General features: G+C 72.3%; 91 protein-coding genes. 58 read left to right on the forward strand and 33 right to left on the reverse strand.

Annotated features, from left to right (window positions below; genetic code table 11):
• Positions 1-547 precede the first annotated feature (547 nt).
• The 6 genes from AC07A6_RS19195 (at position 548) to AC07A6_RS19220 (ending at position 6304) form a co-directional block, all read left to right on the forward strand.
• Positions 548-1495: a TauD/TfdA dioxygenase family protein gene (locus AC07A6_RS19195; RefSeq protein ID WP_478777816.1), complete on the forward strand. Its 948-nt coding sequence runs from the start codon at positions 548-550 to the stop codon at positions 1493-1495.
• 29 nt (positions 1496-1524) lie between these two features.
• Positions 1525-2079 (forward strand): NADPH-dependent FMN reductase, encoded by a 555-nt coding sequence (ssuE, locus tag AC07A6_RS19200; protein WP_478777817.1) that lies wholly within the window; start codon positions 1525-1527, stop codon positions 2077-2079.
• A gap of 14 nt (positions 2080-2093) precedes the next feature.
• The gene (locus tag AC07A6_RS19205) at positions 2094-3137 is read left to right on the forward strand and encodes an ABC transporter substrate-binding protein (protein WP_362461075.1); all 1044 of its coding nucleotides are present in this window, start codon (positions 2094-2096) and stop codon (positions 3135-3137) included.
• 6 nt (positions 3138-3143) lie between these two features.
• On the forward strand, positions 3144-3965 hold the full coding sequence (locus tag AC07A6_RS19210; RefSeq protein WP_362461078.1) for an ABC transporter ATP-binding protein: 822 nt from the start codon (positions 3144-3146) through the stop codon (positions 3963-3965).
• Positions 3962-4918 (forward strand): ABC transporter permease, encoded by a 957-nt coding sequence (locus tag AC07A6_RS19215; protein ID WP_478777818.1) that lies wholly within the window; start codon positions 3962-3964, stop codon positions 4916-4918. The genes AC07A6_RS19210 and AC07A6_RS19215 overlap by 4 nt, the downstream gene beginning before the upstream one ends.
• Positions 4919-4981: 63 nt before the next feature.
• Positions 4982-6304 (forward strand): LLM class flavin-dependent oxidoreductase, encoded by a 1323-nt coding sequence (locus tag AC07A6_RS19220; RefSeq protein ID WP_478777819.1) that lies wholly within the window; start codon positions 4982-4984, stop codon positions 6302-6304.
• Positions 6305-6428: 124 nt separating this feature from the next.
• Here the strand turns inward: AC07A6_RS19220 and AC07A6_RS19225 are convergent, their stop codons facing one another.
• The 3 genes from AC07A6_RS19225 to AC07A6_RS19235 all read right to left on the reverse strand — a co-directional run bounded on the left by AC07A6_RS19225 (position 6429) and on the right by AC07A6_RS19235 (position 8859).
• Positions 6429-7349: an NADP-dependent oxidoreductase gene (locus AC07A6_RS19225; protein WP_478777820.1), complete on the reverse strand. Its 921-nt coding sequence runs from the start codon at positions 7347-7349 to the stop codon at positions 6429-6431.
• A gap of 63 nt (positions 7350-7412) precedes the next feature.
• Positions 7413-8150, reverse strand: a complete 738-nt coding sequence (locus tag AC07A6_RS19230; RefSeq protein WP_478777821.1) for a DUF2470 domain-containing protein — start codon at positions 8148-8150, stop codon at positions 7413-7415.
• Positions 8151-8193: 43 nt separating this feature from the next.
• On the reverse strand, positions 8194-8859 hold the full coding sequence (locus tag AC07A6_RS19235) for a TetR/AcrR family transcriptional regulator (RefSeq protein WP_478777822.1): 666 nt from the start codon (positions 8857-8859) through the stop codon (positions 8194-8196).
• Between the two features lie 98 nt (positions 8860-8957).
• Between AC07A6_RS19235 and AC07A6_RS19240 the strand changes: the two genes are divergently transcribed.
• The 4 genes from AC07A6_RS19240 to AC07A6_RS19255 all read left to right on the forward strand — a co-directional run bounded on the left by AC07A6_RS19240 (position 8958) and on the right by AC07A6_RS19255 (position 11826).
• Entirely contained in the window at positions 8958-9353 is a 396-nt protein-coding gene (locus AC07A6_RS19240) for a cell division protein SepF (RefSeq protein WP_125606022.1), read from the forward strand.
• A 66-nt stretch (positions 9354-9419) separates the two neighbouring features.
• A complete protein-coding gene (locus AC07A6_RS19245; RefSeq protein WP_478777823.1) occupies positions 9420-10823 on the forward strand; it encodes an AAA family ATPase in 1404 nt (467 codons plus the stop codon).
• The gene (locus tag AC07A6_RS19250) at positions 10820-11215 is read left to right on the forward strand and encodes a nucleotide pyrophosphohydrolase (protein ID WP_478777824.1); all 396 of its coding nucleotides are present in this window, start codon (positions 10820-10822) and stop codon (positions 11213-11215) included. The genes AC07A6_RS19245 and AC07A6_RS19250 overlap by 4 nt, the downstream gene beginning before the upstream one ends.
• Before the next feature lie 122 nt (positions 11216-11337).
• Positions 11338-11826 (forward strand): DUF6099 family protein, encoded by a 489-nt coding sequence (locus tag AC07A6_RS19255; RefSeq protein ID WP_125814888.1) that lies wholly within the window; start codon positions 11338-11340, stop codon positions 11824-11826.
• Positions 11827-11897: 71 nt separating this feature from the next.
• On the opposite strand, the gene AC07A6_RS19260 is transcribed toward AC07A6_RS19255, so the two are convergent.
• Positions 11898-12182 carry a hypothetical protein gene (locus tag AC07A6_RS19260; RefSeq protein ID WP_478777825.1) on the reverse strand — a complete coding sequence of 95 codons (285 nt, stop codon included), beginning with the start codon at positions 12180-12182 and terminating at the stop codon, positions 11898-11900.
• Positions 12183-12359: 177 nt separating this feature from the next.
• Positions 12360-13952, reverse strand: a complete 1593-nt coding sequence (locus AC07A6_RS19265) for a hypothetical protein (protein ID WP_478777826.1) — start codon at positions 13950-13952, stop codon at positions 12360-12362.
• A gap of 293 nt (positions 13953-14245) precedes the next feature.
• Between AC07A6_RS19265 and AC07A6_RS19270 the strand changes: the two genes are divergently transcribed.
• The 8 genes from AC07A6_RS19270 (at position 14246) to argF (ending at position 23685) form a co-directional block, all read left to right on the forward strand.
• On the forward strand, positions 14246-15172 hold the full coding sequence (locus AC07A6_RS19270; protein ID WP_478777827.1) for an LLM class F420-dependent oxidoreductase: 927 nt from the start codon (positions 14246-14248) through the stop codon (positions 15170-15172).
• Positions 15173-15182: 10 nt separating this feature from the next.
• Positions 15183-16049, forward strand: coding sequence for a homocysteine S-methyltransferase (gene mmuM, locus AC07A6_RS19275; protein ID WP_478777828.1), 867 nt, complete (start codon positions 15183-15185; stop codon positions 16047-16049).
• A gap of 90 nt (positions 16050-16139) precedes the next feature.
• A complete protein-coding gene (locus tag AC07A6_RS19280; protein ID WP_125822865.1) occupies positions 16140-16370 on the forward strand; it encodes a hypothetical protein in 231 nt (76 codons plus the stop codon).
• A 142-nt stretch (positions 16371-16512) separates the two neighbouring features.
• Positions 16513-18012, forward strand: a complete 1500-nt coding sequence (locus AC07A6_RS19285; protein ID WP_478777877.1) for a 3' terminal RNA ribose 2'-O-methyltransferase Hen1 — start codon at positions 16513-16515, stop codon at positions 18010-18012.
• Positions 18009-20585 carry a polynucleotide kinase-phosphatase gene (locus tag AC07A6_RS19290; protein ID WP_478777829.1) on the forward strand — a complete coding sequence of 859 codons (2577 nt, stop codon included), beginning with the start codon at positions 18009-18011 and terminating at the stop codon, positions 20583-20585. The genes AC07A6_RS19285 and AC07A6_RS19290 overlap by 4 nt, the downstream gene beginning before the upstream one ends.
• A gap of 164 nt (positions 20586-20749) precedes the next feature.
• Complete coding sequence (locus tag AC07A6_RS19295) at positions 20750-21253, forward strand: hypothetical protein (RefSeq protein ID WP_007267137.1); 504 nt, start codon at positions 20750-20752, stop codon at positions 21251-21253.
• Between the two features lie 55 nt (positions 21254-21308).
• Entirely contained in the window at positions 21309-22535 is a 1227-nt protein-coding gene (locus tag AC07A6_RS19300; protein WP_362461112.1) for an arginine deiminase, read from the forward strand.
• 139 nt (positions 22536-22674) lie between these two features.
• The gene (gene argF / locus AC07A6_RS19305) at positions 22675-23685 is read left to right on the forward strand and encodes an ornithine carbamoyltransferase (RefSeq protein ID WP_386270624.1); all 1011 of its coding nucleotides are present in this window, start codon (positions 22675-22677) and stop codon (positions 23683-23685) included.
• An 85-nt stretch (positions 23686-23770) separates the two neighbouring features.
• Here the strand turns inward: argF and AC07A6_RS19310 are convergent, their stop codons facing one another.
• The gene (locus AC07A6_RS19310; protein ID WP_478777830.1) at positions 23771-24193 is read right to left on the reverse strand and encodes an ATP-binding protein; all 423 of its coding nucleotides are present in this window, start codon (positions 24191-24193) and stop codon (positions 23771-23773) included.
• A 255-nt stretch (positions 24194-24448) separates the two neighbouring features.
• On the opposite strand from AC07A6_RS19310, the gene AC07A6_RS19315 reads away from it, so the two are divergent.
• Positions 24449-25276 carry an enoyl-CoA hydratase family protein gene (locus tag AC07A6_RS19315; protein WP_362461121.1) on the forward strand — a complete coding sequence of 276 codons (828 nt, stop codon included), beginning with the start codon at positions 24449-24451 and terminating at the stop codon, positions 25274-25276.
• A gap of 4 nt (positions 25277-25280) precedes the next feature.
• Complete coding sequence (locus AC07A6_RS19320) at positions 25281-27542, forward strand: bifunctional salicylyl-CoA 5-hydroxylase/oxidoreductase (protein WP_362461124.1); 2262 nt, start codon at positions 25281-25283, stop codon at positions 27540-27542.
• 1 nt (position 27543) lies between these two features.
• Here the strand turns inward: AC07A6_RS19320 and AC07A6_RS19325 are convergent, their stop codons facing one another.
• From AC07A6_RS19325 to AC07A6_RS19335, 3 genes are all read right to left on the reverse strand, one after another.
• Complete coding sequence (locus AC07A6_RS19325) at positions 27544-28383, reverse strand: GNAT family N-acetyltransferase (RefSeq protein WP_478777831.1); 840 nt, start codon at positions 28381-28383, stop codon at positions 27544-27546.
• A 298-nt stretch (positions 28384-28681) separates the two neighbouring features.
• Positions 28682-29488: a PaaX family transcriptional regulator gene (locus tag AC07A6_RS19330; RefSeq protein WP_362461130.1), complete on the reverse strand. Its 807-nt coding sequence runs from the start codon at positions 29486-29488 to the stop codon at positions 28682-28684.
• Positions 29489-29492: 4 nt separating this feature from the next.
• Entirely contained in the window at positions 29493-31112 is a 1620-nt protein-coding gene (locus AC07A6_RS19335; RefSeq protein ID WP_478777832.1) for an AMP-binding protein, read from the reverse strand.
• Between the two features lie 148 nt (positions 31113-31260).
• On the opposite strand from AC07A6_RS19335, the gene AC07A6_RS19340 reads away from it, so the two are divergent.
• Entirely contained in the window at positions 31261-32385 is a 1125-nt protein-coding gene (locus AC07A6_RS19340; protein ID WP_478777833.1) for an acyl-CoA dehydrogenase family protein, read from the forward strand.
• Positions 32382-32780 carry a RidA family protein gene (locus AC07A6_RS19345; RefSeq protein WP_478777834.1) on the forward strand — a complete coding sequence of 133 codons (399 nt, stop codon included), beginning with the start codon at positions 32382-32384 and terminating at the stop codon, positions 32778-32780. Before AC07A6_RS19340 ends, AC07A6_RS19345 begins: the two co-directional genes overlap by 4 nt.
• A gap of 9 nt (positions 32781-32789) precedes the next feature.
• On the opposite strand, the gene AC07A6_RS19350 is transcribed toward AC07A6_RS19345, so the two are convergent.
• Together AC07A6_RS19350 and AC07A6_RS19355 are read right to left on the reverse strand one after the other, a co-directional pair.
• Positions 32790-32999 (reverse strand): tautomerase family protein, encoded by a 210-nt coding sequence (locus AC07A6_RS19350; RefSeq protein ID WP_386270637.1) that lies wholly within the window; start codon positions 32997-32999, stop codon positions 32790-32792.
• A 35-nt stretch (positions 33000-33034) separates the two neighbouring features.
• Positions 33035-33781, reverse strand: a complete 747-nt coding sequence (locus tag AC07A6_RS19355) for an SDR family NAD(P)-dependent oxidoreductase (protein ID WP_478777835.1) — start codon at positions 33779-33781, stop codon at positions 33035-33037.
• A 103-nt stretch (positions 33782-33884) separates the two neighbouring features.
• Here AC07A6_RS19355 and AC07A6_RS19360 point away from each other — a divergent pair, with 103 nt between their 5' ends.
• From AC07A6_RS19360 to AC07A6_RS19430, 15 genes are all read left to right on the forward strand, one after another.
• The gene (locus AC07A6_RS19360) at positions 33885-34781 is read left to right on the forward strand and encodes a LysR family transcriptional regulator (protein ID WP_478777836.1); all 897 of its coding nucleotides are present in this window, start codon (positions 33885-33887) and stop codon (positions 34779-34781) included.
• 185 nt (positions 34782-34966) lie between these two features.
• Complete coding sequence (locus AC07A6_RS19365; protein WP_478777837.1) at positions 34967-37357, forward strand: collagenase; 2391 nt, start codon at positions 34967-34969, stop codon at positions 37355-37357.
• 92 nt (positions 37358-37449) lie between these two features.
• Positions 37450-38604, forward strand: a complete 1155-nt coding sequence (locus AC07A6_RS19370) for an NAD(P)/FAD-dependent oxidoreductase (protein ID WP_478777838.1) — start codon at positions 37450-37452, stop codon at positions 38602-38604.
• A gap of 167 nt (positions 38605-38771) precedes the next feature.
• On the forward strand, positions 38772-39083 hold the full coding sequence (locus tag AC07A6_RS19375; protein ID WP_478777839.1) for a (2Fe-2S)-binding protein: 312 nt from the start codon (positions 38772-38774) through the stop codon (positions 39081-39083).
• Complete coding sequence (locus tag AC07A6_RS19380; RefSeq protein WP_478777840.1) at positions 39064-40590, forward strand: FAD/NAD(P)-dependent oxidoreductase; 1527 nt, start codon at positions 39064-39066, stop codon at positions 40588-40590. The genes AC07A6_RS19375 and AC07A6_RS19380 overlap by 20 nt, the downstream gene beginning before the upstream one ends.
• Positions 40591-40665: 75 nt before the next feature.
• Entirely contained in the window at positions 40666-41592 is a 927-nt protein-coding gene (locus AC07A6_RS19385; protein WP_478777841.1) for a dihydrodipicolinate synthase family protein, read from the forward strand.
• 17 nt (positions 41593-41609) lie between these two features.
• Positions 41610-42614, forward strand: a complete 1005-nt coding sequence (locus tag AC07A6_RS19390) for a proline racemase family protein (RefSeq protein ID WP_478777842.1) — start codon at positions 41610-41612, stop codon at positions 42612-42614.
• Complete coding sequence (locus tag AC07A6_RS19395; protein ID WP_478777843.1) at positions 42611-43630, forward strand: proline racemase family protein; 1020 nt, start codon at positions 42611-42613, stop codon at positions 43628-43630. The genes AC07A6_RS19390 and AC07A6_RS19395 overlap by 4 nt, the downstream gene beginning before the upstream one ends.
• The gene (locus tag AC07A6_RS19400; RefSeq protein ID WP_386270648.1) at positions 43627-44592 is read left to right on the forward strand and encodes an ornithine cyclodeaminase family protein; all 966 of its coding nucleotides are present in this window, start codon (positions 43627-43629) and stop codon (positions 44590-44592) included. The genes AC07A6_RS19395 and AC07A6_RS19400 overlap by 4 nt, the downstream gene beginning before the upstream one ends.
• 56 nt (positions 44593-44648) lie before the next feature.
• A complete protein-coding gene (locus AC07A6_RS19405; protein WP_362461172.1) occupies positions 44649-45359 on the forward strand; it encodes a GntR family transcriptional regulator in 711 nt (236 codons plus the stop codon).
• Between the two features lie 223 nt (positions 45360-45582).
• Positions 45583-47328 (forward strand): ABC transporter substrate-binding protein, encoded by a 1746-nt coding sequence (locus AC07A6_RS19410; protein WP_478777844.1) that lies wholly within the window; start codon positions 45583-45585, stop codon positions 47326-47328.
• A 23-nt stretch (positions 47329-47351) separates the two neighbouring features.
• The gene (locus AC07A6_RS19415; RefSeq protein ID WP_478777845.1) at positions 47352-48317 is read left to right on the forward strand and encodes an ABC transporter permease; all 966 of its coding nucleotides are present in this window, start codon (positions 47352-47354) and stop codon (positions 48315-48317) included.
• Entirely contained in the window at positions 48314-49300 is a 987-nt protein-coding gene (locus AC07A6_RS19420; RefSeq protein WP_478777846.1) for an ABC transporter permease, read from the forward strand. Before AC07A6_RS19415 ends, AC07A6_RS19420 begins: the two co-directional genes overlap by 4 nt.
• Positions 49300-50328, forward strand: coding sequence for an ABC transporter ATP-binding protein (locus tag AC07A6_RS19425; protein WP_478777847.1), 1029 nt, complete (start codon positions 49300-49302; stop codon positions 50326-50328). Before AC07A6_RS19420 ends, AC07A6_RS19425 begins: the two co-directional genes overlap by 1 nt.
• Positions 50325-51344 carry an ABC transporter ATP-binding protein gene (locus AC07A6_RS19430; protein ID WP_478777848.1) on the forward strand — a complete coding sequence of 340 codons (1020 nt, stop codon included), beginning with the start codon at positions 50325-50327 and terminating at the stop codon, positions 51342-51344. Before AC07A6_RS19425 ends, AC07A6_RS19430 begins: the two co-directional genes overlap by 4 nt.
• An 82-nt stretch (positions 51345-51426) precedes the next feature.
• Here AC07A6_RS19430 and AC07A6_RS19435 read toward each other — a convergent pair whose 3' ends face one another.
• Positions 51427-53487, reverse strand: coding sequence for a S9 family peptidase (locus AC07A6_RS19435; RefSeq protein WP_478777849.1), 2061 nt, complete (start codon positions 53485-53487; stop codon positions 51427-51429).
• Positions 53488-53569: 82 nt separating this feature from the next.
• On the opposite strand from AC07A6_RS19435, the gene AC07A6_RS19440 reads away from it, so the two are divergent.
• Together AC07A6_RS19440 and AC07A6_RS19445 are read left to right on the forward strand one after the other, a co-directional pair.
• Positions 53570-55135 (forward strand): MFS transporter, encoded by a 1566-nt coding sequence (locus AC07A6_RS19440; RefSeq protein ID WP_478777850.1) that lies wholly within the window; start codon positions 53570-53572, stop codon positions 55133-55135.
• Between the two features lie 36 nt (positions 55136-55171).
• On the forward strand, positions 55172-55741 hold the full coding sequence (locus tag AC07A6_RS19445) for a hypothetical protein (protein ID WP_478777851.1): 570 nt from the start codon (positions 55172-55174) through the stop codon (positions 55739-55741).
• Between the two features lie 15 nt (positions 55742-55756).
• Here the strand turns inward: AC07A6_RS19445 and AC07A6_RS19450 are convergent, their stop codons facing one another.
• Positions 55757-57130, reverse strand: coding sequence for a cytochrome P450 (locus AC07A6_RS19450; RefSeq protein WP_478777852.1), 1374 nt, complete (start codon positions 57128-57130; stop codon positions 55757-55759).
• Positions 57131-57261: 131 nt separating this feature from the next.
• Positions 57262-57717 (reverse strand): excalibur calcium-binding domain-containing protein, encoded by a 456-nt coding sequence (locus AC07A6_RS19455; RefSeq protein ID WP_478777878.1) that lies wholly within the window; start codon positions 57715-57717, stop codon positions 57262-57264.
• A gap of 424 nt (positions 57718-58141) precedes the next feature.
• On the opposite strand from AC07A6_RS19455, the gene AC07A6_RS19460 reads away from it, so the two are divergent.
• Both AC07A6_RS19460 and AC07A6_RS19465 read left to right on the forward strand, forming a co-directional pair.
• Entirely contained in the window at positions 58142-59056 is a 915-nt protein-coding gene (locus tag AC07A6_RS19460) for a tyrosine-protein phosphatase (RefSeq protein WP_478777853.1), read from the forward strand.
• Between the two features lie 167 nt (positions 59057-59223).
• Positions 59224-59694: a hypothetical protein gene (locus AC07A6_RS19465; protein ID WP_362461206.1), complete on the forward strand. Its 471-nt coding sequence runs from the start codon at positions 59224-59226 to the stop codon at positions 59692-59694.
• 120 nt (positions 59695-59814) lie between these two features.
• Here AC07A6_RS19465 and AC07A6_RS19470 read toward each other — a convergent pair whose 3' ends face one another.
• From AC07A6_RS19470 to AC07A6_RS19490, 5 genes are all read right to left on the reverse strand, one after another.
• Positions 59815-60108, reverse strand: a complete 294-nt coding sequence (locus AC07A6_RS19470; protein ID WP_362461209.1) for a DUF6087 family protein — start codon at positions 60106-60108, stop codon at positions 59815-59817.
• A gap of 56 nt (positions 60109-60164) precedes the next feature.
• Positions 60165-60386, reverse strand: coding sequence for a hypothetical protein (locus AC07A6_RS19475; protein WP_478777854.1), 222 nt, complete (start codon positions 60384-60386; stop codon positions 60165-60167).
• Between the two features lie 18 nt (positions 60387-60404).
• Complete coding sequence (locus AC07A6_RS19480) at positions 60405-60614, reverse strand: hypothetical protein (RefSeq protein WP_478777855.1); 210 nt, start codon at positions 60612-60614, stop codon at positions 60405-60407.
• On the reverse strand, positions 60611-60820 hold the full coding sequence (locus tag AC07A6_RS19485) for a hypothetical protein (protein WP_478777856.1): 210 nt from the start codon (positions 60818-60820) through the stop codon (positions 60611-60613). The genes AC07A6_RS19480 and AC07A6_RS19485 overlap by 4 nt, the downstream gene beginning before the upstream one ends.
• Before the next feature lie 195 nt (positions 60821-61015).
• On the reverse strand, positions 61016-61744 hold the full coding sequence (locus AC07A6_RS19490) for a GntR family transcriptional regulator (RefSeq protein WP_478777857.1): 729 nt from the start codon (positions 61742-61744) through the stop codon (positions 61016-61018).
• 87 nt (positions 61745-61831) lie between these two features.
• Here AC07A6_RS19490 and AC07A6_RS19495 point away from each other — a divergent pair, with 87 nt between their 5' ends.
• Positions 61832-62644: a class I SAM-dependent methyltransferase gene (locus AC07A6_RS19495; protein WP_362461225.1), complete on the forward strand. Its 813-nt coding sequence runs from the start codon at positions 61832-61834 to the stop codon at positions 62642-62644.
• Between the two features lie 76 nt (positions 62645-62720).
• On the opposite strand, the gene AC07A6_RS19500 is transcribed toward AC07A6_RS19495, so the two are convergent.
• Positions 62721-64250, reverse strand: a complete 1530-nt coding sequence (locus AC07A6_RS19500) for a helix-turn-helix domain-containing protein (RefSeq protein WP_478777858.1) — start codon at positions 64248-64250, stop codon at positions 62721-62723.
• Between the two features lie 209 nt (positions 64251-64459).
• Between AC07A6_RS19500 and AC07A6_RS19505 the strand changes: the two genes are divergently transcribed.
• The 5 genes from AC07A6_RS19505 (at position 64460) to AC07A6_RS19525 (ending at position 71132) form a co-directional block, all read left to right on the forward strand.
• Entirely contained in the window at positions 64460-64588 is a 129-nt protein-coding gene (locus tag AC07A6_RS19505; RefSeq protein ID WP_478777859.1) for a hypothetical protein, read from the forward strand.
• Positions 64589-64743: 155 nt separating this feature from the next.
• Entirely contained in the window at positions 64744-67458 is a 2715-nt protein-coding gene (acnA, locus tag AC07A6_RS19510; RefSeq protein ID WP_386270666.1) for an aconitate hydratase AcnA, read from the forward strand.
• Between the two features lie 321 nt (positions 67459-67779).
• Positions 67780-69204, forward strand: a complete 1425-nt coding sequence (gene ngcE, locus AC07A6_RS19515) for an N-acetylglucosamine/diacetylchitobiose ABC transporter substrate-binding protein (protein WP_478777860.1) — start codon at positions 67780-67782, stop codon at positions 69202-69204.
• A gap of 37 nt (positions 69205-69241) precedes the next feature.
• Positions 69242-70189: a carbohydrate ABC transporter permease gene (locus AC07A6_RS19520; RefSeq protein WP_362461237.1), complete on the forward strand. Its 948-nt coding sequence runs from the start codon at positions 69242-69244 to the stop codon at positions 70187-70189.
• A gap of 13 nt (positions 70190-70202) precedes the next feature.
• A complete protein-coding gene (locus AC07A6_RS19525) occupies positions 70203-71132 on the forward strand; it encodes a carbohydrate ABC transporter permease (RefSeq protein WP_478777861.1) in 930 nt (309 codons plus the stop codon).
• Here the strand turns inward: AC07A6_RS19525 and AC07A6_RS19530 are convergent.
• From AC07A6_RS19530 to mgtA, 3 genes are read right to left on the reverse strand one after another with little or no spacing between them, the layout of a single operon-like run.
• Positions 71110-71991, reverse strand: coding sequence for a hypothetical protein (locus AC07A6_RS19530; RefSeq protein WP_478777862.1), 882 nt, complete (start codon positions 71989-71991; stop codon positions 71110-71112). The two genes, AC07A6_RS19525 and AC07A6_RS19530, sit on opposite strands and share 23 nt — an antisense overlap.
• A gap of 55 nt (positions 71992-72046) precedes the next feature.
• The gene (locus tag AC07A6_RS19535) at positions 72047-72772 is read right to left on the reverse strand and encodes an MgtC/SapB family protein (protein ID WP_362461246.1); all 726 of its coding nucleotides are present in this window, start codon (positions 72770-72772) and stop codon (positions 72047-72049) included.
• A 21-nt stretch (positions 72773-72793) separates the two neighbouring features.
• Positions 72794-75541, reverse strand: coding sequence for a magnesium-translocating P-type ATPase (gene mgtA / locus AC07A6_RS19540; protein ID WP_478777863.1), 2748 nt, complete (start codon positions 75539-75541; stop codon positions 72794-72796).
• 611 nt (positions 75542-76152) lie between these two features.
• Between mgtA and AC07A6_RS19545 the strand changes: the two genes are divergently transcribed.
• The 6 genes from AC07A6_RS19545 to AC07A6_RS19570 all read left to right on the forward strand — a co-directional run bounded on the left by AC07A6_RS19545 (position 76153) and on the right by AC07A6_RS19570 (position 84644).
• Positions 76153-77367: an ROK family transcriptional regulator gene (locus AC07A6_RS19545; RefSeq protein ID WP_362461252.1), complete on the forward strand. Its 1215-nt coding sequence runs from the start codon at positions 76153-76155 to the stop codon at positions 77365-77367.
• A gap of 117 nt (positions 77368-77484) precedes the next feature.
• Positions 77485-78600: a sugar ABC transporter substrate-binding protein gene (locus tag AC07A6_RS19550; protein WP_362461255.1), complete on the forward strand. Its 1116-nt coding sequence runs from the start codon at positions 77485-77487 to the stop codon at positions 78598-78600.
• Between the two features lie 198 nt (positions 78601-78798).
• Positions 78799-79587, forward strand: coding sequence for an ATP-binding cassette domain-containing protein (locus tag AC07A6_RS19555; protein ID WP_007267176.1), 789 nt, complete (start codon positions 78799-78801; stop codon positions 79585-79587).
• Positions 79584-80876: a sugar ABC transporter permease gene (locus tag AC07A6_RS19560; RefSeq protein ID WP_478777864.1), complete on the forward strand. Its 1293-nt coding sequence runs from the start codon at positions 79584-79586 to the stop codon at positions 80874-80876. The genes AC07A6_RS19555 and AC07A6_RS19560 overlap by 4 nt, the downstream gene beginning before the upstream one ends.
• Before the next feature lie 252 nt (positions 80877-81128).
• Entirely contained in the window at positions 81129-83045 is a 1917-nt protein-coding gene (gene dxs, locus AC07A6_RS19565; RefSeq protein WP_478777865.1) for a 1-deoxy-D-xylulose-5-phosphate synthase, read from the forward strand.
• A 102-nt stretch (positions 83046-83147) separates the two neighbouring features.
• Positions 83148-84644 (forward strand): amino acid permease, encoded by a 1497-nt coding sequence (locus tag AC07A6_RS19570; protein WP_362461260.1) that lies wholly within the window; start codon positions 83148-83150, stop codon positions 84642-84644.
• A 13-nt stretch (positions 84645-84657) separates the two neighbouring features.
• Here the strand turns inward: AC07A6_RS19570 and AC07A6_RS19575 are convergent, their stop codons facing one another.
• The gene (locus tag AC07A6_RS19575; protein ID WP_478777866.1) at positions 84658-85761 is read right to left on the reverse strand and encodes an LCP family protein; all 1104 of its coding nucleotides are present in this window, start codon (positions 85759-85761) and stop codon (positions 84658-84660) included.
• A gap of 91 nt (positions 85762-85852) precedes the next feature.
• On the opposite strand from AC07A6_RS19575, the gene AC07A6_RS19580 reads away from it, so the two are divergent.
• Positions 85853-86980, forward strand: a complete 1128-nt coding sequence (locus tag AC07A6_RS19580; protein ID WP_478777867.1) for a PLL family lectin — start codon at positions 85853-85855, stop codon at positions 86978-86980.
• Here the strand turns inward: AC07A6_RS19580 and AC07A6_RS19585 are convergent.
• From AC07A6_RS19585 to AC07A6_RS19600, 4 genes are read right to left on the reverse strand one after another with little or no spacing between them, the layout of a single operon-like run.
• On the reverse strand, positions 86954-88018 hold the full coding sequence (locus tag AC07A6_RS19585) for a hypothetical protein (RefSeq protein ID WP_478777868.1): 1065 nt from the start codon (positions 88016-88018) through the stop codon (positions 86954-86956). The genes AC07A6_RS19580 and AC07A6_RS19585 overlap by 27 nt on opposite strands.
• Positions 88015-88932 (reverse strand): N-acetylneuraminate synthase family protein, encoded by a 918-nt coding sequence (locus AC07A6_RS19590; protein ID WP_478777869.1) that lies wholly within the window; start codon positions 88930-88932, stop codon positions 88015-88017. Before AC07A6_RS19590 ends, AC07A6_RS19585 begins: the two co-directional genes overlap by 4 nt.
• A gap of 6 nt (positions 88933-88938) precedes the next feature.
• Positions 88939-89697, reverse strand: a complete 759-nt coding sequence (locus tag AC07A6_RS19595; RefSeq protein WP_478777870.1) for an acylneuraminate cytidylyltransferase family protein — start codon at positions 89695-89697, stop codon at positions 88939-88941.
• A gap of 37 nt (positions 89698-89734) precedes the next feature.
• Positions 89735-91009 (reverse strand): DUF6716 putative glycosyltransferase, encoded by a 1275-nt coding sequence (locus tag AC07A6_RS19600; RefSeq protein ID WP_478777871.1) that lies wholly within the window; start codon positions 91007-91009, stop codon positions 89735-89737.
• A 274-nt stretch (positions 91010-91283) separates the two neighbouring features.
• Between AC07A6_RS19600 and AC07A6_RS19605 the strand changes: the two genes are divergently transcribed.
• Complete coding sequence (locus AC07A6_RS19605) at positions 91284-92258, forward strand: glycosyltransferase family 2 protein (RefSeq protein WP_478777872.1); 975 nt, start codon at positions 91284-91286, stop codon at positions 92256-92258.
• Complete coding sequence (locus AC07A6_RS19610) at positions 92255-93994, forward strand: polysialyltransferase family glycosyltransferase (protein ID WP_478777873.1); 1740 nt, start codon at positions 92255-92257, stop codon at positions 93992-93994. Before AC07A6_RS19605 ends, AC07A6_RS19610 begins: the two co-directional genes overlap by 4 nt.
• A gap of 66 nt (positions 93995-94060) precedes the next feature.
• On the opposite strand, the gene AC07A6_RS19615 is transcribed toward AC07A6_RS19610, so the two are convergent.
• Together AC07A6_RS19615 and AC07A6_RS19620 are read right to left on the reverse strand one after the other, a co-directional pair.
• Entirely contained in the window at positions 94061-96199 is a 2139-nt protein-coding gene (locus AC07A6_RS19615; protein WP_362461284.1) for a 3-hydroxyacyl-CoA dehydrogenase NAD-binding domain-containing protein, read from the reverse strand.
• Positions 96196-97422 (reverse strand): thiolase family protein, encoded by a 1227-nt coding sequence (locus tag AC07A6_RS19620; protein WP_125814944.1) that lies wholly within the window; start codon positions 97420-97422, stop codon positions 96196-96198. The genes AC07A6_RS19615 and AC07A6_RS19620 overlap by 4 nt, the downstream gene beginning before the upstream one ends.
• Positions 97423-97742: 320 nt before the next feature.
• Here AC07A6_RS19620 and AC07A6_RS19625 point away from each other — a divergent pair, with 320 nt between their 5' ends.
• Entirely contained in the window at positions 97743-98912 is a 1170-nt protein-coding gene (locus AC07A6_RS19625) for an alpha/beta hydrolase (protein WP_478777874.1), read from the forward strand.
• A gap of 61 nt (positions 98913-98973) precedes the next feature.
• Here the strand turns inward: AC07A6_RS19625 and AC07A6_RS19630 are convergent, their stop codons facing one another.
• From AC07A6_RS19630 to AC07A6_RS19640, 3 genes are all read right to left on the reverse strand, one after another.
• The gene (locus AC07A6_RS19630) at positions 98974-100260 is read right to left on the reverse strand and encodes an HRDC domain-containing protein (protein ID WP_478777875.1); all 1287 of its coding nucleotides are present in this window, start codon (positions 100258-100260) and stop codon (positions 98974-98976) included.
• A gap of 125 nt (positions 100261-100385) precedes the next feature.
• Positions 100386-101048 (reverse strand): helix-turn-helix transcriptional regulator, encoded by a 663-nt coding sequence (locus AC07A6_RS19635; protein ID WP_007267191.1) that lies wholly within the window; start codon positions 101046-101048, stop codon positions 100386-100388.
• Positions 101049-101334: 286 nt separating this feature from the next.
• A complete protein-coding gene (locus tag AC07A6_RS19640) occupies positions 101335-101991 on the reverse strand; it encodes a DUF3000 domain-containing protein (protein WP_362461297.1) in 657 nt (218 codons plus the stop codon).
• A gap of 91 nt (positions 101992-102082) precedes the next feature.
• Between AC07A6_RS19640 and hemE the strand changes: the two genes are divergently transcribed.
• Entirely contained in the window at positions 102083-103147 is a 1065-nt protein-coding gene (hemE, locus tag AC07A6_RS19645; RefSeq protein ID WP_478777876.1) for a uroporphyrinogen decarboxylase, read from the forward strand.
• Positions 103148-103297: the final 150 nt, after the last annotated feature.

Below are 103297 nucleotides of genomic sequence, written 5' to 3' on the forward strand. Positions count from 1 at the left end.
GCCCTTGAGGGACCGGCCCGAACCGGAAGGACGATGGGACTGACGGGAAGCCCCCAACCCTCCCTGAGACCGCCCCAGGGGCTACCGCCCACCCCACACCCCCCGCGGAGCGACATGGCGGGGGCGTTGCGGGGCCGTGAAATCCGGCCAGGGGTTTTCGGCCGGGGGGTGGGGTGAACGTGCAGGTCAGCGGGGGTGTGGTGGGGCTCGGTAGGGGGGTGGGGCGGGGGTTGACCCCGTGCGGTGGCGCTGACAGGCTCCGAGCCATGACCGCGAACGCGTACCCCGCCCCGCGGCTCCGCACCTCCGGACCCTGTAGCGCGCCCGGCCGGTGTCCGGGCCGCTGTCCGGCCCTTCTCGGGGCCTGAGCCCCCGACCCGTCGGCCCCCGGCCGCCCCGCACCCCCGCCGCGTGATCGCCGCCGGGGCCCGGGGCGCAGCCCCGGCCGCTCCCGTACCACCGCTCCGCCGTGCCCCGGCGTACCGCCGGGTCCGGGTTACTGCTGCGCCCATTTCTTCCGCTGCGGAAATAACACCGAGGAGTCCTCATGGCTACCGCCACTGCCACCGATACCGCCACCGCCACCACCGTCACGAAGATCGGCGGCCGCATCGGCGCCGAGATCGGCGGCGTCCGCCTGGGCGGCGAGCTCGCCGCCGAGACCGTCGCCGAGGTCAGGGCCGCCCTGCTCGCCCACAAGGTCGTCTTCTTCCGCGACCAGGACCACCTGGACGAGGCCTCCCACGAGGCCTTCGCCCGGCTGCTCGGGACGCCCGTCGCGCACCCCACCGTGCCCTCCGCGGACGGGCGTTACGCCCTCGGCATCGACTCCCACCACGGCGCCCGCGCCAACCAGTGGCACACCGACGTGACCTTCGTCCCGGCCTACCCCGCCTTCTCGATCCTGCGGGCCGTCACCATCCCCCCGTACGGCGGCAACACGCTCTGGGCCAACACCGCCACCGCCTACTCCCACCTGCCCGAGCCGCTGCGGGCGCTCGCCGACGGGCTGCGGGCCGTGCACTCCAACGAGTACGACTACGCCGCGCTGAAGCCGGACGCCCTCCCCGAGGCCCTCGCCCAGTACCGGGAGGTGTTCACCTCCACCAAGTTCCTCACCGAGCACCCGCTGGTCCGCGTCCACCCCGAGACCGGCGAGCGGACCCTGCTCCTCGGCAACTTCGTGCAGCGGATCCAGGGGCTGACCGGGCGGGACTCGCGGGTCCTGGTCGACCTCTTCCAGGCGCACGTCGAGCGCCCCGAGAACACCGTGCGGTGGCAGTGGCGGGCCGGTGACGTCGCGATCTGGGACAACCGCGCCACCCAGCACTACGGCGTCGACGACTCCGACGAGCACGAGCGCACCCTGCGCCGGGTCACCGTCGACGGCGACGTCCCGGTCGGGCCCGATGGGGTGCCCTCCCGGCTGATCAGCCCGGAGGCCGTTCCCGAGCCGTCCTTCGGCATCGCGTCCGGAGCCTCTGCCTCCGCCTGACCTCCCCACGCCCGAGAACGGAGCACGCCGTGCCGTCCAAGCTGCTCGCCCTCACCGGCAGCCCCTCCGCCCACTCCCGCACCGAGGTCGTCACCGGCCACGTGCTGCGGCGCCTGGCCCATGCCGGGTTCGAGACCGCGCACCTGGCCGTGCGCACCCTCCCCGCCGCCGACCTGCTGTCCGCCCGGCGCGGTGAGCCGGAGATCCGCCGCGCCCTGGAGGCCGTCGCCGGAGCCGACGGCCTGGTCATCGCGACGCCGGTCTACAAGGCCTCGTACACCGGACTCCTCAAGGCCTTCCTCGACCTGCTCCCGCAGGACGGCCTGGCCGGGAAGAACGTCCTGCCGCTGGCCACCGGCGGCAGCCTCGCCCACGTCCTGACGATCGACTACGCCCTGCGCCCGGTGCTCGCCGCGCTCGGTGCCCGGCACGTCACCGCCGGGCGGTTCGTCCTGGACTCCTCCGTGGAGCGCGGGGCCGGCCCCGACCGGCTGCGCCCCGAGGCCGAGCTGGACCTCTTCCAGGCCGTCGACGAGTTCGCCGACGCCTTCCGCGCCTTCCCCGCCCTCACCACCGTCCCGTAACCCAAGGAACCGTCATGTCCGCAGCATCCACCACGGCCACCCGTTCCCGGCGCCAGTTCCTGACCTTGCTCGGCATCTCGGCGGCCGCGGTGAGCTGCGGCACGGCCACCGCCACCGGAGGCGGTTCCGGCCGCCCCGGCGGCCAGGTCACCACGCTCAAGTACCAGGGCAGCGTGGGTTACGTGACCCTCCCGGAGCTGGCCGCCGACCTCGGCTACCTCGGGAACCTCAAGCTGGAGTGGGTCGGCAACACCATCAGCGGCCCGCAGGACATCCAGTCCGCCGCCACCGGCCAGATCCACTTCGGCGGCGCCTTCAACGGCGCGATCGTCAAACTCGCCTCCGGCAAGGCCCCGATCACCTCCGTCATCTCCTACTACGGCGTCGACCAGGACGCGTACAGCGGCTACTACGTCCTGGAGGACAGCCCGATCCGCTCGGCCCGCGACCTGCTCGGCAAGAAGGTCGGCATGAACACCCTGGGTGCGCACTCCCAGGCCCTCCTGGACGTATACCTGAGCCGCAACGGGATATCGAAGGCGGATTCCGCCAAGGTCGAGGCGCTCGTCGTGCCGCCCGTCAACACCGAGCAGGTGCTGCGGCAGAAGCAGATCGAGGTCGGGGTGCTGGGCGGCGTACTGCGCGACAAGGCGCTCGCGGCCGGCGGGATCAGGCCGCTGTTCAGCGACTACGACCTGCTCGGCAGGTTCAGCGCCGGCTCGTACGTGATGACGAAGCAGTTCGTGAAGCAGAACCCGGACACCGTCCGCACTTTCGTCACCGGGGTCGGCAAGGCCATCGAATGGTCGCGCACCACCCCGCGCGAGGAGGTCATCGCCCGCCAGACCGAGATCGTGAAGAGGCGCGGCCGCAACGAGGACACCGCCACCCTCCAGTACTGGCGCTCCTACGGGGTCGCCGGGCAGTACGGGCGCATCGAGGACAAGGAGTTCCAGCTGTGGCTGGACTGGCTCGGCGAGCGGGGCGAGATCAAGGCCGGCCAGCTCAAGGCCGCCGACCTGTACACCAACGAGTTCAACGGCCAGGGGAAGGGCTGAACCGGCATGGCCAAGATCGTGTTCGAGTCCGTGACCAAGACGTTCCCCGTCAAGGGGGGTGGGAGGGGAGCCGAGTTCACCGCGCTCGACGGGATCGACCTGGAGATCGCGGCGGGGGAGTTCCTGGTCGTCGTCGGCCCCAGCGGCTGCGGCAAGTCCACCCTCCTGGACCTCCTCGGCGGCCTCACCCGGCCCACCTCCGGCCGCATCCTGCTCGACGGCGAGCCCGTCACCGGGCCGGGGCTGGACCGGGGCATCGTCTTCCAGCAGTACGCGCTCCTGCCCTGGCGCACCGCGCTCGGCAACGTCGAGTTCGGCCTGGAGGCCACCGGCGTCCCGCGCAGACAACGGGCGGCCAGGGCCCGGGAGTTCCTGGACCTGGTGGGGCTCGGCGGATTCGAGGACCGGCATCCGCACGAGCTGTCCGGCGGGATGCGCCAGCGGGTCGCGATCGCCCGCTCGCTGGCGTACGACCCGGACGTGCTGCTGATGGACGAGCCCTTCGCCGCGCTGGACGCGCAGACCCGCGAGTCCCTCCAGGACGAGCTGCGGCGCATCTGGCAGCGGACCGGCAAGACCGTCGTCTTCATCACGCACGGCATCGAGGAGGCCGTGTACCTCGGGCAGCGGGTGGCGGTCATCACCTCCCGGCCGGGCCGGGTCAAGGAGGTCGTCCCGGTCTCGCTCGGCGACCGGCTCACCGGGGCCACCGGCGAGGACCTGCGCTCCAGCCCGGAGTTCGCCCGCTACCGCCACGAGATCTGGAGCCTGCTCCACGACGAGGTGGCCCGCGCCCAGCAACTGGAGAAGGAAGAGGCCGCCGCATGAGCACCGACACACCCGTCACCGCCCCCGCCACCCGCGCCGGGGCCGGCACGCTCGTCCCCGCCGGACCGGCCCCCGCGGACCCGGACGCCGTACGGGACGGGGCGCGGCCGGCGGCTCCCGCCGCCCCCGCCACTGCCGCCGCCCCCGCCCCTGCCGCGCCCGCCGTCCGCCGGCCGGCCCGGGCAGTGCCCGTACTGCGCTGGCTGCGGGCCTCGCTGCTGCGGTCGGCGGCGATCCTCGCCCTGCTCGTGCTGTGGGAGGCCGCGCCCCGGCTCGGCCTGGTCGACGCCACCTTCCTGCCCCCGGTCAGCGAGGTGGCCCGGGCCTGGTGGGAGCTGCTCGGCAACGGGCAGCTCGGCGAGCACGCCCGGGCCAGTCTGACCCGGTCCTTCGGCGGCTTCGCCATCGCCGTCGTGGTGGCGGTCCCGCTCGGGCTCCTGATCGGCTGGTACCGGCCTGTCGCGGCCTTCCTCGGCCCGCTGCTGGAGCTGTTCCGCAACACGGCGGCCCTCGCGCTGCTCCCCGTCTTCGTCCTGCTCCTGGGCATCGGGGAGACCTCGAAGGTGTCGATCGTCGTCTACGCCTGCGTCTGGCCGATCCTGCTGAACACCATCAGCGCCGTCGGCAACGCGGACCCCACCCTGGTCCGGCTGGCCCGGTCGATGAACCTGTCGACGCCCAGGCTCTTCCAGAAGGTGATCCTGCCGGCCTCCGTCCCGGCCGTCTTCACGGGCATCCGGCTGGCCGGAGCGGTGTCGATCCTGGTCCTGGTGGCCGCCGAGATGATCGGCGCCAAGGCGGGGCTCGGCTACCTGATCAACGCCTCGCAGTTCAACTTCGCCATTCCGCAGATGTACGCGGGGATCGTCACGATCTCGGCCATCGGCGTGGCCTTCAACCAGGTCCTGGTGGCGGTCGAGCGCCGCCTCAGCCTCTGGCGCGTCCCCGCCTGACCGCCGGTCCCGCGCCCCGCGCCGCCCGCCCTCCCTCCCTCCCGCCCGACCCAGGGAACAGACATGCCCGCACCCCGCACCCTCCACCTCAACGCCTTCCTGATGAACGCAGGCCACCACGACGCCGCCTGGCGGCACCCGGCCAGCAGCCCCGAGCGCGTCACCGACGTGCGCTACTTCCAGGAGCTGGCCCGGACCGCCGAGCGCGGACGGCTGGACTCGATCTTCTTCGCGGACGGCGTGGCCCTGTGGGGCAAGGCCCGGTACAACGCCCTCGGCGGCTTCGAGCCGATCACCCTGCTCTCCGCCATCGCCGCCGTCACCGAGCACATCGGCCTGATCGCCACCGTCTCCACCACCTTCAACGAGCCCTACAACCTCGCCCGCAAGTTCGCCTCCCTCGACCACATCAGCGGCGGCCGGGCCGGCTGGAACATCGTCACCTCCGGCACCATCGACGAGGCCCGCAACTTCAACCGGGAGGAGCACCTGGAGCACGGGCTGCGCTACGACCGGGCCCGCGAGTTCCTCGACGTCGCCACCAAGCTCTGGGACAGCTGGGAGGACGACGCGATCGTCCTCGACAAGGAGCGCGGCATCTACGCCGACACCGACAAGCTCCACCCGGCCGCGCACAAGGGCGAGTACTTCGGCGTCGCGGGCCCGCTCAACGTGCCGCGCTCCCCGCAGGGGTACCCGCTGCTCGTGCAGGCCGGCTCGTCCGAGTCCGGCAAGGAGTTCGCGGCCCAGTACGCGGAGGCCGTCTTCACCGCGCAGCAGACCCTCGCCGACGGCCAGACGTTCTACAAGGACCTCAAGTCCCGCCTCGCCCGCCACGGCCGCACCGAGGACGAGCTGCTCGTCCTGCCCGGCATCGCCCCCGTCATCGGTGCCACCGAGGCCGAGGCGAAGGCCCTGGAGCGGGAGCTCACCGAGCTGCAGGTCCCGGAGTACGGGCTCGCGCAGCTGTCGGGGATGCTGGGCACCGACCTCACCGGCGCAGATCTCGACGGCCCGCTGCCCGAGCTCCCCGAGGAGCGGGAGATCAACGGCAACAAGAGCCGCTTCACGCTCGTCGCCGAGATCGCCCGCCGCGACGGGCTCACCCTGCGGGAGCTGATCGCGCGCCTCGGCGCGGGCCGCGGCCACCGCGTCTTCGCGGGCACCGCCGAGCAGATCGCGGACCAGCTGGAGGAGTGGTTCACCCAGGGTGCGGCCGACGGCTTCAACATCATGGCGCCCGTCCTGCCCACAGGCCTCACCGACTTCGTCGACCAGGTCGTGCCGGTCCTCCAGGACCGGGGGCTGTTCCGCACCGAGTACGAGGGACGCACCCTGCGCGAGAACTACGGCCTGCCGCGCCCCGTCAACCGCCACACCCGGTAGGGGAGGAGGGGGAGGGGAACGGCGCGGGCCCCGGAGCACGCGCTCCGGGGCCCGCCCGTGTTCCCGGCCCGGACGGTGCCCGGGGGCCGACCGCACGCGGCCCCCGGCTGCGCCCGGCCGGCGCTCAGACCGTCAGGACGATCTTGCCGCGGGTGCGGCCGGCGGCGCTGAGCTCCCAGGCCTTCGCGGCCTCGGCGAGCGGCAGCGCGTGCTCGACGTTGACCGTGAGCCTGCCCGAGTCGGCGAGTTCCGCCAGGAACGTCAGGTCGGCGGTGTCCGGGCGCACCCACAGCTGGTGCGCGCCCTTGGCGGCGGCCTCGTAATCGGCGATGGAGACCACCCGGCCGCGGTCCTTGACGAGCGTCTGGAGGATGTCCACGGCGCCCTCGCCGAAGAAGTCCAGCCCGGCGTCGATGCCTTCGGGGGCGAGCTCGCGGATCCGGTCCGCGAGGCCGTCCCCGTACAGGACGGGCTCGGCGCCGAGCGAGCGCAGGTAGTCGTGGTTGTGCGCGCCGGCCGTGCCGATGACGCGCAGTCCGAGCGCGACGGCGATCTGCACGCCGAGGGAGCCGGTGCCGCCCGCCGCGGAGTGGATGACGACGGTCTCGCCGGCCTTGACGTCCACGCGGGTGAGGGACTGGTACGCGGTGAGGCCGGCCAGCGGTATGCCCGCGGCCTGCTCGAAGGTCAGGGCGCGCGGCTTGCGGGCCAGCGTCCGCACGGGGGCCGAGACGAGCTCGGCGTAGGTGCCGAGTTCGACCCACTCCTTGCGGACGTACCCGTACACCTCGTCGCCGACGGCGAATTCGAAGGTGTCGGGGCCGACGGCCTCGACGACTCCGGCCACGTCCCAGCCGGGTATGACGGGGTAGCGGACTTCGAGGATCGGGTCGAGGTACCCGGCGGCGAGCTTCCAGTCCACCGGGTTGACCCCGGCGGCCTTGACCCGGATCAGGACCTCCCCCGGGGCGACCTTGGGCTCGGGAACCTCAACGAGCTCCAGCCGGGCGGGAGTTCCGTAGCTGTCGTAGGTGATTGCCTTCATGTACGCCACAACGGAGCAGGTCGCGGCGGGAATTCCGGGCCGGTGCCCGGACTCCAGGGTTCCTCAAGCGGGGAGGGAGTTGCGGTGCGAGCGCCGCCGGGCCGCGCTGAGCAGGGCCTGGATCTGGGTGCCCGCCTGGTCGACGTCGTCGAGGACGGAGGGGAAGGGCAGGCGCACGTCGCGGTGGCCGGTGCGCTCCTCCAGGCGCAGGGTGATCCCGTACCGGTCCATGGCCAGCGGCAGCGCGCGGACGACGGCGGCCGAGGGCAGCGGCCGTACCAGCCGAAGCAGCAGGGTCACCAGTTCGGGGTGGTCGTCGAGGAGGTGGGTGAGCATGCCGGCCTCGTAGGGGGCCAGCGGGTCGGGCCAGGCCTCGTCCAGCTCGTCCAGTCCGATGTACGAGGTTCCCCGCGCGGTCTCCAGGACCGCCTGGCCGTACTCCACGCAGGTGGTGGTCCCGGGGGCGGAGGCCTCGTCGGCCCAGGGGGTCAGCAGGTGGCCCAGGACGGTGACGCGGGCGCGCACCCGGTCGCGTACGGGTGTCGGGGCGATGTCGGTGAACTCCAGCCGGATGGCGGGCAGGCCGTCGTTCAGCAGTGCGGCGGGGTGCCCGGCCAGGGGTGCGGCGGGGTGCAGGTGCAGCCGGCCGAGCACGTCCCCGCCGTCCAGGTTGCGGACCTCGTGGCGCACGCCGTCGATGACGACCGTCATCGAGTGGGCGGCGGCCAGGACGGAGCGGACCAGCTCGGCCCCGGTGGGCCGGGCGGCGGGCGTGGCGGCGGGGGCACCGGGCAGGCGCATGCGGATCTCTCCCTCATCGGAGATTGACTTAGGTATGCCTAACCTAACCTATCTGTGAGTCGGGGAGTACCCCGCGCGCCAGCCGGCCGAGCGTCTCGGCGATCCGCGCCGGCGCGAAGCCCAGGGTGTGCCGCTGGAACTGGTAGACCTCCGGGGAGAGCGGGCTGAGCAGGGCGTCCACGCTGACGTCGGGATCGTCGGCACCCGCCTCCACGAGCAGGGCCCGGACGTGCGCGCGCCAGTGCCGGTACGTGCCGCCCGCGAACCGGGCCGGGCCCGGGCCGATGCCCAGCACCAGCGGCAGGTGCCGCTCCAGGTGCTCCAGGGCCGCCGCGTAGAAGGCGGCCAGCCGCTGCGCCGGCGGGGCGCCCGGACCCAGCGGCGGCGGGCCGAACGCCAGGCGCCCGCGCAGGGCCCGCTCGTGCTCGTCCAGCAGCGCGGCGGCCACGGAGGCCGGATCGGGGAACCGCCGGTAGAGCGTGGCCCGGCCGACGCCGGCCGCCTTGGCTATGTGGTCCATCGTCACACCGCGCGGATCCCGCTCGGTGAACAACTGCTCGGCGGCCGCGAGGATCTGCACCCGGTTGCGGATCGCGTCCTCGCGGCGCAGCGGCCGTGCGGCCGGCCCGCCCTTCCCCGCGGTACCGGACCGGGCGGGGCCGGAGCCCGCGGTGTCGCTCAACGTGCGGACCTCGTCGCCATTGGTCATGGCGGCGACCCTACGTCCTTCGTGTCGGTGTTGGGCTGAACGGGTGAAACACGAGAGGATGGGTGGATGCACATGAAGCGCACGGCCGAGGCGGCCCGGTGAGCAGGTACGACGTCACCGACGAGCAGTGGGAGGGACTCGCGCAGGTGGTGCCGCTGCGCAGTCGCAACGAATGGCCCTCCCGGGTGGACCACCGCACCATCCCCAAGGCCCCCGGAGCGGCCGCGGCGGAACAGCGGCGCTTCGTGGTGATCCGCGTTCAGATCTTCGCCGACGCGCGGGAGGTGGCGGAGTACCTGATCGCGCAGATCCCCGTACTGCTGGACCTCACCGGCGCGGACAGCGAAGTGGCCAAGCGGATCCTCGACTTCAGCAGCGGTGTGGTCTTCGGCCTCGGCAGCGGCATGCACCGGGTCGACCGCAACGTCTTCCTGCTGGCCCCGGTCGGGACCGAGGTGGAGGGGATCGCGGCCGCGGCCGTCCCCCGATCGTAGGAAGGTCGCGGCGGCGGAACGGTTCGGCGGGCACCCCGGCACCCGGGCGGACCGTACCGTCCGGCCATGGACGCCATCCTGGACGCGGCGGGGCCCGGCCGCCCCGCCGCCGCCCCGACCGGTACGCCGCCGTGCCCGGCAGCCGCGGCCGACAGCCCGTTACGCGGACACCCCCGGGGCGAGCCCGGCTCCGCCGCCGATGCCGGCCGCGCCGCCGATGCCGGCCGCGCGTCCGGTACGCCGCCGAGTGCCGACGGAGCCGCCCCCTCCGGCGGTGCCGCCCCCTCCGGCGGTGCCGCCCCCTCCGGCGGTGCGCCCGCCGACGCGGGACCGGCCCGGCCCGCCGTCACCGAGCTGCGGCTCTCCGCCTTCGGGCCGCACCGGGCGGCCGCCTTCCCCCTGGGCCCCGTGACCCTCTTCACCGGCCCCAGCGGCAGCGGCAAGACCCAGGCCCTGGACGCCTACCGGGCGCTGGCCGCCCTCGCCTCCGGCGCCACCCTGCGCGAGGCCTTCCCCGACCCCGGGTCCCGGGTGCCCGAAGGGGCCCTCCCCGACGGCGGCGGGCGGCGCGGATTCCGCCTCGGCTGCACGGTCGACGGCCCCTGCGGCCCCGTCCGCCTCGACCTCGCGGTCCAGGCCGAACCCGTGCTGCGCATCGCCGGCGAACGGCTCTCCCAGGACGGCCGGATCCTGCTCACCACCGCCCTGCGCGACCCGCGCCGGCGCACCGTCGAGGCCGCCTGGTTCACCGGCGGCACCGTGGGCGTGACCCGCGCGCCGATGCCCGACGACCGCCTCGGCACCGGACTGCTGCCGCTGCGCGTCGCCGGGTCCACGGCGGGCCAGCGCCGGGTGCTGGCCGCCGCCGAGCAGGTGGTGGTGGCCCTGCGCGCGGTGTTCGCCTGCGACCCGGACCCCGGCCGGATGCGGGCGCCCGTCCCGGCCGGCGAGGGCCGGCTGCGCACCGACTGCGGGAACCTGGCCGACGTGCTGCGCCGGACCCGCCACGAATGCGGCACCCGCCACGCGCTGCTGGCCGGGGCGGCGCGGACCGGCTGCGCCGGGCCGGTGGCGGGGCTGGACGTACGGGCGGCCGGGCGAGCGGCCGCGCACGGGGCCGGGCTGGTGGCCGCCGTGCTGGACCGCGGCCCCGGCCGCCCTCCCACCGGCCTGGACCGGCTCGGCGCGGGCGAACTGCGCTTCCTGGCGCTGGCCCTGGTCCTGCTCACCGGCCCCGGGGTGCTGGAGGTGGACCCGGCCGCCGAACTGCTCTCCGCCCGCCAGGCCCTCACCGTCCTCGCCGACGGCCTGGACCGGGGGCTGGACCGCCGGCAGTCCGCCGAACTGCTGCGGCTGGCCCTGCTGTCCGGCGGGCGCGGGCACATCAGGCTGGTGGCGGCGGTCGGCGAGGACACCGCGGGAACCGGACGCGGGGCCCCCGGCGTCTCAGTGGTAGACCTGTCCCCATGAACGACGCAGCACCCACGGGTGACGGGCCCCCGCCCCGGCGGGACGAACGCCTGTACCGACTCCAGCGACGGCTGGCCGATTTCGCGGCCGCCCGGGACTGGGCCCCGTACCACACGCCCAAGAACCTGGCCGTGGCCCTGAGCGTGGAGGCAGCCGAACTGGTCGAGATCTTCCAGTGGCTGACTCCGGAACAGTCGGCGGTGGTCATGGAGAAGCCCGAAAGCGCACACAGAGTGGCCGACGAGGTCGCCGACGTGATGGCGTACCTGCTGCAGTTCTGTGAGGTGGTCGGGGTTGATGTGCTGGATGCGCTGGCCGCGAAGATCGAGAGGAACGAGCACCGCTTCCCGGTAACCGGTACTTCGACACCAGATCGTCACTCTTCGGAGTGATGGCGTCGTCCACAACCATGTTTGTGTCCACAGATTTCCGAATACCCCTGGCTTTACTGGCTCGTTGCCTTCACTCTGGGTAGTGGAGAACGGCGGGATGTCGTGCGGACGGGGGACGGCATATGGATGCGGTACGGCTCATCGCGGCCGGCCGGCACGCGCTGGCGCGGAGCGGGGAGGCATGGGACATCGTGGGCGAGGCCTGGCAGGCCCAGGCGCTCGCACAGGGCATGGGGAGCTGGCTGGCGGTCACCGGGCCGCCGGAGCTGAGAGCGGAGGCGCGGGGACTGGGTGAAGCCGGCGGCAGAGGGTGCGGGGTCATCGACCGGGCGGCCCTGCGGGGCGAGGGAAGACCTCCCGAACAGCCGCCCAGGGCGGCGCAGCTCACCGGGACGGCCGACATACGGCAGGCACTGCTCGGGCTCCAGGAGCTGCTCGGCGAGGTCGGCATAGCCCTCGTCGGGGTGGCCTGCGCGACGGACGACGAGGGCCTGTACTGGCAGTGCATAGAGTCGATCGACGCGGCGGACGAGTCGAGCGACCGGGTGCGGGCACTCCTGCGCCGGATGGCTGCCGTGCGCGAGCGGGGCTCGGCGTCCGGCGTGAGCTGAGCCGGGAGCGGGCCCGGGCGGGCGGGTGCGCGGCTGGGGGTCCCGCCGCGCGCGACGGGACCCCCGTACGGTCAGAAGGACCGGTCGGAGTGGCGGTCGGAGCGGAGCTCGCCCTCGTACGCGCGGCCGCCGGAGGCCGTCGGCGCGGCCGGGAGGGTGGTGCGGTCCGCGGAGTGCTGGAGGTCGGCGTCGAGCTGGGAGAGGTCGGCGTTCAGCGCCGCCATCAGCTCCTCCATCTGCTGGAGCAGGCCCTTCGGTGCGCCGCCCTGGGCGGGAGCCGCGGACTCCTGGCGTGCGTGGTCGTGTGCTGCCTGTCCGGTCTGTCCGGGATGCTCTGGCGCGGACTCGTGGGACATGGCGGCCTCCTCGGCCCTGGCCCTTCCGGTGCGGAAGGGGGCGGTGGACGCATCGGCGGGAGGCCGCCGGCGCGCGGGCCGGGCGGTCCGGCTCCGTCCGAGCCAACGATCCCCATCGGCGCTGGTCACTGGCGGGGCGGGGCGGTGGCCCTTCCGGTTGACGAAGATTCACCATTCCTAGCGATGTCGGCCGGTGTTGGCCGGATCGCCGTAAACCGGGCTGGCCGGTTGTCTCCCCGAACGGTCTTGGGAAACGGAGAGCAGCGCGAGCTGGTCGCTTCGGTCCCGGCAGGTCTTGGTGCCCTGGTGGGGCGTGCCTGTGGTCCTTGGCGGGCTCGCGGTCCCGCACGCCCTCGGCCGGGGGACGGTCTGGCCGGTAGCTCTCCGCAACACGATCCTCTGGTCGTGTGCGGTCACACCTGGCCGACGCCGTGCCCCGTGTCCGAGGGCGCGCCTGCCGATCGCCGCTGCGGCCGCGTGGTGGCCGGTGACGGCAACGGTCTTCGACTGCTGCTGGAGAGGCTGCTTCCAGTGCTGTGCTCCCCAACGGGAGGTGTAGGCGGGGTCGACCGCGACGACGACGAGCCCCGCGTGGTGGGCCATGCCGCGCACGCGTTCCCGGAAGCGGGCGGTGGGGAGTCCGGCGACCGTGCGGCGAAAGGCCTTGCCGCGTCTGCCGCGGCCCATGGTTTCGCGGCCGGTGGCGCGGGCGTCGTCGAAGCCGAGGTTTTCGATCGCCAGACCGGCGCAGCCGTTCGCCTTGGCGAGGTGGATGAGTTCGCTGATCGCCTGCCGCAGTCGTCCGTCGCGCTGCGATGCGGGTCCGGTCAGGTCGGCGGGGAGCGTGAAGGGCCGGCCCACCGGGTTGCCGTGCGCGTCGATGACGCATGCGGCGAGGTGGCCGGCGTTGAGGTCCACGGCCAGCAGCCGCACACCGGTGGCGGCAAGCTCGGCCGGGGTGGGCAGGACCGTTTTCGGGGTGGACCAGGACGCGTCGAGATGCCAGCGGCCACGTTCGGGGTCGTGGGTGATGTCGTAGCGCACGGCCCGGTTGGCTGTGACCCGGTCCAGCCACTCGCCCCGGCGGTGGTTGAAGATGACGGTGCAGGCGAGGCGGTAGCGGCCGCGTGGCGCGTTCGCCAGGTGCCGCAAGGGCTCGGGAAGCACGATCGAGACCGTGCCGCAGGCCGGGTCCACACTGATCGTGTAGTTCCCGAACCGGGCCCCCGACTCCCCGTCGGCAGTCAGGAACAGGCGGGCCGCCTCCCACCGCTCCCGCCACCCGGATTCACTGAGACCGGCCTCCGTGAGGTGGTGCCGCACCTTGGCGAGCCGCCTGCCGCCTACGGCGACCGACGGATGCCCAACCTCGATACGGGCCTCCACGTCGGCCAGGCGCGCGGTGAGCACCTGCAACCGGCGCTGCTTCTGCGCACGTTCGGCAGGGCTCGGATAGCCCCGGACACCGCCCGCACGCTGCCCGCACGGCACCGCCAGACGCTGACGGATCCTGGCGATGGCCCGGCGCAGGGAGGCCCTCTCATCAAACAGACACCGCAGGGAGAGCTGGTACTGATCCTCACTGGCGCGGGTCATCGCCCCCGCCCAGCGCGATGACGACACCTTCGTCAGCGCCCGCTTACGCTCCGCCCGCCGATTCCCCTTCACCGCCACCCGACCAATCCGCAGCCGCTCAGCCAGATCGGCACGGGCGCACCCGCCCAGATGCCCGCCAACAAACCGCAAGACCAGGGCATCCTCCGCGGACACGCGCAGACGATCCCTGATCCGCGCACCCGCAGGAGCAGACACGGTGAACGGCGCGACCAGCTCGCGCAGCGCACGCTTCGGCTCCCGCTTCCTCCCACCGCGGGCCATAGGCCCCTCTCCCCATCCCCTGCAGCAGCACGGACGTTCCCTGCTCAGACTGGCGTCTCAACGAAGCCACCCGTCCCTGCAACGACTCCCGTTCACCCGTACGAGGTAGCCGACGGCCGGCCACGGCCAACAACCGAATCAACCGCCGACCACCCGGCAGGGGTCGGAAGGGCAGGATGGCGAGCATGGATCTTCGCATTTTCACCGAACCGCAGCAGGGTGCGAGTTACGAGACCCTCCTGACCGTCGCCAAGGCCACCGAGGAGCTGGGCTTCGACGCGTTCTTCCGGTCGGACCACTACCTGCGGATGGGCTCCGTCGACGGCCTGCCGGGTCCCACGGACGCCTGGATCACCCTCGCGGGCCTGGCCCGGGAGACGAAGCGGATCCGGCTGGGCACGCTGATGACGGCCGGTACCTTCCGGCTGCCCGGCGTCCTCGCGATCCAGGTGGCGCAGGTCGACCAGATGTCCGGCGGCCGGGTGGAACTCGGCCTGGGCGCGGGCTGGTTCGAGGAGGAGCACAAGGCGTACGGGATCCCCTTCCCCGCGGAGCGGATGGCCCGGCTGGAGGAACAGCTGGCCATCGTCACCGGGATGTGGGCCACCGAGCCCGGCGCCGTCTTCGACCACCGGGGGGTCCACTACCAGGTGGAGAACTCCCCGGCGCTCCCCAAGCCCGCCCAGGCCAAGGTGCCCATCCTCGTCGGCGGCCACGGCGCGCGGCGCACCCCGCGGCTCGCCGCCCGCTACGCGGACGAGTTCAACATGCCGTTCGCCTCGGTGGAGGACAGCCGGCGGCAGTTCGCCAGGGTCCGGGAGGCCGCCGCCGCGGCCGGCCGCAAGGCGGACGAACTCGTCTACTCCAACGCCCTGGTGGTGTGCGTCGGCAAGGACGACGCCGAGGTCGCGCGCCGGGCCGCCGCCATCGGCCGCGAGGTCGACGAGCTGAAGGCCAACGGCCTGGCGGGCTCCCCGGACGAGGTCGTCGAGAAACTCGGCACCTACTCCGCCATCGGCTCCTCGCGCGTCTACCTCCAGCTCCTCGACCTCGGCGACCTGGACCACCTGGAGCTGATCTCCGCCCGCGTCCTGCCCCAGCTCGGCCGGTAGGGCCGCCGCCGTGCCCCGTGCGACCGGCCCGCTCGCCGAAGCCCTGGCCCGCAGGGCCGTGCTCCTGGACGGCGGCCTCAGCAACCAGCTCGCCGACCAGGGCTGCGACCTGTCCGGGGGGATGTGGACGGGCCGGGTGCTCGCCGAGCGCCCGGGCCAGGTGGAGGCCGCCCACACGGCGTACGTGCGGGCCGGCGCCGAGGTGCTGATCACCGCGAGCTACCAGGTCGGCGACGAGCCGGACCTGCTGGAGCGGAGCGTGCGGGTGGCCGGCGCGGCCGCCGGGGCCGCCGCCCGGGAGGTCTGGGTGGCCGCCTCGGTGGGCCCGTACGGGGCGCTCCTGGCGGACGGCTCCGAGTACCGCGGCCGGTACGGGCTCACCGTGGCGGAGCTGGCCGGCTTCCACCGGCCCCGGATCGGGGCGCTGCTGGCGGCCGGCCCCGACGTCCTGGCGCTGGAGACCGTTCCGGACGTCCAGGAGGCGCAGGCCCTGCTGCGGGTGCTCGCCGGTACGGGCGCCCGCGCCTGGCTCACGTACACGGTCGCGGGCGGCCGCACCCGGGCCGGCCAGCCCCTCACGGAGGCGTTCGCCCTGGTGGCCGCCGCCCCCGAGGTGATCGCGGTCGGCGTCAACTGCTGCGATCCGGCGGACGTGCTGCCCGCCCTGGAGGCCGCCGCCTCCGTCACCGCCAAGCCGCTGGTGGCCTACCCGAACGACGGCTCCGTCTGGGACGCCGCCACCGGGAGCTGGAACGCCCCCGCCACCTCCGCCCCCTGGCCCGTCGAGGCCTGGCGTGCGGCGGGTGCCCGGCTCGTCGGGGGCTGCTGCCGCATCGGCCCGGACCGCATCGCCGAGCTGGGGCCGCGTCTGGCGTGATCCGGGGCGAAGGCAAGGGGCCGCGACCGACTATCACTCGATCGGGTGAAGGCTCTTTCTGGTGGGCTCCTGCTGGGATAGGCAGGACGGATGAAGCGCACCAGCAGGACGGGCGCCGCCGCCAGGCGCCGCATCACCCGCTCCAGGGCGTGCGGGGAGAAGAAGCAGTTCGCCAACGAGGCCGCGGCGGAACACGCCGCGAGCGAGATGCACCGGATCCAGCCGTGGCAGCACGAGCGGATCGCCTACCTGTGCCCGTACAGCGGCACCGAGCCGCACTGGCACATCGGCCGCCCGCTGAACATCCCCAAGCAGCGCTGACCCGACCCATTGGAGGTCCTCGCGGGGCGGCGGCCGGATCACCCGCAGGAGCGGGCCGGCCGCCGCACCTGCGCCCCGTCCGGCGGGCGGCCACCGGAAATCCGTTCGCACCGACGGCGGGGGCCGGGTCATGCTGGAGCGCATGTTCCTGACGATCAGCACCACCGGCACGACGGAGAATCCGGCCACTGACCTGGGATTCCTGCTGCACAAGCATCCCGGCAGGACGCAGGCCTTCTCCACCTCGCACGGCACCGCTCACGTGTTCTACCCCGAGGCCACGGCCGAACGGTGCACGGCGGCGCTGCTGCTGGAGGTGGACCCCGTCGCGCTCGTCCGGCGCGGCCAGGGCAAGGGGCGGGGCGGGGCGCCCGACGCCGCCCTCGCCCAGTACGTCAACGACCGCCCGTACGCGGCCTCCTCGCTGCTCGCCGTCGCGCTCAGCGGGGTCTTCCGCACCGCTCTCAAGGGCCAGTGCACCCTGCGCCCCGAACTGCCGGGCCGGCCGCTCGCGCTGCGGATCGAGATCCCGGTGCTGCCCGCCCGCGGCGGCCCGGAGCTGGTGCGCCGCCTGTTCGGCCCGCTGGGCTGGGACCGGGTGGAGAGCACGCCGATCGCGCTGGACGAGCGGTTCCCGGAATGGGGCGACAGCCGTTACGTGCGGCTCGTGCTGGAGGGCCGGGCCAGGCTGGAGGACGCGCTGCGCCAGCTGTACGTCCTGCTGCCGGTGCTCGACGACGCCAAGCACTACTGGATCGCCCCCGACGAGGTCGACAAGCTGCTGCGCGCCGGTGACGGCTGGCTGGCCGGGCACCCCGAGCACGCGCTGATCACCGCCCGCTACCTGGCCCGCCGCAAGGAGCTCACCCGCGACGCCATGGAGCGCCTGGAACTGGCCCGGCTGGCCGAGGCCGACGGGAGCGAGGCCGAGGAACTCGACAACGCCGTGGACGCGGCCCCGGACGGTGCCGAGGCGGCGCCGGAAGCCGCCGGCACCCCGGAGCGGGCCGTCCCGCTCGCCGTGCGCAGGCGTGACGCGATCCTCGGCGCACTGCGCGAGGCCGGCGCCCAGCGGGTGCTCGACCTCGGCTGCGGCGAGGGACACCTGGTGCGGGCCCTGCTCAAGGACCCGGCGTACACCGAGGTCCTCGGCGTCGACGTGTCCGTGCGGGCGCTGACCGTCGCCGCCCGCCGGCTGCGGCTGGAGCGGATGGGGGAGCGGCAGAGCTCCCGCGTCCGGCTGCTCCAGGGCTCGCTGGCCTACACCGACAAGCGGCTGGCCGGTTACGACGCGGCCGTGCTCAGCGAGGTCATCGAGCACCTCGACCTGCCCCGGCTGCCCGCGCTGGAGTACGCCGTCTTCGCCGCGGCCCGCCCCCGCACCGTCCTCGTGACCACCCCGAACGTCGAGTACAACGTCCGCTGGGAGTCCCTGCCCGCCGGACACGCCCGCCACCGCGACCACCGCTTCGAGTGGACCCGCGAGGAGTTCCGCGCCTGGGCCGCCCGCGTCGCCGGCCGGCACGGCTACACCGTCGCCCACGTACCCGTCGGCGACGAGGACCCCGAGGTCGGAGCCCCGACCCAGATGGCCGTCTTCACCATCGCCACCGAGACCCCGAAGGAGGGCGAGGCAGCATGACCACCCCCACCACCGACCGCACGGCAGACCGCGCGGCCCACCGCGTGCTCCCCGTCACCGACCTGTCCCTCGTCGTCCTCGTCGGCGCCACCGGATCGGGCAAGTCCACCTTCGCCCGCAAGCACTTCAAGCCCACCGAGATCCTCTCCTCCGACTACTGCCGGGGCCTGGTCGCCGACGACGAGAACGACCAGAGCGCCAGCAAGGACGCCTTCGAGGTCCTCCACTACATCGCCGGCAAGCGGCTCGCCGCCGGACGCCTCACCGTCGTGGACGCCACCAGCGTCCAGCAGGAGTCCCGCCGCGCGCTCGTCCGGCTGGCCCGCGAGCACGACGTCCTGCCCATCGCGATCGTCCTCGACATGCCCGAGTCGGTCTGCGCCGAGCGCAACGCCGCCCGCCCCGACCGGGCCGGACTGCCCCGCCGGGTCATCCAGCGGCACCGCTCCGAGCTGCGCCGCTCCCTGCGCGGCCTGGAACGCGAGGGCTTCCGCAAGGTGCACGTCCTGCGCACGGTGGAGGAGGCCGAATCCGCCGAAGTGGTGCTGGAGAAGCGCTTCAACGACCTCACCCACCTCACCGGCCCCTTCGACATCGTCGGCGACATCCACGGCTGCTCCTCCGAGCTGGAGACCCTGCTCGCCAAGCTCGGCTACGAGGACGGCGTCCACCCCGCCGGTCGCACCGCCGTCTTCGTCGGCGACCTCGTCGACCGCGGCCCCGACAGCCCCGGCGTGCTGCGCCGGGTGATGGGCATGGTCAAGTCCGGCAACGCCCTGTGCGTGCCCGGGAACCACGAGAACAAGCTCGGCCGTTACCTCAAGGGATCGAAGGTCCAGCAGACCCACGGCCTCGCCGAGACCGTCGAGCAGCTCTCCCGTGAGAGCGAGGAGTTCGTCAAGGAGGTCAGGGAGTTCATCGCCGGCCTGGTCAGCCACTACGTCCTCGATGGCGGCAAGCTCGTCGTCTGCCACGCCGGGCTGCCCGAGAAGTACCACGGCCGCACCTCCGGCCGGGTGCGCTCGCACGCCCTGTACGGCGAGACCACCGGCGAGACCGACGAGTTCGGCCTGCCCGTGCGCTACCCGTGGGCCGAGGACTACCGCGGCAAGGCGGTCGTGGTCTACGGCCACACCCCGGTCCCGGACACCACCTGGATCAACAACACCATCTGCCTCGACACCGGCGCCGTCTTCGGCGGCCGGATGACCGCCCTGCGCTGGCCCGAGCGCGAACTGGTCGACGTGCCGGCCGAGAAGGTCTGGTACGAGCCGGTCAAGCCGCTCGCCGCCGAGGTGCCGGGCGGCCACGAGGGGCGCCCGCTCGACCTGGCCGACGTCCACGGACGCCGCGTCGTGGAGACCCGCCACCTGGGCAACGTCGGCGTCCGCGAGGAGAACGCGGCCGCCGCCCTGGAGGTCATGAGCCGCTTCGCGGTGGACCCCCGGCTGGTGCCCTACCTGCCGCCGACCATGGCGCCGACGGCCGCCTCGCAGGAGGAGGGCCACCTGGAGCACCCCGCCGAGGCCTTCGCCCAGTACCGGGCCGACGGCATCGGCCAGGTGGTGTGCGAGGAGAAGCACATGGGCTCCCGCGCCACCGTCCTGCTGTGCCGGGACGCGGACACGGCCCGCGCGCGGTTCGGCGTCGAGGACGGCCCCACCGGCTCCCTCTACACCCGCACCGGCCGGCCGTTCTTCCCGGACCCGGAGCTCACCGAGGAGTTCCTCGCCCGGCTGCGCACGGCGGTCGACCGCGCGGGCCTGTGGGAGGAACTCGGCACCGACTGGCTGCTGTTCGACGGGGAACTGCTGCCCTGGTCCCTGAAGTCCACGGGCCTGCTCCGCAACCAGTACGCGGCCGTGGGCGCCGCCTCCCGCGCCGTCCTGCCGGACGCCGTCGCCGCACTGGAGGCGGCCGCGGCCCGGGGCGTGGACACCGGCGCGCTGCTGGAGCGCCAGCGCGGCCGGGCCGCCGACGCCGCCGCGTTCACCGAGGCGTACCGGCGTTACTGCTGGAGCACCGACGGGCTGGACGGCGTACGTTTCGCGCCGTTCCAGCTGCTCGCCGCGGCCGGCCGGTCGCTGGCGGCCGTACCGCACGACGAGCAGCTCGCCTGGCTGGACCGGCTCGCGGACGCCGACGGGGGCACGGACGCGCCGCTGCTGCGCCGCACCCGCCGGGTGTACGTGGACACCGGCGACGAGGAGTCCGTCCGCGCGGGCACCGAGTGGTGGCTGGAGCTGACCGCCGCCGGCGGCGAGGGCATGGTCGTCAAGCCGCTCCAGGCGTACGCCCGGGACGGCGGTGGCCGGCTGGTCCAGCCCGGGGTGAAGGTCCGGGGGCGCGAGTACCTGCGGATCATCTACGGGCCGGAGTACGCGCGTCCGGAGCAGCTGGAGCGGCTGCGCCACAGGTTCCTGGGACACAAGCGCTCGCTCGCGCTGCGCGAGTACGCGCTCGGCCTGGAGGCGCTGGACCGGCTGGCGGCGGGGGAGCCGCTGTGGCGGGTCCACGAGCCGGTGTTCGCCGTGCTGGCCCTGGAGTCGGAGCCGGTCGACCCGCGCCTGTGACCCCGCTCGCGGGTCAGGGCGGGGCGTAAAGCGGGAGCCCCCGTACGGCCTCGAATTAGGTCGTATGGGGGAACTTTCCCGCGGAAGCCCCGGGAAAGCGGCGGCGGGATCGTTCATCCAGGGCAGCGGAGTGTCCGCGACCCAGGAAGGACGGAACGTCACCTATGAAGATGACCGCGCGCGGAAGCATTGCGGCGCTCATGACCTGTATGGCCGCGGCCGGCGCGGCCTCCCCGGCCGTGGCCGACTCGGTCCCGGTGGGTGTCCCGCTGGAGGCGGTGGAGACCACGCTGGGCGTGCCGGCCCCGCACCTGGCCACCGGGGTCCCGGTGCCGCTGGTCGGCGCCCCGGAGGCGCCCCGGTTCCACCAGGGCGACCTGCTGCCGACCCCACTGCTCCCGGTGGTGCCGATCGCCGCCGACCTTGGGGCCACCCGCGTCGCGTCGGCGGTGCCCAACCTGATGGGCGAGCCCGAGACGGACGGCGAGGGCTCCCTGGAGTCCCCGGCCACCACCCTGCTCACCCGCACCCCCGGTGCGGTCGTCGGCGCCCCGCTGACGATGCCGGACGCGAGCAACAACGGCGTCCCCAACCTGGCCGTCCCGAAGCTGGGCCTGGCCGCCCCGGACGTCATCGGCACCCCGACGGCACTTCTCGGCCTGCGCTGACCGGGTACGGCCGAGGCGGGGTCGCAAAGCCGCCCGGTCTGGGAATGTGTACGGCATGGGATTCCATGTCGATTCCGAGACCGGGCGGCTGCGCCGCGTCATCCTCCACCGGCCCGACCTGGAGCTGAAGCGGCTCACACCGAGCAACAAGGACGCCCTGCTCTTCGACGACGTGCTGTGGGTGCGCCGGGCCCGCCAGGAGCACGACGGGTTCGCGGACGTCCTGAGGGACCGCGGTGTCGCCGTCCACCTCTTCGGCGACCTGCTCCGCGAGGCCCTCGACGTGCCCGAGGCGCGGCACCTCGTCCTGGACCGGGTCTTCGACGAGAAGGAGTACGGCCCGCTCGCGACCGACCACCTGCGCGCGGTCTTCGACGGGCTGCCCTCCGCCGCCCTCGCGGAGGCCCTGGTCGGCGGGATGACCAAGAGGGAGTACCTGGAGCGGCACGCCGAGCCGGTCTCGGTGCGCTTCCACGCCCTCGACATGGACGGCTTCCTGCTGGGGCCGCTGCCCAACCACCTCTTCACCCGCGACACCTCCGCCTGGATCTACGACGGGGTGTCCATCAACGCCATGCGCTGGCCCGCCCGCCAGCGCGAGACCGTGCACTTCGAGGCGATCTACCGGCACCACCCGCTGTTCACCGGCTCCGGCCCCTTCCACTACTGGTCGCAGGGGCAGGCCGACTACCCCTCGACCATCGAGGGCGGGGACGTCCTGGTCATCGGCAACGGTGCCGTGCTGATCGGGATGAGCGAACGGACCACCCCGCAGGCGGTGGAGATGCTGGCCCGGGGCCTGTTCGCGGCCGGCTCGGCCTCCGTCATCGTGGCCCTGGACATGCCCAAGCGGCGGGCCTTCATGCACCTGGACACGGTGATGACGATGGTCGACGCAGATACGTTCACTCAGTACGCCGGGCTCGGCATGCTGCGCTCCTACACGATCCGGCCCGGCGAGGGGGCGGGCGAGCTGCGGGTCAGCGACCACCCGCCGGAGCACATGCACCGGGCCATCGCCGCGGCGCTCGGCCTGGACAAGGTGCGGGTGCTCACCGCCACGCAGGACGTGCACTCGGCGGAGCGCGAGCAGTGGGACGACGGGTGCAACGTGCTGGCCGTGGAGCCGGGGGTGGTCGTCGCCTACGAGCGGAACGTCACCACCAACACCCACCTGCGCAAGGAGGGCATCGAGGTGATCGAGATCCCCGGCAGCGAATTGGGGCGCGGCCGGGGCGGTCCGCGCTGCATGAGCTGCCCCGTGGAGCGGGACGCGGTGTGACGGCCGGCGTGTGACGGTTGAGGTGTGACGGCCTGCGTGTGACGGCCGGCGTGTGATGTGATCCACTGTTCCGTATATCAATGCAGAGGATCGTATAGACTTCCAGCATCCCCTGTCAGCGCCACTCTGGAGCGTCCCCATGGCCACCGACCTCTTCGGCCGCAGTTTCCTCAAGGAGCTCGACTTCACCGCCGCCGAGTTCCGCGGCCTCGTCGAGCTCGCAGCCGAACTCAAGGCGGCCAAGAAGGCCGGGACCGAGCAGCGCAGGCTCCAGGGGAAGAACCTCGCGCTGATCTTCGAGAAGACCTCCACGCGCACCCGCTGTGCCTTCGAGGTCGCCGCCGCCGACCAGGGCGCCCACACCGTCTACCTCGACCCCTCCGGCTCCCAGATCGGCCACAAGGAGTCCGTCCGGGACACGGCGCGGGTGCTCGGCCGGATGTTCGACGGCATCGAGTACCGGGGGGACAGCCAGCAGGCCGTGGAGGAGCTGGCCGCCCACTCCGGCGTGCCCGTCTTCAACGGCCTCACCGACGACTGGCACCCCACCCAGATGCTCGCCGACGTGCTCACGATGACGGAGCACAGCACCAAGCCGCTGGACCGGATCTCCTTCGCCTACCTGGGCGACGCCCGCTTCAACATGGGCAACTCGTACCTGGTGACCGGCGCCCTGCTGGGCATGGACGTACGCATCGTCGCGCCGAAGGCCTACTGGCCGGCCGAGGACGTCGTGGCGCGGGCCCGCGAGCTCGCCGCCGCCGGCGGGGCCCGGATCACCCTCACCGAGGAGGTCGCGGAGGGCGTGGCGCAGGCCGACTTCGTGGCCACGGACGTCTGGGTCTCGATGGGCGAGCCCAAGGAGGTCTGGGACGAGCGGATCGCGGCCCTGGCCCCGTACGCCGTCACCATGGACGTGCTGCGCGCGACCGGGAACCCGGACGTGAAGTTCCTGCACTGCCTGCCCGCCTACCACGACCTGGGCACCAAGGTGGCCCGGGAGGTCCACGAGCGGCACGGCCTGGACTCGCTGGAGGTCACGGACGAGGTGTTCGAGTCCGCGCACTCCGTCGTCTTCGACGAGGCCGAGAACCGGCTGCACACCATCAAGGCCGTCCTCGTCGCGACGCTCGCCGGGCCCGCCGCGTAGCCGGCCGCATACTCATGCGGGCTGCGGGCTGCGGGCTGCGGGCTGCGGGCTGCGGCTGCGGCCGCAGCCACGGGGCGGCGGAGGATCAGGCGGTCGCAGCCGCCCGGCTCGGCAGGGTGAACCAGACGGCCTTGCCGCGCGCGGTGCGCCGGTGGCCGCACGCCGAGCTGAGGGCCCTGATCAGCAGCAGCCCGCGGCCGCCCTCCTGCCACGGGTCGGGCTGCGGCCCGGGGCGGCCGGCGGCGAGGTCGCCCGGAGGCTGCGGGTCCCCGTCGTGCACCTCCACCTGGCAGCCGCCGGCCCGCAGCTCCACGACCAGCTCGATCGGGGCCCCCTCGGTTGTGTGCTCGACGGCGTTGGCCACCAGCTCGGCGGTCAGCAGCTCCGCCGTGTCGCTGTCGGGGCACCGTTCGGGGTCGGTGAGCGCGGTGCGGATCAGGGCGCGGGCCATCGGCACGGCGGCGGTCGTGTGCGGGAGGGCGATCCGCCAGGCGGAGGTGTCGTGCACGGCGGATCCGTCCTTCCGTGAGGGGGGGTGTGGGGGGAAGTCCCGGATTCAACGATACGGACCGGGCCGGGGCGCCCGTAGGGCCCCCCGGCGCAATACCGGGGCACGAGGTCGGGGGAGGCCGGGGACCTTCGCCCCGTGTGCCGCACCGCGAGTGCCGTCCCGTGCGGCTCCCCGCCGCCGCGTACCGCCGTCCGGGCACCACTTGTCGCGTTTCTCTGACGGCAGTCACGATTCGGTGATAGCTTCGGTGGTGTGAGCCCCTTCACCGGTTCCACACCAGAGACCGAACGGTGGCGCCACCTGCGGGTGGCCCGGCAGGACGGCGTCGCCACCGTCACCCTCGACCGCCCCGAGAAGCTGAACGCGCTCACCTTCGGCGCCTACGCCGACCTGCGCGATCTGCTCGCCGAACTGTCCCGCACCCGCTCCGTGCGCGCCCTCGTCCTCGCCGGCGAGGGCCGCGGCTTCTGCTCCGGCGGGGACGTGGACGAGATCATCGGCGCCACCCTCGCCATGGACACCGCCCAGCTCCTCGACTTCAACCGGATGACCGGCCAGGTCGTCCGCGCCATCCGCGAATGCCCCTTCCCGGTGATCGCCGCCGTGCACGGGGTGGCCGCCGGAGCCGGGGCGGTCCTCGCCCTCGCCGCCGACTTCCGGATCGCCGACCCCTCCGCCCGCTTCGCCTTCCTCTTCACCCGCGTCGGCCTCTCCGGCGGCGACATGGGCGCCGCCTACTTGCTGCCCCGTGTCGTCGGCCTCGGCCACGCCACCCGGCTGCTGATGCTCGGAGAGCCCGTACGCGCCGCCGAGGCCGAACGGATCGGCCTGCTCAGCGAACTCGTCGACGAGGGCAAGGCCGACGCCCGCGCCGCCGAACTCGCCGCCCGCCTCGCCGCCGGCCCCGCCCTCGCCCACGCCCAGACCAAGGCCCTGCTCACCGCCGAGCTGGACATGCCCCTGGCCGCCTCGGTGGAACTCGACGCCAACACCCAGGCCCTGCTGATGAACGGGCAGGACTACGCCGAGTTCCACGCCGCCTTCACCGCGAAACGGCCCCCGGAGTGGAAGGGCAGGTAGCCGCATGTCCGCGAGCACCCTGAGGGCCGCCGTCGTCGGCGGCGGACCCGGCGGGCTCTACGCCGCCGCACTGCTGGCCCGCCAGGGGCACGCGGTGGAGCTCTGGGAACGGGGCGCCCCCGACGACACCTTCGGCTTCGGCGTGGTGCTCTCCGACGAGACCCTCGGCGGCATCGAACGCGCCGACACCGTCGTCCACGCCGCCCTCGCCGCCGAGTTCGTCCGCTGGGACGACGTGGACGTCGTCCACCGCGGCCGGCTGCTGACCTCCGGCGGCCACGGCTTCGCCGCCCTCGGCCGCCGCAGGCTCCTGGAGATCCTCCACGAACGCTGCGCCGGCCTCGGCGTGCGCCTGCGCTTCCGCGCCGACGCCCCCGACGCCTTCGCCCTGGCCGGCGCCTACGACCTGGTGGTCGCCGCCGACGGGGTGCACAGCGCCACCCGAGCGAGCGGCGCCGCGCACTTCCGGCCCACCGAGACCCCCGGACGCTGCCGGTACGTCTGGCTCGCCGCCGACTTCGCCTTCGACTCCTTCCGCTTCGAGATCGCGGAGACCGAACACGGGGTCATGCAGCTGCACGGCTACCCGTACGCACCCGACGCCTCCACCGTCATCGTCGAGATGCGGGAAGAGGTGTGGCGGGCGGCCGGGCTCGACCTGTGCGACGAGGCCGAATCGGCCTCCCGCTGCGCCAAGACCTTCGCCGAGGCCCTGCACGGACGGCCCTTGCGCGGCAACCGCTCCGCATGGACCCGCTTCCGCACCGTCGTCAACGAGCACTGGTCGCACGGCAACGTGGTGCTGCTCGGCGACGCCGCGCACACCGCCCACTTCTCCATCGGCTCCGGCACCAAACTCGCCGTCGAGGACGCCCTCGCCCTCGCCGAAGCCCTCGACCGGCTGCCCGACGTCCCCTCCGCACTCGCCGCCTACGAGGAGGAGCGGCGCCCGGCCGTGGCCAGCACCCAGCGCGCCGCCGCCGCCAGCATGCGCTGGTTCGAGGACCTCGCCGGGTACGTGGACCAGCCCGCCCGGCAGTTCGCCTTCAACCTGCTCACCCGCAGCCGCCGCGTCACCCACGACAACCTGCGGCTGCGCGACGAACGGTTCACCCGGGCGGTGGAACGCGACTTCGGCTGCCCCGAGGACGCCGACGGCACGGGAACCCCGCCCATGTTCACCCCGTTCACCCTGCGGGGACTCACCCTGCGCAACCGCGTCGTGGTCTCGCCGATGGACATGTACTCCGCCCGGGAGGGCGTCCCCGGCGACTTCCACCTCGTCCACCTGGGCGGGCGGGCCCTCGGCGGAGCCGGGCTCGTCATGACGGAGATGGTGTGCGTCAGCGCCGAAGGCCGCATCACCCCCGGCTGCGCCGGCCTGTGGACCGCGGAGCAGGCGGCCGCCTGGAAGCGGATCGCCGACTTCGTCCACACCTCCGCGCCCGGTACGGCCCTCGGCGTCCAGCTCGGCCACTCCGGCCGCAAGGGCTCCACCCGGCTGATGTGGGAGGGCATGGACGAACCGCTCCCGGACGGCAACTGGCCCCTCGTCGCCGCCTCCGCACTGCCCTACAAGGCAGGGGTCTCCGCCGTCCCGCGCGCCCTGGAGGCGGCCGACCTCGCCGCGATCCGCTCCGACTTCGCGGCCGCCGCCGTCCGCGCCGCCGACTGCGGCTTCGACCTGCTGGAACTGCACTGCGCGCACGGCTACCTGCTGTCCGGGTTCCTCTCCCCGCTCACCAACCACCGCGACGACGCCTACGGCGGCCCCCTGGAGAACCGGCTCCGGTTCCCCCTGGAGGTCTTCGACGCCGTCCGCGAGGTCTGGCCCGCCGACCGGCCGATGACGGTCCGCCTCTCCGCCACCGACTGGGCCCCCGGCGGCACCACCCCCGAGGAGGCCGAACGGATCGCGGCCGCCTTCGCCGCCCACGGCGCCGACGCCGTCGACGTCTCCACCGGACAGGTCGTCGCCGAGGAGGCCCCGGAGTACGGCCGCTCCTACCAGACCCCCTACGCCGACCGGATCCGCAACGCCCTCGGCGTCCCCGTCATCGCCGTCGGCGCGATCTCCTCCTGGGACGACGTCAACTCCCTGCTGCTGGCCGGCCGCGCCGACCTCTGCGCGCTCGGCCGCCCGCACCTGTACGACCCGCACTGGACGCTGCACGCGGCCGCCGAACAGGGCTACGCGGGCCCCGGCGCCCCGTGGCCCGCCCCCTACCGCGCCGGCAGCCGCAGGCCCCCGACCGGCAAGGGATAGCTCAGACCGCCTCCAGCACGACCCGGTCCTCCACCGGGGCGTAGCCCAGGCGCTGGTAGACCCCGTTGCTGGTGGGGTTGGCCAGGTCGGTGAAGAGCAGCACCTCGGCCGCCCCGGCGGCGTACGCGGCCCGGCTCGTCGCGTGCGTCACCCCGGCGGCGTAGCCGCGGCCCCGGTCGGCGGGCGGGGTGTAGACGGGGCCGACGCGGGAGGCGCCGCCGATCGGGCGGGAGAAGCCGGCCAGCGACACCGGCCGGCCGTCGAGCTCCCACAGCAGCAGCCCGCCGTACGAGATCCGGTAGAGCAGCTGGGCCTCGGAGGGGCTGGCGGGGATGCCGCACTCCCGGTCGAAGGCCTCGATCCACTCCAGCAGCAGGGGCAGGTCCGGCTCGGCGGCGGTCCGGACCCGGCCCGCCGGGGCGGGGTCGGGTGCCGCCAGGGTGCCCAGCCGGTACAGGCGCAGCTCCTCCACGACGCGGGCCGGCGTCCCCCACGCCGCCGCCAGCGCCTGCGCGTCGTCGCGGCGGGCGTTGAACCCGCCGACGCGGCCGCGCAGCGGGTCGGAGCCGAGTGCGTCGGCCAGCGCCCGGACCGCCTCGGGGGGCACGGCGCCGAGCAGCAGCGGGAACGGCGGGGTGTGCAGCAGGGCCCCGTCCACGGACCCGTCCGGGCCGGTCCACCAGCCGAAGAGGGGGTCGGAGTCGCCGAAGGCCCGGGGGCCCCGCCGCTCCAGGGCGTCGGCGACGGTCAGCAGGGTGGTGTTGACGACGGGCTGCGCGGCCACGGCCGGGCGCGCGGCGGCCAGATAGGCCGCCAGATCAGTGCTGAAGGTCCATGTCATGCCCCATCGTGGCGGGCCCCCGGAGGCTGCCGCACCGGGTTTTCCGGTGGGCGCGCGGTGGTGGGCGCGCAGGGGTGGGCGTGCGCTCCCCTGCGTGGGGGAGGAGGTATCCCCGCACGGGGGAGGAGCGGGCCCACGGCCGCTGGGATCTTGGGAATGCGAGCAGGAGCCGGCCGGGCCGGCCGTCAGCCGTCAGCCGTCAGCCGTTGGACGAGGAGGAACCATGAACAGCACACACGTGCACGGGCACGCGCAGGTCATCCGGGTGGGGCACGGCAGGGGCGCCGGCCCCGCGCCGCTACGGCCGTTCCCGTACGAAGCGGGCGCCCAGGTCGCGCAGCCGGGTGTGGAGCTCGGCGAAGACGGCCGCGGAGCGTTCGCCCGGCCAGTCCGCCGGGAGCAGTGCGCGGGGCAGGCCCGGGTCGGCGTAGGGCAGCCGCCGCCAGGTGTCCAGGGCGGCCAGGTAGTCCCGGTAGGCGGCCTCGGGGGTGGGCTCGGGGCCCTGCTGGAGGGCGCGCAGGACCGGTTCGTGCCGGTCGAGGAACTCCTCGTGCTGCTTGGCCAGGGCGGTCAGGTCCCACCAGCGGGCCACCGACTCGGCGGTGGGGGCGAAACCGGCGTGGGCGCCGCGGAAGAGCTCCACGTACCCCGTCAGGTGCAGCCGCTCCAGGGTGTGTCCGGTCTCCTCGGCCAGCTGGGCGGGGGCGATCCACACCCCCGGCGCCACCGCCCCGAAGCCCAGCCGGGCCAGGCGCGAGCGCAGCAGGTGACGCTTGTGCCGCTCCTGCTCCGGTACGGAGAACACGGCGACGAGCCACTCCGGGGACACCGGCACGGCCTGGTAGATCCGCCGGTCCCCGTCCTCCAGCAGCAGCCGGGCCTCCTCGGACGGCTCGTACCCGGCCGAACCGTCGGCGGCCTTCGCGGGCACGAGGAACCCGCGCCGCTTGAGCCGGGACACCGAGGACCGGACGGAGGGCGCGTCGACGCCGGCCGCGCCCAGCAGGCGGACCAGGGCGGACACCGGGACGGCGCCCTCGAAGGACCGCCCGTAGGCGCCGTAGAAGGTGACGATCAGGGATCGCGGAGTGTGCTGCTCGACCACGGGTTCACTCTAGATCGCGGAGCCGGAAGCGTTGGAGTTTGCCGGTGGGGGTGCGTGGCAGCGCGGGCAGGAAGACGAAGGAGCGCGGGCACTTGTGCGGGGCCAGCTCCCCCTTCATGAAGGCCCGCAGGGCCTCCTCCGTCAGCACCGCCCCGTCGCGGGGCACGGTGTACGCCACCACGATCTGCCCGCGCCGCTCGTCCGGGCGGCCGACGACGGCGGCCTCCGCCACGTCCGGATGGCGCAGCAGGGCCTCCTCGACCTCGGGGCCGGCGATGTTGTAGCCCGAGGAGATGATCATGTCGTCGGCGCGGGCGACGTAGCGGAAGTAGCCGTCGGGGTCGCGGACGTAGGTGTCGCCGGTGAGGTTCCAGCCGTCCCGGACGTACTCGCTCTGCCGGGGGTCGGCGAGGTAGCGGCAGCCGACCGGTCCGCGCACCGCCAGCAGCCCCGGCTCGTTGTCGGCGACGGGCCGCCCGGAGGGGTCCACCACCCGCGCCTCCCAGCCGGGCACCACCCGGCCGGTGGTGCCGGGGCGGATGTCCTCGTCGGCGGCGGAGATGAAGATGTGCAGCAGCTCGGTGGCCCCGATGCCGTTGATGATCCGCAGGCCGGTGCGCTCGTGCCAGGCCCGCCAGGTCGCGGCGGGCAGGTTCTCGCCGGCCGAGACGCAGCGGCGCAGCGCCGACAGGTCGTAGGCGCCCGTGTCGTACGGGCCCAGGGTGTCCAGCATCGACCGGTAGGCGGTGGGCGCCGTGAACAGCACGGTGACCCGGTGTTCGGCGAGTGCGGGCAGCAGCACCCGGGGAGTGGCCTGCTCCAGCAGCAGGGCGCTGGCGCCGGCGCGCAGCGGGAAGACGACCAGTCCGCCGAGGCCGAAGGTGAACCCGAGCGGGGGGCTGCCCGCGAACACGTCGTCGGGGCGCGGCCGCAGGACGCGGCGGGAGAACGTGTCGGCGACGGCGAGGAGGTCGCGGTGGAAGTGCATGCAGCCTTTGGGCCGGCCGGTGGTCCCGGAGGTGAAGGCGATCAGGGCGACGTCGTCGGCGGAGGTCGCGACGGCCGGGTAGGGCCCGGTGTGCGCCTCGGCGAGGCGCAGCAGGTCGTCCTCGGCCGTGCCGCCGTAGGGGGTGATCCGCAGTCCGGGCACCTCGGCCTTGGCCAGGTCGTCGAGGACGTCGGCGTGGCACAGGGCGTGCCGTACCTCCGCCATGGCGCACACGGTGGCCAGTTCCTGGGCGCGCTGCTGGGCCAGTACGGTGACGGCCACCGCGCCCGCCTTCATCACCGCCAGCCAGCAGGCCGCGAGCCAGGGGCCGGTGGGCCCGCGCAGCAGCACCCGGTTGCCGGGGACGACGCCGAGGTCGATGGTGAGGACGTGGGCGAGGGCGTCGACGCGCTCGCGGAGCTCCCCGTACGACCACACCCCGCCGGCGCCGTCGCGGAAGGCGGGCCGGTCCGGTCCGAACCGCGCGATGGTGGCGTCGAGCAGTTCGGTGCCGCAGTTGAGCCGGTCCGGGTAGGCCAGTTCGGGCAGCTCGAACAGGAGCTGCGGCCAGGCGTGGGCGGGCGGCAGGTGGTCGCGGGCAAAGGTGTCGGCGTGAGCGGATGGCTTGAGCTCCAAGGCGGGTTCGCCCCCTTGCAACGTCCGGAATTTGTGGTGGAGCCGGCCGTGCGATAGCTCTCCGAGCGTATCGTGATGGTGACGGCAGTCAACAGGACGCGATAAGAGTGTCGACGGGACTTGGTCGACGGGACTTGGGGGCATTCGGATGGCCGGATTCGCGCTCGGGGCGGAACAAGAGGAATGGTGCGGCCGGTTGCGCGCCCTCGCGCGGGAGCGGCTGCGGCCGCTCGCCGAGAAGGGCGAGCCCGGACGGGTGAACCGGCCCCTGCTCGCCGAGCTGGGGGAACTGGGCCTGCTGGAGCGCGTCTTCACTTCGGGGGCGCTGGAGCTGTGCCTGCTGCGGGAGTCCCTCGCCTACGGCTGCACGGAGGCGGAGACGGCCCTGGCCCTCCAGGGGCTCGGCGCGCACCCGGTGCTCCGGTCGGGGAGCGCCGCCCAGCGGGAGCGGTGGCTCCCGGGGGTCCGGGCGGGCCGGCACGTGGCGGCGTTCGCACTGAGCGAGCCGGGAGCCGGCTCCGACGCCGCGGCCCTCGCCCTGACGGCGGAGGCGGACGGGCCGGGCTGGCGCCTGACGGGTGCCAAGTGCTGGATCTCCAACGCCCCCGAGGCCGACTTCTACACCGTCTTCGCCCGTACGGGTGAGGCAGCGGGGGCGAAGGGCATCACGGCCTTCCTGGTCCCGGCGGACCGCCCGGGACTGACCGGCGAGGCCCTGGAGATGCTCTCCCCGCACCCGATCGGCTCGCTCGCCTTCGACGGCGTGCCCGTCGGCCCGGAGGACGTGCTGGGCGGGCCCGGGCAGGGGTTCCGCGTGGCGATGGAGACCCTGAACCTCTTCCGGCCCAGCGTGGGCGCCTTCGCGGTCGGCATGGCGCGCGCCGCGCTCGACGCGACCGTGGCCCACACGGCCGGCCGGACCGCCTTCGGCGGGGTGCTCGCCGACCTCCAGGCGGTCGCGCACCGGGTGGCGGAGATGGCCACCCGCACCGAGGCCGCCCGGCTGCTGGTGTACGCGGCGGCCGGCGCGTACGACAGCGGCGCGCCCGGGGTGCCGGGCCGGGCCGCCATGGCCAAGCTCCTCGCCACGGAGACGGCCCAGTACGTGGTGGACCACGCCGTCCAGCTGCACGGTGCGGCCGCCCTGCGCCGGGGCCACCTGCTGGAGCACCTCTACCGGGAGGTGCGGGCGCCCAGGATCTACGAGGGGGCGAGCGAGGTGCAGCGCACCATCATCGCCAAGGAGCTCTACCGGGGGGTGGCGGCGCGATGAGCCCCGAACGCCTCAACCCCCCGGAGCTGTCCCCGGCCACCGGTTTCTCCCACGCGGTGTCGGCCACCGGCTCGCGGATCGTCTTCCTGGCCGGCCAGACCGCGCTGGACGGCGCCGGGAAGGTGGTCGGCGACAGCCTGCCCGAGCAGTTCGAGCAGGCCCTCGCCAACCTGCTGACCGCCCTCGCCGCGGCCGGCGGCCACCCGTCCGACCTGGCCCGGGTGACGGTGTACGCGGTGGACGTGGAGGCCTACCGCGCGCACGCCGCCGAACTGGGCCGCATCTGGCGCCGTCTCGCGGGCCGCGACTACCCGGCGATGGCGGTCGTCGGGGTGGTCCGCCTGTGGGACACCGAGGCCCGGCTCGAACTGGACGGCATCGCGGTGCTCCCGTAGTCCCGCCGGCTACCCCTTCACCGCCCGGCGGCGGTACTCGTCGGTCGTGACCCCGCCCACGCCCCAGTCCTCCAGGGCCACTTCGTCGATGAGGACGAAGGTGGTGGCGGGGTCCTTGTCCAGGACCCTGACCAGCAGGTCGGTGACACCGGCGATGATCTCGGCCTTCTGGGCGGCCGTGGCTCCCTCGCGGGTGATCCTGACGTTCACGTACGGCATGTCGGAAGTCCTTCCGTGGGTTCGGGCGGGGTGGGTCAGGGGCGGCCGGTGACGTGGCCGCCGTCCACGCGCAGCGCGTGGCCGGTGACGAAGGAGGCCCCGGCCAGGTAGAGCACCGCCTCGGAGATCTCCGCGACCTCCCCGACCCGGTCCAGCAGGGCGAGGCCGCCGAAGGAGTCCACGTCGGCTCCGGAGTGCAGGGGCGTGCGGATGATCCCCGGGGCCACCAGGTTGACGCGGATGCCGTCCGCGGCGAGTTCGGCGGCCAGGCTCGTCGTCAGCGCGTGCACGCCGGCCTTGCTGACCACCGGGGCGGAGGCCGGGAAGCCGGCGATGGCGTGGTCCACGAGGGTGGTGCCGATGTTGACGATGCTGCCGCCCGTGCCCTGGGCGCGCAGGGCCCGCACGACGGCCTGCGTGGTGAGGTAGGTGCCCTTGAGGTTGCCGGTGAGGAAGACGTCGAGGTCCTCCTCGGTCACCTCGGTGAACGGCTTGGAGGCGAAGACGCCGGCGTTGTTGACCAGCACGTCGATGCGGCCGAAGCGCTCCAGTGCGGTGCGCACGAGCAGTTCGCCGGTCTCCGGCGCCGCGATGGACCCCGCTGCCCACGCGGTGCGCGCGGGGTGTCCGAGGTCGGCGGCGGCCTTGGCGAGGCGGTCGGCGTCGCGGCCGTTGAGGACCACGTTGGCGCCGTCGGCCAGGAAGGCCCGGGCGATGTCCAGGCCGATGCCGCTGGAGGAGCCGGTGATCAGGGCGGTGCGGCGGGTGGTGGTGTCGGTCATGTCCGGGTGCCTTCCAGGAGGTTTCGTGGGCGGTACCGGAAACGTATGGGCCCCCAACCGATAACACCACGACGGAAATTGGAGCATGTGATAATCCACGGTTATGGATGTGGACCTGCGTGACCTGGAACTCCTCGACGCCACCGCCGAGACGGGTTCCCTGACCGCCGCCGCCGAGCGGCTCTACGTCAGCCAGCCCGCCCTCAGCCAGCGGCTGACCCGGCTGGAGGACCGCCTGGGGATGCGTCTCTTCGACCGGAAGGGCCGCCGCCTGGTGCCCAACGCGGCCGGCCGCCGGATGCTCGTCACGGCCCGCCGCGTCCTCGACGAGCTGGAGTCGGCCGGCCGGGACCTGCGCGACATCCGCGACGGCCGCGACCGGAGGGTGCGCTTCGCGGCCCAGTGCAGCACCACCTTTCCGTGGCTGCCGCCCGTGCTGCGGGCCTACCGCGAGCGGGAGCCGGACATCGAGGTGCGGATCGAGACCGTCCCCGACGACGCCCCGATCCCGGCGCTGCTCGCGGACAGGGTCGACGTCGCGCTCGTCACCAAGTCGGACGCGCAGATGGACCGGGTGACCCTGACCCGGCTCTTCGAGGACGAGATGGTGGCGGTGGTGCCCGCCGGACACCCCTGGGCGGCGCTCCCGCACCTGACCGCCGGCGACTTCGACGGCGTCGACCTGGTCCTCTACGACTTCTACGACCAGCGGCGCATCCCCGCGGAGCCGCTGCCGATCCCGGCGGGCGCCCGGCCCGGCCGGATCACCACCATGCCGGTGGTGACCGACCTGGTGGTCGAGATGGTGGCGGGCGGCCAGGGGGCGGCGGTGCTGCCCAACTGGACGGCCGCCCCGTACGCGGCCTCGCACGGCCTGGCGCTGGTCCGGATCGGTGAACGGCCGCTGACCCGGACCTGGTTCTGCGCCACCCGGCCGGGCCCCCACCCGCCGCATCTGGAGGGCTTCGTCGAGGAGCTCCTGGCCTGTCTGAAGGCCTAGCGGGCGGGCGTCCGGCCGGAGGTTCCCTCAAGAAGTACTGAACTGGTGTGCGCATAGGTCTTGTCAGTGCAATTTCACATTACTATGTTACAGCTCACACCGCGGCACGTTAATCCCCGTCAAACGCCGCGTGACGCAGGGCAGTTCGCACCTTTCCCCCACCTCCCTCCCAACAGGAGTCATCGGTGTTCCAGCACAGAGCTGTGCGTACGTCTCTCCTCGCCACCGCCGTCACGGTTACCCTCCTCGCCACCGCCGGCCAGGCCGCGACGCAGGCGGCGGAACGGACCACCCCCACCGGCACCTTCTCCGCCGGAGTCCAGGGCCGGGCGGCCGACGCGGCGCCCAACCCCTTCGACGAGGTCGACCGCCGGGCCGACGCCCAGCCGCTCGTCCCGGCGCCCGCCCCGGCCCCCGGCGGCGGGGCCGTCACCGACGGACGGGTGCCCGGCGCCGCCCCGGCCGTGGAGGCCCCGGGCTCCACCGCGGCCGCCGAACGCACCGAGAAGAGCCGCCGGTCCGCCCAGGCCGCGCCCACCGCCAAGAGCGTCGCCGCCGGCGTCCCCTGCACCCTCGACGGGATCAAGAACCTCACCCCGGAGCAGTTCGCCGACTTCCTCGGCGACCAGGCCGTCACCGCCGACGGCTGCCTGCGCGGCCTGATCTGGACCTGGGACGCCCGCTTGGCGCCCGTCATGTCCGACGCCCACGTCCAGGCCGTCTCCCGCCGGATATCCGGCCTGGCCGCCGCCCACGACGGCCGTAACTCCTCCCACCTGGAGGAGATGTTCACCTACCTGCACGCCGTCGCCTACCACGACTTCTCCCGCGACGAGATCGACGTCACCGACGCCCCCACCACCGCCGCGATACGCCAGGCCATCGACGACTTCGGCAACGCCGCCCGCACCTTCGACGTCACCCCGTCCAACGCCCGCACCCTGCGCGAGGCCCTCTATGCCGCCGGCCCGGGCCTGCGCCACCACCAGATCGGCCTGATCAAGAAGGTCCTGGCCACCATGGACCCGGCCCACCCGGCCACCAACCTCGACGCCGGCTGGGCCGGCGCCGTCCTCGCCGCCCTCTCCACCAACTACCTGGGCGTCTACCCCGGCAACCAGGACACGGCCTTCCACGCGGCGGTCGCGGGGGACGCCTCGTACCGCGCCGCCTTCAAGGCCTTCGCCGACTACACCCACCTCAAGGGCACCGGCAACGCCTGGGTGGTGCGCGACGCCCTCAGCGAGTACGCCCGCTTCGGCCAGGTGGAGGGCCTCAGGGACCAGGTCGTCGCCGACCTCGGAGCCATGCTGGACCGCGTCAAGTCCGGCCACGGCACCGATGCGTGGGCGAAGCTCGTCTCCTGGCTCAACTTCTACGACGCCTGCAAGCCGTACGGGGTCTGCAAGGAGGACATCGAGAAGCAGCTCTTCCCGTACACCTACAGCTACGACAACGGCGCCATCAAGGTCCGCACCGCCCTCGACAAGGCCACCGTCGACCAGCTCTACTACGCCAGCAAGCAGGTCAAGACGCAGTTCCACCGCGTGGTAGGCACCGACCAGCCGCTCGCCGGGGACCCCAACAGCACCCTCAACATCGTGCTGTACGCCTCCCGCGCCGACTACGAGAACTACCACCCGATCCTGACCGGCTACGGCACCAACAACGGCGGCATCTACATCGAGAACGGCGCCACCTTCTACACCTACCAGCGCCGCGTCCCGCAGGACTCCTCCCTCACCCTGGAAGAGCTCTTCCGCCACGAGTACACCCACTACCTCAACGGCCGCTTCGCCGTCCCCGGCTCCTTCGGCCAGGGCCCCTGGTACGAGGGCGACCGCACGACCGCCATGGACGAGGGCACCGCCGAGTTCTTCGACGGCGCCACCCGCGACAACGGCATCGCCGTCCGCAAGTCCCTGGTCAAGAGCATCATCAACGACACCGCCGGCGGCGGCCCCCGCATGACCGTCGAGCAGCTGCTCAACGCCACCTACGACGGCGACGGCTTCCGCTTCTACAGCTACGCGGGCACCTTCTTCGAGTTCCTGTGGACCGAGAAGCCCTCGCTGCTGCGCGAGATGTACGGGTACCTGCGCGCCAACGACGTCGCCGGGTACGACGCGTGGCGCCACCGCACGGGCGCGGACACCTACCTCCAGCGCGACTACAACCGCTTCCTGGACGCCCAGATCGCCAAGGTGGACCAGCTCTACGTACCGAACACCACCTTCACCCCGAACGAGCAGCTGCGCGACGCGGCGCTCGCCTCGGTGAAGTCCTCCTTCGCGACGGCCACGTACAACACGCCCGACTGCGTGGAGAACGGCGATCCCGGCAAGCGCCGCTTCACCTGTACCGGCCGGATCACCGCCAACCTGAAGAACTGGCGCAGCGACGACCAGAACTTCAAGGACATGTCGGAGACGGTGGACTACTTCATCCTCGACCGGGCGGGCGCCGCCTCCAACAACCTGGCCGACATGAACTGCTCCTTCGGCCCGGTGGAGATCTGGGACAACAAGGCGGCGGGCACCTCCTCCTACAGCTGCGAAGGCCCGCTCCGCAGCTGACCGCACGCCCGGCCGGCCCCGTACCTGAACGGGGGGCGGGGTCGGCCGGGCCACCCTAGGCACCCTCAAAAGAATGTGACATATTACTGACCATGGACGTCGTGATCATTGGCGCCGGCGTCGTCGGGGCCGCGTGCGCGTACTACGCGAGCCGCTCCGGCCTCTCCGTGGCGGTGGTGGACCGCGGCCCCGTCGCGGGCGGCACCACCGGCGCGGGCGAGGGCAACCTGCTCGTCTCCGACAAGCCGGCCGGCCCCGAACTCGACCTGGCCCTCCTCTCGACGGAACTCTGGCGGGACCTGGCCGCCGAACTCCCGCACGCCATCGAGTACGAGGCCAAGGGCGGCCTGGTCGTCGCCCCCGACGAGACCACCCTCAAGGCCCTGCGCCACTTCGCCGAGGGCCAGCGCGCCGCCGGGGTCGTCTCCGCCGAGGCGGGCCCGGACGCCCTGTACGACCTGGAACCCCACCTGGCCCCGGGCCTGGCGGGCGGCTTCCACTACCCCCAGGACGCCCAGGTCCAGCCCGCCCAGGCGGCGGCCCGCCTCCTCAAGGCATCGGGCGCCGAACTCCACCTGGGGGAGGAAGTCACCGGCATCCTCGTGGACTCGGGCAAGGTCCGAGGTGTCCGAACCCCCCGCCGGACCCTCCACGCGCCCAACGTCGTCAACGCGGCGGGCACATGGGCCGGCACCATCGCGGCTCTCGCCGGAACGGACCTTCCCGTCCTCCCCCGCAGGGGCTTCGTCCTGGTCACAGAACCCCTCCCTCCTGTGGTCCGGCACAAGGTCTACGCGGCCGACTACGTCGCCGACGTGGCCAGCGACTCCGCAGCGCTCCAGTCCTCCGGAGTGGTGGAGGGCACCCCCTCCGGCCCGGTCCTCATCGGCGCCACCCGCGAACGCGTCGGCTTCGACCGCACCCTCTCCACCGAGGCCCTCCGCCGTCTCGCCGCCCAGGCCGCAGCCCTCTTCCCCTTCCTCGCGGACGTCCGCGTCATGCGCACCTACCACGGCTTCCGCCCCTACCTGCCGGACCACCTCCCGGCGATCGGCCCCGACCCCAGGGTGCCGGGCCTCCTGCACGCCTGCGGCCACGAGGGCGCGGGCATCGGACTGGCCCCCGCGACGGGAGCCCTCATCGCAGAGTCCCTCACCGGCACAGAACCCCGCCTCCCCCTCACCCCCTTCCGTCCGGACCGGTTCCAGGAGGGGGCGGGGCCGGGGTGGGGTGTCGTCCGGGACTAAAACGAGATGATTTCGGCGCGCGGTGCCGCCCGGCAGGTCGGTCACGGATCGGGCGCCGAACATCGAAGCCCGTCCCGGACGGCACCCCACCCCGGCACCGACCCCGCCCCACCGCATCCCCGCCCGGCCAGGGCCAAGGCACCGACCAACCCCGAGGAGACCCCCTGATGCGCAGCCCCCGCGAGCTGGTGGGCGGCAGCCCGGCGGCGGCCTACCCGATCCGCTTCGACGGCCGTGAACTCCCGGCCCAGGAAGGCCAGTCCATCGCCGCCGTCCTCTGGGCCGCCGGCATCCTCGCCTGGCGCACCACCCGCGAGGGCGGCACCCCCCGCGGGGCGTTCTGCGGCATCGGCGCCTGCTACGACTGCCTCGTCACCGTCAACGGCCGCCCCAACCAGCGGGCCTGCCTCGTCCCCGCCCGCCCCGGGGACTCCGTCACCACCCAGGAAGGCACCGGCCATGCCGACCTCGCCGTCTGACCACACCGACCACACCGACCACACCGACCACACCGACCCCACCGCCCCCGCCGACCTGGCGGTCATCGGCGCGGGCCCCGCCGGCCTGGCCGCGGCCGTCACCGCCGCCCGCCTCGGCCTGCGCGTCACCCTCCTCGACGCCGCCGACCGCCCCGGCGGCCAGTACTACCGCCACCCCGCCCCCGCCCTCGGCGCCGCCCGCCCCCAGGCCCTGCACCACGGCTGGCGCGCCTTCGCCACCCGCGAAGCCGCCCTCCGCGCCCACCGGGAGACGGGCCGCATCCGCTACCTCCCGGCCCACCACGTCTGGACGGTGGTCCCGGACGGGGAGCAGGGCTGGACCCTCCACGCGCTGGCCGGCCACGGCCCCGACGAGACCCCCGCGACCCTCCGCGCCCGCCACGTCCTCCTCGCCACCGGCGCCTACGAGCGCCAGCTGCCGTTCCCCGGCTGGACCCTCCCCGGAGTCGTCGGCGCCGGCGGCGCCCAGGCCATGCTGAAGAACAGCCTCGTCCTGCCGGGCCGCCGCGTCGTCGTCGCCGGCTCCGGCCCCCTCCTCCTGGCCGTGGCCGGCTCCCTCGCCGCCGCGGGAGCCACCGTGCCCGCGGTCGTCGAGGCCGCCGCGTACACCGCGTACGCCCCGCAGGCCCCCGCCCTCCTGCGCAACCCCGCCAAGCTCGTCGAGGGCGCCACGTACGGCGGCGCCCTGCTGCGCCACGGCGTCCGCCTGCTCACCCGGCACGCCGTCACCGAGGCGCACGGCACCACCCGCGTCGAGGCCGTCACCGTCACCCGCCTCGACGGCGACTGGCGCCCCCTGCCCGGCACCGCCCGCCGGATCCCCTGCGACGCCCTCGCGGTGGGCCACGGCCTGGTGCCGCAGCTGGAACTGGCCACCGGCCTCGGCTGCGCCACCCGCGAGACCGCCGACGGCACGCCGGCCCTGGACGTGGACGCGGAGCAGCGCACCTCCGTCCCCGGCATCTGGTCGGCCGGCGAGACCGGCGGCATCGGCGGCGCCGAACTCGCCCTCACGGAGGGGGAGATCGCCGCGCACGCGATCGCCGCCCGCGTGCTCGCCGCCCGGGTGGTCACCGCCCGCGCCCCCGCCGGAGGCGCCGTCGCACCCCGCGCCCTCGTCCGCCGCCGCGCCCGGCTGCGCGCCTTCGCCGACGCGATGGCCGCCGCCCACCGCCCCGGCCCCGGCTGGACCGGCTGGCTGCGGGAGGAGACGGACGTGTGCCGCTGCGAGGAGGTCCCGGCCGGCCGGATCCGCGAGGCGGTCCAGGACCTTGGGGCGCGGGACGCCCGTACGGTCAAACTGCTCACCCGGGCCGGAATGGGCTGGTGCCAGGGCCGGATGTGCGGTCCGGCCGTGGCGGCCCTGGCGGGCGGAGCCCCGGCACCCGACCGGCGCCCCCTGTCCTGCCCGGTCCCGCTGCGCCACCTCGCGGCTCTGGAACGGTCCTCGCCTCCGGACGCCGAACTTCCCACCCCGGGCCACTGATCGGGTCCGCCCGGACCCTTGTGGCCGGCTCACACCCACTAGTAAAATGTCACACACCACACTAGGGAGTCCTTCATGACCCACGCGCCCACCCCCGCGCCCAGCGCCGACACCCGCACCCGCCCCTGGCACGGCATCATGGTCGCCACCGCCCTGCCCCTGCGCGCGGACCTCTCCGTCGACCACGACGCCTACGCCGAACACGTCGCCTGGCTCATCGCCAACGGCTGCGACGGCGTCGTCCCCAACGGCTCCCTCGGCGAGTACCAGACCCTCACCGACGAGGAGCGGGCCCGCGTCGTCCGCACCGCCGTCGAGGCCGCCGGCGACGGCGCCCGCGTGATGCCCGGCGTGGCCGCGTACGGCAGCGCCGAGGCCCGCCGCTGGGCCGACCAGGCCGCCGAGGCCGGCGCGGGCTCCGTCCTGCTCCTGCCCCCCAACGCCTTCCGCGCCGACGAGGAGACCGTGCGCGCCCACTACGCGGAGGTCGCGCGGTCGGGCCTGCCGGTGGTCGCGTACAACAACCCGTACGACACCAAGGTGGACCTGACCCCCGCCCTCCTCGCCCGGCTGCACGCCGACGGCAGCATCGTCGCCGTCAAGGAGTTCAGCGGCGACGTCCGCCGCGCCTACGAGATCGCCGAGCTCGCCCCGGGCCTCGACCTGCTCATCGGTGCCGACGACGTCCTGCTCGAACTCGCCCTCGCCGGCGCCGTCGGCTGGATCGCCGGCTACCCCAACGCCCTGCCGCAGTCCTGCGCGACCCTGTACCGGGCCGCCGTCGCCGGCGACCTCGCCACCGCCCTGCCGCTCTACAAGTCCCTGCACTCCCTGCTGCGCTGGGACTCCAAGACCGAGTTCGTCCAGGCCATCAAGCTCTCCATGGACCTCGCCGGACGCCCCGGCGGCGCCACCCGGCCCCCGCGCTTCCCGCTCACCGGGGAGACCGAGGCCGCCGTGCGCGCCGCCACCGAGAAGGCCCTGGCCGAAGGCCTCAACTGATCCCAGGGGGGACCGGAATGCGCACGCGTCACATCTACCACGCCGTGGACTCCCACACGGAGGGCATGCCCACCCGGGTGATCACCGGGGGAGTCGGGGTGATCCCCGGTGCCACCATGGCCGACAAGCGGCTCCACTTCATGGAGCACATGGACCACGTCCGTACCCTGCTCATGTACGAGCCGCGCGGCCACGCGGCGATGAGCGGTGCCGTCCTGCAGCCCCCCACCCGGCCCGACGCCGACTTCGGCGTGCTCTACATCGAGGTGTCGGGCCTGCTGCCCATGTGCGGGCACGGGACGATCGGGGTGGCCACGGTCCTGGTCGAGACCGGCATGGTCCCGGCCGTCGAGCCGGTCACCACCGTCCGGCTCGACACCCCGGCCGGACTGGTGAGCGTCGACGTACGCGTCGAGGACGGCGCGGCCACCGCCGTCACCTTCACCAACGTCCCGGCCTTCAGCGTGGGCCTCGACCTGAAGGCCGAGGTGCCCGGCTTCGGCACGGTCACCTACGACCTCGCCTACGGCGGCAACTTCTACGCCTTCGTCGAACTCGACGCCCTCGGGCTGCCCTTCGACCGGGCCCGCAAGGACGACCTGATCGCCGCCGGACTCGCGGTCATGGACGCGGTCAACGCCTCCGCGGACCGCCCCGTCCACCCCGAGAACCCCTCCATCGCCGGGATCAAACACGTCTACCTCGCCGCCCCCGGCTCCGACGCCCGCCGCTCCCGGCACGCCATGGCGATCCACCCCGGCTGGTTCGACCGCTCGCCCTGCGGTACGGGGACCAGCGCGCGCATGGCCCAGCTGCACGCCCGGGGGCTGCTGCCGCTCGGCACGGACTTCGTCAACGAGTCCTTCATCGGCACCGAGTTCACCGGCCGGCTCGTCGGGGACACCACGGTCGGCGGCAGGCCGGCGGTGGTCCCCACCGTCACCGGGCGGGCCTGGATCACCGGCACCGCCCAGTACTTCCTCGACCCGACCGACCCCTTCCCCGGAGGGTTCCTGCTGTGACCACCGTCCGCACCACCGACTACCACACGGCGGGCGAGCCCTTCCGCATCGTCGACTTCACCGCGGGCGGGCTTCCCCCCGTCCCCGGTGACACCGTCGCCGAGCGCTGCGCCACGGCCATCGGCCCCGGGGGCTCCGGCACCATGCCCCGCCGCAGCCCGCTGGACGAGGTACGGCGCCTGCTGGTGCAGGAGCCGCGCGGGCACGCCGGGATGTACGGGGGGTTCGTGGTGCCCCCGGACGACGACGGGGCCCACCTCGGGGTGCTGTTCTGGCACAAGGACGGCTACTCCACGGCCTGCGGCCACGGCACCATGGCGCTCGGCGCCTGGGCCGTGGACACCGGCCGCGTCGCGGCGCCCGACGACGGGGACGCCCAGGTCCGCATCGACGTGCCCTCGGGCCGGGTCGCCGCCACCGTCCACCGGTCCCAGGGCCGCACCACCGGGGTCACCTTCCGCAACGTCCCGGCCCGGGTGGCCGCCCGCAAGGTCCCGGTGGCCACCACCCTCGGCCTCGCGGAGGTGGACATCGCCCACGCCGGGGCCTGCTACGCCTCCGTCGCCGCGCGGGACCTCGGCCTGGAGGTCACCCGCGCCGCCCTGCCCGAACTCGTACGCGCCGGGCGGGAGGTCCGGGCCGCCCTCGCCACCCACCCGGCGACCTGGCACCCGGGCGGCCCCCTCCTCTCCGGGGTCTACGGGGTGGTGCTGTACGAGGAGCTGCCCGACACCCCCTTCGGGCCGCACCAGCGCAACGTCACCGTCTTCGCGGACGGGCAGGTCGACCGCTCGCCCTGCGGCTCCGGGACCTCCGCCCGGCTCGCGCTGCTGGCGGAGGACGGCCGGCTGGGGGCGGGGGAGGACCTGCTGCACGAGTCGGTGACCGGCACCGTCTTCACCGGACGGTTCCTCGCGGGCGGGGTCACCGAGGTCACCGGGACCGCCTACCGCACCGGCGAGCACGCCTTCACCGCCGACCCGTACGACGCCCTCGGCGCCGGCTTCCTGCTGTGACGGGCCTCCCCGCGGCGGGCCTGCTCCAGCTGGGCGCCCGCGAGACGGCCGGCCTGCTCACGGCGGGGCGGGCCGCCGACGCCCTGGAGGCCGCCCTGCGCGCCGGCCTGGACCCGGAGGCCTGCCCGCAGCGCACCAGCGTCCCGGCGCCGGGCGGCGAACTGCTGCTGATGCCGGCCGCGTCGGGCGCGTACGCCGGGGTGAAGGTGGCCGGGGTGGCCCCCGGCAACCCGGCGCGGGGACTGCCCCGGATCACCGGCAGCTACCTGCTGCTGGACGGGCCCACCCTGCGCCCGCTGGCCCTGCTGGACGGCGCCGCCCTCACCGCCCTGCGCACCCCGGCGGTCTCCGCGCTCGCCCTGCGGTACCTGACCGCGCCCGGACGCCCGCTGCGGCTGGTGCTGTTCGGCTCGGGACCGCAGGCGTACGGGCACCTCGAAGCGGTGCTGGAACTGCGGGACCTGGCCGGGGCGGTGATCGTGGCCCGCGACCCGGGCCGCGCTGAGCGGCTGGCCGCGCACGCCCGGGACCTGGGCGTCCCGGCCCGCACGGGCACGCCCGCCGACGTGGCCGGCGCCGACCTGGTCCTGTGCTGCACCACCGCCCGCGAGCCGCTCTTCGACGGCCGCCTGGTCGCCCCGGGGGCGGTGGTCGTCGCCGTCGGCTCGCACGAGCCGGACGCCCGGGAGACCGACACCGCCCTCGTGCGACGCGCGGCGGTGTACGTGGAGTCGCGGGCGGCCGCCCTGCGCGAGGCGGGGGACCTGCTGGTCCCCGAGGCGGAGGGGGCGATCGGGCCCGGTCATATCACCGGCACCCTCGCCGACCTGGTCGCGGGACGCAATTCCACGGGCGGGAGGCCGAGTTGTCCACAGCTCTTCAAGAGCGTGGGCATGGCCTGGGAAGATCTTGCCGTCGCGGTGGCGATCTACCACGCGACCGGAGCGAACAGCGAAACGTGACATTGTACGCTGTTCCTCCGCACGTCGGTGGTGTGCGGGGTCTCGGAGGAAGAGCAATGGGTGACCTGAAGCAGCACAGTCTCATCAAGGCCCAGGAGCGGCTGCGCGACCAGGTCGGCCACGCCCTGCGCGCCGCGCTGATAGCGGGCGAGCTGCGCCCCGGCAGCGTCTACTCGGCCCCCGGCCTCGCCGCCGAGCTCGGGGTCTCGGCCACCCCGGTCCGCGAGGCCATGCTGGACCTCGCCCGCGAGGGCCTGGTGGAGCCGGTCCGCAACAAGGGCTTCCGGATCACCGAGGTCAGCGAGCGCGACCTCGACCAGTACACCGAACTCCGCACGATGATCGAGGTCCCGACCGTCGGCCGGGTCACCAGGATGGCCACGGCCGAGCAGCTGGAGCAGCTGCGCCCGATCGCCGAGGAGATCGTCAGCAGCGCCCGCGAGCACAACCTCATCGGCTACCTGGAGGCCGACCGCCGCTTCCACCTCGGGCTGCTCGCCATCGCGGGCAACGAGCGCCTGGTCGAGACCGTCGGGGACCTGCGCAAGCGCTCCCGGCTGTACGGCCTCACGGGCCTGGACGAGGCCGGCAAGCTGGTCTCCTCCGCCGAGGAGCACATCGAGCTGCTCGACCTGATGATCGCCGGCGACGCGGAGGCGGCCGAGGCCTGCATGCAGCGCCACCTGGGCCACGTCCGCTCGCTCTGGGCGCAGGGCCGCGACGAGCCCGTGGGGCGCCCGCAGGGCGGTCTCGGCTCGGGCGTCTGACCCCGCCGGGGCCTCCGCCGCCGACCCGGCCACCGTACGCACGCAGGGCCCGGACCTTCTGGTCCGGGCCCAACTCCCGTTTTCGGCACCGCATTTGGACACGGCTGGATAACGGCGGCGGCAACCTCTTGTCAGTACAATTTCACATTACTATGTTACCGGTCACATCCTAAAGCGCGTGCTGAAGTGCGCGCTGAAGCGCGGCCCTTCCCTGGAGTGACCCATGACCAAGCGCACCCAGCTCACCCTCGCCACCGCCCTGGTGGCGACGCTCGTACTCGGCGCCTCGGGCTGCTCCGACACCAAGAAGGGCCCCGCGGCGGGCGGCGGAGCCTCCAACCCCGCCGCCGCCAACGACGGGAAGGTCCTCGGCGGCACCCCGGTCAAGGGCGGCACCCTCACCGTCCTGTCCAACCAGGACTTCTCCCACCTCGACCCGGCCCGCAACTGGACGATGCCGACGATGGACTTCGGCACGCGGCTCCTCTACCGCACGCTCGTCACCTTCAAGGCCGAGCCCGGGAAGGCCGGCAGCGAGCTCGTCCCCGACCTCGCCACCGACCTGGGAACCCCCTCCAACGGCGGCCGCACCTGGACCTTCACCCTCAAGGAAGGCCTCAAGTACGAGGACGGCTCGCCGATCAAGGCCCAGGACGTCAAGTACAACGTCGAGCGCTCCTTCGCCCCCGACCTGACCGGCGGCCCCGACTACGCCGCCCAGTACCTGGCCGGCGCCGAGGGCTACAAGGGCCCCCTCCAGGGACAGCACCTCGACTCCGTCAAGACCCCCGACGACCGCACGATCGTCTTCGAACTGGGGCGCCCCGTCGCCGAGTTCTCCCAGACCGCCACCCTCCCCACCTTCGCGCCCGTCCCGCAGTCCCAGGAGAAGGGCACCCAGTACGACGCCCGCCCGTTCTCCTCCGGCCCGTACAAGATCGAGACGTACGACCGCGACAAGAAGCTCGTGCTCGTCCGCAACGAGCACTGGGACCCCAAGACCGACACCGTCCGCAAGGCCTACCCGGACAAGTTCGTGGTCGTCATGGGCCTCAAGGGCGGCCAGATCGACGACCGCATCATCGCCGGCGAGGGCGCCGACGCCTCCGCCGTCGAGTACGCCAACATGCGCCCCGAGAGCGCCCCCAAGGTGCTGCCCAAGCCCGAGGTCAAGGCGCGCCTGCTCGCCGAGTCCCAGGGCTGTACGGTCATGCTCCACCTGAACAACTCCCGCGCCCCCTTCAACGACCCCAAGGTCCGCGAGGCCATGCAGTACGCGGTCGACAAGGAGGCCGTCATCACCGCGGGCGGCGGCCCCGCCCTCAACGAGGTCGCCACCGCCTACCTGCCCCCGGCCCTCTCCGGCGGCAAGCAGGCCGACACCCTGAAGATCCCCCCGGCCGGCGACCCGGCCAAGGCCAAGGAACTCCTCAAGGCCGCCGGCAAGGAGAACCTCAAGGTCACCCTCTCCGTCTCCACCGGCGACAAGGGCAAGGCCGAGGCCATCCAGCAGGGCCTGTCCCGGGCAGGCATCCAGGTCGTCATCGACACCGTCGACCCCGGCGCCTACTACGACGTCATCGGCGACCTCTCCACCACCCCCGACATGACCTACACCGGCTGGTGCCCCGACTACCCCTCCGGCTCCACCTGGATGCCCTTCGTCTTCGACGGACGCACCATCAAGGACAAGGGCAACCAGGGCAACTACTCCCAGTTCCGCGACGAGGCCACCATGAAGCGGATCGACGAGATCAACGCCATGGCCGACGCGAAGCAGGCCAATCAGGCCTGGATCGACCTCGACGCCGAGATCATGAAGAAGTCCCCCTCCATCCCGATCCTGATGGAGCGCAAGCCGCTGCTCGTCGGCCCCAACATCGCCGGCGCCTACGGCCACCCCTCCTGGACCGGCACCATCGACTACGGGACCGTCGGCCTCAAGGACCCGTCGAAGAGCCAGGGCTGAGGGAAGCCCGAGGCCCCGACACCATGACCACCACAGCACCCGGCGCCGCCCCCGCCCCCGACGCCGCGGCCGGACGGCCCGCGGCGGCGCCGGGCAGCAGCCCCTGGCAGCTCGCCCGGCGGGAACTGCGCCGCCGCCCCGCCGTCCGCGTCAGCGCCGCCGTCGTCCTCCTCTTCGTCCTGATGGCCCTCACCGCACCCTGGCTCGGGGCGCTCGGCGGCTGGTCCCCGGAGGAGTTCGACAAGACCGCCGTCGACCCCTACCTCGGCGGCCTCCCGCTCGGCGACCTCGGCGGGATCAGCCCCGAGCACTGGCTCGGCGTCGAACCCGTCACCGGCCGCGACCTGTTCGCCCGCGTCGTCCACGGCGCCCAGGTCTCCCTGCTCATCGCCTTCGCCGCCACCGCCATCGTCGTCCTCGCCGGGACCGCCGCCGGCATCGCGGCCGGCTACTTCGGCGGCCGCACCGACGCCGTCCTGTCCCGGCTGATGGACCTCACCATGTCCTTCCCCTCGCTGATCTTCATGATCGCGATGCTGTCGGTGGCCAAGGACGTCAACCGCATCGTCCTCATGACCGCCGTCATCGGCCTCTTCGGCTGGCCCGGCGTCGCCCGCGTCGTCCGCGGCCAGACCCTCTCCCTCAAACACCGCGAGTACGTCGACGCCGCCCGCGTCGGCGGCGCGAGCGCCTGGCGCATCCTGACCCGCGAGATCCTCCCGGGCGTCTCCGGCCCGGTCATCGCCTACACCACCCTGCTCATCCCGGGCATGATCAGCACCGAGGCCGCGCTCAGCTACCTCGGCGTCGGGGTCCGCCCGCCCACCCCGTCCTGGGGCCAGATGATCGCCGAGTCCGTGGCCTTCTACGAGACCGACCCCATGTACTTCGTCATCCCGAGCGTCTTCCTCTTCCTCGCCGTCCTCGCCTTCACCCTCCTAGGCGACGCCCTGCGCGACATCCTCGACCCGAGGGGAGGCCGCAGTTGATCCTCTACCTGCTCCGCCGCCTGCTCGCCCTGGCCGGCGTGCTCCTCGCCATCGCGGCCGTCACCTTCGTCATCTTCTACGTCCTGCCCACCGACCCGGCCGCCGCCGCCTGCGGCAAGACCTGCAGCGCCGAGCGGCTGGCCGACGTACGCGCGTACCTCGGCCTCGACCAGCCCCTGTGGCGGCAGTTCGCCGACTTCCTCACCGGCATCTTCACCGGCCGCACCCTCGGCTCCGGCCAGTACGCCGTCCAGTGCGACTTCCCCTGCCTGGGCTACTCGTACGAGAACTCCCTGCCCGTCTGGGACCTGCTCATGGACCGGCTCCCGGTCTCCGCCTCCCTCGCCGTCGGCGCCGCCGCCCTCTGGCTCCTGCTGGGCCTCGGCGCCGGCGTCACCGCCGCCCTGCGCAAGGACACCGCCACCGACAAGGCCCTCATGGTCGGCGCCGTCGCCGCCGCCTCCCTGCCCGTCTACTTCACCTCCGTGATGCTCATCTACGGAGTCATCCGCGTCGCCGGACTGCTGCCCTACCCCAGCTACCAGGCCTTCACCGACGACCCCCTCGCCTGGGCCTCGAACCTGCTGCTGCCCTGGACCGCGCTCGCCCTGCTCTACGCCGCCATGTACGCCCGCCAGAGCCGCGGCTCGATGATCGAGGCGATGGCCGAGCCCTACATCCGCACCGCCCGCGCCAAGGGCATGCCCGAACGCACCGTCGTCGTCAAACACGGTCTCCGCTCCGGCATGACCCCCATCCTCACCATCTTCGGCATGGACCTCGGCGGCCTCCTCGCCGGAGCCGTCATCACCGAGTCCATCTTCGGACTCCCCGGCATCGGCAGGCTCTTCTACGGAGCCCTCGTCAGCTCCGACCAGCCCGTCGTCCTCGGCGTCACCCTGCTCGCCGCCTTCTTCATCGTCGTCGCGAACCTCGCCGTCGACCTCCTGTACGCCGTCATCGACCCGAGGGTGAGGTACTGATGACCACCCCGCTGCTCGAAGTACGCGACCTGCACGTCACGTTCAGCACCCCGCGCGGGACCGTACGCGCCGTCGACTCGCTCGGCTTCACCGTCGAAGCGGGCCGCACCCTCGGCATCGTCGGCGAGTCCGGATCCGGGAAGTCCGTCACCTCCCTCGCCGTCATGGGCCTGCACCGCACCGGCGCCGAGGTCACCGGCTCCGTCAGGCTCGCCGGACAGGAGCTGACCGGCCTGCCCGAGAAGGAACTGGCCAAGGTCCGCGGCCGCAGGATGGCCATGATCTTCCAGGACCCGCTGTCCAGCCTGCACCCCTACTACACCGTCGGCGAACAGATCGCCGAACACTTCCGGGTGCACTTCCGGGCCGGACGGGCCGCCGCCCGCAAACGCGCCGTCGACATGCTCGGCGAGGTCGGCATCCCCGAACCCGCCCGCCGGGCCGGGGAGTACCCCCACCAGTTCTCCGGCGGCATGCGCCAGCGCGCCATGATCGCCATGGCCCTGGCCTGCGAACCCGACCTGCTCATCGCCGACGAACCCACCACCGCCCTCGACGTCACCGTCCAGGCCCAGATCCTCGAACTGATCGCCCGCCTCCAGGAGGAACGCGGCCTCGGCGTCGTGATGATCACCCACGACCTGGGGGTGGTGGCCCGCGTCGCCCACGAGGTCCTGGTCATGTACGGCGGCCGCGCCGCCGAACAGGCCCCGGCCGACGAACTGTTCGCCGACCCCGCCCACCCCTACACCCGGGGCCTGCTCGACTCCCTGCCCCGCCTCGACAGCCCTGACGACGTCCCGCTTCCCTCCATCCCCGGCTCCCCGCCCTCGCTCGTCGACCGAGACCCCGGATGCGCCTTCGCCCCCCGCTGCCCGCGTGCCGCCGCCGGCACCCCGCAGGAGCGGGAGCGCTGCACGGGCGAACCGCCCGAGCCGCGCCCGTACGGATCCCCGGCCCGGACCGCCGCCTGCCACTTCGCCGGCTCCGCCCCCGCCCCCGTCCCCACCCCGGAGGTGTCCCGATGACCGCCCCGGCCACCGGCCAGGACCCGGCCGTACGCCAGGACGCCCCGGCCGGGCCCCTGCTCTCCGTACGGGACCTGACCATGACCTTCCCTGGCAAGCGGTCGCTGACCGGACGCCGGGCCGCCCCCGTCCGGGCCGTCGACGGCATCTCCTTCGACCTGGAGCCCGGCCGCACCCTCGGCCTCGTCGGCGAGTCGGGCTGCGGCAAGTCCACCACCGGCCGGATGCTGGTCCGGCTGCTGGAACCCACCTCCGGCAGCATCACCTTCGACGGCCGCGACATCAGCCGGCTCTCCCAGGGCGCGCTGCGCCCTCTGCGCCGCGACATCCAGATGGTCTTCCAGGACACGCACTCCTCCCTCAACCCCCGCCAGACGGTCGCCCGGATCATCTCCGACCCGCTGCTGGTACAGGGCTGGAGCGCGGCGGACGCCCGCCGCCGGGCCGCCGAGCTGATGGAACTGACCGGGCTGATCCCCGAGCACATCGACCGCTACCCGCACGAGTTCTCCGGCGGCCAGGCCCAGCGCATCGGCATCGCCCGCTCGCTCGCCACCAGCCCCCGGCTGGTCATCGCCGACGAGCCGGTCTCCGCCCTCGACGTCTCCGTCCAGGCGCAGATCGTCAACCTGATGGAAAGGCTGCGCGCCGAACTGGGCCTGGCCTACGTGTTCATCGCCCACGACCTCTCGGTGGTCAAACGGGTCAGCGACCGCGTCGCGGTCATGTACCTCGGCCGGATCGTCGAGATCGGGGACAAGAAGTCCCTCTACGAGAACCCGCAGCACCCCTACACCCGGGCGCTGCTGTCCGCCGTACCGCTGCCGGACCCGGCGGCGGAGCGGCGGCGGGAGCGGATCGTGCTGCTCGGCGACCCGCCGAGCCCGGCCGCCCCACCCCCGGGCTGCACCTTCCACCCGCGCTGTCCCAAGGCGCAGGAGGTCTGCCGCACCGAGCGGCCGCTGCTGCGGCTTGCCGCCTCGCGAGAGGTGGCCTGTCACTTCCCGGGTGACTGACGGGGATCACGGGAAGGAAGGGGAGGGCCCCGCGGACGACGGCGTCCGCGGGGCCCTTTCCGCTGTCCGGGCGGCCCCCGGCCTACAGGCCCAGCTCGCGGCGGAAGAACTCCAGCTCCAGCGCCGTGATCTTCTCGCGCGTCCCGCCCGGGGTCATGTGCGTGACGCCGGGCAGCGCGAGCAGCTGGTGCGGGCGGCCCGCGTCGGTGAGGGCCCGGGACAGGCGCAGGGTGTGGGAGGGGTGGACGTTGTCGTCGGCCAGGCCCGTGACCAGCAGCAGCGGCCGGGACAGCTTGGGCGCGTCGGGGATCAGCGAGTCCCGCTCGTAGACCTCGGGGTGCTCCTGCGGGAGGCCGAGGTAGCGCTCGGTGTAGGCGGTGTCGTAGTGCCGGAAGTCGGTGGGGGCGGCCCCGGCGGCCGCCGCGTGGAAGACGTCCGGCCGGCGCAGCACCGCCAGCGCCGACAGGTAGCCGCCGTAGGACCAGCCGCGGATCCCGACCCGGCCGAGGTCGAGGTCGCGGTGGCGTTCGCCGAGCGCCCGCAGGGCCGCGACCTGGTCCTCCAGGGTGACCTCGGAGAAGCCCCGGTACATGGCGTGGGTGTGGGCGGGGGAGACGTACGGGGTGCCCCGGTTGTCGGCGGTGACCACGGCGAAGCCCTGGTCGGCCCACCACTGCCGGGCCTGCCAGCGGCGCGGCTCGGCGGACACGTCCTGGAAGCCGGGGCCGCCGTAGCCGTCCACGAGCACGGGCAGCCGCCGGCCCGGGACGTGGCCGCGCGGCAGGACGAGGGCGGTCGGGATCCCGTGTTCGGTGACCCGTTCCAGGACGGGCTCCACCCGGTACGGCAGCGGGGCGGCCAGGTCGGCGGGGGTGAACTCCCTTCCGTCCGGGGTGCGTACGGTACGCCGGATGCCGCCGGCGTCGGCGCCGGTCAGCAGCAGGGTCCCGGCCGAGGCCGAAACGCCGTGCACGCCGGGCCCGTCGGCGAGCGGGGTCAGCTCTCCGGTGTCGGGGTCCAGCAGCAGCACCTGCTGCTCGGCGGGGTCGCGCAGTCCGGCCTCGATCAGCAGCCGGCCCTCGTGGAGCCCGGCGACGGCGCGGACCTGTATCCCCTCGCCGGTGAGGGGCTTCCCGTCGAGGGCGAGGCCGCGTGCGGTGCCGCCGGGAGTGTCGGCGGCGGTGAGGATCCGCCCGTCAGGCAGCCGCGCCGGGGTGCCGGGCAGGAGGGGGTCGACCCACTGGGGGTGCGTGGTGCGGGACAGCTCCGTGGTGCGGCCGGTGGCCGGGTCGGCGGTGAGCAGGAGCACGTTCCGCTGGAGCCGGTCCTGCACGGTCAGCAGGATCTCGGTCGCGGATTCCCAGCCCGCGTCGGAGAGGTAGGGGTAGGCCTCGGCGTCCCAGTCGAGCCGGACCCGGCAGCCGTCGGGGCCGAGCACCCACAGCTGCACGTCGGCGTTGGGGCCGCCCGCCTCGGGGTACGCGAAGTCCTCGGCCGGCAGCTCCGGGTGCGCCGGGTCGGCGAAGTGGCGGCGCTGGAGGGCGCTCTCGTCGACGCGGGCGGCGAGCAGGGTGACGCCGTCGGGGGACCACCAGTGGCCCCGGGTGCGGCCGAGTTCCTCGGCGGCGGCGAACTCGGCCAGGCCCCAGCGGGCCCCGTCGGCGGGGCTGATCCGGCCGCCGGGATGGACGTACAGGGCGTCGTCGGCGACGTAGGCGGTGCGGGAGCCGTCGGCGTTGGGGCGCGGGTCCAGGGCGGGGCCGGCGGCCGGGAGCGGCTCGGGGACGGCGGCGCCGTCGCAGGTGACCGCGTACAGGCTGCCGTGGAGCGGGAAGACGGCTCGGCGGCCGTCGCCGGAGAGGGCGTACGAGCCGATCCCGGCGGCGACGAGGCGGGTGCGCTCGCGCAGGCGGCGTTCGGCGACGGGGAGTTCTCCGGGCTCGGGGGAGAGTACGCGCGGGTCGGCGAGCCGGGTCTCGGTGCCGGTGGCGGTGTCGAGGACCCAGAGGCTCTCGACGGCGTCGGTGGGGCCCGCGGAGCGCAGGAACCAGAGGAGGCGGCCCCCGTCGCCGAACGAGAAGGCCCTTGGCGAGCCGTGGGTGAACCGGGCCGTGTCGGCGGAGAGCCTGAGGAATTCGTCCATGATCACATTGTGGCATGTGCAATATCACATAGCATAGGCCATTCGAGTGGTGGCCCCTGGTCCGCGGGCTTAGCGTCGACTAGTGGACCCGAACGCACTGCCGAACAACAACGGGACCGACGGCAAGGTCCGCGGGAGCGGAAACGGGCTGGCCCTGTTCGTGATTGCCTCCTGCCAGCTCATGGTCGTGCTCGACATCACCATCGTGAACATCGCCCTACCACACATCCAGACCGCCCTCGACTTCTCCACCGAGAGCCTGTCCTGGGTCGTCAACGCCTACACCCTGACCTTCGGCGGGCTGCTCCTGCTCGGCGGGCGCACCGGCGACATCCTCGGCCGCAAGCGCGTCTTCATCTTCGGCGTCCTGCTCTTCGGCCTGGCCTCCCTGCTCGGCGGACTCGCCCAGAACGCGGGCCAGCTGATGGCCGCCCGGGCCCTCCAGGGCGTCGGCGGCGCCATCGCCTCCCCGACCTCGCTCGCACTGATCACCACCACCTTCCGCGAAGGCCCGGCCCGCAACCGGGCCTTCGGCGTGTTCGCCGGCGTCTCCGCCGGCGGCGGTGCGATCGGGCTCCTCGCGGGCGGGGTGCTGGTCGAATGGCTCAACTGGCGCTGGGTGCTCTTCGTCAACGTCCCGATCGCCCTGCTGATCGCCGTACTCGCCGCCCGGGTCCTGCGCGAGTCCCAACGCCACCCCGGACACTTCGACCTGATCGGCGCACTGCTGGGCACCTGCGGCATGGTCGCCCTCGTCTACGGCTTCATCCGCGCCTCCCAGGACGGCTGGCGCGACGGGTTCACCCTCGGCTCCTTCGCCGCCGCCGTGGTCCTGCTGTCCCTGTTCGTCCTCAACGAGCGGCGCTCGCCGCAGCCGATCACACCGCTGCACATGTTCGCCGACCGCAACCGCGCCGGTACCTACGGGATCATGCTCTTCCTCGCCTGCGCGATCTTCGGCATGTTCTTCTTCCTGACCCTGTTCGTGCAGAACGTCCTCGGCTTCAGCCCGCTCCGCGCCGGACTCGCCTTCCTCCCCGTCAGCGTGATGGTCGCGCTCGCCGCCGGGGCCACCTCCCAACTGCTGCCGAAGTACGGGCCCAAGCCCTTCATGGTCACCGGTGCGCTGTGCTGCGCCGTCGGCTTGGGCTGGCTGACCCTGACCGACGTCCACTCCACCTACTTCGGCAGCGTCTTCGGGCCGATCCTGGTGTTCGCCACCGGCATGGGACTGCAGTTCGTGTCGCTGACCCTGATGGCCCTGTCCGACGTCCCCGACCGGGAGTCCGGAGCCGCCTCCGGACTGCTCAACTCGATGCAGCAGATCGGCGGGTCGCTCGGACTGTCCATCCTGGTCACCGTCTTCGGCACGGCCAGCCGCAACGAGGCCAAGGAGCAGGTGCCCGCCTTCCTCGGCTCGGCGAGCCCCGAACAGAAGGCCTTCTTCGCCCGCACCGGGCAGCTCCCCGAGCCCTGGGCCGACCAGGTACTGACCTCTGGGGTCAGCGCGGCCTTCGTGGCGGCCTCGCTCTTCACCCTCGCCGGCGCGGTCATCGCCCTCTTCGCCATCCAGGTCCGGCCCTCCGACCTGGAACGACTCCAGGGGAACCACACCCCGGCGGCCGTCCCGGGCGAGGGCGCCGGGTAGGCTCGGCCGATCATCGAAAACCGGGGGGAAACACCGATGTTCCGATCCACCCTGCGCGGCGCCGCCGCGGCAGCCCTGACCGTCACCCTGGCGGCACTCACCGTCTCCTGCGGCAACGACACCGAGCCGAAGGCCAAGCCCTCGTCGCCCGCCGCGGCCGCCTCGCCCGCCACCTCCGCACCCGTCCCCGGCGCCCCGTCGCCGGCCGCGTCCCCGGCCGGTACGGGCACGCCCGCGCCGGCCGCGACACCGACCGCGCGGGCTTCCGCGAACGGCCCCTCGGCGCTGCCCTCCACCCCGCCCGAGCTGGTCCGGGACGCCTTCGCCGGACTCCAGGCGACCCTGAACGACTCCTGCACCCCGGGCAACTGCGCGTACTTCCTCGGCCGGGTGTACGACGAACTCCACCGCCTGGACCGCGCGATGAAGGCCGACCCCAAGGGCCCCGGCCACTTCCCCGAGCCGATCGCCCTCATCGTCAAGCTCGACAAGGAACTCGGCGGCGACCGCACCTTCGAGAACCTGAAGAAGCACCAGAGCGCGCTCATCGGCACCCGGGACCAGATCAACACCTGGATGCAGGACCACCCCGACGACTACCGCTGACGCGGTCCGGACGGTCTAGGGGGTGCCCTCCAGGCGGCGGATCCGGCAGCGCGCCGGACCCTCCGCCCGCAGGGTGATCCCGGCGCTCACCGGCACCTCCCGGTCCACGGCCTCGAACTCGTACGCCCGCAGCAGCATCGCCAGCGCGATCACGGACTCCAGCATCGAGAAGTGCTGCCCGACGCAGGCGCGCGGCCCGCCGCCGAACGGGAACCAGGCGTAGCGGTGCCGGCCGGCCTCGGCCTCCGGCGCGAAGCGGTCGGGGTCGAAGCGCTCCGGGTCCTTCCAGTACCGGGGATGGCGGTGCGTGACCCAGGGGGCCACGATCACATCGGCCCCCGCAGGGACGGTGTGACCCCCGATCTCCGTGGCGGCGACGGCCTTGCGCCCGATGACCGGGGCCGCGGGGTAGAGCCGCATGGCCTCCTTGAGCACCTGGGTGAGGTACGGGAGGCGCTCCAGGTCACCGGCCCCGGGCACCCGCTCGCCCAGCACGCTCCGCACCTCCTCGCGGGCCCGGGCCTGCTCCTCGGGGTGGCGGCCGAGCAGGTGCAGGGCGAAGGCCAGAGAGGTGGCGGTCGTCTCGTGCCCGGCCAGCAGGAAGACGAGTACCTGGTCGCGGAGTTCGGCGGGGTCGAAGGTGGCGTCGTCCTCGCCCCGCGCACCGGCGAGCAGCGCCAGCAGGTCCTCGCCCTCCTCCTCCCCGGCCGGGGCCCCCAGTCGCTGCGAGATGATCCCGTCGCAGACGGCGTACAGCTCGTCCAGCGCGGCGGCCGCCCGCCGGTTGCCGGGGGTCGGCCAGGTGCGCGGGAGGTTGGCGGGGGAGTAGCCCCGGCGCAGCACGTACTCCGTGATGACCGGAAAACACCGGTCGACCACGCCCACGGTGGTGTCGACGTCGGCACCGAACAGGATCCGGGACACCGCGCGCAGGGCCAGGTGCATCATCTCGGCCGAGACGTCGACGATCCCGTCCCGGGCCTCGGCCCACGCGGCGAGGGTGCTCCCGGTCTCGGCGGCGACGGCCCCGGCGTAGCCGTCCACCCGCTTGCGGGTGAACAGCGGCTGGACCAGCCGGCGCTGGCGCATGTAGTCGGCGTCCTGGCTGGTCAGCAGGCCGTTGCCGAAGGAGTCGCGGAGCTCCTGGTAGAAGGCGTTGTCCTTGCGGAAGTTCCCGGCCTCGGAGGCCAGCACCCGCTGGGCGCCCTCCGCGGAGAACACGCAGTACAGCTCGGCGCGCAGCCCGGGCGGGCCGGCGCTGATCCGCACGACGTCCCCGTGCCGCTGCCGGGCCCGCTCGTACGTCCCGAGGGAGTCCGCCTTGAGGTCGAAGAGCGACCCGAGCAGCGGAACCCCCTCCAGCCCCGGAACCCGCACGCCGTCAGCCATCTGCCGCCCCCGCCCCTGGACACCGTCCGTGTCCGACGAGGCCGATTCTGCCCGCCCGCCCCGTCCGGATCGACCCCTGACAAGCCATCCGGCCGAATCTCGCCGCCGCCTGGCCGCCGCCCGGCCGCCGCCTACTTGTCGCAGGCGATGCCGTCCTTGTCCCGGTCGAGGGCATCGCGGTAGCCGGGCTGACCGCGCCGGATGGGTGCCGCTCCGGCCGCCTTCGCGGCGTCGCAGTTCTTGTAGTAGACGCTGCCGCCGGCGCCGCTGCCGCCGGTGGACCCGTCGGTCGGCCCCTCGGTGGCGGGCTTGGGCTTGGGCGCGGACGGCGATGGGGACGGGGACTTCGGCGCCGCCCCGGAGGCGGCCGGGCAGGAGGTGCCGGGTGCCGCGAGTGACAGCTCGACGGCGGCGCCGGCGCTGACCGCCGCCCCGGCCGCGGGGTTCTGGACGCACACCTCCCACTGCCCGTGGTCCGGGGCCACGACGGTCCCGGCCTTCGCCCCGCGCGCCTGGACCGGGGTGCTGACCACCTGCCGCACGAGCGCCTCGGCGTCGGCGAACTTCTGCCCGACGACGGCCGGCATCACGGCCGGAGCGGAAGCACTGGCAGAAGCGGAAGCCGAAACGGAAGCCGAAACGGAAGCCGCGGGCTTCGAGCCCCCCGCACCCTTCTTCGCCACCCCGCCCCCACACCCGCCGACCACCACCACGACACCCACCACGACACCGACCACGGCGACACCCCGACGCTGGAACACGCTCAACCCCCCCTAGATCAACAACGCAAACGGCCGCAGCCTAAACGTGCGACCCCACCCGAGTCAGCGGCTTTCCCGCCGTGTCCGTCAGCCACGACCACCGCTCCAGTGCGGCGAGGCGAGCCGTCCTGGCGTGGATTGCCAAACCCCTAACTTCGACTGCCCGTCAGTTGATCACCGGAGCAACATCTTCAGATCTGAGGATCCACGCGCTACGTTCCCCGCCTTCGCCCAAGGAAGGACCACTCGCGTGAGATCCGTTTTCCGTGCCGCCGGCGCGTCCGCCGTCGCCCTGGCCCTCGCCGTCACCCTGGCTCCCGTGGCCGCCCACGCCGCGACCCCCGCCCCCGCACCGGCCGCGTCCCTCTCCAGCGCACCCGGCCGCGTCCTGTCCGTCCCCGGGCTCGTCAACGCCCGTGACCTCGGCGGCTACACCACCTACGACGGCAAGACCACCAAGTGGGGCACCGTCTACCGCACCGAGACGCTCTCCAAGCTCACCCCCGACGGCGTCAACGCCGTCGGCGCGCTCGGCCTCGGCAAGGTCGTCGACCTGCGCACCGGCCCGGAGATCACCGCCGACGGCACCGACAAGCTCCCGGCCGGTGTGACCGGGGTGGCCCGCCCGGTCGACGACGCCAGCCTCTACGCGTTCATCGGCGGTGTGGTCCGCTCCAAGGACCCCGTCTACCAGCAGGCGCAGCTCGGCGACGGGGCGGCGGAAGCGCGGATGACCGCCCTCTACAAGGCCTTCGTCACCAACCCGGGCAACCGGGCCCAGCTCGGTGCCGCGATCAAGGACGTGGCCAACTCCACCAAGCCGATCTCGTTCCACTGCTCGTCGGGCAAGGACCGCACCGGCGTCCTCGCGGACACGATCCTGCGTGCGGTCGGCGTCCCCGCCTCGACCTCGGAGCAGGACTACCTCCTGTCCAACACCCTCCGCGCAGCGACCGACAAGGCCCTCCGTGACCAGGTCAAGGCGGCCGGGTACATGCAGAACCCGGACCTGCTGATCCCGCTCCAGGAAGTCCGCAGCGACTACCTCGCCGCGTACCGGAACCAGGCCGTGGCCGACTACGGCAGCTTCGGCGCCTTCCTCACCGACGGCCTCGGCCTGACCCCGTCGGACCTGCTGAAGCTCCGCTCGCGCAGCGTCTCCTGACCCGGAGAACGACGAAGGCCCCCGCCCGGACCGGATCGTGCCGGAGGCGGGGGCCCGGCTGCAGGAGTGGCGCGAGTTTCATGTTGTGGACATGTCTGGATTGGCCGTCCTTCGATGTCTACAGTTCGCGAACCCCCGCTGAAAGACCGTCGTCCGGAGGTTCCATCATGTCCAAGGCTCAGGTTGCCGCCATCGAGAGCGCCGCGAAGTTCCTCACCCTCTGCGTCGCCGTCGCCGTCCTCGGCGCCGGCGTCACCGGCTGCCAGGCCGCGGGTGAGGACGCCGGCTTCCCCGATACGGCCGTCACCCCTCTCCCCACACCGACTCGGACGCCGACGCCGTCACCGTCCTGGAGCCGGGTCCCGCCGCCAGCGCCGACGTACACCCCGCCAAGCCCTACCCCGGCGACGCCCACCCGGGCCCCGAGTTTCGGCTCCGGTGGCGGCTCCGGATCCTCAGGCGGCAGCGGCAGCTACAGGGGGTCGAACCCCGGCTACTACGACGGTAACTACGACAACGACGACGAGTGGCACCGCGACCACGGCAACGCCAAGGAGTACTACGACGGCAACTACAACAACGACGGTGCCTACCACAACAAATACGGCAGCAGACGCGGTCGCCCCAACCCCCACTGACTGAGAAGGCCGGGGTCCCGCCGGTCAGGCTGGTTGGAAGTCGTATGCGCCGCTGCGGACATGGCAGACGTCACGGCCGGGACAGTAGCCTCCGCGTGCCCCCACGGTGCGGGCGGCAGGTCAGGGCTTTCGGTGACGGCCGGGCGCCTTCTTCGGCATCGGCTGTTCGGGCTGCTGCGACTGTGGGGCAGGCACCGGGTTCATGTACGCGCATGCCGCCGCGTAGTCGTCCACGGTCGTGAGCGGCTGCCAGGCGAAGCCGTCCCACTCCATGATCAAGCGCGGAGCGCCAGGGTTCAGGTGGGCGGCCCGCTGCGGGCCGGAGCCGAGGGTGAGGGCCTTCAGCTCACCCGGCTGCCTCAGCCGCCCTTCGCGCCGCGCGGCCCACTCGGCAAGGGGTTCTTCGTCGTCCATGAGCGTCTCCCTTGAGCAAGGCCGGCACCTTACCGAAATCCAGACGGTTCCGCGCCTCAGGCTGCCCGTGAGGTGACGAGCAGGGTCCCGAGGGCGCCGCTGTCGGGGTTGGGGACGACGTCGGCCTGGACGTCCGCGAAGCCGTGGCGCTTGAGGAGGTATTCGGTGACGCGGAGCACTTCGACTTCGCACCGCTCTTCGGTGCCCTTGATGCGGAACTCGATCCGGTCGCCGACGGCCGTCAGCTCGGCGTTCGGTGACGAGGGATCGGCGGGCACGGCCTCTCCCTTGACCGGTCAGCGGGTGTCGGCTTCGCGGAGGGCCTGGTGGTCGGCCACGATCCACTCGAACCCGCCGCCTTCGGGGCGCAAGAACACGGCCTCGGCGGTGATTCGGCGGGTGGCGGGGTCCTGCCATTCGCCGACGAACTGCACGACGCCCTCGCGGTCCTGGGTGAGGTCGTAGACGCGGCTTCCCTCGAACAGCCAGTCCGGCCGCCGGCTCACTGCGTGCCGTCCTCGGCGAGGCACCCGTGCAGGTTGCCGAGCCTCTTCCAGCCGCGTCGGGCCCGCTCGATGAGGGCTGCGGAGGGCTGCCCGTAAGGGGCGGTGACGTCGCTGTTCACGGCGAACGCGTCCCAGGGGATGGGCGGTTCGGGCCGGGCTTCGAGCTGTCGGGGCAGGGGGCGGCGGGGAAGTTCGGGGCTGGGCATCGAGCGCTCCTCTCCGAGGCGGGTGACGCAGCGGGCCGCGGAGGCGGCATGGGGATGAGGGCCGCGGCCCGCTGCGGGGAGGCCCGGGTTGTCACCGAGAGCGCGTGCGGCAGCTCGACCCCGGGCGGGTGACGGGTTGCTCACGCTGCGTGCGCTCCGCCATGGCCACCAGACTGGACCGGTCCACCGGTCCAGTCAACCCCTTTGGTCCATAACGTAGTTGTCGGTGCGCTCCCACAACCCGGACGGCGTAACGCCCTCCTCGCAGACCAGCGGATTGCCGTCCTGGTCAAAGGCGGTGTGCAGTACCACCGCGACCGCGCATGGACGTTTCACCTGAAGGTGTTCGGCCTCGCCGCTCGTCGCGAGCCGCACCGACGTGACGTCGACGCCCTGTACGGGGCTGCGCCCGGTGGTGCGACGGACGTAGTGCGTGGTTCCCTCCGCGATCGGGCCGCCCTGGTGCAGACGCGGGCAGGCTTCCGCGACGTCGGGCGGGAACCACGCGGTGGTGTATGAGTGGGGCTGGTTGTCGTCGACCAGCGTCAGCCGGGCACGGTGGAGTCCCTTCACGCCCGGCTCCAGGCCGAGGGCGTCGGCGATGTGCGAGGGCGGGATCAGCATCTCCGGTGTGCCGATTCTCTTGAAGGGCATGCTGCCCTGGATCCGGCTGGCTCCCGCGCCCCGGTTCCCCGCCGGCCGCGCCACCGGGGTCTCCACCACGGAGAATCCTCGCCCCTGGTGCGGAATCACGAGACCGTCGTCCTTCAGGACGTCCATGGCCTTCATGGCGGTGGCCCGGGACACGCCCCACTGCTCGCACAGGTCCCGACTGGACGGCAGCAGGGCGCCGGGCCCGAACTCTCCGTCGGCGACGCGGCGGCGCAGGCTCTCCGCGATCTGTTCGTACTTCAGAGTCGGCATATACGTTCCTTGACAAGAGAGTTGACCGGTCAACCGGTCAGGCTAGGGGGGTATCGCCCTCTGTCGCCAGGGTCCAAAATCATCGGCATGACTGCACCCTCCGTAGGCCCCGAGATCATTGCCTTCTACAGTGAGACCATCAGCGAGTCCGAACGGCTGAGCAGCAGCGCTGACGGTGTGCTTGAGATGGTCCGGACTCAGGAACTCCTGAGGCGGCGTCTTCCGCCCGCACCCGCCCGGATCATCGACATCGGCGCGGGCCCCGGCGCCCACGCGCGGTGGCTACTGAAGGACGGATACGAAGTCGACCTCATCGACCCCGTCCCGCGCCACGTCGAAGAAGCGGCGGCCGCCGGCTTCGCCGCCCGTATCGGGGATGCCCGCGCGCTGGACGCCGAGGACGACTCCTATGACGTCGCGCTGGTGCTGGGGCCGCTGTACCACCTGCTCGACCACGGCGACCGCATCCAGGCCCTGCGCGAGGCGGCCCGGGTCGTGCGTCCCGGCGGACTCGTCGCAGCGGCGGCGATCGGGCGGTACGCGTCACTGTTCGAGCACGTCGCCACGACGATGCTGACCATCGACCGTGTGCGCGCTGCCGTCGCCGACATCCTTGTCACCGGTATCCATGCGCCCGGCCGGAAGGGCTTCACCAGCGCCTACTTCCACACTGGCGAGAGCCTGGCGGCGGAGTTGCGGGAGGCGGGTCTGGCCGATCCCGTGGTGTACGGGATCGAAGGCCCCGTGTGGGCCGCCCTGAAGGCGACGGAGCAGTACAGCAAGGACAGCCTCATCGACACACCGATGTTCGAGGCGGCACTGACGGCGGCGCGGCTGGCGGAGCCCCACCCCGACCTCCTGTCGGCGAGCTCGCACATGCTCGCTGTGGCCACGGTCTGACCCGGAACACACGAAGCCCCCGCCGGCCGGAGCGGGGGCGGGGGCTCGTCATGTGGCTATCCGGGCCGGGCGCAGCCTAGATGTCCCGGAAGATCTCGATCTGCGCGCCCACCGAGTTGAGGCGCTCCGCGAGTTCCTCGTAGCCGCGGTTGATGACGTAGACGTTGCGCAGGACCGAGGTGCCCTCGGCCGCCATCATGGCCAGGAGGACGACCACCGCCGGGCGGAGGGCCGGGGGGCACATCATCTCGGCCGCGCGCCAGCGGGTGGGGCCCTCGACCAGGACGCGGTGGGGGTCCAGGAGCTGGAGGCGGCCGCCGAGGCGGTTGAGGTCGGTCAGGTAGATGGCCCGGTTGTCGTACACCCAGTCGTGGATCAGGGTCTTGCCCTGCGCGGACGCGGCGATGGCGGCGAAGAACGGGACGTTGTCGATGTTCAGCCCGGGGAAGGGCATCGGGTGGATCTTGTCGATCGGGGCTTCGAGCTTGGAGGGGCGGACCGTGAGGTCGACCAGGCGGGTGCGGCCGTTGTCGGCGACGTACTCCGCGGAGCGGTCGTGGTCGAGGCCCATCTCCTCCAGGACCGCGAGCTCGATCTCCATGAACTCGATCGGGACCCGGCGGATGGTGAGCTCGGACTCCGTGACCACCGCGGCGGCCAGGAGGCTCATCGCCTCGACCGGGTCCTCGGAGGGGGAGTAGTCCACGTCGGCGTCGATGACCGGGACGCCGTGCACGGTGAGGGTGGTCGTGCCGATGCCCTCGACCTTGACGCCCAGCGCCTCCAGGAAGAAGCAGAGGTCCTGGACCATGTAGTTGGAGGAGGCGTTGCGGATGACGGTGACGCCGTCGTGGCGGGCCGCGGCCAGCAGGGCGTTCTCGGTGACCGTGTCCCCGCGCTCGGTCAGGACGATCGGGCGGTCGGGGGCGACTCCCGTCTCGACCTTCGCGTGGTAGATGCCCTCGGTCGCGGTGATGTCCAGGCCGAAGCGGCGCAGGGCGATCATGTGGGGCTCGATGGTGCGGGTGCCGAGGTCGCAGCCGCCGGCGTACGGCAGGCGGAACTGGTCCAGGCGGTGCAGGAGCGGGCCCAGGAACATGATGATGCTGCGGGTGCGGACGGCCGCGTCCGCGTCGATGGCGTCCATGTCGAGGCGGGCCGGCGGGACGATCTCCAGGTCCACGCCGTCGTTGATCCAGCGGGTGCGGACGCCGATGGAGTTCAGGACCTCCAGGAGGCGGTAGACCTCCTCGATGCGGGCCACCCGGCGCAGGACCGTGCGGCCCTTGTTGAGCAGGGAGGCGCACAGCAGCGCCACGCACGCGTTCTTGCTCGTCTTGACGTCGATGGAGCCGGACAGGCGGCGGCCGCCGACGACGCGCAGGTGCATCGGGCCGGCGTAGCCCAGGGAGACGATCTCGCTGTCGAGCGCTTCACCGATTCGGGCGATCATCTCAAGGCTGATGTTCTGATTGCCGCGCTCGATGCGGTTCACGGCGCTCTGGCTCGTGCCGAGGGCGTCCGCGAGCTGACTCTGCGTCCAGCCCCGGTGCTGCCGGGCGTCACGGATGAGCTTGCCGATGCGTACGAGGTAGTCGTCTGCCATGGGTGCACCGTATCTCAGATATGAGATGTGGATCGCCCGGGGTGTGGTGGACGGGTGGTATCGACCCGTCAGATTGCACGTACGGCCCAACAGGGCTTGCGCCGCGCGGACTCCGCCGGTGCCGGCGTCAACTCCCCTTTGTGTCGGTGTGTCGATCTTTTGGGGGTGAGGTGGGAGTCGTTACGATCATCCCTTTTTGGGGTGTGGCGATGCCTGTCGTGGTGGCGTCGGCGGCGCCCGGCCGGGCGGTGTCCGGGCATGCCGGAGCGGCCGCCCGGTGGACGGCTCCGGCGGGGCGCGAGCTGCGCACCTCGTGCCCGCCCCCCGACATGTACTAGAGTTATCTCGACATCGAGATATCTGCCGAAGGCGTACCGCAGCCGCCCCCGCTGGTAAGGGTTACCTAACTTAGCCTTACCTTAGCGGATTGGCCACAGGGCGTGGCGGCAGGATTGCGGTTATACGCGCGAGATCATGCATGAAGGAGACTGTCGTGTCGGCGAACAGCTTCGACGCCCGCAGCACGCTGCAGGTGGGCGACGAGTCGTACGAGATCTTCCGGCTGGACAAGGTTGAGGGCGCCGCCCGCCTTCCCTACAGCCTGAAGGTCCTGCTGGAGAACCTGCTCCGCACCGAGGACGGCGCGAACATCACCGCCGACCACATCCGGGCGCTCGGCGGCTGGGACTCCCAGGCGCAGCCCAGCCAGGAGATCCAGTTCACGCCGGCGCGCGTGATCATGCAGGACTTCACCGGCGTCCCCTGCGTCGTGGACCTCGCCACCATGCGTGAGGCCGTGAAGGAGCTCGGCGGCGACCCGGCGAAGATCAACCCGCTCTCGCCCGCCGAGATGGTCATCGACCACTCGGTCATCGCCGACAAGTTCGGCACCAAGGACGCGTTCGCCCAGAACGTGGAGCTGGAGTACGGCCGCAACAAGGAGCGCTACCAGTTCCTGCGCTGGGGCCAGACCGCCTTCGACGACTTCAAGGTCGTCCCCCCGGGCACCGGCATCGTCCACCAGGTCAACATCGAGCACCTGGCCCGCACGGTCATGGTCCGCAACGGCCAGGCGTACCCCGACACCCTCGTCGGCACCGACTCGCACACCACCATGGTCAACGGCCTCGGCGTCCTCGGCTGGGGCGTCGGCGGCATCGAGGCCGAGGCCGCGATGCTCGGCCAGCCGGTCTCCATGCTGATCCCGCGCGTCGTCGGCTTCAAGCTGACCGGCGAGCTGCCGACCGGCACCACCGCCACCGACCTGGTGCTCACGATCACCGAGATGCTGCGCAAGCACGGCGTCGTCGGCAAGTTCGTCGAGTTCTACGGTGAGGGCGTCGCCGCCACCTCCCTCGCGAACCGCGCCACCATCGGCAACATGTCGCCGGAGTTCGGCTCCACCGCCGCGATCTTCCCGATCGACGGCGAGACCCTGAAGTACCTCAAGCTCACCGGCCGCTCCGAGCAGCAGGTCGCGCTCGTCGAGGCGTACGCCAAGGAGCAGGGCCTGTGGCTGGACCCGGCCGCCGAGCCGGACTTCTCCGAGAAGCTGGAGCTCGACCTCTCCACGGTCGTCCCCTCCATCGCCGGCCCGAAGCGCCCGCAGGACCGCATCGTCCTGGCCAACGCCGCCCAGCAGTTCGCGGTGGACGTCCTGAACTACGTGGACGACGCCGACGAGGCGGGCAAGGAGTCCTTCCCGGCCTCCGACGCCCCGGCCGCCAGCAACGGCGTCCCGACCCGTCCGACCCAGGTCACCCTGGCCGACGGCACCTCCTTCGAGATCGACCACGGCGCCGTCACCGTCGCCGCGATCACCTCCTGCACCAACACCTCGAACCCCTACGTCATGGTCGCCGCGGCGCTCGTGGCCAAGAAGGCGGTCGAGAAGGGCCTGACCCGCAAGCCGTGGGTCAAGACCACCCTGGCCCCGGGCTCGAAGGTCGTCACCGACTACTTCGACAAGGCCGGCCTGACCCCGTACCTCGACAAGATGGGCTTCAACCTCGTCGGGTACGGCTGCACCACCTGCATCGGCAACTCCGGTCCGCTGGACGAGGAGATCTCGAAGGCGATCAACGAGCACGACCTCGCGGTCACCTCGGTCCTCTCGGGCAACCGCAACTTCGAGGGCCGCATCAACCCCGACGTCAAGATGAACTACCTGGCCTCCCCGCCGCTGGTCGTCGCGTACGCCATCGCGGGCTCCATGAAGGTGGACATCACGACGGAGGCCATCGGCACCGACGCCGAGGGCAACCCGGTCTTCCTCAAGGACATCTGGCCCTCCGAGGCCGAGGTCAACGACGTCGTGGCCAACGCCATCGGCGAGGACATGTTCTCGAAGTCCTACGAGGACGTCTTCGCGGGTGACGCCCAGTGGCAGGCGCTGTCGATCCCGACCGGCAACACCTTCGAGTGGGACCCGCAGTCCACCTACGTCCGCAAGCCCCCTTACTTCGAGGGCATGACGATGGAGACCACCCCGGTCTCCGACATCGCCGGCGCCCGCGTGCTGGCGAAGCTGGGCGACTCGGTCACCACCGACCACATCTCCCCGGCCGGTGCGATCAAGGCCGACACCCCGGCCGGCAAGTACCTCACGGAGCACGGCGTCGAGCGCCGCGACTTCAACTCGTACGGTTCCCGCCGCGGCAACCACGAGGTCATGATCCGCGGTACCTTCGCCAACATCCGCCTGCGCAACCAGATCGCGCCGGGCACCGAGGGCGGCTTCACCCGCGACTTCACCGTCGAGGGCGCGCCGGTCTCCTTCATCTACGACGCCTCCCAGAACTACCAGGCCGCCGGCATCCCGCTGGTCATCCTGGCGGGCAAGGAGTACGGCTCCGGCTCGTCCCGCGACTGGGCGGCCAAGGGCACCGCGCTGCTCGGCGTTAAGGCCGTCATCGCCGAGTCCTACGAGCGCATCCACCGCTCGAACCTGATCGGCATGGGCGTTCTGCCCCTCCAGTTCCCCGAGGGCGCCACCGCGGCCTCCCTGGGCCTCACCGGCGAGGAGACCTTCTCCTTCAGCGGTGTGGAGGAGCTGAACAACGGCACCACCCCGCGCACGGTCAAGGTCACCACCGACACCGGTGTCTCCTTCGACGCGGTCGTCCGCATCGACACGCCGGGTGAGGCGGACTACTACCGCAACGGCGGCATCATGCAGTACGTCCTGCGGAACCTCATCCGCGGCTAAGGGCGCGCCAGGCGGAGCGATCCGCCGCCAGTCGGCACCATAGGGCCGTACCCCCGTTAAGGGGGTGCGGCCCTTCCGCTTTTCGCGGCGGCGGTCCCAGGCAACGGACAGGTCTCAACTCGGAAAAGCCGGGAACGATCCTTGTGCACGATCTTGCTCAGGCGAGCGGAAGTGGACTATACCTGTGCCCGTCCGGGCCACCGCGCGACGAGCGGCCCCGGGCCGGGGGAAGCCGGGGGACCTGCGGTGATGCCCGCATGCACGGTAACTGCCGTTGTTTCCGGCCTCCTTCACACATCTGACGAAGGCGAGGACTTGAGCATGGGATCCACTGGTGAGGGCCTCGGCCGCCGTGATCTGATCAAGCGTTCCGCAGCGCTCGGACTGATCAGCGTGCCGACGATGAGCTTCTTGTCCGCCTGCGCCTCCGGCGGTGAGGACACCACGAAGGGCCCCGACAAGGGGGCCGTGTCCAAGGAGAACCCCTTCGGCCTCGCCAAGGGCGGGAAGCTCGACGTGGTCATCTTCAAGGGCGGTTTCGGCGACGACTACGCGAAGGCCTGGGAGGCCGCGTTCGACAAGAAGTGGGGCACCACCAGCTCCCACCTGGCCACCCAGGAGATCGCGGCCAAGCTCCAGCCCCGGTTCAACGCCGGCAACCCGCCGGACGTCCTCAACGACTCCGGCGCCCAGATGATCAAGATCGACGTCCTGGCCAAGGGCGGCCAGCTCGCCGACCTGACCGCGCTCCTCGACTCCCCCTCGCTCGACGACCCGGCCAAGAAGGTCCGCGACACCCTGATCCCCGGCACGGTCGAACAGGGTTCGCAGGGAGGCAAGTTCGTCGCCCTCAACTACGTGTACACGGTTTTCGGCCTCTGGTACTCCGGCAAGCTCTTCAAGGAGAAGGGCTGGACCGAGCCCAAGACCTGGGACGAGTTCCTGGCCGTCTGCGCCAAGGCCAAGGAGGCCGGCATCGGCGGCCTGGCCCACCAGGGGAAGTACCCGTACTACATCAACGTCGTCATCATGGACCTGATCGCCAAGAAGGGCGGTCTGGAGGCCATGAAGGCCATCGACAACCTCGCCCCGAACGCCTTCGAGGGCAACCCCGCGGCCCTGGCCGCCGTCGAGGCCGTCTACGAGGTGGTCGAAAAGGGCTACCTCATGCCCGGCACCAACGGCCTCACCCACACCGAGTCCCAGACCGCCTGGAACCAGTACAAGGCCGCCTTCATCCCCTCCGGCTCCTGGCTGGAGAACGAGCAGCTCAAGCAGACCCCGGAGGACTTCGACATGAAGTTCCTGCCGGTACCGGTGCTCGCGGACAGCAAGCTTCCCTTCACCGCCATCCGGGCCGGGGCCAACGAGGCCTTCGTCGTCCCGGAGAAGGCCGCCAACAAGGCCGGCGGCCTGGAGTTCCTGCGCTCCATGCTCTCCCGCGAATGGTCGACGCTCTTCGCCCAGCAGGCCAACTCCCTCACCGTCGTCAAGGACGGCGTCGACCCGGGCGTCAAGCTGCGGCCGGGCACCCAGTCCGCGGTCGCCGCGGTCAAGGCCGCCGGGGCGGACACCTTCAACTACCTCTACCCCGACTGGTACAGCGAGATGGACTCCGAGATCCAGAACGCGTCCAATGAGCTGATGGCCCAGCGGATCCAGCCAAAGGAGTGGATCAAGCGGGCCCAGGCTGCGGTAGACAAGGCTGCCAAGGACCCCAACGCCAAGAACAACCACCGCAGCTGACCCCACGTCCACCGGCAGCGTCACAGGGACGGACACCATGAGCCAAGTAGCCCGGCGCAGGGGAAGGACCACCGGCTTCATCGCCGGCTTCCTCGTCCTGCCGCTCGCGCTGTACCTGACCTTCGTCATCTGGCCGTACGTTCAGACGTTCGGCTACTCCTTCACCAACTGGTCGGGCCAGTCGCCGACGTTCGACTTCGTCGGCCTGGAGAACTACTCCGCCCTGATGGACGACGAGGTCTTCCGCGGCGCCCTCTGGCACAACCTGCTGCTCCTGGTGTTCGTCCCCGTGATCACCATCCTGCTCGCCCTCTTCTTCGCCTTCATGGTGAACGCGGGAGGGCGCAGCGGGGCCGGCGGGGTGCGGGGCGTCCGCGGATCGGCCTTCTACAAGATCGTCTACTTCTTCCCGCAGGTCCTCTCCCTCGCCATCCTCGCGGTGCTCTTCGGAGCGGTGTACCGCAGCGACGAGGGCGGCCTGCTCAACGGCCTGCTCTCCTGGGCGGGCCTGGTCGACCCGGCCCACCCGGTCGAATGGCTCAACGACCCCGACCTCGTCCTGTGGTGCCTGCTCCTCGTGGTGGTCTGGCACGGGGTCGGCTTCTACCTCGTCCTCTTCTCGGCCGCCATGCAGTCCGTGCCCAAGGACATCTACGAGGCCGCGCTGCTCGACGGCGCCGGGCGCGCCCAGACCTTCTTCCGGGTGACGCTGCCCCTGCTGTGGGACTCCGTGCAGACCTCCGCGGTCTACCTGGGCATCGCCGCGATGGACATGTTCGTCCTCGTGTCGACGATGACATCGGGCCAGTTCGGCGGCGGACCCGACCACCACAGCGAGGTCATGGCCACGGTGCTGATGCGCAACTTCCTGTACTTCGGGAAAAGCGGCTACGCCTGCGCCATGGGCGTGGTCATGCTCGTCCTGACCATGATCCTCTCCATCGTCACGCTGCGCGCCACCCGCCGCGAGCGCATCGAGTTCTGAGCGGGAGACCACGATGACCACAGTGATCAAGGCGCCCGGCGAGTCCTCCTCCGAGCGTTCCGGCAGCTCCGGGGACGGCGGCCGGGGCGGCGGGGGCCGCCGCTCCGACGGCATGGTGCTCAACGTCTTCTCGCACGGCTTCCTCGCCGTCTGGGCGGTACTGATCGTCCTGCCGCTCGTCTGGCTGGCGCTCGGTTCCTTCAAGACCGACACCCAGATCGGCGCCTCGGCCCTCAGCTGGCCCTCCAACTGGCACTTCGACGCCTTCGGCCGGGCCTGGGACAAGGGCATCGGCGGCTACTTCGGCCACACCCTGATCGTGATGGCCTTCTCGGTCCCGCTGACGATGCTCCTCGGGTCGATGGCCGCGTACGTCCTGGCCCGCTACCCCTTCCGGGGGAACCGGATCATCTACTACTTCTTCGTCAGCGGGGCGATGTTCCCCGTCTTCCTGGCGCTCGTACCGCTGTTCTTCATGGTCAGGCGCCTGGACATGCTCAACACCTACCAGGGCCTGATCCTGGTCTACGTCGCCTACTCGCTGCCCTTCACCGTCTTCTTCATGCACTCCTTCTTCCGCACCCTGCCGACGGCGGTGCACGAGGCGGCGGTGATCGACGGGGCCTCCGACACCCGGATCTTCTTCCAGGTGATGCTGCCGATGGCCAAGCCCGGCCTGATCAGCGTGGGGATATTCAATGTCCTGGGCCAGTGGAACCAGTACATCCTCCCCTCGGTGCTGATGCAGCCGCAGAGCGGATCCGACCCCGAGCGGTACATGCTCACCCAGGGCCTGATCCAGCTCCAGTACCAGATGGGCTACGAGACGGACCTGCCGGTGCTGTTCGCCGGCGTGACCATCGCGATGATCCCGATGCTGGTGGTCTACCTGTCCTTCCAGCGCCAGATCCAGGCGGGCCTCACCTCGGCGACCCTGAAGTAGCCTTCCGCAGCTGGTACAGCCTCCCGGAGCCGGGGCCCCCGACCCTCTGGTGGATCCTGGGCTCCCACCGGGTGCCGCCGACGCCCCACGCCGGCCAGTCGCACCCCGGTACGTCCAGGCGGACCCGCTGGGACCGGGGGTCCCGGCCGGGGTCGTACGACCAGGTGCCGGTGCCCGAGCAGCCCGGCGGGATGCCGCCCGGGGTGTCGCCGGGGGAGTGCTCGGCGACACCGGAGGCGGTGACCCGGCCGTCCGCGGTGAAGGCCAGGGTGTTGCCCGTGTGGTCGGACCAGGTGCCGGCCAGGGCCGCCGGGCCGATCACCGGGGGCTCGTACGGGGGCAGCGCTCCGGTGACGAGCCCGAGGGTGCCGCACAGGCCCGTCCCCGCCACCAGCGCCCCGCCCCACAGCGCCACCCGGCGGGCGAGCCCCTCGCCCCGGGGCCGGGCGGCCAGGGCGCCCGCCGAGAGCGAGGCCGTGGCCGCGGCCCAGAAGAGCAGCACGGGCGGGGTCCGCACGTCGTTGTACGAGGCGAAGGCCCAGACGGGCGGCGCCAGCAGGGCGGCCACCAGCAGCGGTACGCAGCACCACGCCGCACGCTCGCCGAGCCGGCGGCCGAGGAGGTCGGACAGCGCGACCGCCGGGAGCACGAACAGCAGCGACAGCAGGAACGCGATGACGCCGACGATGCCCATGAGGGAGACGAGGCCCGCCGCGATCCAGCCCCAGTCGGGCGGAGTGTCGGGAGGCGGCTGCGTGCGCAGGTACAGCAGTACGACCACGATGGCGAGCGCCACCTCCAGGTACCCCACCAGTACCGAGACCAGCAGGACCCTTCCGTACGAACGTTTCTGACGCATGTTCGCCCCCCGGTGACCGCCCTCGGGTCCATACTGCCAGCCGGGCTGAACGTGTTCAATTCATTGGAGCGGGTGCGACCGACCAGCTGACCGCCGAGACCGAGGGGTCGAGCGAGAGGCTGCTCACCGCCTCCTCCAGCGCCCGGCCCTTCTCGCCCTCGGCGGTCAGCAGCGCGGACACCGTCACCCGGCCGGGCAGCGGACCGTCCTGGCTGCGGATCTCCCGCAGCTGGTAGCCCGGACGGGTGAGGGCGTCGACCAGCCGGTGGCGGATGTGGGCCTCCTCCGCTTCCAGGCACACGGCCTCGAAGTGGTAGTCGGCGGCCACCTCCGCCCCGCCGCCCGGCTCGCGGTCCAGGCGCCGGCCCAGCGGGCGCAGCAGAAGGTTGGCCCCCACCACGCCCGCCGTGCCGAAGGCGGCGAGGACGAACAGGCCCACCCCGGCCAGGCAGCCCACGGCCGCCGAGCACCACAGGGTGGCGGCCGTGTTCAGCCCCCGCACGCTCAGCCCGTCCCGCATGATCACCCCGGCGCCGAGGAAGCCGATCCCCGAGACGATCTGGGCGGCGACCCGCGAGCCGTCGTAGTTCACCTCGGAGACCGCACTCAGGAAGCCGTACTGCGAGAGCAGGACGAACAGCGCCGCCCCGCCCGCCACCAGGGCGTTCGTCCGCAGCCCCGCCATCCGGGCGCGCCACTGGCGCTCCAGGCCGATGACCGAGCCGAAGCCGAGGGCCGCGGCCAGGTGGGCGGCCATCTGCCATTGCGTGAGGAGGGTCATCGGCCTTTCCCCTTCCCGTTCCTAGAGCCAGGTGCCGAAGCGGCGGATGTACCAGGTCTTCACGAGCTGGGTGAGCGTGCAGTACGCGAGCAGTACGCCGATCAGCCACGGGAAGTACGCCGCCGGCAGGGCGGTGAAGCCCAGGGACGGGGCCAGCGGGGAGAAGGGCAGCCAGAGCCCGGCCAGTACCGCGAGGACGGTCATCGCCATCACCGGCCAGGAGGCGCGGGACTGGACGAAGGGGATCTTGCGGGTGCGGATCATGTGGACGATCAGGGTCTGCGAGAGCAGGCCCTCGACGAACCAGCCGGACTGGAAGAGCGACTGCTCGGCCGCGGTGTTCGCCGCGAAGACGTGCCACATGATCACGAACATCGCGATGTCGAAGACCGAGCTGATGGGACCGATGCTGACCATGAAGCGGAAGATGCCCTTGGCGTCCCAGTTGCGCGGCTTGCGCAGGTACTCCTCGTCCATCCGGTCCCAGGGCGTGGCCAGCTGGGAGATGTCGTAGACCAGGTTCTGCACCAGCAGCATGATCGCGAGCATCGGCTGGAAGGGGATGAACGCGCTCGCCACCAGCACCGAGAAGACGTTGCCGAAGTTCGACGAGGCCGTCATCTTGATGTACTTGATCGTGTTGCCGAAGGTGGTCCGGCCCTGGACCACGCCCTGTTCCAGGACGGTCAGGTCCTTCTCCAGCAGGATGATGTCCGCCGACTCCTTGGCGATGTCCACGGCGGTGTCGACCGAGATGCCGACGTCGGCGTCGCGCAGGGCGGCCGCGTCGTTGATCCCGTCGCCGAGGAAGCCGACGGTGTGCCCCTCGGCCTGCAGGGCCCGGACGATCCGCGCCTTCTGGACCGGGTTGGCCTTGGCGAAGACCGTCGTACGGGCGGCCAGCGCGCGCAGCGCCGTGTCGTCGAGGGCGTCCACCTCGGAGCCCGAGACCACGTGGCCCACCTCGATGCCGACGTCGGCGCAGACCCGGGCGGCGACGAGCTCGTTGTCGCCGGTGACCACCTTCACCGCGATGCCCTTGTCCGCCAGGCCCTGCAGGGCGGCGGCCGCGGAGGCCTTCGGCGGGTCGAGGAAGGCGAGGAAGCCGACCAGGGTCAGCCCGTCCTCGTCCGCGACGGTGTAGGTGTCGCGGGGCTCGGCCACGGTACGGGTGGCCACCGCCAGGACCCGCAGGCCCTGCCGGTTGTTCTCCTCGGCGATCCGGGTGGCGCGCAGCCGCAGCCCGTCGGTCAGCTCGGTCCTCTCGCCGCGGTCGGTCATGTGCGTGCAGAGGGCCAGGACCTCCTCGACCGCACCCTTGGTGATCAGGACGTGCTCGGGCCGGCCGGCCTTCCCGGCCATGCTGTTGCGGTTGAGGACCACGGACATCCGGCGCCGGGCGAAGTCGAAGGGGATCTCGTCGACCATCGAGAACCGTGCGTCGACGACAACCTCCTCGGCCTCGTTGACGCGGTCGATGACCGCCTGGTCCATCAGGTTCTTCAGGCCGGTCTGGAAGTGGGCGTTGAGGTACCCGTACTCCAGGACCTCGCCGTCCTCGGCGCCGTGCACGTCCAGGTAGCGGTCCAGGACGATCCGGTCCTCGGTGAGGGTGCCGGTCTTGTCCGTGCAGAGCACGTCCATCGCGCCCAGGTTCTGGATCGCGTTCAGCCGCTTGACGACGACCTTGCGCCGGGCCATGGCGACCGCGCCGCGCGCCAGGTTGGCGGAGACGACCATCGGCAGCATCTCGGGGGTCAGGCCCACCGCGACGGCGATGCCGAACAGGAAGGCCTCGTCCCAGTCGCCCTTGGTCAGGCCGTTGACCATGAAGACGACGGGCACCATCACCAGCATGAAGCGGATCAGCAGGAAGCTGACCTTGCGCACGCCGGTGTCGAAGTTGGTCTGCGGGCGCTCGCCGACCAGGGTGCCGGCCATGGAGCCGAACCAGGTGTCGGCGCCGGTGGCGACGACCACGCCGGTGGCGGTGCCGGAGGTCACCGAAGTCCCCATCAGGCAGAGGTTGTCGGCCTCCACCGGGTCGGTGGTCGCGTCCTGTCCGAGGTCCTCGGCACTGGGGGTCCCCCCAGCGGAGCGAGGGGGAGTGTCCGCCTTCGGGACCGGCAACGACTCGCCGGACAGCGCCGCCTGGCCGACCATCAGGTCCTTGGAGGTGATCAGCCGCAGGTCGGCCGGGATCAGGTCGCCGGCGGCCAGCTTGACCAGGTCGCCCGGGACCACCCGGTCCATCGGCACCTCGAAGGTGGTGGGCGCCGAGCCGCTGCCGGCCCGGCGCTGCACCGCGCAGGTGGTGGTGACGAGCTTCTTCAGGGCGTCGGCGGCCCGGCCCGAGCGGTACTCCTGCCAGAACCGCAGCAGCCCGCTGACCGCCACCATCACGGAGAGGATGACGACCCCGGGATCCCCCGGGTCCTGCCAGAACATGACGGCGGCGAGGAAGACCAGGACGCCGATGAAGGGGTTGCAGAAGGCCTTCGCGAGCTGGGTGGTCCACAGCGGGGTGCGCTCCTGGGCGACGACGTTGGGGCCGTGCCGCTCCAGCCGCCGCGCCGCCTCGGCGTGGGTGAGGCCGCTGCGGGAGGTGTCGGCGTCCTGGAGGACCCGTACGGCGGGGCTGGCGCTGATCGCGGCCAGGCGCTCGCCGGCGAGGCGGGTGGCGGCTTCGAGCTCGGCGGCCTTGCGCTCGCGGCGGCCGCGGCCCGGCGGCGCGAGCTTCGCGGGGGTACGAGGGGTGAGCATGGTCATGGCAAATACCTCCCTCCACGGCGTCCGGGCAGCGCGGAGCCGCGCGGTGACGTGGAGTGATCGGTGTGCGGCGCGGGGTGGCGCGGGACGCCACGGGGTGCGCCGCGGACATGGATGACGTATGCCTGACAGGAGAGTCAGGGCATGCGAAAGGAGAGGGCAAACGCGGTCCCGCAGGGCACCGGCGCGGGCGCGGCACGGGAACGGCGCGCGGCCGTGGCCGTGGGCGTACGCGGAGAGGTCAGCCGATCAGCGGGGCACAGGCCCGGACGGTCGGCGGGTCAGCCGGCACAGGCGCGGCGAGGACTTCGATCGGGACTCATCCCGAACACCTCCTCGCGTAGCGCTGTCATGGCAGGGCGCGCGGTCCGGCCGGAAAGGCCGCAGAGGACCGGCGCCTCAGCGACCGTAACACGATCTCGGCGGCCCTTGTTCATACTTTCGGGCCATGTGTCCGGTTCGCTCTGTCTCAGGCTCTTGACGGCAGAGGGGGCAAAGGCTCGACTTAAGGTTCACAAGTTGGAGAGACGCCGGGGTCTCGGAGCACGCAGCCGCGATACCGGCCGGGGGGCGACGGATGGCCGTCGCTTATGGGCAGGAGTGGATGAGTCGTGCAGACTCCCGGATCGCAGTCCTCACTGCATCGCGCGAACCTGGAGAGAGTCGTGCGGGCCGTGCGCCTCGCCGGTTCGCTGACCCAGGCGGAGATCGCCCGCACCACCGGACTGTCGGCGGCCACGGTCTCCAACATCGTCCGTGAACTGAAGGAGAGCGGCACCGTCGAGGTCACCGACACCTCGGCCGGCGGCCGCCGGGCCCGCAGCGTCTCGCTCAGCGGGGACGCGGGCATCGTCATCGGAGTGGACTTCGGCCACACCCACCTGCGGGTGGCCGTGGGCAACCTGGCGCACCAGGTGCTCGCCGAGGAGGCCGAGCCGCTGGACGTGGACGCCTCCTGGGTGGACGGCTTCGACCGGGCGGAATCCCTGGTCGGACGGCTGGTCCAGGGCATCGGGGTGGCCCGCGACAAGGTCATCGGCGTCGGGCTCGGCGTCCCGGGCCCGATCGACGTGGAGTCCGGAACCCTGGGCTCGACGGCGATCCTGCCGGGCTGGGCCGGGATCAACCCCCGCCAGGAGCTCTCGCAGCGCTTGGGCGTGCCCGTCTACGTGGACAACGACGCGAACCTCGGCGCGCTGGGGGAACTCGTCTGGGGGAGCGGCCGGGGGGTCCGCGACCTGGCGTACATCAAGGTCGCGAGCGGTGTGGGCGCCGGCCTGGTGATCAACGGCCAGATCTACCGGGGGCCCGGCGGCACGGCGGGGGAGATCGGGCACATCACCCTGGACGAGTCGGGGCCCGTCTGCCGCTGCGGCAACCGCGGCTGCCTGGAGACCTTCGCCGCCGCGCGGTACGTGCTGCCGCTGCTCCAGGGCACGCACGGACCGGAACTGACGATGGAGAAGGTGGTCGAGCTGGCCCGCGGCGGGGACCCGGGCTGCCGCCGGGTCATCACCGACGTGGGCCGGCACATCGGCAGCGGCGTGGCCAGCCTGTGCAACCTCCTGAACCCGAGCCGCATCGTGCTCGGCGGCTCGCTGGCGGAGGCCGGCGAGCTGGTGCTGGCGCCGATCCGCGAGTCCGTGGGGCGGTACGCGATCCCCAGCGCGGCCCGCCAGCTGTCGGTCCTGACGGGCTCGTTGGGCGGCCGCGCGGAAGTACTGGGCGCACTGGCCCTCGTACTCAGCGAGATGGGCGATTCGACGCTTTTGGCGGAAAATGGCATTGGGGTGCGAGTCCCCGCCGCCATGTCTTCAGGTAGATAACGGATGGCACCGTTGTCATCTCGTTAAGGATTCACTCCTTGACGGCAAACCGCGGCCGGGGTTGACTCACGTCCACCTCGGCCGCAGCGTTGCGGCCTCGTCAGGGAGGTTCAACGAATGAACACGCGTATGCGTAGAGCCGCCGTTGCCGTCGCCGCCGGCGCCATGGCCGTTTCGCTGGCCGCTTGTGGCAGCGCCAAGGAAGCGGGTGGCGAGAAGAAGCCCTCCGGTGCCGCCGCCACCGGTGACGCGATCAAGGTCGGTCTGCTCCTGCCCGAGAACCAGACCGCGCGCTACGAGAAGTTCGACAAGCCGCTGATCGAGAAGAAGATCGCCGACCTCACCGGCGGCAAGGCCGAGGTGGTCTACGCCAACGCCAAGCAGGACGCGACCACGCAGAACTCGCAGGTCGACACGATGATCACCAACAAGGTGAACGTCCTGATCGTCGACGCGGTCGACGCCAAGGCCATCGCCGGCTCGGTCAAGAAGGCCAAGGACGCCGGCATCCCGGTCGTCGCCTACGACCGCCTGGCCGAGGGCCCGATCGACGCCTACACCTCCTTCGACAACGAAGAGGTCGGCAAGGTCCAGGGCAAGGCCCTGCTGGAGGCCCTGGGTGACAAGGCCAAGGACGGCCAGATCGTCATGATGAACGGCTCCGTCACCGACCCGAACGCCGCGCTGTTCAAGAAGGGCGCCCACTCCGTCCTCGACGGCAAGGTGACCATCGGCAAGGAGTACGACACCAAGGAGTGGAAGCCGGAGAACGCCAACACCAACATGGCGGGCGCGCTGACCGCGCTCGGCAAGGACAAGGTGATCGGCGTCTACTCCGCCAACGACGGCATGGCCGGCGGCATCATCACCGCCCTCAAGGCCGCCGGCCTGTCCCCGCTGCCCCCGGTCACCGGCCAGGACGCCGAACTCGCCGGCGTGCAGCGGATCGTGGCGGGCGAGCAGTTCATGAGCGTCTACAAGCCGTACGCCCCCGAGGCCGCGGCCGCCGCCGAGATGGCCGTCGCCCTCGCCAAGGGCGAGAAGATCGACGGCATCATCAACAACAAGGTCGACAGCCCGACCACCAAGGGCGTCCCGGCCGTGCTGATCCCGGTCGTCTCGCTCACCAAGAGCAACATCAAGGACACCGTCGTCAAGGACGGCGTCTACACGGTCGACGAGATCTGCACCGACAAGTTCTCGGCCGCCTGCGCCACCATCGGCCTCAAGTAAGGCCCACCGCCGCCGCCCCTCCGCGGCCCGGCGGCCCCCCTGCCCTGCCCGGCGCCCCGCCCCTCATACCCCGCCAACCGCGGGGCGCCGGGCAGAAACGTTTTATCGCGAAGCGATCCGCTTTTCGCTTGTCGTATCCCCATCCGCCCCGCTCCTGCTCTTTTGCACGACATCCCCGCCGGTCAGGCGGCGAAGGAGATGGTTCATGTGTCCGCTGCGCCCGTGCTGGCGTTGCGAGGGGTCTCGAAGCGGTTCGGCGCCGTCCAGGCCCTGACCGACGTAGAACTCGAGATCCACTCCGGTGAGGTGGTCGCCCTGGTCGGCGACAACGGCGCCGGCAAGTCCACGCTGGTCAAGACGATCGCCGGCGTGCACCCCATCGATGACGGAGTCATCGAGTGGGAGGGCCGCCCGGTCTCCATCGGCAAGCCCCACGACGCCCAGAACCTCGGCATCGCGACCGTCTACCAGGACCTCGCGCTGTGCGACAACATCGACGTCGTCGGCAACCTCTTCCTCGGGCGCGAGCTCAAGCGCTTCGGCGTCCTCGACGAGGTGGAGATGGAGCGCCGCGCCCGCGAGCTCCTGACCACCCTGTCCATCCGGATCCCCAGTGTCCGGATCCCCATCGCCTCGCTCTCCGGCGGCCAGCGCCAGACCGTCGCGATCGCCCGCTCGATGCTGGGCGAGCCCAAGCTCGTCATCCTCGACGAGCCCACCGCGGCCCTCGGCGTCGAGCAGACCGCACAGGTGCTCGACCTCGTGGAGCGGCTGCGCGAGCGCGGCCACGCCGTCATCCTCATCAGCCACAACATGGCCGACGTGAAGGCCGTCGCCGACAAGGTGGCGGTGCTGCGGCTGGGCCGCAACAACGGTGTCTTCAACGTCGCCGACACCTCGCAGGAAGAGATCATCTCCGCCATCACCGGGGCCACGGACAACGCCGTGACCCGCCGGGCGGCCCGCACCGGGGAGGCCCGCAAGTGAGCACCGAACACCACACGCATGCGGAAGAGGTGGCCCAGCTGGCCAACCCCGCCGCACCGGCGGACGCCATCCCGGCGGTGGACCCCCGCCTGCTCGTGCGCGAGCAGGGCCTGTCCGGCTACCTGAGCGAGTTCGGCCGCAAGATGAAGGCCGGCGACCTGGGCTCGATCCCGGTCGTCCTCGGCCTGATCATCATCTGGAGCATCTTCCAGGGGCTGAACTCGAACTTCCTCTCCCCGGAGAACCTCTCCAACATCGCGATCACCATGGTCGCCACCGGCATGATGGCCGTCGGCATCATCTTCGTGCTGCTGCTCGGCGAGATCGACCTCTCGGTCGGCTCTGTCAGCGGCGTCTCGGGCGCGATCGTCGCCGTCCTCGCCGTCACCCACGGCGTCAACGAGTGGGTCGCGATCCTCGCCGCCGTCGGCGGCGGCGCCCTGATCGGCGCGATCCACGGCTTCTTCTTCGCCAAGATCGGCGCCCCGGCCTTCGCAGTCACCCTGTCCGGCCTGCTGTTCTGGTCCGGCGCGATGCTCCAGATCCTGGGCAGCAACGGCACCATCAACCTCGACTCCGAGGGCGTCGTCGGACAGCTCACCACGTACTACTTCTCCGACGTGGCAGCCGGCTACGGCCTCGCGGCCGTCGCCACGGTGGCGTACTTCCTCGCCACCTACTCCGACAACCGCCGCCGGGAGGCCGCCGGGGTCCCCTCGCGGCCGCTCAGCGAGATCCTGCTGCGCACCGGCCTGCTGGCGGTCTTCACCTTCGGCCCCGCCGTCGTGTTCAACCAGTACAAGGGCCTGCCCCTGGCGCTCGTGATCTTCGTGGTGGCCCTGGTCGGCACGGACTTCGTGCTGCGCCGCACCACCTTCGGCCGCAACGTCTTCGCCCTCGGCGGCAGCGTCGAGGCCTCCCGCCGCGCGGGCATCAACGTCAACGGCATCCGCATCGCGGTCTTCGCGATCGCGGGCACCTTCGCGGCGATCGGCGGCCTCTTCTGGGCCTCCAAGATCGCGGCGGCCAACCAGAGCGCCGGCGCCGGCGACCTGCTGATGAACGTGATCGCGGCGGCCGTCATCGGCGGCACCAGCCTCTTCGGCGGCCGCGGCCGGACCTGGAACGCCCTCCTCGGTGTGATGGTCATCACCAGCATCCAGTACGGTCTGGCCCTGGAGGGGATCGCGACTCCGATCCAGTACATGATCACCGGTGCCGTACTGCTGGCGACGGTGGTCATCGACTCGGTGACCCGCAAGACCCAGAAGTCGGCCGGCCGCGCCTGACCGCGCGACCTGGGCCGATCCCAGGCGGTAAGACCCGTCACAGTGCCCGGTGCCACTCCGCGTGGCGCCGGGCACCCGTGCGTACACGTGTGCGTACGGGTGTGCTGGTATACGCCCGTTTGGGGTGTGTGACGCCGCGGCGAGGTGTACAGGTATGACAAAGGTGTGACCCGTCAGGTACCGCCCGATGACCGCCCTCGCGAGCGGAACATTAGACTCGACAGACCAGCAAGCAACTGCAAGGAGGCACGGGTGCTGCTGACCCGCATCAAGGGACCGCGCGATCTGGACCGGCTCAGCCAGGAGGAGCTCAACCAGCTCGCGGCAGAGATCAGGTCCTTCCTCGTCGACGCCGTCTCCAAGACCGGCGGGCACCTCGGCCCCAACCTCGGCGTGGTCGAACTGACGATCGCCCTGCACCGGGTCTTCGAATCGCCCAAGGACAAGGTCCTCTTCGACACCGGCCACCAGGCCTACGTCCACAAGCTGCTCACCGGCCGCCAGGACTTCAAGGACCTGCGCGCCAAGGGCGGCCTGTCCGGCTACCCCTCGCGCGCCGAGTCCGACCACGACGTGATCGAGAACTCGCACGCCTCCACGGTGCTGGGCTGGGCCGACGGCCTCGCCAAGGCCAACGAGGTGCTCGGCCGAGAGGACCACCACGTCGCCGCCGTCATCGGCGACGGCGCGCTCACCGGCGGCATGGCCTGGGAGGCGCTGAACAACATCGCCGCCGCCAAGGACCGCCCGCTCGTCATCGTCGTCAACGACAACGAGCGCTCGTACGGCCCCACCATCGGCGGCCTCGCGAACCACCTGGCCACCCTGCGCACCACGGACGGCTACGAGCGCTTCCTGGCCCGCGGCAAGGAGATCCTGGAGCGCACCCCCGTCGTCGGGAAGCCGCTCTTCGAGACCCTGCACGGCGCCAAGAAGGGCCTCAAGGACTTCATCGCCCCGCAGGGCATGTTCGAGGACCTGGGCCTGAAGTACATCGGCCCCATCGACGGCCACGACATCGAGGCCCTGGAGTCCGCCCTCCAGCGCGCCAAGCGCTTCAGCGGGCCGGTCATCGTGCACTGCCTCACCCAGAAGGGCCGCGGCTACACGCACGCCGAGCAGGACGAGGCCGACCGCTTCCACGGCATCGGCCCGATCCACCCCGACACCGGGCTCCCGGTCAAGACCGCCGCCGCCAGCTGGACCTCCGTCTTCGCCGACGAGATGGTCAAGCTCGGCCACGAGCGCGAGGACATCGTCGGCATCACCGCCGCCATGCTCCACCCGGTCGGCCTGAAGAAGTTCGCGGACACCTTCCCGGACCGCATCTACGACGTCGGCATCGCCGAGCAGCACGCGGCCACCTCGGCCGCCGGCCTCGCCACCGGCGGCGTCCACCCGGTCTTCGCGGTCTACGCCACCTTCCTCAACCGCGCCTTCGACCAGGTCCTCATGGACGTGGCCCTGCACAAGTGCGGAGTCACCTTCGTCCTGGACCGCGCCGGCGTCACCGGCGACGACGGCGCCTCCCACAACGGCATGTGGGACATGTCCATCCTCCAGGTCGTCCCGGGCCTCAGGCTGGCCGCCCCGCGCGACGCCGAGCAGCTGCGTGCCCAGCTGCGCGAGGCCGTCGAGGTCAAGGACGCCCCGACCGTCGTGCGCTACTCCAAGGGCGTCGTCGGCCCGGCCGTCCCGGCCGTCGGCCGGATCGGCGGCATGGACGTCCTGCGCACCCCGGCCCCCGAGGTCACCCGGCCGGACGTACTCCTCGTCTCCGTCGGCGCGCTCGCCCCGATGTGCCTGGAGATCGCCGACCTGCTCGACAAGCAGGGCATCTCCACCACCGTGGTCGACCCCCGCTGGGTCAAGCCGGTGGACGAGGCCCTCGCCCCGCTCGCCGAGCGCCACCGGGTCGTCGTCACCGTCGAGGACAACGGCCGCACCGGCGGTGTGGGCGCCGCCGTCTCGCAGGCCCTGCGCGACGCCGGCGTCGACGTACCGCTGCGTGACTTCGGCATCCCGCAGCGCTTCCTCGACCACGCGCAGCGCAAGGAGATCATGGCCGAGATCGGCCTGACCGCCCCGGACATCGCCCGCCAGGTCACCGGTCTGGTCGCCAAGCTGGACGGCCGCTTCGAGAGCGAGCCGGCCGCCGCCGTCGACTAGCCGCGACGGGCCGGATCGCGCGGTTGCACGTCACGGGCCGGGAGATCACCCTTGAAGGGTGGGCCTCCCGGCCCGTTCGCGTACTTCTTGGGAGGTGCGTCGGTGAGCACGGATCTCAACAGCCCGTTCCGCACCAAGACGGTGGAACAGTCCATCCGTGACACGGAGGAGCCGGAGCACGCGCTCCGAAAATCGCTCTCCGCCTGGGACCTGACGGTCTTCGGTGTCGGCGTCATCATCGGTACCGGCATCTTCGTCCTCACGGGCATCGCGGCCCGCAACAACGCCGGCCCCGCCACCGCGCTCTCCTTCGTGGTGTCGGGCGTCGTCTGCGCACTCGCGGCCCTCTGCTACGCCGAGTTCGCCTCCACCGTCCCGGTGGCGGGATCGGCGTACACGTTCGCGTACGCCTCGATCGGCGAGCTGCCGGCCTGGATCATCGGCTGGGACCTGGTCCTCGAATTCGCCCTCGGCACGGCCGTCGTGGCCGTCGGCTGGTCCGGATACGTACGCCACCTCATGCACACGAACCTCGGCTGGGACATGCCCGTCGCGCTGTCCGGACCCGATGCGGGCGGCACCTTCGACCTGATGGCCTTCCTGCTGGTCCTCGTCCTGACCGCGATCCTCGTCGTCGGCACCAAGCTGTCGGCCCGGATCACCGCGGTCGTCGTCGCCATCAAGGTCTTCGTGGTGCTGCTGGTCATCATCGCGGGCCTGTTCTTCATCAAGGCCGACAACTACTCGCCGTTCATCCCCCCGGCGAAGCCGCAGGAGGGAGGCAGCGGCTGGACGGCACCACTGGTGCAGCTGCTGTTCGGGTACGAGCCCACCAACTTCGGCGTCATGGGCATCTTCACCGCGGCATCCCTGGTCTTCTTCGCCTTCATCGGCTTCGACGTCGTGGCCACCGCGGCCGAGGAGACCAAGAACCCGCAACGGGACATGCCGCGCGGCATCCTCGGCTCGCTGCTCATCTGCACGCTGCTGTACGTCGCCGTGACCATCGTCGTCACCGGCATGCAGTACTACGCGGAGATGTCGCCGACAGCACCGCTCGCCGAGGCCTTCAAGTCCGTGAACCAGCCGTTCTTCTCCGGTGCCATCAGCCTCGGGGCGGCCGTCGGCCTGATCACGGTCAGCATGATCCTGCTGCTGGGCCAGACCCGCGTGTTCTTCGCGATGAGCCGTGACGGACTGCTGCCGCGCGTCTTCTCCGTCACCCACCCCAAGTACCGCACCCCCTACCGGGCGACGCTGCTCCTCGGCGGGATCATCGCGGTCATCGCGGGGTTCACCAGCCTGGCGAAGCTCGCGGAACTGGTCAACATCGGCACCCTGTTCGCCTTCGTCATCGTGGCGCTCGGCGTGATCATCCTCCGCAAGACCCGCCCCGACCTGCACCGGTCCTTCCGCACCCCGTGGGTGCCGGTGGTCCCGATCCTGTCGATGGCGGCCTCGCTCTGGCTGATGCTCAACCTGCCCGCCGAGACCTGGGTCCGCTTCGGCATCTGGATGGTCATCGGCTTCGTCGTCTACTTCCTGTACGGCAAGCGCAAGAGCCGCCTCGCGCAGGTCGGCCAGGACGCGGAGTACTAGGAGCGGAAGGACGTCAGGACGACGGGGACGGCCCGGGCGCGCGGGACTTGGCGCCCGGGCCGCCGCCCTTGGCGGGGGAGTCCTTCGCGGAGGCGGGCACCTTCCGGTCGTTGCGCAGGGCCTCCCACAGCTGGGAGGCCTGCTCCTGTGCGACCACGACCCGGTTCGGGTCCACCTTGTCGTAGGCCACCGGCAGCATGATGGTCTCCATCGTGGACGGGTCCACGCCCCGCATGCTCCGCGCGAACTCGGACAGCGCGGTGAGCGAGGCCAGATCGGAGTCGGTGGTCAGCGACTTGGTGGCCGCGTCGGCCAGTTTGTAGAGCCGCGCCGGATTGCCGAGGGCGTCCTGGTTCTTGACCTCGGCGAGCAGCGCGAGCATGAACTGCTGCTGGAGGCCTATGCGTCCGAGGTCGCTGCCGTCGCCGTAGCCGTAGCGGGTCCGTACGAACTTCAGCGAGTCGGTGCCGTTCAGGCGGTGCGTCCCCGCGTCCAGCTTGAGGCCGCCCTTCGCGCCGGTCATCGGCTGGTCGAGGGTGACGGTGACCCCGCCCAGGGCGTCGACGAGGCCCTTGAAGCCGGCGAAGTCCACCTCGACGAAGTGGTCCACGCGGATCCCGGACAGCTGCTCCACCGTCTTGACCACGCAGGCCGGACCGGCCAGCGAGTAGACGGAGTTGAACATGACCCGGCGGGCCTCGGGAACCATGGCGCCGTCCCCGTCCTTGCACTCGGGCCGGGTGACCAGGGTGTCGCGGGGGATGCTCACCGCGGTGGCCCTGGACCGGCCCTCGGGTATGTGCACCAGCATCGCGGTGTCGGAGCGGGCCCCGCCGACGTCGCCGTGGTCGAGCTCGCCGTTGGCCCCGGCCCGCGAGTCGGAGCCGAGGACCAGGACGTTCTGCGCGTTCTCGACGACCTTCGGCGGCCGGTTGTCGCTGCCGATGGCCTGGTCCAGGTCCACGCTGTCGATGTTCCCGCTGAGGTGCCCGTAGACCCACCAGCCGGACCCCGCCGCGCCGAGGACCACCACGGCCGCCGTCCAGGCGAGCCCCCGCCGGATCCGGGAGGCGCGGGAGCGGGGCGGCTTCGTGCCGGCGGTGGAGTCTGAGGTCACGGGCTACAACATAGACGCAGGGGGCCGCCCGGGAGCCCCGGGGTATCCTGAATCTGTTCGAACGACGAAGCGGAAGGGTTGCTGCGGTTCCATGGCGACGCGATCCAGGCGCGGTTCGGACAGATCCCCCGAGCAGCCCTCCGGCGCCGCCGGCTCCCCCGCACGCGACCGGAACACCACGGCCCTGGGCCCCCTGACCGGCCGTTGGCTCCTCACCGGCAAGGACGGCCGGCTCACCGCCTACGCGCGCGCCGAGAACGGCCTGCTCCGCTGGACCGAGAGCGCCCCCGGCGGCCCCGGCTGGAGCGGCCCCGACCTGCTGCCCGCCGACGGCCTGACCGACCTCGCGGTGGGCCAGGGCCCGGACGGGTACGCCCACTTCGCGGGCCGGCGCCGCACCGGGACCGGGGACGCCGCGACGGTCACCTACCACCACGCGGTGCAGTACCAGAGCGGCCGCCCGCTGGGCCCCTGGGAATCCCTCGGCACCCTCTACCAGCGGGCCGGGACGGCGCACCGCGGCGGCCCGCCCGCCCTGGCGGTCGACGCCCTGGGCACGCCCCACCTCTTCGTCCGCAACGCGGGCCGCGGAGTCCATCTCAGGCGCCAGGACAGCAAGGGCAACTGGCAGGCCTGGGAGGACCTGCGGGGCAGCAAGGCCTTCGAGGGCATCACCGCCGACTCCACCGCCGACGGCCGCGTCTGGCTGGCCGCGCCCGGCGAGAAGGGCCTCTCCCGCTGGACCCAGAGCGCGCCCGGCGGCCCGGTGGAGCGGGCCGGGGACGTCCCGTACCCCGCCCAGGACGGCTCGGTGCGCACCCTGGAGACCTCCCCGGGCCGCGTCACCCACTTCTGGCACGCCGCCGACGGGAGCGGGGTGTTCGCCTGCCGGGAGGGCGCCGGGGTGCTGGCGCTCGGCGGCGGGCCGGGCACCGGCGCGGTCGCGGCCGTCCGCGCACTGGTCGACGGCTACGACTGCACGGTGCTGGCCCACCGGGGCGTGAACGGGCGCACCGCCCTCGCCGCGTACCCCACGGAGCACGAGGCGGCGGGGCTGTGGTGGACCGAGATCGGCGAGGAGGGGCCGGGCTCACCGGCGCTCGCCCTCGACGCCCGGGGCCTGCTCGTCATCGCCTGCGTCAGCGCCCGGGGCGAGCTGCTGGTCAGCCGGCAGAAGGACAACTCCGGGCTGTCACTGGGCCGCTGGCAGCGCCTGTGACGGCTCGGGCCACCGCCGCCCCTGCGGCGGGATCCTCGTCAGGTTGTGCCGGTCCACCGCCAGCGCCGATATCCGCCGCAGGAAGTCCACCGACCGCTCAGCGGTGTCCGGGGTGATCCAGGCGTCGTCGATGTCGCACAGCTCCACCCGCACGGGCGAGCCGCCCAGCACGATGGGCAGGGTGTAGGCGATGGTGGACGCGAAGGTCAGCAGGGACCGGCCGATGGGCTCGGTGAGCGCGGTCAGTTCGAGCGGCAGCTCGGGGTGCACGATCTCCATGCCGGTGAGGCCGGCGATCCGCTCCAGCTTGGACCCGCTCTCCCTGCGGTGCGCGAAGTAGCGGCCCGCCGACCGGTGGCGGGCGATCCAGCCGACCGCGTCGATGTACCGGTCCTCGTCGACGACCCCGGTCTCCACCAGGGAGCTGCCCGCCAGGTCGGCCCCGGCCCGCACCCGCACCGGACCGAACGTGGCACGGCTCCAGGCGTAGTCGTTGGGCCGCACCTCGGTGCCGGGCGGCGCGGTGACCGGCATGCAGGTGAAGAAGACGGCGCGCTCCAGCTCCTCCCGGGCCAGCCAGCGGTTGACCGGGCCGCCCTTGGCGGAGGGCTTGAGCTCGCCCTGGTGCCAGCGGGTCAGCTGTCCGCCGGAGGTCAGCAGGCTGACCAGCTCGGTGGTGGCGGTGCCGTCGTCCACGACGACCACCTCGCGGGCCTTGGAGCGCGGCAGCAGCAGCTGGATCGTACGGGAGAACAGGTCGCCGATCACCAGGCGCCGGGCGGACGCGACCGCACGGCCCAGGCGGACGAGCTCCCCGGCCCGCCCCAGATAGCCGGCCCGGACCTCGTAGCGCCGCCAGACCACCTTGGACTGGGAGGCGAACCGGCACAGCCGGCGGACCTGCGCGCGCGAACGCGGGTCCACCGGCTGGAGGACGGCGATGGTGAGGGACGCTGCCTCGCCCGGGTGGACGTACGCCCACTCCAGGACGTTCAGTAGTTGAGCCGGGCTCTCCACCAGGGCGAGGGTGTCGCTCATGCCGAGGCCGTCACGCCCTCGGCGGGCAGGGTGCCCTGGACCCGGCGGAGCTTCTTCATGGGGCCGAGCTCGGAGGCGTAGACCCGCTTGACGCCGTCGCCGAGGGCGGTCTCGATGGTGCGGATGTCGCGGACCAGGCGGGCCAGGCCCCCCGGCTCGACGGAGGCGGCCTGGTCGGAGCCCCACATCGCGCGGTCCAGGGTGATGTGCCGCTCCACGGCGCACGCGCCGAGGGCGACGGCGGCCACGGTGGTCTGCAGGCCCGTCTCGTGGCCGGAGTAGCCGATCGGGACGTTGGGGTACTCGTCCTGGAGCGTGTTGATCACCCGCAGGTTGAGCTCCTCGGCCTTGGCCGGGTACGTCGAGGTGGCGTGCAGCAGGACGACGTTCGCGCTGCCCAGCACCTCCACGGCGTGCCGGATCTGCTGCGGGGTGGACATGCCGGTGGACAGGATCACCGTCTTGCCGGTGGCGCGCAGGGCGAGCAGCAGCTCGTCGTCGGTCAGCGAGGCGGAGGCCACCTTGTGGGCCGGGACGCCGAACTTCTCCAGGAAGGTCACGGCCTCGGTGTCCCAGGGGGAGGCGAACCAGTCGATGCCGCGCTCGGCGCAGTGTTCGCCGATGGCCCGGTACTCGTCCTCGCCGAACTCGACGCGGTGGCGGTAGTCGATGTACGTCATCCGGCCCCAGGGGGTGTCCCGCTCGATGTCCCACTGGTCGCGCGGGGTGCATACCTCGGGGGTGCGCTTCTGGAACTTGACGGCGTCACAGCCCGCGTCGGCGGCCGCGTCGATCAGCGCGAGGGCGTTGGCGAGCTCACCGTTGTGGTTGATCCCGATCTCACCGATCACGTAGGTGGGCCGGCCGGGGCCGACCTCCTTGTTCCCGATGCGGCGGATTCGGCTGCTGTGCACCACTGTTCAGAGTTCCTTTCCGGGGTACTGCGAGGGGTCCGGCGACGCGGGGGCCGCCGGGGTCTGAGGGAGGTCGAGGAGGGGGGCCAGGGCCCGGGCCCGGTCGAGGTCGCCGGGCTCGTCGATCTCGATGGCCCGCTCGGGGGCGGTGGGGACGAGCTGGGTCCGGCCGAAGAAGCGGTGGCCGTGCCGGCGGAAGCCGTCGGCGCGCATGGCGTAGACGGCGCCCGACTCCAGGTACTCGGGGGTGCGGTCCTGGCGGCGCAGGCGTACGGAGCTGTCGTGGTTGACGCCGTGCGCGTGGTGGCCGGCCTCCGCCCCGGCGGGCCCGGTGCCCCAGAGGAAGCCGTGGAAGGGCACAGCGGTGAACGCCGAGTCGGCGCCGCCCCGGACCACGGCCAGCACGGTCTCCTCGACCTCCTCCGGGGTGGTGAAGGGGCTGGTGCACTGCACGAAGACCAGGACGTCCACGGGCTCGGAGTGACGTTCCTCCAGCACGTCCAGGGCGTGCAGCAGCGCGGACTCGCTGGACGCCCGGTCCGAGCCCAGCTCCGCCGGGCGGTCGACGACCTCCGCGCCCGCCGCGCGGGCGGCGCGGGCGATCGCCGCGTCGTCGGTGGAGACCACGACCCGGGTCACGTGGGCGGCGCCCCGGCAGGCGAGGACCGCCCGCGCGACGAGCGGTACCCCGCCGACCTCGGCGGTGTTCTTGCCGGGGATGCCCTTGGAGCCGCCCCGGGCGGGTATGACGGCGGTGACGTTCACGAGGCTTCCCCCTGGGGTGCCGGTACGACGGGGGCGGTCACACGCCGCCCCACTGCTGGATCTTCGGGGCCACGCGCTGCACCCCGAACTGGTAGGCGACCTTCAGCACGCGGCGGGAGGTGCGCCGCATGGGGCCGCTCGGGCGGCGGGCGGCGGCCGCACCGGGGGAGCCGTCCGGGTTCAGCCCGCGGCGGCGCAGCAGCGTGCCCACGTATTCGGGGGCGCTGTCGGCCGTGTAGTACGGGGATATCGGCGGCAGCGCGGCGCCCCGCAACTGATCGATGCGGTGGCGCAGTTCCCCGTACGGATTCACCGCGCGGATTCCCTGGTCGGCCGTCCAGGATTCGTCCGCCAGCGGGGCGTCGCCCTCGTCTATCGCGGTCCAGTCGGTGACGCACCCGGAACCGGTGAAATAGTGGTTTCCGTGGACTTCGCGGACTCCCAGATCGCTGAGGATGGCGGTCGGCATTCCCCGGTGCATCGATTCCAGGGCGGCCGTGGAACTGACCGTCACGAGCAGGTCGGTGCGGTCGAGGGTGTCCGACATGTTTCCGTAGACGAAATGCAGATTGGGCGGCAGCGGCTCTTCCAGCTGTTCCGCGAGCACCTGGTAGTGGAAGGCCTCCACATGGGTGGTCGCCTCCCCCGGCTTGCTGCGGAGTTTGATCAGTACGTCGCGCCCCGGGCGCAGCCGCGCGTGGGATATCGCGCGGCGCAGCATGTAAAGGCGACCGTTGCGGTCGGCGGGCACCGACGGCTGGACGGCGAAACACACGGTATAGGGGTGGGCGGCGTGCGTGCGGTTCGCGTCGTAAGGCCTCTGGTCGAGGAAGGGCAGCGCCGTCTGGACGATGCAGGAAACTGGAATTCCGAGCGGCTCGTACACCTCGGTGAAACGGCGCCGGTCGAAAGGACTGTTGGCGAGGACGATGTCGGCCCCGGCCCGCAGCAGGAGCCCGTCGGCCATCTTCTCGTAGACGACGCCCACGTAACCCGTCATCAGCACCGGCCGCCGCGGCGCCCCGGCGAACCGGCGGGCGAGCGCGTGCAGGGCCGCGTGGGTGGCGCCGCCGACCGTGCCCAGGATGATCAGATCCGCTCCGTCGAGTTCCGGCGCCGCCGCGAAACCGGCGAGCGTGGCCTCGGTGATCGAGGCGGGGGTGATGCCGACCTCCGCCAGCTGGCGCGCGGTCGGCGTACTGCGGCCGCGCAGCATGTGGGCGTGCACCTCGCTGCCCGGAGCCAGGCCCACCGCCAGCCCCGCGCCCCATTTCCAGCGGGTGTCGGAGTCTGCGAGCACGTGGATGCGCACTTGGTGATTCCCGGTCGGTCGGCGGAGCCCAACTGCCGTCGGCGTGCCCGCGGCCGGCGCGGGCGAGGGGCGGGACTGCCGCCGGGCCCCATAGACCCTACATGCTCACCTGAGCCTTATGTGTCACGGAAAGGCTTCGACGGCCCGGGGAGTTGTACGTCACACCCGGAGGATCCGGGTGCCTCTCCGGGCGCTCTTATCATGATGTCCGGTCCGTCCGTGCGGCTTCGGCGGACGTGTGTGGGCAATGGGGAGAAGGTGAGTGCTTCCGGTGGTGACCCTTTCGGTAATCGTCGCGATGTGTGACGTCCGGGAGTTCTGCCGGACGGCGCTGAAGTCCTTGGCGCTCAATGCCCGGGAGGACTTCGAGTTCATCGTCGTCGACGACTGCTCCGCCGACGGCACGTCAGAGATCCTGCGGGAGATGGTCCCCGGGATTCCCGGTGCCGTGCTGATCCGCAACGAGCGGAACCTGGGCATTTCGGCCACCCGTAACATCGGCCTCGCCGCCGCCCGCGGCCGGTTCTTCACCTTCCTCGACGGCGACGACTGGTACGCCCCCGGATATCTCGCCGAACTGGTCGGCTGGATGAGCGAGTCGGGCGTGGATTTCCTGCGCACCGGTCACGTCCGCGTATACGGAAGAAAGCGGAAGATCGTCATGGCGCCGCTCGCGCCGAGGGCCCTCCCGCTCGATCCCGCCGACTACATAGGCCCCGTCGACGCCTCCACCTTCATGGACTACCCGCAGTCCTGGGCCGGCATCTACGACCGCGAACGGCTGCGGGAGGCCGACGCGCTGTTCTTCGACGAGAGCCTGCGCACCGCCGAGGACCGCCCGTGGTTCTACAAGCTGCACCTGCGGATGCGGTCCTTCGGAGTGGTCGACCTCCACGGCATCTTCTACCGCCGCGACGTGTCCACATCCCTCACCAAGGTCCCCGACGAACGGCAGCTGGACTTCCTCCCCGCCTTCCGGATGATTTTCGACGAGCTCTCCCACCACCCGCGCGGATATGAACTCTCGTTCAAGGCCATGCGAACGCTGTGCGCGCTCATCGTCATTCATCTGGGCCGCGAGGAGCAGTACGAGGAACTCACCCGGGACCTGCTGCGCGCACGCGGCGCGCAGATCCTCTTCGACCTCCCCCAGGACATCCTCGAAGGGACCCTGGCGGGAATGGACTCCGCACGCGTGACCAAGCTCAGGGAACTCATGTCGCAGCACCAGGGCGCCGCCGCCCGATGACCCGGATATTCGCCGCCTCCACCCTCTACGGCGCCATGACGGTGGCCGCCGCCATCGACGCCGGGCAGCTCGGCCGGGACGACCGCGAGCGGATCCTGCTCGTCTGCAACAACGTCGACATCCCCGAAGTCGCCACCCCGCTGCACCACATGCCCGGCGCCGCCGCCGTCCTCAAGCGCTTCCACCGGGTCGTCTACTGGAACGACCTCATCTACCCCTTCCACCCGGCGGTGTGGGCCCCCCGCGACGAGGACGCCCCCCTCTGGCGCACGGTGATGGCGGAGAAGATGGCCATCCGGCCCGGCCCCCTGGAACTCGTCGTCGAGTCGATCCAGGTCAAGCCCGCCCAGACGCTCTGCAAGATCTTCTCCGACGCCACCCTCGCCGTGTACGCCGACGGCGTCATGAGCTACGGCCCCACCCGCAACGACCTGCCCCGCCCCCTCCACGGCCGGATCGGCCAAGTCCTCTACCTCGACCTCGTCCCGGCCCTGCTGCCCATGCTCCTCACCGAGTACGGGATCCCCTCGCAGCCCGTGCACACCGGCGCCGTGCTCGAACTGATGGCGGAGCTCACCGAGGAGTGCCGCCCCATCCTCGACCGGGTGATCCCGCGGCAGCTCGCCGGGGGAGGGCCGGGGACCGCGCTCCTCCTCGGCCAGTACCTCTCCCCCCTCGGCATCCTCACCGAGGAGGAGGAAGAGGACCTGCACCGGCGCATGTTCGAGCACGCCGTGCGGCTCGGCCACACCTCCGTCGTCTTCAAACCCCACCCCAGCGCCCCCTCCGCCCTCTCCGACGCCCTCGCCGCGGCGGCCCGCGAGGCCGGCGTCCCCTTCCTCGTGCTGGACGTCCCGGTCCTCGCCGAGACCGTCTTCGCGTACCTGCGCCCCGGCCGGGTGATCGGCTGCTTCTCCACCGGCCTGTTCACCGCCCGCGCCCTGTACGGGATCCCCGTCGCCCAGACCGGCGCCCTGGAGGTCGTACGCCGCATGCGCCCGTACGCCAACAGCAACCGCATCCCCGCCACCCTCACCCACGCTTTGGTCCCCGACCTGGAGGACCCCGAGGCGGCCCCCGCCGACCGGATCCTGGACGCCGATCACATCCGGACCGAGGTCACCCCGTACGTCCAGGCCGTCGGCTACTGCATGCAGCCCAAGCGGTTCGGCTTCCTGCGCCCGGTGGCCGAGGCGTACATCGCCGCGGCCGTCGACCGGTGGGAGGAGCGCCCCGAGCTGTCCATGCACTTCAACGAACGCACCCGCACCCGCCTGGAACTGCCCGGCCCGCGCACCTGGAAGTGGCGGCGCGGCCTGGGCTGGACCCTGCGCAGCACCGGGGAGCGCCGCGAGCCGGACGAGGCGCCCGTCACCGACGTCTCGATGAGCGGCTTCGCCTCGCTCGTCGAGGCCAAGGACGACCAGGGCGTCCTGGAGGTCGGCGCGCGCCTGCTCGCCGAACAGGAGAACCTCGAACTGCTCCTCAACATGGCCCAGGCCCACATCCGCCGCAAGGAGACCGACCGGGCCAGGCAGCTGATCGAACGGGCCGCCGAGGTCTCCGCCGACAGCGGGCGCGCCATGGTGTGGCTGCGGATCGCGGAGACGGCCGCCAAGCTGGGCAAGCGCGGCGACGACCTGCGCCTGACGGCGGGGCGGCGGGCGCTCGGCATCAACCCGGACTCCCCGGCGGCCCAGCGCCTGGTCAAGACCGGCCGGCTCGGCCGCAGGTAGACGTACGCGGAGGGCCCGCCCGCACCAGGTGGTGCGGACGGGCCCTCCGTTCTGCTGCGCGCGGTGTTACGCCGGGACGCTGGCGACACCCGGGGCGAGGAACTTCTTGCCGTTCACCCGCTCCGAGACGCCCTCACGGTCCAGGTACGGGGTGATGCCGCCCAGGTGGAAGGGCCAGCCCGCACCGGTGATGAGGCAGAGGTCGATGTCCTGGGCCTCGGCCACGACACCCTCCTCCAGCATCAGACCGATCTCCTGCGCCACCGCGTCCAGGACGCGGTCGCGGACCTGCTCCTCGGTGAGGACGGAGTCGCCCTGCACCAGGAGGGCGGCGACCTCGGGGTCCAGCTCCGGCTTGAAGCCGTTCTCGGCGGAGTAGACGTAGAAGCCGCGCTTGCCGGCCTCGACGACCCGCTTGAGGTTCGGGGAGACGGTGAAGCGCTCCGGGAAGGAACGGTTCAGCGTCTCGGACACGTGCAGGCCGATCGCCGGACCGACGAGCTCCAGCAGCACCAGCGGGGACATCGGCAGGCCGAGCGGCTCGATGGCCTTCTCCGCCGTGGCGACCGGGGTGCCCTCGTCGATGACGTTCTGGATCTCGCCCATGAAGCGGGTCAGGATGCGGTTCACGACGAACGCCGGGGCGTCCTTCGTCAGAACGGCGGTCTTCTTCAGCTTCTTGGCGACACCGAAGGCCGTGGCCAGCGAGGCGTCGTCGGTCTGCTCACCGCGGACGATCTCCAGCAGCGGGAGGATCGCGACCGGGTTGAAGAAGTGGAAGCCGACCACGCGCTCCGGGTGCTGGAGCTTGGAGGCCATCTCCGACACCGACAGCGAGGAGGTGTTGGTGGCGAGGATCGCGTGCGCCGGGGCGACCGCCTCGACCTCCGCGAACACCTTCTGCTTGACGGACATCTCCTCGAACACGGCCTCGATGATGAAGTCCGCGTCCGCGAAGCCCTCGGCCTTGTCCAGGACGCCGGTCACCAGGGCGGTCAGGCGGTTGGCCTTGTCCTGGTTGATGCGGCCCTTGCCGAGCAGCTTCTGGATCTCGGCGTGGACGTAGCCCACGCCCTTGTCCACGCGCTCCTGGTCGATGTCGGTGAGGACCACCGGCACCTCCAGGCGGCGCAGGAACAGCAGCGCCAGCTGCGAGGCCATCAGGCCCGCGCCGACGACGCCGACCTTGGTGACCGGACGGGCCAGGGACTTGTCCGGGGCACCGGCCGGGCGCTTGCCGCGCTTCTGGACCAGGTTGAAGGCGTAGATGCCCGAGCGCAGCTCGCCGCCCATGATGAGGTCGGCCAGGGCCTTGTCCTCGGCGTCGAAGCCGGCCTGGAGGTCGCCGTCCTTGGCCGCGGCGATGATCTCCAGCGCGCGGTAGGCGGCCGGAGCGGCGCCGTGCACCTTGGAGTCCGCGATGGCGCGGCCCTTGGCGACGGCCGCGTCCCAGGCCTCGCCGCGCTCGACCTCGGCGCGCACGACCTCGGTCTCGCCCTTGAGGACCTTCGCGGTCCAGATCAGGGACTGCTCCAGGAAGTCGGCGCCCTCGAAGATCGCGTCGGCGATGCCGAGCTCGAAGACCTGCTTGCCCTTGAGCTGGCGGTTCTGGTTGAGCGAGTTCTCGATGATCACCGAGACCGCGCGCTCCGCGCCGATCAGGTTCGGGAGGATGGCGCAGCCGCCCCAGCCCGGAACCAGGCCGAGGAAGACCTCGGGCAGCGAGAAGGCCGGGATGGCCTTCGAGACGGTGCGGTAGGAGCAGTGCAGACCGACCTCGACACCGCCGCCCATCGCCGCGCCGTTGTAGTACGCGAAGGTGGGGACGGCCAGCGCGGAGAGGCGCTTGAAGACGTCGTGGCCGCCCTTGCCGATGGCGAGCGCCTCGTCGTGCTTCTTCAGCAGCTCGACGCCCTTGAGGTCGGCGCCGACGGCGAAGATGAACGGCTTGCCGGTGATGCCCGCGCCGACGATGGAGCCGGCGGCGGCCTCCTGCTCGACCTGGTCGATCGCCGCGTTCAGGTTGGCGAGGGACTGCGGGCCGAAGGTGGTCGGCTTGGTGTGGTCGAAGCCGTTGTCCAGCGTGACGAGCGCGAAGCGCCCGGCGCCGAACGGCAGGTCCAGGTGGCGGACGTGCGCGGACGTGACGACCTCGTCCGGGAACAGCTCGGCCGCGCCCTTCAGGAGCTCAGCGGTGGTGCTCACTTGGAGTCTCCCTCGGCGTTGAAGTTCGGGTTCTCCCAGATGACCGTGGCGCCCATGCCGAAGCCGACGCACATGGTGGTCAGGCCGTAGCGGACGTGCGGCTGCTCCTCGAACTGGCGCGCCAGCTGCGTCATCAGGCGGACGCCGGAGGAGGCCAGCGGGTGACCGAAGGCGATGGCGCCGCCGTACTGGTTCACGCGGGCGTCGTCGTCGGCGATGCCGTAGTGCTCCAGGAACGCGAGGACCTGGACCGCGAAGGCCTCGTTGATCTCGAACAGGCCTATGTCGTCGATCGTCAGGCCGGCCTGGGCCAGGGCCTTCTCGGTCGCCGGGATCGGGCCGTAGCCCATGACCTCCGGCTCCACGCCCGCGAAGGAGTAGGAGACGAGGCGCATCTTGACCGGGAGGTTGTTCTCGCGGGCGAAGTCCTCGGACGCGATGATCGCGGCGGTGGCACCGTCGTTGAGACCGGCGGCGTTGCCCGCGGTGACCCGGCCGTGCGTACGGAACGGGGTCTTCAGGCCGGCCAGGTTCTCCAGCGTGGTGCCCGGGCGCATCGGCTCGTCGGTGGTGACCAGGCCCCAGCCCGTCTCACCCGCGGCCTCGTTGGTGTTGCGCACCGAGATCGGGACCAGGTCCTGCTGGATCTTGCCGTCGGCGTACGCCTTGGCGGCCTTCTCCTGCGAGCGCACGGCGTACTCGTCGGCGCGGAGCTTGGTGATCGTCGGGTACCGGTCGTGCAGGTTCTCGGCGGTCATGCCCATGAACAGGGCGGACTCGTCGACCAGCTTCTCGGAGACGAAGCGCGGGTTCGGGTCGACGCCCTCGCCCATGGGGTGGCGGCCCATGTGCTCGACACCGCCGGCGAGGGCGACGTCGTACGCACCGAAGGCCACACCGCCCGCGACGGCGGTCACGGCGGTCAGCGCGCCGGCGCACATGCGGTCGATGGAGTAGCCCGGGACGGACTGCGGGAGGCCCGCGAGGATGCCGGCCGTGCGGCCCAGCGTCAGGCCCTGGTCGCCGATCTGCGTGGTCGCGGCGATGGCGACCTCGTCGATCTTCTTGGGGTCCAGGTCCGGGTTGCGGCGCAGCAGCTCCCGGATCGCCTTCACGACGAGGTCGTCGGCGCGGGTCTCGTGGTAGATGCCCTTCGGGCCCGCCTTGCCGAACGGGGTGCGGACGCCGTCGACGAAGACGACGTCCCTGACGGTACGAGGCACGTTGGCTCTCCTCCAGGTACGGGATGGCGCTGCTGCGCGGGGGCGGCCCGGCCGGTATGGCTGAGCGCCCGCTCACCCGGCCATGCTACTTGTCGGTAACCGACGTGCACACCCCCTCCCCGAACAGCGGCGAAGGTCACACTCCCGGGTCCGCGCGCCCCTCGCGCGCGCCCGGCCGATCGGACCGGCGGGACGCCCTGATGGGGTCGTCCGGGCCGTCCGCCCGGCCCGGCTCCGGGCCCGGCCTCCCCACGGCCCCGATCCTTGGCTGCGCCCGGAGCGCCCGCCCGCGGGCAGCCGCCGCCGGAACGGAGTCCCGCATGCCGCCCATCAGGCACACCGACCACGCGGTCGAGCACAAGTCGACCGTCCCCGCCAACCGCGACAAGCTCGTGAATCTCTTCGTCCGGGAGTACGACGGGACCCCGCCGAACGCTCCGGCAGACAAGCGCCGCGCCGTCCTGATGCTGCACGGCAGGACCGTGCCGGTGCTCGCCGTCTACGACATCGGCCTCGGCGACTACAGCTGGTCCAGGGTGCTGGCGCACGCCGGCTACGACGTGTTCATGATGGACCTCCAGGGGATGGGGCGCTCGCCCCGCCCGAAGATGGAATACGCGTGCAACGCCAACCCGGCCCAGCACGACCGCGTCATGTACCCCAACCTCCCGCTGACCTCCCCCTGTGAACCCTCCTACCCCCACCAGCTGGGCAACTCGCAGAGCGACTGGGACGAGCTCCACACGGTCGTCGAGTACATCAAGCGCCTCCACGGTGTGCAGCAGGTGGACATGATCGGCAACTCCGCCGCCGCGTTCGCGATGGGCCCGTACGCGATCCAGCACCAGGGCAACGTCAGGAGCCTGATGTTCCAGGCCCCCGGGTTCACGCCCAACGGTCCGGACAGCGCCCCCGGGACCGATTTCGGCGCCCCGGCCTACATGCCGCTCGACACCCCGCCGTACCCCATGGCCCTCGGCCTCAAGGAAGGGCTGAAGGCGGCCTGGGAGAGGGAGCTCAGCCCCGACTGCCCGGGCCAGCAGGCGCCGGGTGCGGTGGACATGGTCTGGGAAGCGATCATGGCGAGCGACAGCGAGGGCCGCACCTGGGGGAAGCCGCTGCCGGGAGGCGGGACGGAGGGGGTGAGCCGCCAGCGCCAGACCTACTGGTGGGGCTGGAACAAGAAGACCGTGACGCTCCATGGCACGCTCGGCGGCCCGGTCCCCGTGTGCATCGTGTACGGCGACCTGGACAGGACGGTGACCGCCGGGGTCGCATCGGTCACCGAGTTCTACAAGGGCATCCCGGGCCAGAAGAAGCTGATGTTCAGGGTCTCCTGCGCCAGCCACCAGATGGTGTGGGAGGGCCGGCGCACGACGCTGCACACGATGTCCAAGCAGTGGCTCAACAACGGCAAGGTGTTCGGGAGGGAGAAGGGCAGCTTCCACCTGGACGGCAACGACGAGGTCACCGTGCTGCCGGTCCTCTAGGACGGCGCGCGGACAGCGCGAAAGCCCCCGGCCGCGGCCGGGGGCTTTCGTCGGGACGGGCTCAGGCGGTCGCGGCCAGGGCCGTGACCAGGACCGGGGTCACCTGCTCGATCTGCCAGGGGCGGGCGCCGTGGCCGGCCAGGGCCTGCGCCACCGTGTCCGCGTCGAGCCGCTTGGGGGGCTCCCAGCACAGCCGGCGCACGGTGTCCGGGGTGACCAGGTTCTCCTGCGGCAGGTTCAGCCGCTCGGCCAGCGCCGAGACGGCCGTACGGGCCGCCGCCAGCCGGGCCGCGGCGGCCGGGTCCTTGTCCGCCCAGGAACGCGGCGGGGGCGGGCCGGAGGGGGACGCACCGGGCTGCGGCAGCTCGTTCTCGGGCAGGGCCTTCGCCCGGTCCACGGCGGCCATCCACTGGTCCAGCTGGCGCCGGCCCATCCGCTGCCCGTACCCGGGCAGGGACGACAGGGCGTGCACGTTCACGGGGAGGGCGAGGGCCGCCTCCACGATCGCGGCGTCGCCCAGCACCTTGCCGGGGGAGACGTCCCGGCGCTGCGCGATGCGGTCGCGGGACTCCCACAGCTCCCGGACGACCGCCATCTGCCGGCGGCGGCGCACCTTGTGCATGCCGGAGGTGCGGCGCCACGGGTCCTTGCGGGGCGGGGCGGGCGGGGCCGAGGCGATGGCGTCGAACTCCTGGCGGGCCCACTCCAGCTTGCCCTGCCGGTCCAGTTCCTTCTCCAGCGCGTCCCGGAGGTCCACCAGCAGCTCCACGTCGAGCGCGGCGTAGCGCAGCCAGGGCTCGGGGAGCGGGCGGGTGGACCAGTCGACGGCGGAGTGCCCCTTCTCCAGGGCGTAGCCGAGGACGCTCTCCACCATCGCGCCGAGTCCGACCCGGGGGAAGCCCGCCAGGCGGCCGGCCAGCTCGGTGTCGAAGAGCGAGGTGGGCACCATGCCTATTTCACGCAGGCACGGCAGGTCCTGGGTGGCGGCGTGCAGGATCCATTCGGTACCTGACAGCGCCTCGCCCAGCCCGGACAGGTCCGGACAGCCCACCGGGTCGATGAGCGCGGAGCCCGCGCCCTCGCGGCGCAGCTGTACGAGGTAGGCGCGCTGGCCGTACCGGTAGCCGGAGGCGCGCTCGGCGTCGACGGCCACGGGCCCGGTGCCGGCGGCGAAGGCCGCGACGACCCGGGCGAGGGCGTCGGCGTCGGCGACGACCGGTGGAATGCCCTCACGGGGCTCCAGCAAGGGGATCGGCGTCGGCTGCCCATTGGACGGAACCTCGGCGTCCGGGGGGCCGCCCCCGGTGGTGGTGCGCAGGTGTGCTGCGGTCTCTTGGGCGTCGGTCACCGGTAAAGGGTATCCGTGTATGTGACGCGCCCGTCGCCGGAACGTTCCGTCGACGGGCGCGAAGGGGAGAACGGCGGCCGGTTCCCGGGGCCTCCGGGCGGTTCGCCCGGGAGCCTCGGGACGGATCAGTGGATGATCCCCGTCCGCAGTGCGACGGCGACCATCCCGGCCCGGTCGCCGGTGCCCAGCTTGCGGGCGATCCGGGCGAGGTGGGACTTGACGGTCAGGGCGGACAGGCCCATCGAGACGCCGATGGCCTTGTTGGACTGGCCCTCCGCGACGAGGCGCAGGACCTCGACCTCGCGGCCGGAGAGCTCCCGGTAGCCGCCCGGGTGGCTCGGGGCACCCGGGGGGCGGCGGTGCATGCGTGCGGCGGCGGCGCCGATGGGGGCGGCGCCGGGCCGGGTGGGGAGCCCGATGTTGGTCCGCGTACCCGTGACGACGTAGCCCTTCACCCCGCCCGCGAGGGCGTTGCGCACGGCACCGATGTCATCGGCGGCGGACAGGGCCAGGCCGTTCGGCCAGCCCGCGGCGCGGGTCTCGGAGAGCAGGGTGAGACCGGAGCCGTCGGGCAGGTGTACGTCGGCCACGCAGATGTCGCGCGGGCTGCCGACGCGGGGGCGGGCCTCCGCGATGGACGACGCCTCGATCACGTCACGGACTCCGAGGGCCCACAGATGGCGGGTCACGGTGGAACGGACGCGCGGGTCGGCCACGACGACCATGGCCGTCGGCTTGTTCGGGCGGTAGGCGACCAGGCTTGCGGGCTGCTCGAGAAGAACGGACACCTAGGCCTCCTGGGGGAGTGGCGGGACGGCCGGCTCGGGGAAGGAAGCCGGTTCGCACCGTGCGGATGGTCACTGACTCCTTCGGCACGTCACCCACCCGGCTTTAGGGAATGATCACGATTTGGTGAGTAACAATTCGGGCAATTCGGACGCACGATCGATCAAGGGATGATCAGAAGGCCGCCCGGCACGCGCCGTTCTGACGCACCGTTATGACAACGACCGGTCGTCACGGGTGCGCACGCGGGCGCCGGACGGGCCCGTACGGCCCCCTCGGGCCGCCCGGCTACGGGTGGTGCGGACCGCGCCGCTGTGGCAGCGACACCACGCCCGTGACGTTGTCCGTCGGCCCCACCGGCGGCAGCCCCGCGATCTGGCACAGCAGCTCGCACCAGGCCGCCAGGTGCGCGGTCGTGTCCGGCACCCCGCCCACCCCCTCGCGCGGCGTCCACGAGGCCCTGATCTCGATCTGGGTCGCCGGACGCCGCTCCGCGAGCCCGCCGAAGTAGTGCGAGGCCGCCATCGTGACGGTGCCGCTCGCCTCCCCGTACCCCAGCCCGCGCGCCTCCAGCGCACCCGTCAGCCAGGACCAGCACACCTCCGCCAGCAGCGGATCCGCCGCCATCTCCGGCTCCAGCTCCGCCCGCACCAGCGTCACCAGCCGGAACGTGCCCTGCCAGGCGTCGTGCCCGGCCGGATCGTGGAGCAGGATCAGCCGGCCGTCGGCCAGGTCGTCCTCCCCGTCCACGACCGCCGCCTCCAGCGCGTACGCGTACGGCGCCAGCCGCTGGGGCGGTTTCACCGGCTCGATCTCGATCCCGGGCCGCAGCCGCGCCTTGCGCAAGCCGTCCACCGCCCGCCGGAACGGGAGCGGGACCGAACTCTCCTTCGCGCTGTCCGTACCCTCGGCGCCATCTGAAAATCGTCCCTGAGCCGCAGCCATGCCGGGAAGACTAGGCGGAACGAGCGCCCCTGCGGCGCAGGGACACCCGCGCCGGGCCGGGCACTTCTTCATACGTGCGAAGATTTGGGTCGTGAGCGCCAACGACCGCCCCCAGGGCCCGCCGAGCCAGACGTACGATTCCGCCTTCCTGAAGGCGTGCCGGCGGGAGCCGGTACCCCACACGCCGGTGTGGTTCATGAGGCAGGCCGGCCGCTCACTCCCCGAGTACCGCAAGGTGCGCGAGGGCACGGCCATGCTGGAGTCCTGCATGCGCCCCGACCTGGTCACCGAGATCACCATGCAGCCCGTGCGGCGGCACAACGTGGACGCGGCGATCTTCTTCTCCGACATCGTGGTCCCGCTGAAGGCCATCGGCGTCGACCTCGACATCAAGCCGGGCATCGGCCCGGTCGTCGCCCAGCCGATCCGCCGCCGCGAGGACCTCGCACAGCTGCGCGACCTCACCCCGGAGGACGTCCCGTACGTCACCGAGGCGATCGGCATGCTCACGGGTGAACTGGGCGGCACGCCGTTGATCGGCTTCGCCGGCGCGCCCTTCACCCTCGCGAGCTACCTCGTCGAGGGCGGCCCGTCCAAGAACCACGAGCACACCAAGGCCCTCATGTACGGGGACCCCCAGCTGTGGGCCGAGCTGCTCGACCGCCTCGCCGAGATCACCTCCGCCTTCCTCAAGGTCCAGATCGAGGCCGGCGCCTCCGCGGTCCAGCTCTTCGACTCCTGGGTCGGCGCCCTGGCCCCGGCGGACTACCGCCGCTCGGTCATGCCGGCCTCCGCCAAGGTCCTGGAGTCCGTCGCCTCGTACGGCGTCCCGCGGATCCACTTCGGCGTGGGCACGGGCGAGCTCCTCGGCCTGATGGGCGAGGCCGGAGCGGACGTCATGGGCGTCGACTACCGCGTCTCGCTGGACGAGGCCGTCCGCCGCGTCGGCCCCGGCAAGGCGCTCCAGGGCAACCTGGACCCCGCCGTCCTCTTCTCCACCCCGGAGGCCGTCCAGGCCAAGACGGACGAGGTCCTGGCGGCCGCGGCCGGCCTGGAGGGCCACGTCTTCAACCTCGGCCACGGCGTCCTGCCGACGACCGACCCGGACGCGCTCACCCGCCTGGTGGACTACGTCCACACCCGGACGCAGCGCTAGCCGTCACGGGGCGGGGTGCGGTGCCTGCGGCGCTGCTCCCCGCCCCGCCCTTCCTCCGTTCCCAGGGGCTCCGCCCCTGACCCCGTTGCGCTCAAACGCCGCGCGGGCTGGAATTTCGCTGCGCGAAATCCAGCCCCGCCGGCGTTCGGC

It is taken from the genome of Streptomyces sp. NPDC044002, assembly GCF_056434525.1.

What these genes read in the sequence shown, in the direction of transcription:
- AC07A6_RS19295 (WP_007267137.1), top strand. Translation starts at nt 20,750, where the DNA reads ATGAAGATGACCGCGCGCGGAAGCATTGCGGCGCTCATGACCTGTATG.
- AC07A6_RS19535 (WP_362461246.1), bottom strand. Translation starts at nt 72,772, where the DNA reads ATGACCCTCCTCACGCAATGGCAGATGGCCGCCCACCTGGCCGCGGCC.
- AC07A6_RS19380 (WP_478777840.1), top strand. Translation starts at nt 39,064, where the DNA reads ATGCCGACCTCGCCGTCTGACCACACCGACCACACCGACCACACCGAC.
- AC07A6_RS19195 (WP_478777816.1), top strand. Translation starts at nt 548, where the DNA reads ATGGCTACCGCCACTGCCACCGATACCGCCACCGCCACCACCGTCACG.
- AC07A6_RS19555 (WP_007267176.1), top strand. Translation starts at nt 78,799, where the DNA reads ATGGTTCATGTGTCCGCTGCGCCCGTGCTGGCGTTGCGAGGGGTCTCG.
- AC07A6_RS19280 (WP_125822865.1), top strand. Translation starts at nt 16,140, where the DNA reads ATGAAGCGCACCAGCAGGACGGGCGCCGCCGCCAGGCGCCGCATCACC.
- AC07A6_RS19375 (WP_478777839.1), top strand. Translation starts at nt 38,772, where the DNA reads ATGCGCAGCCCCCGCGAGCTGGTGGGCGGCAGCCCGGCGGCGGCCTAC.
- AC07A6_RS19495 (WP_362461225.1), top strand. Translation starts at nt 61,832, where the DNA reads ATGACTGCACCCTCCGTAGGCCCCGAGATCATTGCCTTCTACAGTGAG.
- AC07A6_RS19625 (WP_478777874.1), top strand. Translation starts at nt 97,743, where the DNA reads ATGCCGCCCATCAGGCACACCGACCACGCGGTCGAGCACAAGTCGACC.
- AC07A6_RS19360 (WP_478777836.1), top strand. Translation starts at nt 33,885, where the DNA reads ATGGATGTGGACCTGCGTGACCTGGAACTCCTCGACGCCACCGCCGAG.
- AC07A6_RS19205 (WP_362461075.1), top strand. Translation starts at nt 2,094, where the DNA reads ATGTCCGCAGCATCCACCACGGCCACCCGTTCCCGGCGCCAGTTCCTG.
- AC07A6_RS19255 (WP_125814888.1), top strand. Translation starts at nt 11,338, where the DNA reads ATGGATGCGGTACGGCTCATCGCGGCCGGCCGGCACGCGCTGGCGCGG.
- AC07A6_RS19285 (WP_478777877.1), top strand. Translation starts at nt 16,513, where the DNA reads ATGTTCCTGACGATCAGCACCACCGGCACGACGGAGAATCCGGCCACT.
- AC07A6_RS19640 (WP_362461297.1), bottom strand. Translation starts at nt 101,991, where the DNA reads ATGGCTGCGGCTCAGGGACGATTTTCAGATGGCGCCGAGGGTACGGAC.
- AC07A6_RS19270 (WP_478777827.1), top strand. Translation starts at nt 14,246, where the DNA reads ATGGATCTTCGCATTTTCACCGAACCGCAGCAGGGTGCGAGTTACGAG.
- AC07A6_RS19250 (WP_478777824.1), top strand. Translation starts at nt 10,820, where the DNA reads ATGAACGACGCAGCACCCACGGGTGACGGGCCCCCGCCCCGGCGGGAC.
- AC07A6_RS19505 (WP_478777859.1), top strand. Translation starts at nt 64,460, where the DNA reads ATGCCTGTCGTGGTGGCGTCGGCGGCGCCCGGCCGGGCGGTGTCCGGG.
- AC07A6_RS19235 (WP_478777822.1), bottom strand. Translation starts at nt 8,859, where the DNA reads ATGACCAATGGCGACGAGGTCCGCACGTTGAGCGACACCGCGGGCTCC.
- argF (WP_386270624.1), top strand. Translation starts at nt 22,675, where the DNA reads ATGGCCACCGACCTCTTCGGCCGCAGTTTCCTCAAGGAGCTCGACTTC.
- AC07A6_RS19450 (WP_478777852.1), bottom strand. Translation starts at nt 57,130, where the DNA reads ATGGCTGACGGCGTGCGGGTTCCGGGGCTGGAGGGGGTTCCGCTGCTC.
- AC07A6_RS19430 (WP_478777848.1), top strand. Translation starts at nt 50,325, where the DNA reads ATGACCGCCCCGGCCACCGGCCAGGACCCGGCCGTACGCCAGGACGCC.
- AC07A6_RS19435 (WP_478777849.1), bottom strand. Translation starts at nt 53,487, where the DNA reads ATGGACGAATTCCTCAGGCTCTCCGCCGACACGGCCCGGTTCACCCAC.
- mgtA (WP_478777863.1), bottom strand. Translation starts at nt 75,541, where the DNA reads ATGACCATGCTCACCCCTCGTACCCCCGCGAAGCTCGCGCCGCCGGGC.
- AC07A6_RS19485 (WP_478777856.1), bottom strand. Translation starts at nt 60,820, where the DNA reads ATGCCCAGCCCCGAACTTCCCCGCCGCCCCCTGCCCCGACAGCTCGAA.
- AC07A6_RS19210 (WP_362461078.1), top strand. Translation starts at nt 3,144, where the DNA reads ATGGCCAAGATCGTGTTCGAGTCCGTGACCAAGACGTTCCCCGTCAAG.
- AC07A6_RS19410 (WP_478777844.1), top strand. Translation starts at nt 45,583, where the DNA reads ATGACCAAGCGCACCCAGCTCACCCTCGCCACCGCCCTGGTGGCGACG.
- AC07A6_RS19525 (WP_478777861.1), top strand. Translation starts at nt 70,203, where the DNA reads ATGACCACAGTGATCAAGGCGCCCGGCGAGTCCTCCTCCGAGCGTTCC.
- AC07A6_RS19225 (WP_478777820.1), bottom strand. Translation starts at nt 7,349, where the DNA reads ATGAAGGCAATCACCTACGACAGCTACGGAACTCCCGCCCGGCTGGAG.
- AC07A6_RS19390 (WP_478777842.1), top strand. Translation starts at nt 41,610, where the DNA reads ATGCGCACGCGTCACATCTACCACGCCGTGGACTCCCACACGGAGGGC.
- AC07A6_RS19550 (WP_362461255.1), top strand. Translation starts at nt 77,485, where the DNA reads ATGAACACGCGTATGCGTAGAGCCGCCGTTGCCGTCGCCGCCGGCGCC.
- AC07A6_RS19455 (WP_478777878.1), bottom strand. Translation starts at nt 57,717, where the DNA reads ATGCCGGCCGTCGTCGGGCAGAAGTTCGCCGACGCCGAGGCGCTCGTG.
- AC07A6_RS19445 (WP_478777851.1), top strand. Translation starts at nt 55,172, where the DNA reads ATGTTCCGATCCACCCTGCGCGGCGCCGCCGCGGCAGCCCTGACCGTC.
- AC07A6_RS19500 (WP_478777858.1), bottom strand. Translation starts at nt 64,250, where the DNA reads ATGGCAGACGACTACCTCGTACGCATCGGCAAGCTCATCCGTGACGCC.
- AC07A6_RS19345 (WP_478777834.1), top strand. Translation starts at nt 32,382, where the DNA reads ATGAGCCCCGAACGCCTCAACCCCCCGGAGCTGTCCCCGGCCACCGGT.
- AC07A6_RS19580 (WP_478777867.1), top strand. Translation starts at nt 85,853, where the DNA reads ATGGCGACGCGATCCAGGCGCGGTTCGGACAGATCCCCCGAGCAGCCC.
- AC07A6_RS19610 (WP_478777873.1), top strand. Translation starts at nt 92,255, where the DNA reads ATGACCCGGATATTCGCCGCCTCCACCCTCTACGGCGCCATGACGGTG.
- AC07A6_RS19290 (WP_478777829.1), top strand. Translation starts at nt 18,009, where the DNA reads ATGACCACCCCCACCACCGACCGCACGGCAGACCGCGCGGCCCACCGC.
- AC07A6_RS19245 (WP_478777823.1), top strand. Translation starts at nt 9,420, where the DNA reads ATGGACGCCATCCTGGACGCGGCGGGGCCCGGCCGCCCCGCCGCCGCC.
- AC07A6_RS19230 (WP_478777821.1), bottom strand. Translation starts at nt 8,150, where the DNA reads ATGCGCCTGCCCGGTGCCCCCGCCGCCACGCCCGCCGCCCGGCCCACC.
- AC07A6_RS19340 (WP_478777833.1), top strand. Translation starts at nt 31,261, where the DNA reads ATGGCCGGATTCGCGCTCGGGGCGGAACAAGAGGAATGGTGCGGCCGG.
- ngcE (WP_478777860.1), top strand. Translation starts at nt 67,780, where the DNA reads ATGGGATCCACTGGTGAGGGCCTCGGCCGCCGTGATCTGATCAAGCGT.
- AC07A6_RS19490 (WP_478777857.1), bottom strand. Translation starts at nt 61,744, where the DNA reads ATGCCGACTCTGAAGTACGAACAGATCGCGGAGAGCCTGCGCCGCCGC.
- AC07A6_RS19300 (WP_362461112.1), top strand. Translation starts at nt 21,309, where the DNA reads ATGGGATTCCATGTCGATTCCGAGACCGGGCGGCTGCGCCGCGTCATC.
- AC07A6_RS19470 (WP_362461209.1), bottom strand. Translation starts at nt 60,108, where the DNA reads ATGGACGACGAAGAACCCCTTGCCGAGTGGGCCGCGCGGCGCGAAGGG.
- AC07A6_RS19220 (WP_478777819.1), top strand. Translation starts at nt 4,982, where the DNA reads ATGCCCGCACCCCGCACCCTCCACCTCAACGCCTTCCTGATGAACGCA.
- AC07A6_RS19320 (WP_362461124.1), top strand. Translation starts at nt 25,281, where the DNA reads ATGTCCGCGAGCACCCTGAGGGCCGCCGTCGTCGGCGGCGGACCCGGC.
- AC07A6_RS19350 (WP_386270637.1), bottom strand. Translation starts at nt 32,999, where the DNA reads ATGCCGTACGTGAACGTCAGGATCACCCGCGAGGGAGCCACGGCCGCC.
- AC07A6_RS19215 (WP_478777818.1), top strand. Translation starts at nt 3,962, where the DNA reads ATGAGCACCGACACACCCGTCACCGCCCCCGCCACCCGCGCCGGGGCC.
- AC07A6_RS19415 (WP_478777845.1), top strand. Translation starts at nt 47,352, where the DNA reads ATGACCACCACAGCACCCGGCGCCGCCCCCGCCCCCGACGCCGCGGCC.
- AC07A6_RS19260 (WP_478777825.1), bottom strand. Translation starts at nt 12,182, where the DNA reads ATGTCCCACGAGTCCGCGCCAGAGCATCCCGGACAGACCGGACAGGCA.
- AC07A6_RS19425 (WP_478777847.1), top strand. Translation starts at nt 49,300, where the DNA reads ATGACCACCCCGCTGCTCGAAGTACGCGACCTGCACGTCACGTTCAGC.
- AC07A6_RS19585 (WP_478777868.1), bottom strand. Translation starts at nt 88,018, where the DNA reads ATGAGCGACACCCTCGCCCTGGTGGAGAGCCCGGCTCAACTACTGAAC.
- AC07A6_RS19520 (WP_362461237.1), top strand. Translation starts at nt 69,242, where the DNA reads ATGAGCCAAGTAGCCCGGCGCAGGGGAAGGACCACCGGCTTCATCGCC.
- AC07A6_RS19370 (WP_478777838.1), top strand. Translation starts at nt 37,450, where the DNA reads ATGGACGTCGTGATCATTGGCGCCGGCGTCGTCGGGGCCGCGTGCGCG.
- AC07A6_RS19405 (WP_362461172.1), top strand. Translation starts at nt 44,649, where the DNA reads ATGGGTGACCTGAAGCAGCACAGTCTCATCAAGGCCCAGGAGCGGCTG.
- AC07A6_RS19465 (WP_362461206.1), top strand. Translation starts at nt 59,224, where the DNA reads ATGTCCAAGGCTCAGGTTGCCGCCATCGAGAGCGCCGCGAAGTTCCTC.
- AC07A6_RS19530 (WP_478777862.1), bottom strand. Translation starts at nt 71,991, where the DNA reads ATGCGTCAGAAACGTTCGTACGGAAGGGTCCTGCTGGTCTCGGTACTG.
- AC07A6_RS19385 (WP_478777841.1), top strand. Translation starts at nt 40,666, where the DNA reads ATGACCCACGCGCCCACCCCCGCGCCCAGCGCCGACACCCGCACCCGC.
- AC07A6_RS19325 (WP_478777831.1), bottom strand. Translation starts at nt 28,383, where the DNA reads ATGACATGGACCTTCAGCACTGATCTGGCGGCCTATCTGGCCGCCGCG.
- AC07A6_RS19355 (WP_478777835.1), bottom strand. Translation starts at nt 33,781, where the DNA reads ATGACCGACACCACCACCCGCCGCACCGCCCTGATCACCGGCTCCTCC.